The sequence below is a fragment of the Chryseobacterium sp. PTM-20240506 genome (assembly GCF_048296755.1).
GTDB classification, from domain to species: domain Bacteria; phylum Bacteroidota; class Bacteroidia; order Flavobacteriales; family Weeksellaceae; genus Chryseobacterium; species Chryseobacterium proteolyticum.
Map to the genome: position 1 here is coordinate 1,326,447 of NZ_CP182581.1, position 115,343 is coordinate 1,441,789.

The following is a 115,343-nucleotide window of genomic DNA, read 5'->3' on the forward strand; positions in this document are numbered from 1 at the left end:
CATGATAAAAAAACTACCCTCTATTTGCTTATTAATAGCAGCATTATTCCTATTTTCCTGTGAAAAAGGTAATAATAGTTACCACGGTAATGAAAGCCAAAATGCAATTGAAATAACCTCAATTATCACATTTAGCATTATGGCGATAGCGCTTCTGATAGCGTATACATCAACAAGAAGGAAACATTAGAAAATGTAAACAAAAACCCACTCAAAAGATGAGTGGGTTTTATATTTATTGTTTAGAACTTTTCTGTTACATATAAGCTTCAATAGGCTCACAAGTACAAACCAGGTTTCTATCTCCATAAGCTTCATCCACTCTTGAAACAGAAGCAAAGAACTTATGATCTCTTACCCAGTCAAGAGGATAAGCTGCTTTCTCTCTGCTATATGGTTTATCCCATGAATCAGAGATAACAAGCTGTTCTGTGTGCGGAGCGTTTTTCAATACGTTATTTGCCGGATCAGCTTCTCCGTTGGCAATCTCATCAATTTCTTTTTTGATAGCAATTAAAGCTTCTGCAAAACGGTCAATTTCAGATTTACTTTCAGATTCAGTAGGCTCAATCATCAATGTTCCTGCAACAGGGAAAGATACGGTAGGAGCATGGAAACCATAATCCATTAATCTTTTAGCTACGTCAGCCACCTCAATTCCCAAAGTTTTAAACTGACGGAAATCTACGATACATTCGTGAGCTACTTTTCCATTTTTGTTTGAATATAAAATTGGGAAATGCTCTGCTAAAATCTCTTTCAGATAGTTGGCATTCAGAATAGCATGCTCAGTAGCTTTTTTCAATCCTGAAGCTCCAAGCATCTTAATGTATGCATAAGAAATATTAAGGATCAATCCTGAACCGTAAGGAGCTGCAGAGATTCCTTCAATAGCTTCTTTAGTTCCCACTTTAATGTTGGCATTGGTAGGCAGGAACGGCACCAAATGTTTTGCAACACAGATTGGTCCTACTCCAGGTCCTCCACCTCCATGTGGAATAGCAAAAGTTTTGTGAAGATTCAAGTGGCATACATCCGCTCCGATGTTTCCAGGACTTGTATATCCTACCTGAGCGTTCATATTGGCACCATCCATATATACTTGTCCGCCATGCTGGTGGATAAGATTGGTAATTTCAATAATGTTGGCATCAAAGAATCCGTATGTAGACGGATATGTAATCATTACACATGACAGGTTTTCAGAATGCTGTTCTGTTTTAGCTTTTAAATCGTCGAAATCAATCTCCCCGCTTTCAAGGTTTTTAACTACTACGATCTTCATTCCCGCCATTGCCGCAGAGGCCGGATTTGTTCCGTGTGCAGACTGAGGGATCAATACTACATTTCTATGACCTTCTCCTCTTGAAATATGATATTCTCTGATGACCATCAATCCTGCATATTCTCCCTGCGCACCAGAATTTGGCTGAAGTGAAGTTCCTGCAAAACCGGTAATTTTAGCCAGATCTTTTTCTAATTCACGGATCATTTCCTGATACCCTCCTGCCTGATCTACCGGTACAAACGGGTGGATACTTCCCCAGTTATCCCACGAAAGCGGAAGCATTTCAGTTGCAGCATTCAGTTTCATTGTACAAGAACCCAGTGAAATCATTGAATGCGTTAATGATAAATCTTTTCTTTCCAGACGTTTGATGTAACGCATCAACTCTGTTTCTGTATGATATTTATTGAATACTTCTTCCGTAAGAATCTCATCTTTTCTCAAATTCTCTTCAGGAATACTGTATCCTTCTTTTATTTCAAGTTTGAACGTCTGCTTATCTTTGAATTGCGCGAAAGAAGCCATCAGAACATTTAGTTTTTCCAATGTTGTACTTTCATTGATAGCAATACTTACAACTCCTTCTGTGAAATAGTTCAGATTAAGCTTATGGTCAAGCATCATTCTTGACAATCTTCCTTTTTCATCTTCACTCATCTCAATTTTTACCGTATCAAAGATAGGTTCCTCAACAGTCTGATACCCTAAAGCTTTTAAACCTCCTTTCAGAGCATTGGCTTTAAAATGAATCTGGTCAGCGATATAATTCAATCCTTTAGGACCATGATATACGGCATACATTCCAGCCATTACTGCTAAAAGTACCTGAGCTGTACAGATATTGGAAGTTGCTCTTTCTCTCTTAATATGCTGTTCTCTGGTCTGTAAAGCCATTCTTAAGGCACGCTTTCCATACATGTCCTGAGAAACTCCGATGATTCTTCCCGGAATATCTCTTTTATAATCTTCTTTACAAGAGAAGAATGCTGCGTGAGGTCCTCCATAGCCTAATGGAATACCAAATCTCTGAGTAGTCCCTACGGCACAGTCAGCTCCCATTGAAGCCGGTGATTTCAACTTAACCAAAGCCATTGGATCACAAGCCACAGCAACCTGAAGGTCTAATTTCTTGTATTCTACAATGTCCTCTGTATAATCCAGAACAATCCCGTTCTTACCAGGATATTGCAATAGAACTCCATAATAGGATCCATCTAACTGGTGGGTTTTATGATCACCTTCTACGATTTCTATACCAAGTCCTTCTGCCTTTGTCTTTAAAACGGAAACCGTTTGAGGCAAAACAAGATCAGAAACAAAAAACTTATTTGCATCGACTTTTTTCTGGTCCTTTGTTCTGTTATTAAAGAACATATGCATTGCTTCTGCAGCAGCAGTAGATTCATCCAGCAATGAAGCATTTGCCAAAGCAAAACCTGTAAGATCACAGACAACAGTCTGGAAATTCAAAAGAGCTTCCAATCTCCCCTGAGCGATTTCCGCCTGGTAAGGTGTGTAAGCTGTATACCAGCTTGGGTTTTCAAAAATATTTCTTTGAATAGCCGATGGTAAAAGCGTATTGTGATATCCAAAACCGATATAACTTGTATAATCAGTATTTTTTGAGGCCAATTCTTTTGAATGAATAAGCATCTGATATTCTGAAAGCGGTTCGGAAATATCAAGGTCTTTTTCTAAACGGATAGAAGAAGGGATGGTTTGAGAAATTAACTCTTCGATACTTGAAACGCCGACTCTTTCTAACATCGCCTGCTTATCGGCTTCATTAATAGAAATGTGACGGCTCACAAACTGTTCTGTATTCATTTTTTTTATTAGATTTTGTTTGTAAAAAAGATGGGTAAAATTACAATTTTTTAAGGGATTCTACAATAGTCAAAAATTACTGACAGATATTGATAATTACTATTATTCCATAAACGTGTGTTTAAAAAAACAAGGGCACGAATACAAAAAATACAAGAAAAATTTCACGCCATTTTTTCTAATTTTTATTTCATAATTCTAATAAAATACGGAATACTTAATGGGTAAAACTCCTTTTCATAGAATATTTATACTTTTCATTTTTACAAGGACTAAAATTTTCAACAAATACCCACAGAAAATAATTTTGTAGTTTCATCCGAAAATTTAGAAATACAAGTCCGATAAGAAGGTAAGCCCTACACCAATCAATATCATTCAGCTCCTATGAATACATAAACTACACAATTAAAAAATCAAAAACACAACACAATGACGAAAAAAAAACACAAAAGGCTGATGGTCTCATTTATCTTTATATCCCTATTCAACGTAAAAGGCCAGGTAAAAATAATAACCCGGCAGTCAGGAGGGTCATCTCCTGAAAATTCGGGTGATACATGGTCTGCCTACGTAAAAGGCTTTATTCAAACCGATGCCATGCTCGATTTTCAGGAAATGGGATTTAAAGACGGATTCATAGCTCCTTCTATAGCAATACCCCAAAACAATTCGGTAAACAGTAACTTCAGCATTAAACAATCGCAAATAGGCTTTGGAATAAAACAGATGGATGAAAATGGAAATTCGGATCTGTCGGCTTACACAGAAATCGATTTCCTGGGTCCTAACGGAACTACTGCCCCAAGGTTTCGCCAGGGCTATATCAAATGGAAGAAATTATTGATCGGACAAACCTGGAGTAATTTCAGTGATTTTGATATTTTCCCCAATATTTTTGATTTTGTAGGGCCTAACGGAACCATGTTCATCAGAACGGTTCAGATCCGCTATTCAACACCTTTATCGAAAAAAGAAAGTCTTTCCCTTTCTCTGGAAGATCCTGATGCGGCGAGCATATTTCTTCCTAATAACGCTCCGAACTGGAAGAAGAAATCTATCCTTCCTATCTTCACAGCTGTATACAGATATGGCAATACAAGAGACTACTGTAAGCTGGGAACAATGGTTTCACCCATAAGCTATGAAATAAAAAATGATGAACAAAAGCACACGGATGCCAATACAATTCTCGGATACAGCGGAATGGTTTCTGCCCGGCTTTATAGTGGGACATTAAGTAATTTCAGATTCCAGTCTTCATACGGAAAAGGATATTCCAGCTATAATGTAGTTTTAAACGGTGAAAAATATGATGCGATCCCGGATATGGCCAACAACAGGCTGGTGGCTTTGAATTTATTCAATATTGTAGGCATCTATGAACATTGGTGGAATCCAAAACTGAGCTCGGTCATTTATTACAGCTTCTCTCAATTGGGAAGGAAGGATTTTGTTCCGGATACGATGATCCATAATTTCCAGAATTCAGGAATTAACCTGGCCTTTCAACCGCGTAAGAAACTAAGAATGGGTATCGAAGGAACTTACGGAATGCTGAAAAACTTTGGTCGGCAAAAAGCAAATATATTCCGGATCCAGCTTTCATCTTCTCTTTCTTTTTAAAAAACATTGTTAAAAAGGGGTAATCATAAAGATTTCAACAAACTGATTTTCAGTGATAAAATTTTTATGAAAATTTATTAATTATATTTATTCTAAATTAATATATTTGCAACATGAATATGATTACCCCTTTTAAAGTACCGCCCTTAAGCCCTGTATATTCTTTTAATAATGAAGATATGTATTGCGAAAAAAAATCCTGTTGCAAGAAATTCAAAAAAGGAAAAAGATGTAAAAAGTGTCCGGGAAGGAAAAAAATGGCTTAATCTAGCTAAAACTTTTTATCAGAAAATAACCGGCTAAAACCAAAAGTATAACCGCCGCAATAATCTGAATAACTTTCGGCTGTCCCTTAGGATTCACGGCTGTCCGTGGCTGACTCTTAAACAGATCTTCGGCGCCACTTCTAAATTTCTCCGTGTTACTTTCAAACACTTCCGTAATCGTAATTCCCTGCACCACCGTTTTGTGTAATAATGAATTGGTTGCGTGCAGCAAAAGCTGGAATTTACCATCTTTAAATTCCGTAATCTTAAACGTCCTTTCACCATAAGCCTTTTCCAGTCCAAACGGAAGAACCTTTACCACATCAGCATTACTTGTCTGCCAGTTGATAATGATCTCTTCTCCTTTTTTAGCATGAATTTTATTAGAGGTAAACGTTTTAATCGCCGGTGGAACATTATACCTGAAACTCTTCTGATGACTCTCCAAATTCTGATCATAAGCCCGTCTTCTTGAAGAATCGCTGAGCGTTTCGTAGGCTTCCTGAATTTCACGGAACCGGTCTGCAAAAAAATCATCATTTTCATTCTTATCCGGATGATATTTTAATGATAATTTTCTATAAGCCTTTTTGATGTCTTCTTCTGAAGCATCCTGAGAAATACCGAGAAAATAGTAGTAATCTTTCATGTAGAACCCTACAAAAGTAAGAATTTATTTTTCTAAATACCCTTAAACATATACGATTTTTGTCATTGTAAACTAAGGGATTATTTCTTTATCCTCACTTTCAAGATACTCTGGACATGTCTCAAAGCTCAGGTTGGTTTAAAAGATTACGGAAAATAAAAGACTTTTGTTATCTTCCAATCTGCAGAGACGAAATCTCCTGCTTTGTCAATCTCTATATTCAAAATTTGATTAAAAAATTACGGCGCGGGAAGCAAAGCTTCCCGCGCCGTAATTAAACAATTTCAATTGAGTAATGATGATTAAGCTTTCGCTGCTTCATGTCTTCTGTGGCATCTGGATTTAAATTCTTTTTTGAATTTTCCTTTTAATTCCTCATACTGCTCATTATTCATTTCTCTGATTTTATCTGCAAGCCCGAAAGGTGATCTTTCTTTGATTCCGTATTCATCAAAAATACCTCTGATAAATCTTTTTCTTTCTGCCATTTTTTTGACTGCTAATGCTACGCCTACTACAGCTAATGCTCCAAGAGCACCTTTTAATACTGAATTTTTCATTTTTTCAAAATTTTAAATTTTACTACTTCTTGTTTTTTATAGAGACGAATGAATTTTAATTTTACTTTACTACTTCTTTAAAAATTTCAAACTATTCGTTATTTCTGTTATGTCTGTTAAAGAATCCGTTTTCGCATTTGCTTCTCCAGACTTCTTTAAATTTTTCACGTTCTTCGGGAGACAAATGTTGCATTCTTTCTCTCATCTTTCTTTCTTTAAAGTCCCGCATTCCTTTTCCGAAATGGAAACCTCCGAAAAGAATTTTACTTAATATCAGTATCCCCATCGCCTGCCAGTAGCTAATTGATTTTACTCCTAAAATTTCAGGCAAAAGGCAGTTCCAAAGCGACATTACAATCCATGTAACGGCTAAGAGAATTAATGGTGGACATAGAATTAAAAAAATCCAGCCTTTTTTGTGTTTATGATTCATAATATCTTCTTTCTAACTATTTAAATCTTCGTATAATTTTCTTAATCTGTTTCTTAAATGCTTTACTGCATAGTTCTTTCTGCTGATGATGGTTTTTATATTTTCCCCTTGTTCATCCGCGATTTGCTGGAGGGTCTTGTCATTCAGCTCGTTTTCCGTATATACCAATCTTTGTTTCTCCGGAAGCTCTTCTAAAGCTTCGAATAATTTCTTCCAGATTTCATCCTGAAACATTTTCACTTCCGGACCGGCACTTTCATCCATCAATAGAATATCCTTGATGGAGAAGTCGCCATCTTCATCTTCGTATACAAAATCTTCAAGATTCTCGGTTTTCTTTTTACGGTAACGGTCGGTAATTTTATTGGCAGTCACCCTGTACAGCCATCCACCAACGTTTACAATCTCAGACAGATTGGTAATACTGCTGAACTGATACCAGACTTCCTGCAGAATATCTTCTGCATCTTCTGTATTTTTCACTTTCGGACGAATGAAAGACATCAGTTTTCCTCCGTAGCTCGAAACGGTTTGTGAGATGATACTTTCTTTCTCTTTCTGTGGCATTGTTATTTTTTCGACAACCTCCATACTCACATGACGATCATCTGTTTTGTTTTACTTTAATAAATTTAAAATATTTTTTATCAAATATTCACTTTTCTTTTGCTAATCATATTTTGACTCATAGATCTTAATAAGCATGGTTCATTTTACATTTCTATACTTTTTATCCTGAGTAAAAGAAAAGGACGGAGCTAAAATATACTCCGTCCTCTTATAAAAGTTTATCTATGTTGTAATTATTTATTAAAATTCTCAGCAAAAAAACCAAGCATATACTTGTATAGTTCCAATCTGTTGGGTTCTTTTCCAAAGCCATGTCCTTCATCATATTTTACCAGGTAAGGAATTTCATATCCTTTTGCACGAAGTGCTTTCACGATCTGATCGGATTCATTGATATTTACTCTTGGATCATTCGCTCCCTGAACTACAAAAAGAGGCTTTTTAATTTTATCAATCTGAAAAACGGGAGATACTTCTTTTGCAATTTTTGCTTCCTCCGGATTGTCCAGATCATACCATATCTGTTTTACCATTTCTTTATATGGCTTCCAATACTCCGGAAATGAGTCAAAGAATGTAAAAATGTTTGAAACTCCAACATAATCCACTCCGCAGGTATACAGGTCGGGTGTTTTTATCAATCCCATCAAAGTAGCGTATCCTCCGTGGCTTCCTCCATAGATGGCTATCTTATCTTTATCTGCCCATCCCTGCTCTATGACATATTTTACTCCATCTTCTACATCATCCATTGCTTTTCTGCCGATTTGCTTATAGCCGGCTTTCTGAAATCCTTTTCCATAACCACCCGAAATCCTGAAATTAACCTGTAAAGTAGCATACCCGCGGCTCGCGAAAAGCTGTGTTTCAGGATTGAAGCCCCATTCATCACGGATTCCCTGAGGACCTCCATGAGGATTCACAATTAAAGGAACCTTTTTTCCTTCTATGGCAGCTTTCGGCAGTGTTATATATCCGTGAATCGTCAGTCCATCTCTGCTTTTAAACTGTATAGGACGCATTTCAGCCATATCTTCCTGCTTCAGCTGAGGCATAAGATCATAAAGAAGGGTTGTCTTTTTCGTCTTTGGATCATATTCATAATAGGTCCCGTACAATTTATCACTGCTCACAATAACCAAAAGTTTGTTATCATTATCATCTGAGGAAACGACATAAAACTGTTTATCTCCAAATTCTGATGTCAATTGAGCATGAACATCTTTATAAAATGCACTCACGGGAATCGTTTCATTTTTATCTCCGGTATAGCTAATGTAATCCAGCTCATAATTCCTGTTCTTACCTGCAATGCTTATTGAGCTTACATCAAAAACAGGGTTAGAATAAACTTCTTTTATTACGGAATTTTTTTTCAGGTCATACAATACGATTTTTGCCTTATCACTATCCAGGTTAGAAACAACATAAGCATCATCTTTATTTTCTGAATGGTCATTAAATCCAATAATAGTAAAAGTATCGGACCAGTCGGTTTTCTTGATCAGATTAAACTTGCCGGTCTGTGTGTCTTTATAATAAGTATGAGTAGTCAAACCGTTAACCAGGATTGTATAGCCTCTTAAATTACCTTCTTTATCAAAGATATAATCATCTATAGGGTTCTTAGGATCTTTATTTTCATACAACTGAACCATATCTCCTGTCACGAAATTAATCTTATAAGGTTCAAAGATCTGTTTGTTGTTTTTATTCATGGTAACTACCACGAAATCCGTATCTTTTATTAATTTAACCATACCTAGTGTTACTCCTTCAAAAGGGGTAAGGTCTTTCAGATTACCTCCATCAAGATCTGCAGCATACAAATGAATATTTTCATTTCCTCCTTTATCCTGGGTAAAGAACAGTCGGTTTTTATTCAGCCATCCATAGCTCTTGATCAGATCTTCCTTCTCCTCAATAGCTTTCGTAACTTTTCCAGTTTTTAAGTTCTTTACATAAACATGATTCTTGCTATCCTTGTCTTTTTCTTTATAGGATAGGAAATTGCCATCGGGAGAAATTTTAAATTGTGACGCTTTTGGCCTTGCAAAATAATCCTCTACTTTGTACTTAAATGTTCCTTTATCATAGGAGATAAGCTTATCAAGGTTCGCTTTGGCAGTTGGCAGGGTGGCATCACCCGGTAATTTGGCAGTTGTGTTTTGTGCATTGATCATAATTGTAGACATCGCAACCTGAACGGTTATTATAATTTTGGTTTTCAGTTTCATGACTTGGATTGATTTGAATTAAAAACATTAGCAAAAAAAGATGCTCTATAAATTAGACGTTTATATAACGCAAATGTTACATTTTTTCTCTCTTTTATGTGAAAAAAAAATAACGAAGACTGACTTATCTCCGTTATTTTTTATAATTACACTATATTTTTAATTTAAATAAATTCCAAAATACCATGTCCAGGCAATCAGTATGATCTGCATGGGAAGCCTTTCTTTGTATAAATAAGACATTCCCGGCCCCGTATAATCACCTTTGAAAAGATTAACTTTTTTTCTTGAGGAATTAATATTGGCAATAAAAACCAATACATAAAATATAATCAGCAAAATTGCCGTAGTTTCACGTAACGATGGTATCATCAAACCGATGCCGGCAGCAATTTCAATAATTCCCGTAGCGTATATCCAGAACATTTTAGCAGGTATAAAATCAGGAATCATCATTGCCATTCCCTTTTGGAATTTAAAATGAGCAAAGCCGGTAAACAGGATAAAAACAGCCATTCCCAGATTTCCGGAAAAAAGAAAGTTCCATTGTCCCTGAAACAGCTTTGTCCCGACCAAAGCTATAATAAACGTAACGAAAAGAATAGATAATAGTTTCATTTTTTTAAGGTACTACAGATTCAAAATTTATTTCTGTATAGTTACATAAAAATAAAACAAAAATCCTCTATATTCATCCTAACCTGTTTGGGGAAACTATTTAATTCATAATTAATTTTTCTCTGCAAGATTTTTTACAACTTCCAGTCCTTTTGTAAAACCCATATTTAAATGGTCTTTCCAGCTTTTCTCAACCTGGACTTCAGCATGGAGTTTTGTTTTTCCATCAAAATCAATAAGGATGTATTTTTCAAAGGAGCCACTCCATTCTTTTACTTCCTTACTCTCTGTATCTTCCACTCCACCTTTCACCATGCCCAGATGTTTAAATATAACCTCATGCGGCTCATTGAGACTATCAATAGTAGATACCATTCCCTCATTATTAGGATCCAGGAAATACGTTTTTCCACCGACTTTCCAGTCAGATTTCATGTGAGATCCCGGACTGAAAAACTGAGTCCATTCAGTGTAGGTTTCTTTTCCCCATAAAATATCCCAGACCTTTTGTAAGGGAGCATTAATAACGATTTCGTATGATAAAGTTTCCATATTATATTTTTAGGTGATTTTAGTAGATCATAAAATTACAGCTGATTCTGGGAAAGATTTTTTATAATCTCCAGGGCTTTAGGAAATTTCTCTTCAAAAAACCCTTTAAATTCTTCAGGAGTCTGAATTTCACATTTTAAAGATGTTCCTTCATCGGTCTCTTTCAGGAAATAGGACTCTGTTGCCTCCCCCCATTCCTGAGGAGCTTCAACTCCGGCAACAATTTCTCCAAGGTGAAGAAACCGTATTTCTTTATTAGGTACATTTTTTTCCACCTTACTAAACATTCCATTATTATTGGGATCAAGGAACTTTACAATGCTTCCTTCTTCAAGATTTCCCTGATAAAATGATCCCTCAGCAAAAACTGCTGTCCATTGTCTGTAGGTTATTTCACCCCAAAGTACACTCCATATTTTTTCAGGAGTTGCATTGATTTGTATTTCGTACGATAATTTTTCCATGTTATATATAATATTTAAGTGATTGTTCTAAAATTGGCAGCATTCATTAACCTCCTACAAAATCCCCTCCGTTGATATGAATGATTTCTCCGGTAATAAAACTTGAATCTTCAGAAGCCAGAAAAACATAAGCCGGTGCAACTTCAGAAGGCTGTCCAGCCCTTTTCAGGGGATTATCTTTACCGAATGTAGAAAGGTCATCAAACGTTTCTTTTACCAGCGGTGTCCAGATGGGTCCCGGAGCAACTCCATTAACCAAAATTTTCCGGTCAGCAAGATTGGTTGCCAATGACCGTACAAATGTTGCAATAGCTCCTTTTGTTGCAGAATAATCAATCAGGTGATCACTTCCACGGTAAGCAGTGACGGACGTGGTACAAATAATTCTTGCTCCGCTTTCCATGACTGATAGAAAATCCCTCGTCAAAGCAATCATTGAAATAATATTTACATTAAAGGTCTCAAGGATCTGCTGGTCGGATATTTTCTCAATATCATCTTTAGGAAATTGTATTCCGGCATTATTGACGAGAATATCAAGGGTCTTCCACTCCTTTTTTACCATTTCAATACATTTAGTTCTGAAAGTTTTTTTGGAAACATCACCCTTGAGTAAAATACATGACCGTCCTTCTTTTTCTACCAGCTTTAAAGTTTCGCGGGCATCTTTATCACTTTCTTTGTAAATAATGATTACATCCGCTCCTTCTCTTGCAAAATGCACCGCTACCGCTTGTCCTATTCCGCTATCTCCACCCGAAATCACGGCTTTCTTATTCAGAAGTTTTTTACTTCCCAAATAGTTTTCACGAATGATCTCGGGAAACATGCCCTCTTTGGGTACTTTAGATTTGGATTGTGATTTGTTCTGTGTTTTCATATGCCGATCTTTTATAAACAGCATCAAACAATAAGCCGAAAACACTTTATGATTTATAAGCCACTTCTAAATCTTCTATAATAATTTTCTGCATTCGCATCATGGCCTGCACTACTTTTTGAGCTTTACCCTGATCGGAATCATTCATTAATTCGATCAGTCTTTTGGGTACTATTTGCCAGCTGACACCGTATTTATCTTTTAACCATCCACACATACTTTCTCTTCCACCTCCTGAAATCAAGGTGTTCCATAAATGATCTGTCTCCTGTTGGTCGTCGGTCATAATCATCATAGAAACCCCTTCATTGAAATCAAACTTATGATCATAAGAAGAGTCCATACAGTACAAGCTGTATCCGTCTATTTTAAAGCTGGCATGTTGTACGTTTTCGGGATTTTCATTGGATTCACCCCCATCTTTATATTTCATGACATTTACAATGTTTGAATTGGGAAAAGTATGGGTATAAAATTCCATTGCTTCCATTGCTTTACCATTATTATCATGCATGAACATTAATGTCGGCACCACCTTCTGATCACCATCCTTTTCGCCGAAAAGCAATTGCCAGTTCACCCCATAACGGTCACTCAACCATCCGAATTTTTTACTCCATGGATAAGAATCCAGTGCCATTAAAGCAGAACCACCATCAATAAGATGATCCCAATATCTTTGTACTTCATCTTCTGTTTCGCAGATTACCATGAAAGAGATGGAAGGATTTTTTTCAAATTGAGGGCCACCGTTAAGCAGCATCAACTTTTGCCCGAATAATTCTACATTCATTACAACTGGTGTATCTGCTGTAATTCGTCCATTAAATACTTTGCTGTAAAATTCTGCAGCCTCTTTAGCCTCTCCGTCGCACCAAAGGCACGGAAAAATATCGTTATTCATAATTAATTTTTTTAGGGTGATTGATATTGTTTTATTTTGTAGTAACGGATATGCTGTTCTCTTACCGAACTAAAACCAATTCCTTATTTCGATATCACTTTTAACAGCCAACTGCATATCGATGACGTTATAGTCTAATGAAAATATACCTTTATAAAAAAGTTCATTCCTTATTCAGATTGAAAATATGAACCGCATGCGAAAGAACTGACAAGCTATTATTCTTTAAACTCTTTAAAGTAAATCTGATGCTCGTGCATATAAATCTTAAGCTTTTTTAAAGTGTTCTTTCCAAACCCATGAAGCTGCAGGATTTCCTCCTCAGAATAATCTGATAATTTTTCCAGGGAATCAATTTTCTCTTTTTCTAAGGCACGTCTTGCAGGCATGGAAAGAACGCCTTGCAGAAAAGTTCCGGGAACAACATGATTAACAGCACAAATGGAACTTAAACATTTTGCCATTATGACTAAATTGATCATGATTGTTAAGAAATTTAATGATTTTCAACATATTTATGGAAATTATCGAGGATCGCATACCAGCCATCCCTTTGCATTTCCACAGAATTTTGTTTTTCAGGATCAAAAATTTCGGTAACCTTTGTTGTATTTGCATCAATACTGTCAAAGATCACTTCCACATTTCTGCCATCTTCCAAATGATACTTGATCCTCTGATTCGGAATAACCACATCATAAGTCCCTTCAAAATCGAATCCGAAACTTTTATCTTTGGCTTCCATTCTGTTTTTGAACTTGCCTCCTACTCTCAGATCATTTTCAGAACTTGGGCATTGCCAGCTTTCATGAGCAAAGTTCCATTTTGTAATATGGTTGGGAGTATTAAAATAATCCCAAACTTTTTCAACTGGAGCTAAAATGGTAATGTCTATTTTAATGGGTTCCATAGTTATATTTTTGTGATTGTTGTAAAAACAGGGCAACCAACTTACAGCTGCCCTTAGATAATGAAGTTAAATATAGGATTATTTTGCCGATTCATCATTATAGTTCACCATCCAATGAACACCATATTTATCCTGGAAGCTTCCAAAATAATCTCCCCAAAACTGGTCTTCTATAGGCATTTCTATATTTCCACCTTCAGATAAACCTTTAAAAAGACGGTCTGCCTCCTCCCTTGATTCAGGAAATATGGAAACATAATTGTTGTTTCCTACGGTAAGTGTTTGTCCGAATCCGGGAACAATATCTGATGCCATTAAAAGGTCGTCACCGATAGGTAACGCAATATGCATTACTCTGTTTTTTTCTTCCTCAGAAAGGTTTTCCGTTCCCGGAGCGTTGCCCATCTTATGAACTTCTCCTCTGAACTCTCCCCCGAAAACTGATTTATAAAAATTGAAAGCTTCTTCTGCTGTACCGTTAAAATTAAGGTACGGATTTAATTTTGCCATGATGTTTGGTTTTTAAAGTTATAATTATGTTTATATTGTAAAAGAGATCATTACTAACAGATAAACCAACCGTTTTGTCAGAATGATTCACTTCAATTAATTAAAGTTTAATGATTTAAAAATTTGACTACTTCGTTCACGGTCAAATCGATGAGCTTGCTATCGGTTTTACCCTCAAAATCAGTCATCATATAAGAACCGTGAGTAGCAGGAAGGATCATAAGCTGAGAATCAGGAACCAACCTCCACATTTCGACAACATGTTCAGGTCTTATTACATCGCGGTCTCCCGAGATAAAAAGAGTCGGTGATTCAATAGATTTCAAAACTTTCTCATCCCAGTCTTCAAAAGACTGCATTCTTTTGCTATCCTTCTGAAACATATTTTCCAACTTTGAGAAGTCAGGATTTAATTCCAGAAAATTGATCTTTAAAGGTTCCGGCATTGAGTCTAAAGTGACTTCGGACATGGAATCGAAAAAGCCCTCTATCATTCCGCTTCTTTTAAAAAACGCAGAAGCTACGATGAGTTTATCCACCAAACCGGGATGATGATGAGCGATTTGCATTACTGTACTTCCTCCGTTACTAAAACCCCAGAATGAAGCTTTTCCTATTTTCATTTCTTTTAGCAGTTGAGCTACATCATGAGCGTCCTGGTCAAATGTTTCAGGAATATCCCGGTGTTCACTCATTCCGTGATTTTGGAGATCAATTCCTATTAACTGAAACTGAGATTCAAGCCTGGAAATAATTTCCTTGTAATCAAATAAAATTGAAGAACCCCCGCCATGGATTAAAACCAAAGGTTTTCCTTCTCCATATACTTCATAATACATCTGAATTCCATTGACTTTTTTATAGCCTTTCTCTTTAAGATCCATGGGTTAGTATTTTAGATTTTCATCTGTGGTATAACTCATTCCCGGGTATCCTAAAATCTTCCTCATCAATCCCATTTGTCCGCACAGATAATCTTCCCGGCCTATACACATTCCCGTAAAATTGAGTTTTGTTTCTGAGTAAAAAGAAATATTCATCCCTATTTCAAAAATCTCATCCAACTGTTCATCTGTTGCCTCTAATAGTTTTTGATAAACCTTTGGTGAAATATGGTGAAAGCTTTCTTTTAATTGAGCAATGCTAGGATAGTTGAAATTTTCATCCAATGCTTTTCCCTGAAAGAAAAGGTCTGTGTATGGATCTTCTTCCTGAAGACCTAAAACTGAGCCCAATCCATAGCGCATATTAAGAAAATTACCTGCCATCCAGACAATGTGATTCGTTTTACCGTCAATTCTTTTCATTGCATCTTCCTCTGAAATACCCTCTAAAACATTTAAAAAGCTTTGTGAGTGCATCCTGTAGGCAGGAATTACAATTTCTAATTTTTTTGATTTTGGTGTATCCATAACGATATGGTTTTAATTTTTAATCTTTAAAGGTCTGCTGTTAAATATGTTTTTAAAGCATATTGTTACTTGATAGCTCCCGGTTTTCCGAGAATTCTCCGAAGATAACCGAACTGGCCACTGTGATAGATCTCATGAAGACATAATGTAGCTATATCGTTAACCTGATCGGGGTTGATTCTTTCTAGGTGGCTGATTTTTTGTATCAGCCGGTCCTGGGTTTCATCCAGATAGGATTTTAATGTTTCAAAATCCGCAAATTCATCTTTTCTTTGTAAAGGAATCTCTCCCCTGTTATAGCAAGAATATTTCTCTTCATCCCATACTGATTCTCCTCCCAGAACATTAATAAATGCATTTCGTATATAGATTAAATGTCCTAAAATCCAGTTCATACAGTTGGCATCACCATTGGGAAAAACCATCGCTTCTTCGTTGCTGATGCCATCGATATTCATCAGAATCACTTTATAGTTACTAAGAACCTGTAGATTGATGATTTCAATGTCGTTTGATTTCGATTCCATAATAGGTATTTTTGGGAATTAAACTATTCCGTTGGTAATTTGGACATATCTGCAAACATTACTTCCCACTGATGTCCGTTCAGATCGGCAAAAGCACATTGGTACATCCATCCATGGTCCTGAGGCTCACTGTATTTGGATCCTCCATTGGCAAGCGCTGTCTGAACCATTTGATCTACTTCTTCCCTGCTGTTAACACCTATGGCAAGAAGTACCTGAGTGGTATCGCCTTTTGCAACAGGTCTGTCTGTAAAGGTTTTTAGAAACTCTTCCATTAAGAACATGACATAAATATTGTCTTCTTTCATGATCACACAAACAGCTTTTTCATCTGAAAACTGCTCGTTGATTTCAAAACCAAGCTTCGTCCAGAATGCTCTTGTATCTTCAACGCTTTTTACCGGAAGATTTACGTAAATTTGATTGACTTTCATTTTTTGTAATTTTAGTGTTAAACTTTTAACCAAAATTACCAAGTCGATATCAGAATCATCTTGCCTTATGGCAAGATTTAATTTTTCTTTGGATGGGAAACTAATTCTTTACGGATTCTGCTTAAAGAAGTGTCTGTTACTCCAAGATAAGAAGCAATCTGCTTTAAAGGAGCATACTGAATCACCTGGCATTTCTCCTCCAGGAGATTAAGATATCTTCTGGTAGCAGATAAGGTAAACATTTCTACAGAACGCTGCTTATAAGCAAAGAGCTGCTGGGACATCCACGATCTCCCCCATTCCCTCAGGTTGGGAATTTTATGAAACAGGTTCTGAAAAGTATCATAATCCAGTTTCCAGCATTCACAATCGGTAATGCAGATGATATTCTCCTGAGAGGGAATTCGTTGGAAAAGAGATAATACTTCTATGATAATTTCATTCTCTGTAAAAAAATGAGTGGTTACTTCATTCCCGTTAAAGTCATTAACAAAGGATCTTGCAAGCCCTTTATCTAAAATATAATATTCATTAGCCATTTTTCCTTCTTCAAGAATAAAATCTCCTTTCTGAAAACTTATTTTTTCATGCGCCTGAAAGATCTCATCGAGCTCTTCGTGCATAAAAAAAGGGAAATCATATGAAATTTCTAAGGACTTACTGCTCATAAGATGAATATTTTTTAGATTCTAAAATTAAAATTTTTATCGGAACTGAATCAAAAAAGTTGTTGAAAATGTAAATAGCCCGAAATCAAATCACTTTCTGCCTACATTATAAATAATTTCACCTGATATGGTGATTGCCTTCTCAAAACAAAGAAAGCTGAATATCATTAGGTTTGATTGGCTTTTTAGCATCTCCGAAAACAGTTTTCCCTCCAAATCTCCAGGAATTCTGCCTTTCTTCTTCTATAACCTGCTTAATATCAAAATCTGGTGTAAAATCTTTTTCCGTTGTTGCTATTACCTGATGCAGCTTATTTAATGTCTTAAGTTTATCTGAATTTCCCAGCTTAGATTTTTCAATACCTTTTCGAAGGATATCGATACTCTGATCATACACTTTCGTAGGAACAGGAAACGGATGTCCGTCTTTTCCGCCATGTGCAAAAGAAAATCTGGCCGGATCCGAAAATCTTGACGGTGCCCCATGAATCACCTCACTTACCAAAGCCAAAGATTGCATCGTCCTTGGGCCCACTCCTTCCAGCATTAAAAGATCTTCAAAATTTTGAGGCTGCTGTTCACGGGTAACATATAAAAGAGCCCCCAGTCTTTTTAAATCTACGTCAGAAGCGCGGACATCGTGATAATCAGGGAGAATCAGACGGGAAAAATCGTTCATAATCTCTGCGGAATCCGTATGAGAAATCTCGAGAATTCCTTTTCTGTTTTCTGAAGCCTGCGCATCGGTAAGGTTAAGAATTTTTCCTCTATGAACACCATTTATTCCCGTATGCGGTTCTTCAATAAACGATTTTATATTTTCCGAATGCCAATGATAGCGCCTTGCCGTTCCATCGGATTCATGCATTCCCTGCTGAACAACACTCCAGCTTCCATTGTCTGCCAGGATAAAATTATGCAGGTATAACTGATACCCATCATGAATTGCTGTATTATCCACTTTCGCAGAGAGCTTGCTCGCCTTTACCAGCTCAGTACCGTTCAGGCCTGTTTTATCAGCAATCTGAAGAAGTTCCGAAGGAGTTTCTCTTGAAAATTTCCCTTTTCCCCCACAGATATAAAGCCCCAGTGATTGTGAATTCGGATTAATAGAGCGTTTTAAAGCTCCCATTACAGAGGTTGTAATGCCTGATGAATGCCAATCCATTCCCATAACGGCTCCAAAACTCTGAAACCAAAACGGATCGGCCAGTCTTCTCAAAACCTCATCCTTACCATAATCCATCAAAATTACTTCAATGATGGACAATCCAAGAGTAGACATACGCTCATACAGCCATGGCGGTACTTTGCCATAGTGTAAAGGGAGATCTGCTGTTCCTGAACGTTTCATTTAAGGTGTAAAGTTAGAGGTTATTTAATAAGGTTTTAATGATTTGAATCATTATTTTTTACATGACACTAATGTTTAGGACGAGTTTAATAAATAAGATTTGGCTAAAGCCATTGGACAGTTTTGTTGAAAACGGACTGAATCCCGCTTTTAATAATATTAAAAAATATTCCTCCCTTACGCTTAATCTTTTAATCTTTTAATCTTTTAATCCTTTCACACTTACCATTACTTTATCAAATAAACTCCACTTCCTTATGTTTCTTTGCATCAAATTTCTCATTAAAAATTATTTTATTTCCGAAAGGATCATTAACTGTGAAAGATACTGCATCATAAAATGTTTTTTCCAACCCCGGCCTGTTGTATTTGTATTTCTTATCAATCAGTTCTTTATGATAATCTGCCACGTCTTCACCCCAGATAAAAACACTGCTTCCAGGACTTGCATCTCCGTGATGTTCACTTAAATGAAAGATCATGTTTTCCTTCTTTACTTCCAGATAAACAGGGGTATTTTCTTCGAAACGATGTTCCCATACAATTTCAAAACCAAGCCAATCAATGTAAAATTCTATGGTTTTATTATAATCAAAAATTCTGAGGACCGGTATTACTTGTTCTGCTCTCATGTTTGTTAATTAAATTATTCGTGTGAAAGGATATTAATTAATTTTCCAAAGGGATCTCTGACAAAAAATCTACGAACACCCCATTCCTCATCTGTAAGGTCATAGGTTATCTCAAAGCCTGAATCTTTCATGTTTTTATAGATAGCCTCTACGTCATCAACTTCAATAGACAAATCAGGAACCGGCGTGTCATTTCCTCCCTGCATTGCAAAACTGATCTGAACCTTTGATTCTTCATTGCTTCCGAATGTTTTGATCCATCCGTGATTCATTATTATTTCCAGACCTAAAATACCATGATAGAAATGATCTGCCATGGACAAGTCTTCTGCCTTAATGTTAGCTACAATTCTTTTTACCATATTTTTGAAGTTCTTATCAATAAAAAAGCCTTGTGAAGATACACAGAATCATCACAAGGCGTATAGCTATTTTTACTAAATTGTCTTACAAGGCCGCTGCAGCTTCTAAGATCAATTGTGTTACTTCATTGGGATGAGACGCTAAGGAAGCATGCCCAGCATCTAAAGAAATAATTTTCTTAGGATTCATTCGCTCTGCCATTTCCTTTTCTGTTTCAGCAGGGATCATGCGATCTTTTGATGAAATCTGGTACCAGCTCGGCTTTGTTTTCCATGCCGGTTCACCTGCAGTATCACCAAAACATTGGCTATGAATCGGTTTTTGGGATAATGACATGACCAATGCCTTTTCATCATCAAGATCCTGGCAAAATGCTGATTGGAATTCATCGTATTTGATCCAAAGGAAGCCCTTGCTGTCCGGGTAAATGCTTGCTCCTCCAGGAGACTCTCTTCTTCCTAAAAGCGAGCCCAGACTATCACCGGCATCCGGTGCAAAGGCGGCAATATATACTAAACCTACAACCTTATCGTGATTTCCGGCTCCTGAAATGACAGCCCCTCCGTAAGAGTGACCAACCAGGAGAACTTTCCCATCCTGTGCATCTATCAAATCCTTAGTCTTGTCAATATCATCCTGAAGAGTTGTGAGAGGGTTTTGAACACTTCTTACCTTATATCCTGCTTTCGTAAGTGCAGGGATAACATACTGCCAGTGGGAACCGTCTCCCCACGCTCCGTGTACCAAAATAATGGTTAAATCTTTTTGATCCATAATTGCTATTTTTAAGTTTGACACTAGTAAAACTACGTTCTTAAAAACCAATACACGTTAACTTAAGTTAATTAATAATCCGGGATCTTATACGACTTAGTGACTGTTCCGTTATCCCCAGATAACTTGCGATATGCTTCTGGGCTATTTTCTGAACAAGCATAGGGTTTCTTTTTAAAAGATTCAGGTATCTGTTTTCAGGAGAATAGCATAGTAAATCATCAATTCTCTTTTTTGCATCAAGATAGATCTTTTCGCTCATCATCCTTCCGAACTTTTGCCAGTAAGCTTCCTTCTTATATAGATTTTGAAGATCATCTTTACTTAAAAGTAAGATCTCACAATGTTCTATAGCCTGAATATTCATATTGGAGACCGTATCACAAAGTATACTTTCATAGTCCGTAAAAAATTCATTTTCAAAATAGAAACCGAAGTTGATCTCACGGCCCTGATCATTGATGTAAAAGCTTCTTATCGTTCCGCTTTTAATAAAGCCTAAGTATTTGCATTTTTCTCCTTGTTTAAGAAAAAAATCAGACTTTAAAAGATGTGTATCTTTAAGGAGGGAAAAGAACTCCCCGAAATGTTCTTGGTCAACCTGGAATAGTGTACCATACTTAGTGTAGTTATCGGACATAATTTATTTTTCATTTGTTATTTGTGTATTTTGAATTTAAAAAAGCCTTGTAAAAATAAATCCCACAAGGCTCTTTAAAGAAATAAATTCTTAATTATTTTAATGCTTCAAGAGCAGCATTGTAATTAGGTTCGCTTCCAATTTCAGGAACCTGCTCCGTATATACTACCTTATTATTTTCGTCAGTAACGATCACTGCCCGGCTTAAAAGACCTTTCATAGGAGAATCTGTAATAGTTACCTCATAATCATCACCGAAGCTGCTTCTGAAATCAGATAGTGTTTCTACATTATTCAGACCTTCAGCTGCACAAAATCTGCCTAAGGCAAATGGAAGATCTTTGGAAACATTAATTACTACTGTATTATTTAAATTTGAAGCTTCTTCATTGAATTTTCTGGCAGAAGCCGCACATATTCCTGTATCAATACTAGGAAAAATATTAAATATTTTTTTCTTTCCTTCAAAGTCTGACAGGGTTTTAATATTCAATCCTGAATCCACTAATGCGAAATCCTTAATGGTATTTCCAACAGCTGGTAAATTACCTAATGTATGAACTGCGTTTCCTTTTAACGTTATATTGGACATAATTTATTTTTTACGGTTTTTCAAATTTAGTTAAAAATGCCATTTTTTTCGTTCAAATAAAGGTTAAATAATTCTTAAAGTATAAAAACTTATATAGGATTAATCCAAAAAAATTAAATTTTAACTAAATTTGTGGGAGTTAAAAAATCAAATAATAAATAACAGTATAATGTCAGAAAAATCAAAAATCTACTACACATTAACGGATGAAGCTCCAATGCTGGCTACACACTCGTTTTTACCTATCGTAAAGGCATTTACAAAATCAGCAAATATTGAAATCGCCGTTCCGGATATTTCTTTGGCAGGAAGGATCCTTGCCAACTTCCCGGAGTTCTTAAAAGAAGATCAAAGAATTGGTGATGCTTTGGCTGAATTGGGCCAGATTGCAACAACACCGGATGCTAATATTATCAAGTTACCGAATATTTCCGCTTCTGTACCTCAGCTTGATGGAGCTATTGCAGAACTACAATCCAAAGGCTTTGCGGTTCCAAACTATCCTTCTGAGCCTAAAAATGATGAGGAAAAGGCGATTAAAGCAAAATATGCAAAAGTTTTAGGAAGTGCCGTAAACCCTGTGTTAAGAGAAGGGAATTCTGACAGACGTGCACCAAAAGCTGTTAAAAACTACGCAAAAGCAAACCCTCACAGAATGGGAGACTGGGCTTCTGACAGTAAAACTGATGTTGCCCATATGAATAACGGAGACTTCTATGGTACTGAAACTTCAACAACTCTTGAAAATGCTACAAAATACAAAATCGTTTTCAAAGGAAATGATGGTTCTGAAAAAGTCCTGAAAGATTTTGCAAGCCTTGAAGCAGGAGAAGTTATTGATTCTTCAGTGATGAACCTGAACGCTTTGAAATCTTTTGTACAGGAAGCGATTGAGGAGGCTAAAAACAGAAATGTTCTTCTTTCTGCTCACCTGAAAGCAACTATGATGAAAATCTCTGATCCGATTATTTTTGGGGCTATTGTAGAAACTTTCTTCAAAGATGTATTTACAAAATATGCAGATACTTTCAAATCTTTAGATATCAACCCTAACAACGGTCTTGCTGATCTCTTTGAGAAAATCAAAGGAAATGCTCAGGAAGCTGAAATTAAAGCAGCTATCGAAACCGCTTTGGCAAATGGACCAAGAGTAGCAATGGTAAATTCGGATAAAGGAATTACCAACTTCCATGTTCCTTCAGATATCATCGTTGATGCATCTATGGCTGCATTAGTAAGAGGCGGAGGTAAAATGTGGAATAAAGAAGGTAAGGAAGAAGATACAGTAGCGATCATTCCGGACCGTTCTTATGCCGGTTTTTATCAGGCAGTAATCGATGATATGAAAGCTCATGGTAAACTGGACCCTACAACTATGGGCTCTGTTCCGAATGTAGGTTTAATGGCTCAGAAAGCAGAAGAATATGGTTCTCATGACAAAACATTCCAGGCTACTGCTAACGGAACAATTGAAGTTCAGGATGAAGCAGGAAACGTTCTTCTTTCTCAGAAAGTAGAAGAAAATGATATCTTCAGAATGTGTCAGACTAAGGATGCTCCGATCCAGGACTGGGTAAAACTGGCAGTAAACAGATCAAGACTATCCGATACACCGGCTATTTTCTGGTTGGATAAAGGAAGAGCTCACGACAGAGAAATCATCAAAAAAGTAGAAAAATATCTAAAAGATCATGATACTGCAGGATTAGATATCAGAATCCTTGACGTAAAAGATGCCATGACTGAAACTCTTAAAAGAGCAAGAGAAGGTAAAGACACCATTTCAGTTTCAGGAAATGTATTGAGAGATTATCTAACAGACCTTTTCCCAATCCTTGAATTAGGAACTTCAGCAAAAATGCTTTCCATCGTTCCATTAATGAATGGAGGTGGTCTATTTGAAACAGGTGCCGGAGGTTCTGCTCCTAAGCATGTTGAACAGTTTCTTGAAGAAGGTTATTTAAGATGGGATTCTTTAGGAGAATTCTTAGCACTTCAGGCTTCTTTGGAACATTTGGCACAAAATCAGGGAAATACAAAATCTCAGGTGCTGGCTGATGCACTGGATGAAGCTAATGCTAAATTCCTGGCAACCGATAAATCTCCTGCAAGAAAGGTAGGACAGATCGATAACAGAGGTTCTCACTTCTACCTTGCTATGTATTGGGCAGAAGCTTTAGCTAATCAGACTAACGATGCTGAAATTGCTCAGAAGTTCAAGTCTGTTGCTGCAAGCATGCAAGAGAATGAAGCAGTGATCAACCAGGAATTAATTGCAGCTCAGGGTAAACCTCAAAATATTGACGGATATTACAAAACTGATACCTACAAGACCTATGCAGCTATGAGACCAAGTACTGTTTTAAATGAAATTATTGATGGAATTTAATCTTCATTGACTATAAATAAAAGCTCCTTTTCTAAGGAGCTTTTTTTATTGAAATAAGTGCGATATCTTATCTTTGTATGATATAAAAATTTTGGTTTAGTTTTGACGAAAACCATAGGAAGAATGTCTTGTATTGAAAACGCTAAAGCCCATTTCTACTGCTAGGAATTATAAACAAAATGCACTATGTTTTACCTATTCTTTCATTTTGAATTCTTTAATCTTTAAATAAAACTGCTGAGATTCTTCACTTACGCTTTGTTCTGAATAACAAAGACATCCCTCAATCGCTCCCAATCTTTTAAATCTTTTAATCTCATACGCTAAACATCCCTGTCTACGATTACCTTCCGGTGCTCCCTCCCCCAGTTGATCATTTCCGTGATGATCTTCCCGAAAGTACGACAATACTCCGTGGGTATATATTCTATTAAAACCGGAGTATCGGGATATACATTTCTGGTCACCAGTTTATTCATCTCCATATCTTTTAACTCTTTTGAAAGCATTCTTGTTGTAATACCTGGAATACTGCGTTCAATCTCACGGAAACGCCTGTTACCATTGCAAATTGAATTGATAACCGGAATACGCCATTTACCACCTATAAAGTACAAGGTATCCTGCAACGCTCTGAGTTCTTCGGTCTGATCTCTTTCCATTTTAAAATATTTATTTTGATATACTCTGTGATACTGATTACAAAAGTATATCATTTTCACTATAACTTTGTCAAAAATTTTAAGAAATGAATAAATTTAACAACAAACTGGCAGTAGTGACCGGTGGAAATAGTGGGATCGGATATGCCACAGCAAAGGAATTAATAGCTGAAGGAGCAAAAGTAATTATTACCGGCAGAAGGAAAGACGCCATTGAAAAAGCAGCTGAAGAACTGGGGGCAATTCCATTCGTTGCAGATCAGGGCAAACTGGAAGATATTGATCTGTTGAAAAAAGAGATTGAAGAAAAACACGGGAAAGTTGACATTTTATTTATCAATGCAGGAATTACGGGCACATTGACCTCTATTGAGAATATGGATGCCGATAATTTTGATAATGTAATGAATATCAACTTCAGAGGAGCTTATTTCACGTTGAGTAAGTTTACTCCTATTTTACATGATGGTGCTTCTGTGGTATTCTTATCATCAAATGTCGCAACAACCTATAAACCTAACAGTTCCGTTTATCAGGCAAGTAAGGCAGCCCTCAATTCTATTGCGAAAACAGCTGCCGCTGAATTAGCACCAAGAAAGATCAGGGTCAATATGGTAAGTCCGGGTCCTACAAAAACTGAAATTATGACCAAAGCCGGTCTCGATGACGAAACACTAAAAGGTATAAATGAGTGGCTCATCGATGCTATCCCATTAAAGAAAATGGGAACTGCTGAAGATGTTGCAAAACTGGTTGTTTATTTATCCGATTCGCATGTAGCAAGCTTTATGACAGGTACTGAAATTATCATTGACGGAGGAATGATTTTATAGTTAAACACTCTCCATATCACATACCGGAAGAACTTCCGGTATTTTTTGTTTTATATTCCGGGGCATAAATTCTACTTCACCCCTTAAATTGTCCGGTTCACCTTTTTTTAGGTTTCATTTCCTTTGCCAGCAATCTATTTTTGAATCATAAAAATAAAACGATTATGGATTCAGTAAAGAAAAAGAGAACAACAAAACCCATTGCTATATTATTTATAGCTATTGTGGGAGTCTTTGCAGGATTACAGCTTTTCAATTCTCCTATTGAAGGTAAACCTGTAACCGGCACCATTGAAGCACCGCACGAGGTGATTGCCGTTCTGGAAAGATCATGCTTCAACTGCCATTCTAATGAACAAAAACTAAGCTGGTATGATCAGCTTGCTCCCATATCATGGGGTGTAAAAAAGGATGTTGAAAGAGCAAGGGAAGTCATGAATTTTTCTGAATGGTCAAAGGTTTCACCAGGTGAACACAAAGGCAGAATGTATTCCATATTGAATATGATGCAAGCCGGAAAAATGCCTCTTCACGAATATACCTTACTGCATGCATCTGCAAAAGTTTCTGCAAAGGATATTGAAGTTATCAGAAAATACACACTATCTCTTTCAGGAAAAAGTCCTTCACCGGCAAACACAAAAGAGGTAAAACCCCTTCAACAAGATATAAAAACAGCTTCTGTAAGCCATTCTGGTTTTCCGGTTTCACCAAATGGAGTAAAATATACACCGGAGTTTAAAAACTGGAAAGTAATCAGTATGAGTACATTATTTGATAATTCCATCCGCGTTATCTATGGAAACAGCATTGCCGTAAAAGCAGTTGAAACAGACAATTTCCATCCATGGCCGGACGGCAGCATCGTAGTAAAAGCAGTATGGAAACAGACAGAAGCTCCTGATGGAGAAATCAGACCTGGCGAATTTGTTAATGCCCAGTTTATGGTAAAAGATTCAAAAAAATACACCGATACCGAAGGATGGGGTTTCGCCAAATTCTCGGGTAAAGATCTTCACCCTACCGGAAATACGGCATCATTTGCCAGAGAATCATGTATTGCCTGTCATCGTCAGCTGGCAGAGCCTACAGGATATTTATTCGACGTACCGATGAAAGTAAACACCAAAAATCTAATCGAAAAACTACAGACAAAATGAATAAAATAATTATAGCCATGATAGGAAGTTTTCTTTTTTTAATTTCATGCAAAACTGAAAATTCCAAGGACCGGGAGCATGTCCGTCTTGTGTTTGATGCCGGTGGGCTACAGTTCATTGCCTCATCTTTAAATACGAAAAAAGAGACGATGTCCGCCCTATACGGAAACAGTCAGGCCCTTCAATCTTTATCCAATAAAAATGATAAGCCGCTGCCCGGAACAAAAATGAAACTTGTCACCTGGAAATATCATGAAAACCCGCAATATACCGGAGGTACTATCACTGGTGAGCTGGTGAGCGTAGAAACTGTTGAAACCGGTATAAAAGGATCAGTCTCTTACCGGAAAGAGCTGGATAACGAAAAGGAACCCGGCATCTTTCAGACTAAAGAACAAAGAATACAGTACATGATGGGCTATCAACCGGTCGTTATGCCGTAAAAATAATGCAATCTGAGATTCAATAGCAGTCTCAGATTGTATTTATTTAATAGTTATCATTAAAAAATATTAATTTCACATTTTTAAACCCAATTCTTCTTAATGCAACAAGAAAAAATAAAAATATCACAGGCTGTTATCTGGATAAGCTCTATTGTTTTGGGAGCACTTTCCTCAGTCCCTCAGCTTGCTTCCCATGATTTTAATCTCATGGAAGCTGTGGTTAATGCAGCCATTACTTCAGCATTTGCAGTTGTTATGTGGTACCTCAACATTTTTTTACTCAATCGTAATACAAAGAAACGTCAGGGAATCTCATACTCCCGGCTTTTGGTTGTCCTTGCCCTGGGAATGGTTGTGATGTTTGGCCTGGCCTGGATCCAGCAGCTTATTTTATCCCATATTAATTTCGGACCTGTTATGCTGATGGTGGAAGTAAGAGGAATCCTTATCAACCTTGTTTTCTATATGTTTTTAAATCTTGTACAGCATAATTACGCCGGCCAGCAGGTTCATCTGGAATTAGAAAAAGTAAAAAGCGATAATTTAGGTGCTCAATACGAATTATTAAAACAACAGGTAAATCCCCATTTTCTTTTCAACAGTTTAAATACGCTTAAATCCATGGTGGAAACGCATGATGAGGAAACCATTGATTTCATTATCAAGCTTTCTGACTTTTACCGTTTTACCCTGGAAAGCAGAAAACTCGACCTTATCACCGTTGAAGAAGAAATGAAAATACTTAATTCTTATCTTTTCCTGCAAAAAGCCAGGTTTGGTAACGGATTTACCTTTACCGATACTCTCGGTAAAGAAACGCTCAAAACCCTTATTCCTCCGTTTACCCTGCAATTACTGGTGGAAAACTGTATTAAACACAATATTGTTTCCCAGAGTAAACCTCTTCATATCAGAATCTATGATGCTGATCAAAAGATCATTATTGAAAATCCTATCCAGCGGAAATTGGTTCCGGAAGATTCATTAGGAGTTGGCCTGAATAACGTCAATATGCGTTACAAACATCTTCTGGACCAGGAAATCGACATTTTAGATAACAATCAAATTTTCCAAATAAAACTACCATTTATCCATGAATATCATCATCATTGAAGACGAGTTCAGAGCCGCAAAATCCTTACAGAATTTAATTAAAGAACTAAAACCGGAATCTGTTATATCCGGAGTTTATGACAGCATAGAGTCCAGTGTGGCAGCTTTGCAGAACAATACAAAGCCCGACCTGATCTTTATGGACATCCACCTTTCTGATGGGTTATCATTTGAAATTTTTAAGCAGGCAGATATTACCTGCCCCGTGGTCTTTTGTACTGCCTTTGACCAGTATATGCTGGACGCTTTCAAAAGTAAAGGAGTAGATTACGTTTTAAAACCTTTTTCACGTGAAGATATTGCAGAGGCATTACGAAAAGTGGACGAGCTCAAAAAGTTTTTCCAGAAAACGGAAATCCCGGAACTGGAAGCACTTTTACAAAAAATAGCTCAGCCACAAACTGCTACCAAAAGTAGTTTCCTGGTCTTTAAAAATCAAAAATACACCACTATTCTTACCGAAAATATAGCCTATTTCTACATTCACAACGAAATGACCCATCTGGTTACTTTTGATAAACAACAATTTTCACTTTCACAATCGTTGGGACAGGTCGCTGAGCAGGTTTCTCCAAAACAATTTTTCAGGGTGAACAGGCAGTATATTGTGAATTTCAGCGCTATTAAAGAAATGGAGCATTATTTCCAACGTAAAATCTATGTAAAGTTAGTTATCGACACACCGGAAAAGCTTCTTATCAATAAAGAAAAAACGCATAGTTTCTTTTCCTGGCTGGAAGATCGTTAACAGCTAATTTCTTAAATCTATATTTTTCAGGGTTCACCTTTCGATTTGTCTGGTTGAGCCCTTTTTTCATTTTTTAGCATCCCCTAGGTATCTACTTTTGAATAAAAATTAAAAGAAATGATATCTAAAAAACTTTTCATAGTAGGAGCATTTGTAGCTTTACTATTTACTGTTTCTGCCTTTATGCAGAAAGATAAACCACATGAAAGCTTTAAAAAAATTGCATCAGGTAAAAGCAATGGCTTTGCGGTCCTTGAATTCTTTACTTCTGAAGGATGTTCAAGCTGCCCTCCGGCAGATGCCCTGATGGGAGAAATTAAAGAGAACAACAAAGATCAGCCTGTCTATATTCTCGCGTATCATGTGGATTACTGGAACCGTCTAGGATGGAAAGACAGATTCAGCAGCATTGAAAATTCAGAGCGCCAACAGCAATACAGCAGAATACTGGATTCCCAGGTATACACCCCACAGCTCGTTGTCAACGGAAAACAACAATTTGTAGGATCAGACAGGGAAGCCGTGGAAAACTCCATTATCAATGCTGTAAGCCACACAGCAAGCAGTTCTATAGACCTTAAAGCTGAATCCGATTCTAAGCAGATCAATATTCACTATAAGGTATCAGGAAATGATTCTCATAGTAAACTCTTACTTACATTGGTACAGAAAAAAGCATCAACTAACGTTGCAAAAGGTGAAAATGAAGGACGACACCTGAATCACTGGCAAATTGTTCACAAGCAGATTCAGATTTCATTACAAAATAATTCTGAAGGTGTTTCTACTTTTTCAATACCTGAAAACTTCAATACTACAGACTGGGAAATTATAGGATTTGTTCAAAATACAAAAACCGGCCAGATCTCAGGTGCATCAAAAGCTACATTTCAATAACATACACATTAAACAATATATAACAATTTAAAACAATAAAAAAATGAAAACAAAAACAACAAAAATCATCTATTGGTCAGGCGCTATCTTTATGTCATTATGGTTTGGAGCAAGTGGCTTCTTTGAATTGACTAAAAATCCGGTAGTATGGGATATTACCCAGCAGCTAGGATACCCTCCTCACTTTATTTATATCCTTGGTGTTTTTAAACTTGCAGGAGTTACCGTACTTTTAATTCCAAACAAATTACTGAGATTAAAAGAATGGGTATTCGCCGGAATGTTTTTCGATATTATTTTCGCATTCTTTTCCAAAATTGCCGTCCTAGGATTTCCTTCTACGATCGATGCGATCATAGCATTTTCAGTCCTTTCCGTTACATATCTTATGTTCAGAAAAATGTACAGTCCGGAATTGATCTTTGATGAACCCGGCTTTTAATTCAAAGTTCTCCTTAATAAGAAAATCCTACTGTTCTCAGTAGGATTTTCTTATTCTTTTTAGCTCATAAAAACCTCAGGAACCCATTCAAATGTGTTCCCTTTCTTTTTAGTAAACCCTAAACCGGGCCATGGTAAATGGTACGCAAAAGCTCTGGATCTCGTTTCCGCCAGTTGTTCAAGTATTTTTTTCCTTGAAGCAATGGCTATATCGAGGTCCGTATCACCAAAGTATCCCCAGTCAGGATGCGGAAATAAAATGACATCCGAGTGCATTAAATCTGCAATATATAGAAGTTGTTCATTACCTGAGGTAATAGTAACCAAAGTAAGACCTGGTGTATGTCCTGGAGCTAACTGAAAACTGAATTGATTATACAGCATCTTTTCAAGATCATAAAATTTTAATTGAGGTTGTATCACCTTAAGAATATTCTGAATGCCAGGAATAATCTGATTAAGAAATTCGGGTTGATCCTTTAGTGCGCTGTTAGTGAAATCCTTGATTGTTGCCTTCATCCAGAAATCATATTCAACTTTTGAAATAAACAACCGGGCATTTGGAAAAACCAATTGATTCTGCTTATCTACTACTCCACCTATATGATCAGGATGAGCGTGAGAAAGAAATACATCTGTAATATCAGAAGGTAAAAAACCAGCCTTTTTAAGGCTTTTCAATAAAAATCCGGTTCTGCTATCGGCAAAAATTCCCATCCCGGTATCCAGTAGAATCAATCTGTCTTTTGTTTTAACCAACAGTACATTCATTGCCATGTCGATCGAATTTTCCGGACGGAAATTATCTTTGAGTATTGCTTTCAATTCAGATATATTTCCACGTGGAGCAAAGGAATTAAGATTTTCCTCATGGATTAATCCATCTGTAAGAATAAATAAGTCCAGATCGTCCAATTTTATTTTTTTCACTCCGGAAAGATCATCTTCTGCGCTTATACTGAAGGAATTTTTCTCCCGCGCCAACGAGCTGGAAAAAGGAATTATACTAAAAGCTCCTGCTAAAATTCCATTTTTTAAAAGTTCTCTTCTATTCATGATTAAATGTGTGCTTTTCTGATTTTGATCATACTTAAAATAAAAAGCCCCAAAATACCCAGCACAAAGTAACCTTCTGCTACCTGCAGCTGGAACTGAGGTTTTATAAGACTTGCAATACCATAGCTTATGGCTGAAGTAATGATAAATGCCACTCCTCCGGTTAATCCTCCGGCAATACCTGCCGAACTTGGAAATCGTCCGATACAATAAGAAAAATAGTTATTGAAAATAAATCCGGCTGTCACATGAATTGCAAAAGCAAAAGCAACAAGGCTGTACAGATTACTTACATAGTAAGAAAAAATGAACATTAAAATAATTAAAATCAACTGAATAAAATTAGCATATCGGATCTTAGGCAGAAAGGCCTTGTTGATTAACGCTTTTCCCAAAAACCCACCTGTCATCCAGGCCAATCCCAAAATCAGAGAAACATATCCCGCAGTAACTTCAGAATATCCCATTTTATGCTCGATAATAAAGGCTCCGCATAGATTAAAGAATATTACCATCGCATAACTAAGCCCACACATCAGCATCCCATAGAAAAAATCTTTGGTTTTAAACATGGAATTATACTCTTGGATCAGGAAACTGATGCGAAAAGGATTCCGTACCTTTAAAGTCTCCCCCGAAAATACCAGTTCTAAAATAAGAAGCAGTAAACTGTATCCCGCCAGAACGTAGAAATTGGATTGCCATCCGAAACTCTTTTGGAGATAACCTCCGATGAACGGAGCGATGATAGGCCCTACAGACCATACGATCGTCATGATACTTAAATAATGTTTTCGCTGTTCTCCTTCGTACACGTCTACAAAAAAGGCCCGCTTGGAAACGACGGCAAAACCGGATAACATACCGTGGAGGACACGCATCGCATAGATTACCATAATATTTTTAGTCGTTGCCGTAATTAAAAAAGTGATCACAAAAAAGGCCAGTGAAAAAATGGACACCGGATAACGCCCAAACGAATCTACAACACTACCGGCAAAGAACTGCGTTATTCCATAGCTGATTAAAAATATAGAAAGTGTAAGCTGGATACTGCTTTCAGGTAAATGAAGTTCTGTTGCCATGCTGGGCATAGAAGGTAAATAAATATCCGTTGCCAGACCAGACATCGGAATTACTGCAAAAGCCAGCACAGTAGCTATCAATTGATTCTTTTCTTTAAGAGTTCTCATTCCTCTTTTTATTTTTCTTTCAAAAAAAATCTGGATTTCCGAATAATCAGAAATCCAAACTTAAAATTTATTTAATTATTAACCAGTTTCATCGAACCTTCATTATATCTCTCTCCCACATTTGGATATTTCTTCAGAATCGTATCAATAGTATCAAGTTCAGATTGTGAAAGTTCTACATCAATCGCTCCGATATTTTCTTCGAGATATTTAATACGCTTGGTTCCTGGGATAGGAATAATATCATCCCCTTGATTAAGTACCCAGGCCAAAGCCAGCTGGGTTCCTTTGATTCCTTTGGAGCTTGCCAGTTCATTAAATTCCTGAACCAGCTTTCTGTTGTTCTCAAGACCTTCTTCCTGGTAACGTGGTAAAGACCTTCTGAAATCATCTTCTCCAAAATTCTGTACCTCATTAATGTTAGCAAAGAGCCCTCTTGCCAGTGGAGAATAAGGAACTAAGGCAATCCCCAGCTCTCTTATGGTTGGCAAAATTTCTTTTTCTACATCTTTTGTTAAAATGGAGTATTCCGATTGTAACGCAGTAATGGGATGAATTTTATTTGCCTTTTTGATAGATTCTGCTGAAGCCTCAGACAAACCTATATATTTTACTTTTCCGGCCTTTACAAGTTCAGCCATCGCTCCCACTGTTTCTTCAACGGGCACATTCGGATCTACCCTGTGTGCATAATAAAGATCTATCGTATCGATTTTTAATCGTTGTAGACTTAAATCTACAGCCTGTCTGATCCATTCCGGCGAACCATCAAAATAAGTCCCGGGAGCACCACTATGGCTAGCTTTACCGTCCTTAAACCTGAATCCGAATTTTGTGGCAATGAATATTTTATCCCTGTTCGGAACAAGCACTTTGGAAATTAGTTTTTCATTTTCTCCGTTAGCATACATGTCTGCAGTATCCCAGAAATTAACTCCAAGATCCAATGCTTTGTGTAATGTATCAATGCTTTCCTTTTCATCTGTAGGTCCGTAAGCAAAGCTCATTCCCATACATCCCAAACCTATTGCAGATAGCTGCTCTCCTGTGTTTCCTAATTTTCTAAATTTCATGATTTTTTTGTGGTTTTAAATTACTGAAACAAAATTACAACAACATCAATGATGATTGCATATAGAATTCAAACTAAGAATTATAAAATTCAAACTAAGTTACTTCGCAGTGCATTGGGAGTTCTTCCTGTTTGTTTTTTAAAATAATTAGTAAAATAAGCAGGTTCCTCAAATCCTAACCCGTAAGCAATTTCAGAAATATTCCAATCCGTATGCTTCAGCAAAGCATTGGCCTCCTGAATAATCCTGGAAGTGATCTGTTGTGTGGTTGTTTTACCTGTAATCTCCTTTACGGAGCGATTAAGGGAGTTCACATGTACGGAAAGACTCTCCGCATAATCATTAGGGGTTCTTAGTTTTAAATAGGATTCGGGACTATCGATAGGAAACTGCCTCTCTAATAATTCCATGAACAAGGATGCCACTCTTTGTGAAGCATTCTGATGATACTCAAAGTTTTCGGCAGGGTTCATCTTCATGGTTTCATGGATTAAAAGATGTAAATAGCTTCGAAGCATATCATATTTATGAATATAATCAGAATCAATTTCTGTCATCATTTTTACAAATAAGTCAGAAACTGTTTTTTGCTGTTCTTCATTAACAAAGAAAACAGGTGTTCCCCCTATTTTAAAAAGCGGTGAATCCTGGAGGTTTCCCAAACGGCTTCCATTTTGAAGAAACTCATCGGTAAACAGACAAAACCACCCTGTCTGGTTATCATCATCAGCTTCCCAGGAATATGGTATTACCGGATTAGAGAACAGCAGCGCAGGCCTATCCACACGGATCCATTTATTCGCATAGTGAAGTTTTCCTTTCCCGATAATCAGGGATACTTTATAAAAATCCCTTCTGCTGTAAGGAGTAACCAATGCACAATTATCCCGTGAAAAGACATTAAAATGTCCCAGTCCGGAATTAGAAAGGCAGGAAGGATAAACCCTTACCTGCGTACGGTTATAAAATTCCTGTAATGACTCTGATGATTCCATAAGACAAAGTTATAAAATTCAAACAAAAACAAAATAACTTCCTTCTTATTCTTGCGACACAAAAAATGACTGATCTTACGAACAGCCATCAAGAAAAATTTGAATATATAGTGAAATGTGATTAATACGGTGTTCATGTCATTTCAATTAAAATGCCAAAGCAAAAGAAATCATTTATTAATATTTGTTAAAGGATCATAAGCAACTGAGAATGTAACGAATAAATTTGCCGGTGGAATGCAGGTTATGAAATCCGTTATAGAAAGAATAAGTAGGATTACTGATCATTATGTTCAAATACCAACTATTGCCTGGCTTAATTGAAAAGAATATAAATAACGATTAACTTCTTATAAATTGGTGAATTATATGATTATAATTTGTAATTTTAAAGAAGAGATCTGATTTTCAGGCTCTCAAGATCATTTATTACTCAATCTAATTTCAATACTTATGGAAAATATAAAATTTGAAATATCTCCATATCAGGATGAATTGCAGATATTAATTGACGACAAGAAGGCTGGCTATATGTCCATAGCGATTGATGGCAGACAATTAATTGTATATTATACAAAGCTTAATGAAGAACTCGAAGGACACGGATATGCCAAGATGCTTTTAGATGAACTGGTACGGTACGCAGAGGAAAAGGACCTGCTGATAGATCCTGAATGTGATTTTGTAAGACAACAGTTTGAAAATCACCCGAAACGATATAACGACATCTGGCACGCCTGATATCAATCCTCCCACCAGGCTTTGAACTGATGATCCTGCTCATCCAGGCTAACTGTTTCACCGATCATAGGAGTAAGAATACGTAGATTTTTTTCCTTACCTAAACTTGTTATTTTTTGCAATGGCTCATTCCATGGATGTAGGGCTAAAGCAAATTTCGAAGAGTGAACAGGAATAATATTCCTTGCATTAACATCTATACTCGCCTGTATAACATCTTCAGGAAGTGCATGAATGTATTTCCATGCTTCATTGTACTGGCCGTTTTCCATGATTGCATAATCGAAAGGACCATATTGATCACCGATCATTTTAAAGTGGGTATCATAACCGCTATCCCCTCCTAAAAATATCTTTTTAGTAGGAGTTTCCAAAACGTAAGAAGTCCACAATGTTCCGTTCCTCTTTATTTTTCTTCCTGAAAAATGTCTTGCCGGAGTAAAAGTAATTTTAATATTATTCTTTAAATATGCCATTCCTCCCCATTCTTCTTCAATAAGCATATTTTCTTGATAACCCCATTTTTCAAAATGTGCTCCGACTCCCAATGGCAAAATAACACTTCCTACCCTATCTTTTATCTTTTTGACAGTAGGATAATCCAAATGATCAAAGTGATCATGGGTAATAACAAGATAATCAAGTTCCGTGATATCCTCGGGTTTGAAAATATCAGACCCTGGAAAAGCTTTGTTAAAAAATTTAAATGGAGAGCCATACGTACTCAAAACAGGATCTATCAGAAAGGATACTCCATCTGTCTGAATGAAATAAGATGAATGCCCTAACCAGACATATACATCCTGGTCTTTTGGGATCTCTTTTAAAATGGTATGAACTGATGGTATATTTTTCAGTGGCTTTAAAAGCGGATCTTTTTTAGCCACAAAAAAATCATACAGAACCTTTGGCATGCTATAGCCTTCAGCAATTGATGGTGTATAACTAAGGTTTTGAAACTGTTTATCTTTATAAAGCTTTGAATGCTTCATTCTCTCCAGTCTTTTTCCAGCAGGTTCGGCACCAAAAACTTCCCGGCTTGTTATTATGTAGTATGCTAATATAAGCAGGATGGCAATCGCAATAAATAAATACATCATTTGATAAATAAAGTTCAAATGTATTAACTTTTACTGTGAATTGGTAGGCCGGCCTAATAAATAACTCATTTATTTAACGCAATATTATAGTTCACACTTAAAAAATTATTAGTATTTTAATATCAGGATGATTTTAAACGCCTAAATTTGTAGGTTTTAAACACAAAAATTTTGAAAATTACATTTATTTTATTTGGACTTATTTTTCTGTGGTCCTGTTCTTCTCTCACCAATAGCGAGCGGCAGGAAGGGACACTTATTGAGCCTGAGCAGCTCAAAAAAGATGTGGATTATGCATATACTAAATTAAAAGAAATGCATCCTCAGCTCTACAGATATATTACAAGAAAAGATCTGGATTTTAAAATCGACAGCATTAAGCAAACTATCAACGAACCTCTTACTCCAACACAGTTTTATTTCAAATTGCAACCCGTTATTACAAGCATCAGAGAAGGGCATCTCTCACTGATGATTCCTTTTGAAAAATTAAAGCGTGAATATGGAGGAAGAAAATTATTTACGTACTTCAAATATTACATCAAGGATGACCATCTTTATATCGTCGCGAATAAAGATTCCATTCAGAATATAAAACCAGGCACCGAAATACTGAGTATCAATAATATTCCGATATCTTTCTATATCAGCAAATACAGAAAGCTGATCAGCAGTGATGGCAGAAATACGACATTTACACCCTATTACCTGAAAGATATGTTTTTTGTTTTTTTCAGCATGGAAAACGGCTTTTTGGAACAGGTGAAAATTGAAACCTTGTATAACAATAAAAAACAAACTTTCATTATCGAACGGGATAAGCAAAGCGAAGCAGAAAAGGCTAAATCTCAAACCCAGGCTAACGGAAGCTTTCATTGTCCTATGAACAGAAATTTCAAATTTCTTGATGAGAACAATTCAATTGCATACATCAATATAAAAAAATTCTCAAACAATAAATCTGACAGGTTTTATAAAAATACATTCGAAAGAATTAAAGAAGCTAAATCAGACTATCTGATATTAGACATCCGGAATAATTACGGAGGTTCTTTACAGGAAATTAATAATCTTTATTCCTATCTTGTTTCAGAACCATTCACTTTAATAAAACCTTCGAGGCTCAATTCAGGCTATACCCCATTAAAAACAAATTATTTCAAAAAGAGCAGCCCTTTGGAATATGCATTAAAAGGAATTACCTATCCAACATACTTTTTCCTTAAAACCCTTCATACTTATAAAGGCAACGACGGCAAATTCTATTATAAGATAAAAGCAGACAATGTAACAAAACCCAATAAAAATGCTTTTCATGGAAAAATTTTTGTACTGGTTAATGGCGGAAGTTATTCTGCATCTTCCATTATCAGCTCAAAACTCAAGTTTGATAAGGTAGCAACCCTCGTCGGAGAGGAAACAGGCGGGGCAAATGACGGAACCGTAGCCGGATTTTATTCTTATCAGGTCCTTCCTAACTCCAAACTTACACTGCCTATCGGCTTACTGCTGGTAAATCCGAATATAACACTCACCAACTCTCAGAGAGGGGTGATCCCGGATGTAACGATCACAGAAACTTTACAGGATATCATCAACAAAAATGATGTACAGCTTGCGTGGGTAAAAAAGGAGATTGAAAAAGAGAAAGCCAGAAAGATTAAATAGATCTTCAGATGAAAAATGCATTTTTTTCCGTTCAAAAAAGAGATTCGGAATATTATAAAAATATCACCAGCGATTCTTTTTATCATATCTTCCTGTTGGAAGGAGTGGGAAAAATCATTGTAGATTTCGTGGAATATGATTTTGAGGGAAACATTGTCCTTTTTTCTTCCCCTTTCCAGAATATCCGGATCGTCACTGAGACCGTTCTTAAGATTGATGATCTCAGCTTCCACAGTGATTTTTATTGCATAGAATTTCATAAGAAAGAAGTAGCCTGTAACGGATTGCTTTTTAACAATATTTACCTCTTTCCTTATTTCAAACTGACTGCAGAGGTCTTTGAAGAAATTTCAGGCTATTTTTCTAAGATCCGGAAAGTAGATCCTGAGGAGGATTTTTCACAGGCCGTTTTACAATCTTATCTGCAGTTAATTCTGGCGATTTGCAGTAAAGAAAAAAATAAAATATTCCCGGACAAGGATCTGATAAAGGATGATTTCAAAGAGTTAAAATCTTTCCAGGATTTGGTAGAAATTCATTTCCTTACGGAAAAAAATCTATCGTTTTACGCCGATCTTTTACATATCACTCCCAACACGTTAAGCAAAAAGATCAAATCCCGATTTAATAAAACACCTTCTCAGATTATTCAGGAAAGAGTTATCCTGGAGTCTAAAAAACAAATTCACCTGACCCGGAAATCCATGAAAGAAATTGCAGCAGAACTTAACTTCAGTGATGAATTTTATTTCAGTAAATATTTTAAAAAACATACCGGCGTTTCCCCTACTCATTTCAGGAAAGAAGCAGGAATTTCCATCGTTGCAGATTTGTACAAATAACGTCCACAATTCTCCATTTTATGGGTTATACATTCAATCTAATTTTGTCAAAAAAATAATATGATTGAATTCTTAGCACACTCACAGAAAAACTTCATCCATATTCTAAGGATTAGTGTTTTTATCGTTATGGCCTGGATCGGAGGACTAAAAGCATTTCATTATGAAGCGGAAGGTATTATTCCTTTCGTAGCCAATTCTCCTTTTATGAGTTTCTTCCTTAATACGAAATCTTCAGATGCAGATAACTACAAATTCCATAAAAATAAAGAAGGAGAGTGGATTCCAGCCAATGTAAAATGGCATGAAGCAAATGGTACCTACGTGTTTTCCTATGCATTGGGAAGTTTCATTGTTGGCATTGGAATTCTTGTTGTATTGGGTATATTCTATCCAAAGATTGGTTTATTATCCGGGATTTTAACCGCGGGAATGTCAATAGTAACGCTTTCATTTCTGATTACAACTCCCGAAACATGGGTTCCGGATCTCGGAGGGCCTGATCATGGTTTTCCTTTCCTCTCAGGAGCCGGCAGACTGGTGATCAAAGATATGATCATGTTGGGGGCCGGATTGGTAATAGCTTCTGACTCAGCAAAAAGTATTTTAAGCAGATAAATTTTCGGCGGGCATTCTGCCCGCCGAAAATTTATCCCTGAAATTCTATTACAAGATTTTCTATTGTTACAATATACTTACCATAAAACTTTTGAAACCAATATTTCCCAAGTAAATACAAAGAAAACAATCCAAACAATACAGAACTTATAAGGATTCCGGCAATCTTAAGATCACTTAACGGTTGTGGTCTTGGAATAAATTCAAGCACAATAATAATTTCACATACCAGAAAAGGGATAAAACTGAGATAAAATGAAAGGTAATATTGTTTATTGAGCTCAAATTGATGAAGCAGGTCCTTTAATCCATCGTAAGTTTTCATTTGCGGGTTACTCATGTCCTTGTAAAGCTTAAAAAATTTACTGAAAAAGAAAAATGTAACTATGGCCATAGAAGCCAAAAGTATCGTGAGATAAAACTTAAATTTAAAAGGAGCACCACATAACCAGACAATGGCAAATCCAAAAATAAAAATCCCAATTGTGGAGAAGAATTCCTTTCTCATATTTTTACGCATCCTTTCCAAAGGAAGGCTAATCTTGTTTTTATTTTCAATACTGATTTCCGGTGTTTCCTCAAAAACATCATCATTCCAGGTATTTTTCAATTCATCTATATTCATTGTTATTGATTTAAAATTAGTACTTATTTGTGTTTAAGATATCTTTTAACTTATTTTTGGCGCGGTTCATTTTCACCCTTACATTACCTTCTGAAATTCCCATTTGCTCAGCGATTTCACGTCCGGGAAAATCTTCCAGATAATAAAATATAAAAGCCTTATCAATAGGATTCAATTGATGGATAGCCTGATACATAGCCGCCAGCTTTTCCTCTTTTTCGTGGTCATATTCCTCCTGTTCGATTTGTAATGGGCAAAATCATCATTTCCTATAAAGCTTCTTTTCTTTTCGGATTTAAGAAAGATAATGGCCGTATTCAGGGCTATTCTGTACAACCAGGTTGAAAATTCACTTTGCCCTTTAAATCCTGGATATGCTCTCCAAACCTGATAGGTAATTTCCTGAAAGAGATCATCGCGGTCGTCTTTATCATCCATGTACATTTTAGAAATCTTAAAAATGATTCCTTTATGCCTTTCGATTCTTTCTAAAAATTCTTTTTCTAGTATGCTCATGGTTCCTGGCTCTATGGAGTTAGTGACATTTCATAGAAAATGTTACAATCTTTTGTAAAAAATAGTGAAATCTAATAGATCAATAAAAAGTTTGATATCACATTTTCTTTTTACCATTTGGTAAATCGAATAAAATACAGTTATGGGAAATTTGTATCATAAAATAAATAGAAATGATATCAACAACAAATCCCTTAGAAGGAAAACATGTCATTGTCATGGGAGGCAGTGCAGGAATAGGTTTTGCAACCGCTAAAGCTGCCGCTGAAAAAGGAGCTGTTATTACTATTGTTGCTTCGAATCAACAACGTATAGATTCCGCTCTGAAGCAACTTCCCGGGAATGCAAAAGGTCAGGTTGCAGACCTAAGCAAAGAAGAAAATATTAAAAATTTCTTTGCTGTTCAATCCTCTTTTGATCATCTGGTATACACCGCCGGTGAAAACATTCAACTGAACCATATTGATGAAACTTCCCTTTCAGAAGCGCAAAAATTCTTTACAATCCGGTATTGGGGTGCTCTTGCCGCTGTAAAATATGGTGCTCCGAAAATAAATCAAGGCGGATCCATTACTTTAACGAGTGGAATTGCAGGCAACCGGCCGGGAAAAGGTTGGGGTATTGCAGCCAGCATTACTTCAGCCATGGAAGGTTTTGCCAGAGCAATGGCAGTTGAACTTGCTCCAACGAGAGTTAATATCGTATCTCCTGGCATAGTAAAAACAGATCTATGGGGAGCTATCCCGGAAAATGAACGGGAGAAAATGTATCAACAATATGCGGAGGCATTATTGGTAAGAAAAGTAGCCACTCCTGAAGATATTGCTCTTGCTTATATTTACCTGATGGAGCAAAGTTTCGGGACGGGTAATACAATAGTTGCAGATGGCGGCGGGGTGCTAGTTTAAAAAAGAATGCAATTTTCAGCATTGGGTTTAAAGAATTCATATTGTAAGTTTTAAGCTGAACTAAATAAAAAACCGTACTTCATTTAAATTGAGTACGGTTTTTTTATTTTGGACTGACCTACTGGCTAGAATATGTAATCTGTGCTTAAGAAATTAGAATCATGTTCCCGGACAATTGTATTCAGGAGCTCTTTATTGGATTCTGTAAGTTTTGCAGCTACCAAAGATCTTATAGAGAAAGACCGTAGCGCATCAAATACAGAAAGCGTTCCCTCTGCACTATCTTTTCTTCCCGTAAACGGAAAAACATCCGGGCCTCTCTGTGCCTGGCAATTAATATTAACCCGGCTAACCAGATTAACGAATGAATCAATAAGTTTTGAAACTTCATGTGGGTCTTCACTGAAAATACTTACCTGCATTCCATGGGAAGCATTCACCTGGTATTCGATAGGCTCCTCAATATCATCAAAAGGGACAACAGGTATCACGGGACCAAACTGCTCCTCATGGTATAACTTCATCTCACTTGTTACCGGATATACTACGGCAGGAAATACAAAAGAAGCTTCAGTATAGCCACCGTTTTCATTCAATACTTTAGCACCATGAGCAATGGCATCATCAATACATTCTTTCAAATAAGGTGGTTTATTGACTTCAGGAAGCGGTGTTACTTTCACATCTTTTTCCCAAGGCAATCCGGGCTTCAAAGCAGAGACTGCCTTATTCAGCTTTTCTGTGAATTCGATAGCAACCTCTTTCTGTACAAAAAGAAGCTTTAACGCTGTGCATCGCTGACCATTAAAGGACAGCGCTCCCAAAATACACTCGTTTACCGCTACATCCAGATTGGCATTTTTAGTAATAATCGCTGCATTTTTTGCATCAAGGCTTAAAATAGCACGTAAACGATTTACTTTCGGATGCAGCTTTTTCAACCCATTAGCCACTTTACTGGATCCTATAAACGCCAGAACATTCACTTTTCCACTTTCCATAATAGGAGTGATAATTTCAGATCCTTTCCCATAAAGTGTGTTCACAGTTCCTTTTGGAAACGCTTCTTTAAAGGCATTCAATAAAGGATAGTGAGCTAAAACACCATGTTTGGGAAGTTTAAACAGAATGGTATTCCCCATGATAAGAGCCGGAATAAGGGTTGTGAATATTTCATTTAAAGGATAATTAAAAGGTCCCATACTCAGAACAACACCAAGAGGAGCTCTGCGAATCTGTGCAATCGTTCCTTCTGCCTGCTGAAAACGGGAAGATTCCCGGTCCAGATCTTTCAGTGCGTCTATGGTTTGGTTGATATAATCTACTGTACGATCAAATTCTTTTGTAGAATCGGCCAGGGTTTTCCCGATCTCCCACATCAAAAGCTTAATCACAAGATCACGTTGCTGAATCATGAGATACACAAATTTTTCCATACATTTGATGCGTCCTTCTACAGACATGGTCGGCCATTCCCCAAGACCATTATCATACGCTTTTACACAAGCCTCAAGAACCTCCATAGCATCTGCAGGACTGATATTAGGGATACTTCCCAGTAACTTTCTCTCAAGCCCATTTTCTGTAGGAATACAAACTGGGGAATAAATCTCCGTGACATCACCTTTCCACTCTATAAGTTCACCATTAAGCAAATAGGTTCTCTGATGAATTTCCGGAACTTTGAATTCTTCCGGTATTTCATTTTCGCTTTTAAAAATCTCATGGAATGATGTGTTCTGTGCTGAATTCATATTTTTTATCTTTTTAATAATTAAGTGTCCACTTTGTTAGAATAAAGGTAGACCTTACAAATGATTATAAAAATAGTCAGCTAATAGATTCGGTCTATTTAAAGACTGTTTGAATTAAAATTAATATTCAATCCAAAAAAAGAATAATTTTGTCTTAAAATAAAATCCAATGTTTTCAAAATTAATTTTCACCACGCTATTATCTGTTTCCGTATTCCTTTTTGCTCAAAACTCCCACAATGCCAATACCATTATGATGGGAGGGAAACCGGTACAAACGTATTCCAAACTACCGGCCGTAAATAAAGCAGCGCCAAAGTTCACCCTTACCGATGTTTCAATGAAAGATCAGACCCTGGATTCCTACAAAGGAAAATTTCTTATTCTTAACATCTTTCCGAGTGTAGATACCGGTGTTTGCTCAGCTTCAGTCCGACATTTCAATGAGGATGCAGCTAATCTTCCCAATACTGTAGTGCTTTGCATCTCTAAAGATCTGCCGTTTGCACAAAAAAGATTTTGCGGAGCCGAAGGGATAAAAAATGTGGTTATGCTTTCCGATTTCCGCTCTGATTTCGGAAAAACTTATGGTGTAGAGATCACTGATTCTATGATGAAAGGTCTCTTAAGCCGGGCCGTCGTAGTAATTGATCCTTCAGGAAAAATTGTATATGAAGAGCAGGTAGCTGACATTTCAAAAGAACCTGATTACGAAGCAGCTATTAAAGCTGTGAAACATTAAGTTTTCATCGTATAGGATAAAAACCTCCGTCAATTAGAATTGGTGGAGGTTTTTTATTGACATAATAAATCTAATTCATTAAGCTCGCTGAAGAATAATACAAAAATAATAAGGCCAATGCATCATCAACTGAATCATCTACCTCAATGCTGAAAACAGGATTTCCAAACCATTTCCTGTGGGTTTGAATATCAATGATTAATTTCTTTTGTTCGTACAACTGCATTCCTTTATCTGATGTGAAACGACAAATCTTTATATCCGATTCATCTACTTTTATAATCAGATCTTTTCCAAAATCTGTGTAATAAATCACTTTCCTGCCATCCGAAAGTTCAATATCATTCCATAAAAATCCTACATTTTTAATATGATATCGTTTAGAATCACATACAATGTATCTTTTCCATGAGATCAATTTGTTTGCTTCCACAATTTTTCCGATCTCTGAATTATTTTCTGAAAACAAGACCAACTGCCTCTTTTCAAATTTTGCGGTATATCTTTTCAAAGGCTTACTTTAAATTTAAACGGATTATACTTAATAAATAATTATCTACACCTATTCTTATTTTATTTTGCTTGAGATAACAATCTCCATGTTGTGGCAATCCCAAAGCTATTTTTTGTTAACCGATGAAAAATTTAAATTTCTGTTTAACTAATTTTCATTAAAATTTTCTACATGCATCCTTATCCTTATTCAAGTTCGTGATCAGATCTTCATTGGAAAAATTACTAAAGTCTTAAATCTCTTTACTGTGAACCCTTTAAAACAGGCTGTTTTGATTGGGTTGCATTTCATTCCAAACCTCATCACAAATATTAGCAGTTGAAATTTTCATTTCATCATGGTTTTATATAAAAATAAAAAAACTTTGCAATAAGCAAAGTTTTTTATTGAATATTTTTTCAAAAATTATAATAAATTATCATCGACTATATTAGGAAGGGTAACTTTTAAATTCGGCTCTACTTCCATTGCCCTTTTGATAGCAAAAAGAGCCCCTTCATTTCTCGCCCAGCTTCTTCTTGAAATTCCGTTATTTACGTCCCAGAAAAGCATAGACTTTAACCTTCTGTCAGCATCATCACTCCCATCCAGCAACATTCCGAAACCTCCGTTGATTACTTCTCCCCAACCGACACCACCGCCGTTATGAATAGAAACCCAGGTCGCCCCCCGGAAACTATCACCAATCACGTTGTGGATAGCCATATCCGCTGTAAATCTTGAACCGTCATAAATATTGGAAGTCTCTCTGTACGGAGAATCTGTACCCGATACGTCATGATGATCTCTTCCTAATACAACCGGACCTATTTCTCCGTTTTTTATGGCTTTATTGAATGCTTCAGCAATCTTCATTCTTCCTTCTGCATCGGCATATAGTATCCTTGCCTGTGAACCCACAACCAATTTGTTTTCCTGTGCACCTTTGATCCATTGGATATTATCTTTCATCTGCTGTTGGATCTCCTCCGGAGAATTTTGCTGAATTTCTTCCAATATCCTGCAGGCGATATCATCTGTTTTTTGAAGATCTTCCGGCTTTCCACTCGTACAAACCCAACGGAATGGCCCAAAACCGTAATCAAAGCACATTGGTCCCATAATATCCTGAACATAACTTGGAAACTTGAATTCCCTTCCTAATGTCGGATTCTCGGCCATTACATCTGCGCCGGCTCTTGAAGCTTCTAATAAAAAGGCGTTACCATAATCAAAGAAGTAAGTTCCTTTTTCTGTATGTTTATTAATGGCAGCTGCATGTCTCCTTAAAGTTTCCTGAACTTTTTCTTTAAATAATTCAGGATTTTCTGCCATCATCGTATTTGATTCTTCAAAACTTTGTCCCACAGGATAATATCCTCCCGCCCATGGATTATGCAGCGATGTCTGATCCGAACCGATATCAATCTTAAGACCTTCTTCATCAAACTTTTCCCAAACCTCAACTACATTTCCTAGATAAGCCAAAGAAACAGTCTCTTTATTTTCCTGAGCTTTTCTCACTCTTGCTACCAGCTCATCTACATTTTCATGGATTTCGTTCACCCATTTCTGTTCATGACGAATCTTTGTAATTTTAGGATTTACTTCAGCACACACGGTAATACATCCTGCAATATTTCCAGCTTTTGGCTGTGCTCCGCTCATTCCTCCCAATCCTGAAGTTACAAATAAGCCACCTTTTGTTTCTTTATTTATTTTTCTGAAAGCATTCAGTACTGTTATTGTTGTTCCATGAACAATTCCCTGCGGACCGATGTACATATAACTTCCTGCAGTCATTTGCCCATATTGGGAAACCCCTAACGCATTGAACTTCTCCCAATCATCGGGCTTAGAATAGTTTGGAATAACCATTCCGTTCGTTACCACAACCCGTGGCGCATCTTTGTGCGAAGGAAATAATCCCATCGGATGTCCGGAATACATGACAAGGGTTTGCTCATCATTCATTTCAGACAAATACTTCATCGTTAAAAGATACTGTGCCCAGTTTTGAAAAACAGCTCCGTTTCCACCATACGTTATCAGCTCATGGGGATGTTGTGCTACCGCATAATCCAGATTATTCTGAATCATTAGCATAATAGATTTTGCCTGTTCCGATTTCCCAGGATATTCAGTGATAGATCTTGCTTTCATTTCATAATCCGGACGGAATCGATACATATAAATTCTGCCATACTGCTCAAGCTCTTCTCTGAATTCAGGTAATAATTCTGCATGGAATTTAGGCTCAAAATAACGTAAAGCATTCTTTAATGCTAACTTTTTCTCCTCTTCACCCACAATTTCTTTACGTTTGGGAGCGTGATTTATATTGGTTTCGTATGGTTTGAATGGTGGCAATACGCTAGGTATACCTTGTTGTATAAGTTCCTGGAATGTCATAGCAATGAGTAAATTCTTCGTTTAAAATTCAAAGTTTTAAAGATATTCAAAATAGAAAATATAATGCAATGAAAACATAAAAAATTCCCTTTCTCCGAAAGCTATTACCAGAACCTCCATCAATTTTAAGATCAACCAAAAAAAATAAAGCCATTAACCTGTTTTATTATGTATCAGTGTTTTGGAGTATAACAACCAATCTAAAGGCAATAAAAAAACCTTACCCAGTTGAGTAAGGTGTATTTTACTATCTTAAATATATGAATGCAAATCTTTATCTTATTATGTAAGGACATCATCATTTTCCTCTTCATGATCATCATCGTTATCACTGGTACTCCAGTAATTATTTTCTTCATCTTCGGATCCAATCTCTTCCATATCGTCATCTTCTTCAGATCCCGGAACGTCCAGATCCATTTCCATATCATAACTGTCTTCATTTTCATCGAGAATAGGATTTCCGTCCCCGTCTAAAGGAACATGCTTTTCCTTATTGAAGAAATCTTCATTAGGATTGTAATCCATCTCTCTCAGTTTTCTGTTTTGCTCGTTGATGTTATCTTCTGGTATCATAGTATTTGTATTTAGTGTTACTGATAGAGAACAAAAATAATTCCAAGTTCTGTTTATTGCTCAGAATAAACATCAGGATTAGCACAATATGGCATTTTTTCCCCTTTTGAAAAAGCAATAATATTTTCCGCTGCTGATTTTGCCATTCCATTCCTTGCTTCAACTGTTGCGGATCCTATATGTGGCAATACACATACACTGGAAAGTTCGAGGATCGGATCGTCTTTTACAATAGGTTCAGGATTAGTAACATCCAGTCCTGCTCCCCATATTTCCCTTGAAACCAAAGCTTCATAGAGATCACCCTGATGATGAAAACCTCCTCTTGCCGTATTGATAAAGATAGCATCGGGTTTCATCTTCTCAAAGACCGATCGGTTAAAAAGTTCTTTATGTTCAGGAATAAAACTGGCATGAATACTCAGAACATCAGACTGCCTGATCAATTCATCAAAAGAAACATATTGTGCGTTCAACTCCCTTTCAGCTTCTTCGTTATGGTGCCTGTTGTGATAAATGATATTCATATCAAAAGCTTTCAGGGATTTCTTTGCCATTTCAAAACCAATCCTTCCCAAACCGAAAATCCCCAGGGTTTTGCCGTATAGCTCTTGTCCTAATGCATGAAGGGGATCAAAATCTCCCCAATTCCCCTCCTTTACCTTCCCATAATTATAACTTGCTCTTCTCGCCACTGATTGCATTAACAAAAACGCAACATCAGAGGTAGCTTTACTTAGGACGTCCGGTGTATTTCCAACCGGTATATTTCTACGGGTCGCTTCCTGAATATCCACATGATCGAAACCAACAGAATATAAAGCAATTGCTTGCACATTAGGGCATTCGTTAAAAAAATCCTTGTCAAATGAATGGGTTCCTACATTTAGAATGGTATCGGTATCCTTGCAATAGTTTATCCACTCTTCATGTGAAAGTTGATCATTTTCAGGGATAATAACATCCATTCCAGCTTCTTTCAGCATTTTTATTCCTGCTTCAGGAATTCTTTTATTGATGAATACTTTCATTATCTTAACTTTTTTTCAATAAAAAACCCCACCCATTGTCTAAGTGAGGCTTTAACTTTAATATAAAAATTACTTCTTCTCTTCTGATTCTCTTCTATTTTTATCGCCGACCCCGGAAGCCATTTTCTGAATTTCATCCCGGACCTCTTTCGCCGATTTCTGTGCTTGACTTATAAAACCCTGTTTTGTTGCTTCCTGATTTCGGCTCTTCATTTCATTGAAATAATCCTTTGCTTTTTGAGAATGACTTTCTACATTATATCCCGGATTATTGTAAATGTTTTTCTGAATATTACTAAAGTCGTGTGACGATTTAAATCTGTTTGTGTCCATAATCATAAGATTTAAGTGATTTCGTCATAGAAAAGCTTCAATTTCTGTTCCGAAAATCAGTGCCGATTTGTCATTTTTCTTTCAATTCTCCGTCACGAAAAGCCTAGAAACGATTATAGAAATTTTGAATCATAATTACGAATTTATTTTAATCTTATCAATTCCCCTTTCCTTTTAACAATATTTTTATAGTCCCACTGGATTTGCTGAGATTTCATAAGCCATCTTTTCAGATCATCTGTATTGATTTGTTCACGAGACGTATATCTTTTTTCTGCTGCCTTGAATGAACCTTCGGTCTTTAAATCGTCTTCATCAAATGATTGCCCGCTCCAGAACATCAGCCGTACAGAATCTTTAAGCTTACTGTAACCTACAATCGGATTCCCTTCCAGAAACCACACAGGATGCCTGTGCCATATCTTATTTTCAGCATGTTCCAGCTCCTGATCAATAACAAGTGAAAGCATTGTGCAGATCTCCTGATCTGATGGGGACTGTGCGTTATTATAATCTGATATGTCAGGATTTATCATTAACTAAGAATTGGTATTATTGAGCATAGGTACAAATTTATAGGCTCCGAATTCCTCTTTCTCAATTTCCGTAGGCGAAACTTTTGTAAACCTGTACAGTACCTGCTCATCTGTCGGTCCAAGTGGAATCACCATTTTCCCTCCTACTTTCAATTGTTTTAGTAATTCCACGGGCAGCACGGAAGCTCCACATGTAACGATGATCTTGTCAAATGGAGCGAAAGTTGGCAATCCTGCAAAACCGTCACCAAAACTCTGAAATTTTGGAAAAAGATTAAGCTCCCTTAATTTTTTCTTAGAAAAATCGAACAGGTCTTTTTGTCTTTCTACAGTATACACCAGGGCTTTCATCGCCAATAACACAGCAGTCTGATACCCACATCCTGTTCCAATTTCCAGAACTTTCTCTCCCGGGATTACCTGTAAAAGCTCTGATTGCTCTGCAACCGTTGAAGGATGCGAAATGGTTTGATGGGCCAGAATGGGAAAAGCACGGTCTTCGTAAGCGAAGTCTTCAAAAATACTTTCAATAAAAAGATGTCTCGGAACTTCATTCATTGCCGAAAGTACATTTTGATCCGTAATCCCAATTCTCTGTTGAAGATATTCAACTAAAATCTTTCTTTTTCCTTTATGTACAAACGAGTCTTGCGTCATTTAGATAGTAGTTATTAGGTTGCTGGTGCTAGTTTCACACAAAAGTAAGAATTAGATTTCAGATTTCAGGAAGCTACCTTAATTTTTGATGATTAAAGTCAAAAGTCTTTATATCTGAAATATCATACCTAATTTATATCTTTACACAAATTAAAAAAGCTATGTTGAAAGCAGGTTTGGTAGGTGCCGGACATTTGGGAAAAATACACTTAAAGCTTCTCAATCAATCAGATAAGTATGATTTTGTAGGTTTTCATGATAAAGATGTAGAAAACGGAAAAAAATTGGAAGCCGAGTTTGGCTATACCTATTTTGAAAATTTTGATGATCTGTTGAATCAGATTGATATGCTGGATATTGTAACGCCTACAGTTTATCATTATGATTATGCATTAAAGGCCATTGAAAAAAAATTGCATTTCTTCATTGAAAAACCGGTAACACAAACGCTTGAACAAGCCGAAGAAATCCTTTATAAGTGCCGTGAAAATGGAATAAAAGCACAGGTCGGACACGTTGAAAGGTACAATCCTGCTTTTATGGCAACCAAGGATTATATTAAAAATCCCATGTTCATTGAAATCCACAGATTAGCTGAATTCAATCCAAGAGGAACCGATGTTTCTGTGGTCCTGGACCTGATGATCCACGATCTGGACATTTTATTGAGTATCGTTAAATCTAAGGTAAAAAGCATCCATGCAAGCGGTGTATGTGTTGTAAGTAAAACTCCAGATATTGCAAATGCCAGAATAGAATTTGAAAACGGATGTGTTGCCAACCTTACCACTTCAAGAATCTCTATGAAAGCCATGAGAAAAAGTCGCTTCTTTCAAAAAGACGCCTACATTTCTGTTGACTTCCTTGAGAAAAAAGCAGAAGTAATCCGTATGAAAGATGCTCCGGAAACACCTACTCCATTCGACATGATCATCGAAAATGCCGAAGGAGAAAAGAATCAGATTTTATTCGAGTATCCCAACATCCAGCCCAACAATGCCATATTAGATGAGCTCAACTCATTTGCCGATTCTATTACTGAAGATAAAAATGTAGAAGTATCACTGGAAGACGGAACTGAAGCGCTAAAAGTAGCATTGGAAATTATGAAACTGATCACAAGCAGATAACTACTCTTTTCACTTTGGACTTTCAAATTTAATCACTGATATTATTTTAAAACCTGTTTAATAAGGTTAAATCCCAGAAAGCCTTTCAGTTTAAACGGCTGTGCTAAAAATACAATCATACTTCCTCTTTAAATTGTTTATATATTTAAATAGGAATTTTAATTTTAATTCAATAATTTTTAAATATATTTGTGATTAGTAAACTTATAATTCTAAAATCAATCCCATAATCTTATAAAATCCAACTATGAAACGAACCATCCTAATATCCGCACTTTTATTGTCTCAATTTGGGACATCACAATTATTGAAAACAAACGGTCAAAAAATAGTTAATGACAAAGGTGAGAATATCCAGCTAAAAGGCCTAGGCTTGGGAGGATGGATGCTGCAGGAAGGATACATGCTGAAAACAGCAGATTTCGCAGGTCCCCAGTATAAAATCAAGCAGAAGATTTCTGAATTGATCGGTGAAGATGGGATGAAAGAATTTTATAAAGCATACTGGAAAAACGGAATAACCAAACAGGATATTGATCTGCTTGCAAAAGCAGGCTTTAATTCTATAAGGCTTCCGATGCATTATAACCTGTACACATTGCCAATTGAACAAGAGCCCGTAAAAGGACAGAATACATGGCTTGAAGAAGGCTTTAAAATGACGGATGATCTTCTGAAATGGTGCGCTGATAACAAAATGTATCTGATTCTTGACCTTCATGCTCTTCCTGGAGGCCAGGGAAATGATGTAAACATATCAGACAACGATAAATCTAAACCGTCACTTTGGGAAAGTGAAGAAAATCAGAAAAAAACCATTGCATTCTGGAAAAAGCTGGCAGAACGTTATAAAGATGAACCATGGATAGGTGGTTATGACCTCATCAATGAGCCTAACATCAATTTCACAGGAAAAAATCCCAACGGAACAGATGAAATGTCAAATGCCCCACTATGGAAATTCCAGAAAGAAATTACAGAAGCCATCCGTGAGGTGGACAAAAAACACATCATTATTCTGGAAGGAAACGGATGGGGAAACAACTATAACGGCCTGACTCCTCTTTGGGATAATAATCTGGTCTTCAGCTTCCATAAATATTGGAACAACAATGATGACGCGACCATAAAAGGAATTCTGGATTTAAGAGAAAAGCATAATATTCCGATATGGTTGGGAGAAACAGGGGAAAACTCTAATGTATGGTTTACGGAACTGATCCAGCTAATGAATAAACACAATATTGGCTATGCTTTCTGGCCAATGAAAAAGATCGATAATACGGCAGGAATTGCCAATGTAAAAATTACACCCGAGTATCAGAAACTGTTAGACTATTGGAAAAACGGAGGTGAAAAACCTTCAAAAGAATTTGCAACAAAAGCTTTAATGAAAATTGCAGATAATTATAAATTCAGTAATGTTGAAATAAAAAAAGACGTTATCGATGCTATGTTCAGACAGGTAACCGATGACTCTACAAAACCATTTAAAAATCATCAGGCACCGGGAAGAATCTTTGCTACCGAATATGATTTGGGCAGAATGGGTTCAGCATATCTGGATAAAGACTTCATCAATCTGTGGGTTAGTGATCCTGCCAAAAGATCTGAATGGAATGCAGGTCACCAGATGAGAAATGACGGAGTGGATATTTATTTGTGTAATGACAAAGTAAACAATGCTTATTATGTAGGAAAAACCGAAAAAGGAGAATGGTTGCAATACACGATTAACAGTAAAGCAGACAAAGCATATACCTTTGATATAAGATATGCCGCTGGTAATGATTCGAAATTGAAAATTGAAGACGCCGCAGGAAAACAGCTTGCAGTTGTTTCACTGACATCAACAGGAGGAAAAAATCAATGGAAAACTAGTTCAGTGAAGAACGTTAATCTTAAAAAAGGGGAAAACAAGATCAGAATCATTTTTGAAAATAACGGCGTTGATGTTAATTATTTTGAAGTAAAATAACCACAATAAAATAAAATAGAAGTATTTCAAAACAGCCTAAATAAATTTATTCATAATAACGTGATTTAAAATAAAAAAATAGAATTAACATTTTTTTTAAATTTTATTCCTTAAATAATTTATTTCAGTTTTATTTATTAATTTTTTAATTGAATTGTAGATTACGTAAAAAATATACATAAAAAAACAGACTTAAGCTCTCAAAACACAACACTTATTTTCACGTAAAATACAGTGTATCAGTCGTTGGCATCATTTTAGATATGCGTTATAATTGTAAATTAATAAATGATGAAAAAAAAAAATTTTCGGTATTCTTTAATCGGAATACTGATAGGATCTTTTGGTGCTCATGCGCAGGCACCAGGAGGAGTATCAGGAGATTTGAGAATCTGGCTTAAGGCAGATAACGGGTTTACTTCTTCCCAATGGACTGACCAGTCCCCTGCCGGTAACAATTACACGCAAACCAACGCTTCACGACAACCTTTTTTGCAACCTGCCAATGCCAGGTATAATTTTAATCCGGTTGTCAGCTTTGGAACGACAGGTGCAGATGCACGATTTATGGTAGTACCATCGGGTAAGCCATTTACCGCCAACAGGCTCAATGGTAATATTTTTATTATTGTCAATAGAAACTCCGACACTACTTACCGGGACTACCTGGGATTCGGGAATACAGGAACCGGAGCAGGCCTTATGCAAGCCAATTCTCCTGTATTGACAGCAAGTTTTAACGGAAATAAAGCTATGCAGCTTTATCCGTACAATCCACCTAACAGTCCTAATCAGAAACTGGATATCGGAAAAACTTATTTATCTGATGTTTCCTGGGAAATCGGAGTTGCCGGTGGAATGAAACACGGACTCAATTCTTTTGTTACTTCTGCATCAGGGACTTTTGCCGCAGGATATGCATTAACAGCTAACGGTTCCATATTAGGTTCACAACCTGAAGTTACGGATGGGAATATGTCTGAGGTAATTGCATACGAACGGGTACTGACTGATGCTGAACTTCAAAGAGTACGGTCTTATCTTGCTATTAAATATGCTACTTCCATGGATCAGACCACACCATACAGCTATGTGAATTCGCAAGGTACGACCATATGGGATGCGGCATCCAATTCCGGTTATTCTAACAATATTGCAGGAATTGGTCGTGATGATGCAAGTGCCCTGAAACAAGTTCAATCTAAAAGCATCAACAGTACCAACGAAATACTGATCAGTTTAGGTAATTCCGCTTCCCAAGACAATGCAACACATGCTGCGGCTAACTCATTTGATAACGATAGGGAATTTCTCACCTGGGGAACCAATGGTACAGTTGGATTTACCCCTTATACCAACTCAGGATTCCCATCGGTTACGCATCGGTTTTCCAAAGTGTGGAAAGCCCAAACCAGCAATTACAATATAAATGGAAATGATGACGTATATTTCAATGTTCTTAGAGGTTTGATCAACAGTTTTACATTGAGTGAAAAACCACTATATCTGATCATGAGTACAACGAGTGATTTTTCAAGTAACACTCACTTTATACCTATCGGAACCAATACCCATACTGTGGACGGAGAGGAGTATGTGAGCGAACCCTATAGAGTAGCTTCTAAAGCTTTCAACGGATTTACTTCCAATGGCACTTTTTACTTTACCATTGCAGGAACTCCGATAGGTCCCGGAGGAGTATTGGGGAATTTCTGGAACAGAGCAGATAAAGATGTAACTGCTGCCTCCGGAACAGTAAACCAATGGGTGGACCAGATGTTCGGGATTAAAACCTCACAAGTTGCGGATGTAACTACAAAACCCAATTATGTTCAGGTAAATGATGCTGCTACTGCTGCTACTTTTAACTTTAACCCCTATATTGATTTTACCAATACTAATCAGGCGATAGGAAATGAAGGCGTAGCACCTTTTGAAGGTTCTAATTCCGAATTAGAAATGTTTTACGTAATAAAAGATAATGTATGGACTGCCAATAACCGTTTTTTTGGAGTTAATTTTGACTTAAAAAACTCAGCGGCCGGGGCTGCAATCTATGATTGGAATACTCTTACACAGGCTAATTATCTATCGAGAGGAAATACCCCAACCAGTAATAATGCGACCAACACAGTACTTAATCCGGCTTTGAGTACAACGCTTTCCAATATTTCCAATGTGAGTCTTAGTGCGACCAATAGTACCGTACAACATAGGTTAAACGGTAGTGGTATTGGAACTAATCTTACAGGGCAGACTGTATACATAGGACAAGGAGGGTTTGTATATGGCGCCAATAACCAGTCGAGTATGCCAGGTAACGAGGTAGGGATTACTGCACAGATTGCAGAACATCTTGCGTTCGGATTTGCTTTAACCGAAACAGAGCGCCGCCAGGTAGAAAGTTATCTTGCCATAAAATACGGAACAACATTGGCCGATCTTACCACGGATACCAACTATCGCAACAGTACCGGAAATCCTGTTTTCACTGCTGACGCAACATACCAATATGACATTTTTGGGGTAGCAAAAGATTTACGTGGTGGATTAGACCAACGGATCTCAAAATCCATCAACAATGATGGCGGACAAGCTACCAACATTATTACTGCATCTACAGATAATAATTTCATCAATCAAAATGATACCCATGCTAATCAGCTGACTGATGGTCAATACCTTATTTTTGCATCTAATAATGGAGCACAGACTTTTACCGGGAAAACCATTACTGCGGCTGACGGTACTCAGTTCAACAATTCGCTTGCTCTTCAATGGAAAGCAACCGATACGAATAAAGTAGGATGTATCAATCTCCGTTTCGATGCAACCAACATTCCTGCACTTGCATCAGGAGAAAACTATTATATGCTTATTTCTCAGGATCCGTCATTTACCAACTCTATTTATCAGAAAGTTGTAAGAACAAATAATACCATTGATGTTATCCCCAATTTTGCAGACAACAGTAATTCATATTTTACCCTTGCAAAAGCTAATCTTAATATAACAGGAAGTACTGTAAAAGGAGGTCAGGTAGGTATATCATCAATTCCGCGGTTATTACCATCTGCTTCTGACACTTGGCTGGAACTTAATGCCAAATCTAAAGGAATGGTAATTACAAGAGTTTCGGATGCTAATAACATTCCCGCAGGAAACAGACTTAAGGGTATGATCGTATATGATACCACGAAAAAAGAATTTAAAGTATATAACGGAACAGAATGGAGAACTTTAGGAACCTCTACATCCACTTCTATTTTCTGTAATTAAAAAAAACATACAAGATGAAAAATATATTCTTAATCTCAGTATTGCTAATAAGCTCAGGCATTAATGCCCAGGTTGCAATCGGTAAGAAAAGCATCACAAATAATAATACCATATTAGAATTCGGTAATTCCTCTAACAGGGGAATCGTCCTACCTAAAGTAGAAAATGCCACCACAATGAATGCAAGCGAGGGTACTATGGTTTGGGATACCGCTACAGGAAGCTTCAGATATTATGGAGGTACCACTCCGGCCTGGAATCCACCTGCTGCAGGAGGCACTACGGGAGGTGCGCCTTCGGGTTCGGACGCTAATGGTAAAAAGATGATTATCGGGTCAGATACTTCTGATGCAGATGGAATACTTATTCTAGAAGCAAAACAGGGAGATAAAGCCCTTGTATTGCCATCGATAAGCCAGCCGTCGGAAAGATTCTCTTCTCCGCCAACTGGACTTATGGTCTATGATACGGCAACTAATCAGGTTGCCGTGTTCAATGGCACCAAGTGGACATACTTTTAATGTATTGCGCCTTATAAAAGATTAGCAATTAATCGATATTATTTAATCCGGAAGAGTACCTTTTCCGGATTATTCATTTCTATTGTCAAGACCTGAGTATATCCTAATAAATTAAGCTATGGTTATACATGTAAAGAGATTTATTTTTTAAATTTACGGCGATATAAATTGACCATTATGAAAAAAGCTGGATTTCTCTTTCTCTTGATTTCTACATTTACTTTTGCCCAGCATACAGCCCTGGAACAAAAAATAAATTCTATCATCAATGACAAAAAAGCTACTGTAGGAGTTTCTGTACTGGAAATGGAAAATCAATCACTTTACAGCAAAAGCGGAGATAAAAAGCTTCCTATGCAAAGTGTCTTCAAATTTCATATTGCTGCCACTGTTCTCAATTTTGTAGATAAAGGAAAACTGTTGTTACATCAGAAGATTTTAGTTAAAAAATCAGATCTTCTTGAGGATACATGGTCGCCACTTAGAGAAAAATATCCCAATGGTAATATTGAACTTCCTTTAAGTGAAATTATAGACTTCACCGTTGCGCAGAGTGATAATAATGGGTGTGATATCCTTTTAAGGTTAATTGGCGGAACGGATACAGTTCAAAAATTTATGGATACCAAAGGAATAAAAAATTTCCAGATTCGCTTTAACGAAGATGAAATGCATAAAGACTGGAATGCACAATATCAAAATTACAGTTCAACGAACTCCATCGTACAGGTTTTAAAAAAGTTTTATAAGGGACAGTTACTTTCCAGAAAATCCACAGATTACCTGATGAAGGTAATGCTAGGCACCAAAACAGGAACAAACAAACTGATTGAGCAGCTTCCTAAAAATACACCTGTGGCTCATAAAACAGGCTCTTCAGGTAAAAATAAAGATGGGCTTACCGGTGCTGAAAACGACATGGGAATTGTAACCCTTCCGAATGGAAAACATTATGCCATAGCTGTATTTGTAAGCAACTCTATGGAAACAGAAGCTGCAAACTGTAAAATCATTTCAGATATTTCAAAAGCAGTTTGGGATGATTTTAGTAAGTAAATATTAAAGCTTAATTTTAAGCGAAATAAAAAGCGCTCAATTAGGGCGTGATTAAACCTAATCTTATTTATTACAATGAAAAAAATAGCAATACTTTTCAGCATTTTTTGTTTCAGCTTCTTTTTTTCTCAAAAGAGCCAGAACTATTTACAGGTAGGCTACGCAAGTATTTGTTGCGGAACACCTTCCGAAGATCCTGTGATTAATTACATATCAAAGTTTCAAAAAAAGAATAAGACAAAACCTTTTGAAATTTACAAACAAAGCGGACTGGGCAGAGAGGGGGAATTTAATCTTTATATCGGGATCGATTCCTTAGCAAAAACTAAAAAAAAGAAGTTCATATCCGGACTTAAGGCTGCTATATCTTCTCAAAATGCAGTAAGAAAAAGCAACAGCGGAAATGTGAACTTTGATGAAACGCAAATCGTCACAAAAGCAGATTTAGCCAATTCAAGAAATTTAACTATCTATAAAAAATAATTTAATTAAAGGAAAAATGATCAAAAACGTTGTAGTTATCGGAGCTGGAACCATGGGAAATGGTATTGCACATACTTTTGCGCAAAGCGGATTTAAAGTAAATCTTGTAGATGTTTCTCAGGATGCTTTAGACAGAGGAGTAAAAACCATTACCACCAACCTCGACAGAATAATTGCAAAGGGCAACCTTACAGAGGAGCAAAAAGCAGAAACTTTAGGAAATATCACCACTTTTACAGAGTTAAAAGAAGCTGTGGGAACCGCTGATTTAATCGTAGAAGCAGCTACTGAAAATCAGGATCTGAAACTGAAAATCTTCGGACAGATGGATGAATTTGCTCCGGAAAACTGTATTCTTGCAACCAACACTTCTTCTATCTCCATTACAAAGATAGCCGCTGCAACTAAGAGAGCTGATAAGGTGATCGGTATGCACTTTATGAATCCTGTTCCAATTATGAAACTGGTTGAAATCATTAAAGGATACTCTACTTCCAAAGAGACTTTTGATATCATCTATGATATGAGTAAAATGTTAGGAAAAGTGCCTGTGGAAGTGAATGATTACCCTGGTTTCGTTGCTAACAGAATTTTAATGCCTATGATCAATGAGTCTATTGAAACATTATATAACGGTGTTGCAGGCGTTGAAGAAATTGATACGGTAATGAAACTTGGAATGGCTCATCCAATGGGACCTCTTCAGCTGGCTGATTTCATTGGTCTTGATGTTTGTCTTGCTATTCTTAATGTGATGTATGACGGATTTAAAAATCCAAAATATGCCCCGAATCCTCTATTGGTAAATATGGTAATGGCAGGAAAACTGGGAGTAAAATCAGGAGAAGGTTTTTATGACTACTCCGAAAGCAAAAAAGCTGAAAAAATTTCAAAAATGTTCTCGAAATAATTCTCAGGATTATCAGTTGTGAGTTATAAGTTATACATTTGAACAACGGTCTGTTCTGGCTGTTATCATTGATCACAACCCTAATGAAAATTAAAGAAAAAAATATTCAGATATCATTGGTCATCATTATTGTAATGATGACCATTTTACGTTTTTTACTCAATGAGAAAGGCAGGGTAAGCCCGGATTCAATCCGGTATATGAGATTTGCTCATGTATTCCCGACTATTGATAATACGACAACACCTGTAGGATATCCGTTAAGTATTAAGCTTTTTACATATCTGGGGATGGACGAATTCTGGAGCAGTAAAGTAATCGGGATTCTGGCTTTTCTTTTTATTGCGGCCTTTGCCTGGAAAAAAAACTTTTTCTTTAAAGAATCTGTTATCGTCAGTGCTTTATTTAGTTTCGTGTCAATTTACTCTTTTACGATGAGTGAAGCGCTCATCCTTCCATTTGTATTTTTATTCCTGTATACGGCACATTTAATTATTACTGGAAAACTGGAAAAAGGAAAAGCTGTATTTTATCTTTCGTTATCATTAATTGCCTTATATAATATCCGCTATAGTTCATTGTTTATTATGGGGGGAACAGGGCTTTTCGGATTATTGGTATGGAAAAAAAAGTATGCCCGTACTTTCATTATTTCAGGTTTCATTGGTTGTGGTTTTGTAGCTTTATACAAGTTTACTTTTTTGGATTATTTTAATGAAAACTACATTAAGCAATCCTTAGAAATGGGTCTCCACCCTACTTCACAGCTGTTGGTTGAATTGTTTCAGGGTCTTGCTACTACTTTTAATCCTTTTATTCATATTGCAGATCCGGGAGGTGGTTTGATTAATAATGTGATTTATGGTATCGGATTTCTGAATATCTGTCTGATGGTATTTCTTTTTATTAAGATCTGGTTATCTGACAGTGATCTGTTCTTTCTTGTTATTGGAATTTCAGGAATCATATGTTCCTTTTTTGTTCAGTATTTTTATCCTGTAAATCCTATAGATTATAGGTTATTAGCTCCATTCAGCCTACCTCTGTGGCTAATGTACTTCAAAAGACTCTTTGATATCTTCAATATAAAAGTGTATGCAATCGGAGCATTAAGTTTGCTGTCAGGAATACTCTTTACCTGGCTTTCAAAAGGCAATTATCTGGAAAACAGAAAAAATATCAGTCAATTTTTAGAAACTGAAAACCTTAAGGATAAACCTATCACATTTTATCTGGAAACTACCGAGGACCTGGAAAAAATACAGGTTGCAGAATTAATAAGCACAGTCAATTCCAATATAAGCCTGACATTCAAGCCTCAAGATACCCTACAGAAAACTACACTTACCCAGTACAAAGTTTTACAAAAAATTAGGATCGACAAGAACAAATATCAATAATTTTATTATCTTTGAGAAAGTTAAAATATTAAAAAAATGAAATTACCAAAGTTTTTATTAGCAGACAATTCGGAATTTCCTGAGGATTTATTCGTGGTTCATACAGAATACCCAAGATTTATCTTGAACGTTGAGGAAGAAGAAGTTGAGTGGCTGGATGATTTGGAAGGAGACGATGAAGAGACCATGGCAGATGAAGCTACTAAAGTGGTAGAAGCAGCGTTCAAATGGTGTGATGAAGAATTAGCTAAATACGACGAAGAAGAGGAAGAATAAGAAAACCCTAAAACATAAAAAAGGAACTCAATTGAGTTCCTTTTATTTTTTATTCTGATTTATTAAATTTCAATAATAAAAGATTGTCCTTATACAATTCCAAAGTTGTTCCTGAAATTACGTACTTGTTTGCTTTTCCCATCATATCCATGAAGTTCTGCTCCACATTCATATTATCACAGGCCATTTTTGTAGAACCCATTTGCCCTGCTGAAAAATTACCTGTAGAAGCATCAAGCTTTACCGTACCAAAATAGTTATTACATCCGGAATTTCCATTGATCTTTTCTCCCTCGATATTCAATGTAGGAACTTTCCCTTTTACATTATCCGCTAAAGTCCATTTTGTATTGACCAATGAAGGCTGAGATTTTCCTACTTTTGAAGCAGATGCGCTTGACATAGTTCCGCACGACGCCAAAATCACGGCTGCACTAATACTTAAAAAAAGATTTTTCATTTTTTTCTTTTTTGATTTAACCAAATTTACGGAAATTATATTATTTAAACGGCTTTGAAAGAATTTTATTATTCTTGGAAGGCTAAAGCCTGTCCGTTATCAATGTATATAACAAAAAAACGGGCTTTAGCCCGTTTCTTTATATTTATGATCTTAATTCTGCGTTGAATTCTTTCTGGAAAGATTTAATCAAAGAATCCATTACTTCGGAAATTTCTTTTTCCTCAAGAGTTTTTGCCTCATTTAATAACTCAAAACTCATCGCATAGGATTTCTTTCCTTCCGGAAGATTTTTTCCTTCGTATACATCAAACAGATTGATGTTTTTAATGAAAGGAGATTTATTCTTTTTGGCTGTCTGATACAGCTCCTGATATGTTATATTCTTATCGATCAGCAATGCAAGATCTCTTCTGATTTTATTGAATTTAGGAATATCCCTGAATTTCAATTCATTCCCAGATCGTAATTGTTGAGCCAATTCAAGTTCAATTTCGGCATAGAAACAGTCCTGGTCAATATCGAAATCTTTCAATAATTCCGGAGCCACTTTTCCAATTCTTACCAATACTTTTCCATCAGCTTCATAAGCAATTGCATCCGAGAATCTGTTATCGGACAAAGCAACTTCTTTATAATCGATTGCCAATCTTTCCAGCAATACTTTCACATAAGCTTTCAGGTTGTAGAAATCCGTTGCTGATTTCGGCTGTAACCAGTTTTCAGCAACCTCTCTTCCTGAAACAAGAATAGCCAGCTGTTTCCTTTCTTCATATTGAGCTCTTTTGTGATAAATCTTTCCAAACTCAAAGAATTTAATATCCTGGTTCTTTCTGTTAATATTATAGATGGAATTTTGAAGAAGCCCTTCCAACAAGGATTTTCTCATGAAAGCCAGATCACCACTCAAAGGATTCAGCAGTTTCACAGCATCCGTTTCATCTTTTACAGAAGTAAGTGAGTTGTTCATTACTTCATTAAAACCTAAACTTTGTAAAGTTCTTGCCCAATTGTTTTCCAATTCATCCTGATCATTAGCGCTTAGCTTTACAGGTGTAAATGATATCTTTTGTGGAGCATCAATCTTATTATATCCGTAGATCCTTAAAATCTCTTCGATAACATCAATTTCCCTCGTCACATCAGCTCTGTAAGCCGGAACAGAAATTTCCAAACCATTTTGAATTTCGTTCAAAACTTTAATTTCAAGAGCTTTTAAAATCTCTTTTACTTTTTCTCTGTGAATTTTAGTTCCAAGAATCTGTTCTATTTTAGAGAACCTTATGATAACATAGCTGTCTTCAATTTTCTTTGGATATTCTTCCAGCAACTCTCCAACCAGTTTTCCTTCTGCAATTTCCTGGATCATTTTGATAGCGTGGGTAATAGCTGTTCTTGTAAGGTTAGGATCCACTCCTCTTTCAAACCTGAATGATGCATCCGTGTTCAATCCATGAAGTTTGGCTCCTTTTCTTACCGCTACCGGATTAAAATAAGCACTTTCCAAAAAGATTGTTTTTGTCTCATTAGAAACTCCGGAATTGGCACCACCAAAAACACCGGCAATACACATCGGTTTATCTTTTCCATCTTTGATCATGACTTCAGAACCGTTTAAAGTTCTTTCCACACCATCCAAAGTCGTAAATTTTGTTCCTTTTTTTACGGTCCCTACTTTTACTTTTTTATCAGCAATTTTGTCTGCATCAAAAGCATGGAGCGGTTGTCCGAATCCGTGAAGAATATAATTGGTAATATCCACGATATTGTTGATCGGGCTTAAACCGATTGCTTTCAATCTGTTTTTCAACCATGCCGGAGATTCTGCTACTTTTACATCTTCAATAACAGCTCCGATATATCTAGGGCATAATTCAGCATCTTCTACTTCTAAAGTAAAGTTATGTGCCCCTTCATTATTTAATGGTTCCGAAGCTACCTTTTCGAACTGGGCTTTTTGCTGATTGGTTGAAAGAAAAGCATAAAGATCCCTTGCTACACCGTAGTGCGACATAGCATCGGTCCTGTTAGGCGTTAAACCAATTTCAATTACCTCATCAGTTGCCAATTCAAAATAATCTGCAAAATTCTTTCCTACTTCATATTGTGCTTCGTCAAGAACCATGATTCCTCCATGATCCTCACTAAGGCCTAGCTCATCTTCTGCGCAGATCATTCCTTGTGAAACTTCACCTCTGATCTTTGCTTCTTTAATTTCAAAAAAGTTTCCGGTCTTATCGTAGATTTTTGTTCCCACCACTGCAACTGGAACAGTTTGTCCGGCTTCCACATTAGGAGCACCACAAACGATGTTAAGCACCTTTCCGTTTCCTACATCTACAGTTGTTTTCTTGAGTTTGTCAGCATTCGGATGTTTTTCGCAGGTTAAGACCTTACCTACTACAATTCCTTCCAGGCTTCCTTTTACACTTTCAAATTTATCTATACCTTCAACTTCAAGACCAATATCTGTAAGGAACTCACCGATTCTTTCAGTTTTCAATTCCGTTTTTATGTAATCTCTCAGCCAGTTATTTGATATTTTCATCTGCTTAAATCTATTTTTTATCGGTTAAATGCCAACCTATAAGGTTTCATTCACTTTATTTTGAAAATTTTTACTTCGAATTTTGCGTTTACAAAGGTCGTGTTTTTTTAAGAAATAACGAAATTTTTAACTTCCCAACTGAACGCAAAAAAAAAAAGAGGTCCTGAAAATTCAAAACCTCTGTTATTTAATTGAGCTTAATCTTATAGTCCGATTACCGGCATTGATAACATTAAGATATTTTCGTTTTCTTCAAGACCGTCAAGAGGTTCAATGATTCCCGGTCTGTTTGGCTGAGACATTTTCATTGTGATATCGTCAGAACCAAGAATAGTCAACATTTCTGTTAAAAACTTAGAGCTAAACCCGATGTTGATATCTTCTCCGTTATAATCACAAGGGATCTGCATATCTGCTTTGTTTGCATATTCCGTATCTTCTGCGTGAAGGTGAAGAATGTTGGCAGATAATTTAAATCTTACCTGATTGGTTGATTTATTAGACATGATCGATGCTCTTTTGATCGCACCTAATAGCAGGTTTCTGTTGATTGTTAATACATTCGGATTTTCTTTTGGAATAACCGCAGTATAGTTAGGATATTTTCCGTCAATCAGTCTACAGATCCAGATATGTTTACCAAAAGTAAATTTAGCCATGTTCTCATTGAAATCGATAGTAACGTCTTCGTTGGAACTTGCCAATATATTTTTGAAAATATTTAAAGGTTTTTTAGGCATGATGAACTCCATAGGTTCTACGTTCATCAGGTCCATTCTTTTGTAAACAACCAGTCTGTGAGAATCTGTAGAAACAAAATTCGTCTCATTTTCCCCGAACTGGAATAAAACTCCTGTCATTACCGGACGAAGAGAATCATTACTTGTTGCAAAAAGAGTATTGGTAAGTGCTTCAGATAAAATACCTGCGGACATGGTCACACTTTGTGAAGCATCAAATTCAGGAAGCTCCGGATAATCATCCGCATTATCCAATGCTACTGCGAAATTATCCTTTTCATCCAAAATTTCCAGCTGGCTACCCGTTCCCTCAGCATTATCCTTTACAGAAAATGTAAGCGGTTGTTCACCATATGTTTTGATAAAATCTTGAAAAATTTTAGCAGGAACAGCAAATTTACCCGAATCATCAGACTTTACTTCCAAAGAAGTTACAAGAGTTGTTTCGCCATCAGATGCTGTAATGGTAACCTGGGTTTCGTTTAATTCGAAAAGATAGTTTTCTAAGATCGGTCTCGATTGAGAGCTTGATATTACGCCACTTACAGTTTGCAAAGCCTTCTGCAATTCACCACTTGAAATAATAAATTTCATAGATTTAAAAATAAATTTTTACAAATATAATAAATAGAAAATAGATTAAAAAATATAATTCTGAGAGTTATTAACAACGAGTAAAAGATTTTTAAAACTACTTCCGGGATACTTTTTTAATGGATAAACCATCATTAAGGACTAAAGATAGGCATTTTCTTTGATCAATTAATTATATTTGTACATAATCTTTTTTATCATGCGTAAACCTCCTATTCATACAAGTTTCCGGAATGCTTTTCGAGGTCTTTTTTTAATGATAAAAACAGAAAGAAATTTTCAGATCGAGTGTATTGCTCTGCTGATCAACATTTTCATTATTTTTTATTTACAGTTATCAAAATTCGATACTGCCCTCGTCCTCATCGTTTCTTTTGGGGTTTTAAGTACGGAAATTCTTAACACTGCCATTGAAAGGATCTGCGATATCATTCAGCCTGAATTTGATAAAAGAATAGGCTTTATTAAAGATATTTCAGCAGGTGCTGTAATTCTTATGGCTATTGTATCATTAATTGTAGGGATTTTGGTTTATCCGAAGTATCTATTCAGCTAGAGAAAGCCGAAATCGTGCTCTGCTTAGAATAATTACTGTTGCTTAAAATTATCTTGCGACATAAATAAAGCCCTTCCTTCCGGATTTAAAAATTGTTTCGATTCTTTTATAATCGTCCACTTCGTACGCATCAGCCAACAGAATTTCATCGTCTGTAATCTCAAAAAGCATCCCTTCTACCTGGTCTTCGACATGACCTGAAAACGTTAAAATAGGATGGTATTTCTGGTTACTTTTTCTCAGAACTTCCGGATCTGTAATCTCAAGCATTTTTAATGTATAACCTATGAGAACATCTTTATCACCTTTGAGCAACCTTCCAAAGGTTTGGGTCTGTACCTGCTCTTTCTGTAAAGTTCCGTATGAAAATAAATAAGGCATTTATAAATATTTTTCAATGGTTGGAATTGCAATTTCGGCCATCATTCCATACCCTTTTTCATTGGGATGTACGCCGTCCTGGGAAAGAAGAACTTCTTTATCGTCTACCAATGCGGAATAAAAATCGATATAGGTTAAAGAATGCTTTTCTGTCATGCCTTTCAGAATACTATTGTAAGTAAGGACCTCATCATTGGTTCTCAGCTTTCCGGAAGCAACTTCAATTCCATCTACATTTTTAGAAAAAGGAAGAATGCTCACCAGATATATATCTGTCGTAAATTGTTTTGCAATTCTGATGGCCTCCTCAATATTAGCCGTAAAATCCTCAGGCGCTACCATTTTATTTCCATTTTTAATAGCTAGGTCATTTGCCCCATAGGCAATAAAAACAACATTCCCATCTGCGGAATTCCTTGCAGCCAGCTCATGAGGTATCCTCTTTATCAGACCTTCCGTTGTTTCTCCTCCGATTCCTAAATTATAAACAATCAATTCATTGTGACCTTCATGGAATTTCTGTAATGCATATCTTTTTAAAATATCAACCCATCCACCAAATACTCCGTCATATTCACCATATGTAATACTGTCCCCAAAGAACAGCGCATAAATCATTCTTTTCATTTCTAAGTCTTATAATTTAATCACTAAGATTTTAAAGCGGTAAGAAGTTACCTGACCATAATCTTTATCCCCTTTAATGGATTGTTAATTTCAATCCAAAATTAGCTTAATATTTTGATGTGATTCAATAATTTCTACGAGAATATCAAATAAAGTTTGTCCCTTTTGTGCTATCAGCTCGTTCAGTTTTTCTCTGATCATTTCTATATTAAAAGGTTTTCCCTGCCTTATTTTTCTCTCATAAAACTCGCGGGTAGCCTCGAAACCCAAATCATGTCCGGATTTTAAAGATTTCTTCCAGATCAATTCAATTTCTTCATGCGGTTCAAAAACTCCAAATCCTCCATACAGGATATCATCAAAACCATCCAAAGTTCCGACTTTCCAGTCAGCATTTTTCATCAGTACTTCTGAAACTTCTTCATAGAAGCCCGCCAGATCAAAAAAATGACCGCCATTAATGACGATCATTTTTTTATTATTTTTATTTGAAGTACTCAACTCCATTTTTAAAGATATTGTGATAGTTCGCGGTTGGTATATTCTTCATGAGACCTTCAGCAAATCGTTCCGGATGCCCCATTCTACCAAAGATCTTACCACATGGACTGGTAATCCCTTCAATTCCGAATAATGAATTATTAGGGTTGAAAGGCATCCCGTGGGCAATGTTTCCATCAAGATCAATGTACTGGGTAGCAATCTGTCCGTTCTCATATAATTTCCTGATTTCATCTTCTGAAGCCATGAAACGTCCTTCACCGTGGGAAATCGGAATGGTGAAAGTCTGTCCTTTCATTCCTTTTAACCAAGGGCTTTCGTCATTTACTACCTGCACTGTTACCATCTGGGAGATGTGTCTTCTGATGGCGTTGTGAGCTAATGTTGGAGAGTTCTCATCCAGATCTTTGATTCTTCCGTAAGGTAAAAGTCCCGATTTCACTAGCGCCTGGAATCCATTACAAATTCCGATGATCATTCCGTCCCTGTCTAATAATTCGTGAACTGCATTTTTCATTTTCTCGTTTTTCAGAACGTTTACAATGAATTTTGCAGAACCATCCGGCTCATCACCAGCAGAGAAACCTCCTGAGAATGCAAGGATCTGAGATGTTCTGATTTCTTCCACCCATGCATCAATGCTTTCATCGAGTAACTGGTGATTGATATTGATTAAAGGTAAGCTGCTTACTACAGCGCCTTCTTTCTGGAATGCATTCAGTGTGTCATATTCACAGTTGGTTCCCGGGAATACCGGAGCAAATACTTTCGGCTGTGCGATTCCGTGTTTTTTAATGATGATATTTCTTGGGTTGACCGAGTTATGTTTTGCATCAATTTCAACCGTGATCTTTTCTTTTTCTACAGTCGGGAAAAGATTTTCAAATGTATTAGTATTGGCCGCTACAAGATCTATAATGTCTGATTCAATACCGTTAATTTTTAAGGTTCCTGAGTCTTTTACTTCTCCGATCAACTGAAGGGAAGCTGCGTTTAATTCCTCTTTCGCCTCGATAACTAAGCTTCCGATATTTTTCGCTAATAATACATTTTCATCAGCATTGATCTCTGCTCCTAATCTGTTTCCGAAACTCATTTTTGCCAAAGCTACGGCAAGACCACCTTCTTTTACTATTTTTACAGAAACAATTTTCCCGGATTTGATATTTTCGAAAATGAATTCAAAAACTTCTTTTAAAGCATCATAGTTTGGAAGTCCGCTTTCCTGAGCAACGTGATTGAAGAAATACAGTTTGTTCCCTGCACTTTTCAATTCAGGAGAGATGATGTTTTCTTTATCTCCGTTGGCACATGCAAAAGAAATCAGGGTTGGTGGAACGTTAAGGTCCTGGTATGTTCCACTCATAGAATCTTTACCTCCGATTGCTGCCAGACCCAATTTGATCTGAGCATCATAAGCCCCTAAAAGAGAGGCTAAAGGTTTGCCCCATTTTTCAGGGTTTTGTCCTAATTTTTCAAAGTATTCCTGAAAGCTTAACCTGATATTTTTATAATCACCTCCCATGGCAACAATCTTTGCCACACTCTCCACGACAGCGTAAGATGCTCCTAACAGTGAGTTTTGTTTTGAGATCTCAGCATCGAATCCCCAGCTTGCGAGAGAAACGGTTTTGATATCTTTTGCTCCTAAAATAGGTAGTGTCTGCACACTTCCTTCCATCAGGGTTTGCTGGTATTTACCTCCCAAAGGCATAGCTACCGTAGTGGCTCCGATAGAAGAGTCGAACATTTCAAGTAGTCCTTTCTGGGAAGCTACGTTTTTATCTTTTAAGATGTTCAGGAAGTTTTCTGTTGTGAAAGCTTTTGTTTCTTGTTTTACTTCTTCCAGGTGGGTGATTTTCACTTCCTGAGATTTTGAACATCCGTTGGTATCTAAGAATGCTCTTGAAAGATCTACAATTTTGTCCCCTTTCCAGAACATCTGCATTCTTCCGGAATCTGTCACTTTTGCCACTTCTACAGCCACAATGTTTTCAGCTTCACAGAATTTAATGAATTTTTCTTTATCCTGAGGATCTACCACCACAGCCATTCTTTCCTGAGATTCAGAAATAGCCAGTTCGGTTCCGTTTAATCCTTCATATTTTAATGGTAATACATCAAGGTTTACTTCTAAAGAGTCTGCGATCTCACCGATTGCCACAGAAACACCTCCTGCTCCGAAGTCGTTTGATTTTTTGATCAGCTTCGTTACTTCAGGGTTTCTGAATAATCTCTGAATTTTACGTTCCTCTACGGCATTTCCTTTCTGAACCTCTGAACTCATGGTGTGAATAGAGGTTTCGTCCTGTTCTTTTGAACTTCCGCTTGCTCCCCCTACTCCGTCACGACCTGTTGCTCCTCCTAATATAATGATTGAATCACCATTAGCAGGCTTCTCACGTCTTACCCAATCTACAGGAACAGCTCCTGTAACGAAACCTACCTCCATTCTTTTGGCCTTATACCCTTCATCATAGATTTCAGAAACCATTGTCGTAGCAAGCCCGATCTGGTTACCATAAGATGAATATCCGTTGGCAGCCTGTTTCGTAATGGTTTTTTGAGGTAGTTTTCCCGGTAATGTTTTATCAACCGGTTCTAAAACATCGGCAGCACCAGTTAATCTCATGGCCTGAAATACGAAAGATCTTCCGGATAACGGGTCTCTGATCGCTCCTCCTAAACAAGTAGACGCTCCTCCGAAAGGTTCAATTTCCGTCGGGTGGTTATGCGTTTCATTTTTGAATAATAAATACCAAGGTTCTTTTTTACCATCATATTCTGCTTCGATCTGAATGGTACATGCATTAATCTCATCAGAAATTACAAGGTTATCAAGGTTCCCTGTTTTATGGAAATACTTTCCGCATACCGTTGCCAGATCCATTAATGAAATCGGCTTCAGCTCACGCCCTAAGAATTTTCTTTTTTCGATATAATCATTGAAAATATTTTCCAATGTATGTTTGAACTGACCTTCAAACTGTATGTCTGACAATTCTGTTTCAAAAGTTGTATGACGACAGTGGTCACTCCAATAGGTATCTAATACTTTTAATTCTGTTTCCGTAGGATTTCTTTGTTCAGTTTTGAAATATTCCTGAATGAATTTCAGGTCGTCCAATCCAAGTGCAAAACCATGATTATTGTAAAAGTTTTCAAGTTCCGCATCATTGAAATTGATGAAGTTTTCGTGGATGATTACTTTTGATGGTGTTTCATCAGCAGGAATATCCAGAATAGATAAATCTTTTTCCTGAGATTCCACTTTATTGATTAGAAGATCTTTGATCTTAACCAAATCGGCTTCAGAAACTCCTTCAAATTCAATCAGTTTTCCACTTCTTACTTTTGATTTTTCATTTTCTGTCAGTAAGGCGATACACTGCTGTGCAGAATCTGCTCTCTGATCATACTGTCCCGGTAAAAATTCCATTCCGAAATGAATAGCTTTTGCAGGGTTCTCTGTATGCAAAATATCAGTAACAGGGTCTACAAAAGTGTTATTGACCACTTTTTCAAATTCTCCGTCATTCAGGTTGAAAATATCATACACATTGTATACTTTCACGCTTTGAACAGCCGGAACAACCGCTTTTACCTCATCAAAAATTTTTGGACTTTCAACATCGAAAATACCTCTTTTTTCTACGAAAATTCTTTTGTTATTAGACATTAGATGTCAGATATTATATTATTAGACTTATTTACTTATTTTATTAGGATTATCAGGATGTTCTTCCTGATATTTCTGAGCTTTTCCGATTTCTCTCTTAAGCCACTTTTCAAAAGGAACCTTTTCATTATCATAGTCCAGTGCAAAAATTTCCTGGCCCTCTGCTGAGACTAAAAATTTGAAATCAAATGTTAATCCCACATCTATTTTCCTGTAATCATATGTATTTACCTGATAAAAAGGAAAGTTTTCTTTTGGTCTTTCAACGATTTCAAAAAAAAGTTTTTTTTCCTCTTTGGATAATTTATTATACCAGTTGACATAATAGATTTCCGAAAGTTTTGTATTTTGTTTTTCGAAAAATTGAAGAATACCTTTCTCCTTTTCATTATATTTGAATGGATTTGCATAAAATTTCCCATTAACTTCTACGGAGTTCGTTTGTGCCGCAACAGGTTGGATCACTTCTCCTTTAAAATTCATCACTCCCCATGTTCCTCCTACCATTGCTTTGTGCTCATCATTGGTTTTTTCCCAATCACATCCATCACAATAGGCAGCATATCCGTAATTAAATGGTGAAACAAAATCATGTTTGGCTTCAATTACCGTTGTACCGTTTCTGTCTACAAAACCTACCTTCCCATTTTTAACAAACCGTCTTACTCCTTCAGAAAAATAGTCAGCACCATTATCGTACAGGAAAGGTCTGTAAAGGAAATTCCCTTTTTTATCATAGACATATCCCCAGGCGTTTTTTTCTTTTATCTCATCCTTTTTAGACCCGTCGAAATAAATGGTTTCTTCTTTTACAGGATCGCCGTCTTTTAGAAATGAAAAGACTTTGAACTGCGCAGGAACAATAATTTTCCCGGTATGATCTTTTACCCCTACCAAAGAATCTTTTGATTTAAAGTAGGTTAAAACATCTTTTCCCTGTGAAAAGGAAAGAGTGGGTATCAAAAGGAAAAATAGTATTCTGTTCATACCTGCAATGAAATAAAAAATGCAGCCGAAAAGACTGCATATGGTATTATACTTTAAGATCAGCCTCCAGTCCAATCATGTCTTTGTTTTGCTCCAGTATCGGCTGAACTTCATTTTTAATGAATTCCTCCGTTTGAATAGGTGCAAAGCCAATGAAATTTTTAGGATCCAGAACTTCTTTTAATTTTGATTTATCGAGCTTTAAAGAATCATCATTCAGAATCCTTTCAATCAGATCGTTTTCTTTTCCTTCTTCTTTCACTTTTTTAGAAGCTTCCATAGAGTGAACCCTGATGACCTCGTGGATTTCCTGACGGTCCCCTCCCGCTTTTACTTCTTCCATGATAATATATTCTGTTGCCATGAAAGGAAGTTCTTCCATTATGTGCTTATTGATCCTGTTTGGATAAACTACAATTCCGTTCATAATGTTATTCCAGATCAACAAGATTGCATCCACAGCTAAAAACGCCTGAGGAATTGTTAATCTCTTGTTGGCCGAATCATCCAATGTTCTTTCAAACCATTGTGTTGAAGCTACCATGGCAGAACTTGTTGTCAGAGACATTACATATTTTGCCAATGCCCCGATTCTTTCGCTTCTCATCGGATTACGTTTGTAAGCCATAGCTGATGAACCGATCTGGTTTTTCTCGAATGGCTCTTCAATTTCCTTAAGGTTCTGAAGTAAACGTAAATCGTTTGTGAATTTATGTGCAGATTGTGCAATATTTCCTAATAAAGCTACCACTTTCGCATCAATTTTTCTATCGTAAGTCTGTCCGGAAACTCCGAAAACCTTATCGAAACCAAATCTTTTTGAAAGTTCTTTATCTAAATGTTTTACTTTAGAATAATCTCCGTTGAAAAGTTCAAGGAAACTTGCAGCAGTTCCTGTAGTTCCTTTTACTCCTCTGAAACGAAGTGTTTCAAGGAAGAAATCTAATTCTTCAATATCAAGAACCAAACTCTGCAACCACAGAGTAGCTCTTTTTCCAACTGTTGTCAACTGAGCCGGCTGGAAGTGAGTGAACCCTAAAGTCGGAAGGTCTTTGTACTGAATTGCAAAATCTGCCAGGTTTTTCATTACATTAACCAACTTTTTCTTTAAGATTAAAAGTCCGTCACGAATCTGAATTAAGTCTGTATTGTCTCCTACAAAAGCTGAAGTTGCTCCCAGGTGGATAATTCCTTTTGCTGAAGGTGCTACATCACCATATGCGTGAACGTGAGCCATTACATCATGACGGAATTTTTTTTCGTACTCTGCTGCTTTGTCATAATCGATGTTTTCAGCATTAGCTTTTAAGTCAGCGATCTGCTCGTCTGTAATTTCAAGTCCAAGGTCTTTTTCGATTTCAGCAAGAGCTATCCAAAGCTTTCTCCAATTCTGGAATTTGTTATTATGCGAGAAGTTAAATAACATTTCTTCACTGGAGTAGCGTTCTTCCAATGGATTTTTGTAGGAATTCATTCTTTCTTATTACTTTTAGATGCACAAAAATACGGATTTTCAGTGAGAGAGAAAAATTGTTGCGGAGGTTTTAGATTTTGATTAAATACTATGGGTAATTTTAAAGAACACTAATTATTTCTATTGATTATTTTCAAAAATAAATCAGAGTGATCATTGAAAATTTCAAGGCAATGCTAGCCCCGATTGCAGAGGAAATCCTTTTTTGAAAAAAAAGATTGAAACGAAAAGCGGGAAAAAGCTCCAAATAAAAACCAATACGTAACTTTTTTCTCATAATGGTAAGCATTTCTGGCATCAAAATAAAAGGCCACTCTTTCGAATGGCCTTCCTGATTTATTGGTAAATAACAACATCATCTTTCTTGATCTGATAACCTTTTTTCTTATAAGGAACCAGGACATAGCTTTCTTTTATATGTTTTCCACTTTTCCAGATGTTTCCTTTCCCTTCTCTCTCCAGAATAATACTTTTGGCATTCCCATCCGGAATAAAAATTTCCGCCTGTTTCATATTTTTGCTAAAAATAACGGCGGTCATTGTGGTATAGCTTTTATCCGAGCCGACTTCTTTTAATTTGATTTTTTGTTCGAAAACCCGTACACAATCATTTTTAATCTGTGAGTAAGTGTAACCCGCAGAGCCTTTACAGCCATGGACATCTCTGTCCCCTCCTAAAACCGGAGCTTTTTGTTGTGCAAAAGTGAAAGAACCCAGGAACATTGCGCTAAGTAAAATTGTTTTTTTCATATTTAATTTTTTAATGTTTTCAGATTGGTAAAAAGTATGCCAAAAATAGGGTATTAGTTAATTTAATTCTAAGATACAAAAAAAGCCATTCAAAATGAATGGCTTAAAATTATTTGCTCCAATTAATTTTAGAGTGTTTTACATCCTCTGAATTGGTTCCGATCATAATATCAAACTCTCCCGGTTCCCAGTCAAATTTTAAATCTCCATTGTAGAATTTTAAGCTTTCCGGTGTTATATCAAAAGTAATTTTTTTAGATTCTCCTTTTTTAAGGAAAACCTTCTTGAATCCTTTTAATTCTTTTACTGGTCTTGTAATGCTTCCTACCATATCGCGGATGTACAATTGTACGACTTCTGCTCCGTCATAATTCCCTGAGTTGGTTATCGTAACAGAGGCCTGAACCGTTTGGTTTCCTTTCGGATTAGGATCAGATACTGTAATATCAGAGTAGTTGAATTGGGTATAGCTCAAACCAAAACCGAACGGATAAAGAGGCGTATTACACTCATCCATATAATTGGAACGGAATCTCTGATACTCACATTTATCAACAAGATCCTGACTTAACGGACGTCCTGTATTTTTAGCATTATAATAAATAGGCACCTGTCCAAGACTTCTTGGGAATGTCATAGGTAATTTACCGGAAGGATTCACTTTTCCAAATAATACATCAGAAATAGCATTTCCTGCTTCAGAACCAGAAAACCAGACGTTCAGAATGGCATCAGGAACATCTTTTACATTCGTAAGAGCTAATGGCCTACCCGTGAAAAGCACCATTGCAATAGGTTTTCCTGTTTTCTTCAACTCGTTTAATAGATCAACCTGAGACTGTGGAATGGTGATTTCCGTTCTCGAAGAAGATTCACCACTCATTTCTGCCGATTCCCCGATGGCTAAAACAATGACATCCGCTTTATTGGCAACATCCACAGCTTCTTTTAAAAGCACCTCTTTTGAGCGGTTATCTCTATCTGTTTTCTTTCCATGAGCTGCATAGATCTCTTCTAATTTAGCGCTGTAATCAATGTTAGCTCCTTTTGCTGAAATAAATTTTACTTCTTTTCCAAAATTGTCCTGAAGACCTTTCATCAAAGCAACAGATTGATCATGCTTTGCTGCGACACTCCAGGTTCCTGCCATATTCAAAGAATTGTTTACCAAGGGACCAATGACTGCTACGGTCCCCGTTTTTTTCAATGGAAGAACCTGATTATCATTTTTCATTAAAACCATTGATTGAGCAGCGGCATTTCGGGCAATCGTACGATTTTCGAGGTTATAAACCTCTTTTGCTGCTAATTTAGCATTGCCATAACGATAGGGATCATCAAACAATCCTAAATCATATTTGGCTTCAAGAATCCTTTTAGCTGCCATATCAATTTCAGCCTGCGTAACTTTTCCTTCTGACAAGGATTTTTTAAGGGTTGTCAAAAAACCTTCTCCCACCATATCCATATCAACCCCGGCCTTTAAAGCTAAAGCCGAAACCTGCTGAAGGTCTCCCATTCCATGATCTACCATTTCATTAATTCCGGTATAATCCGTTACCACAAAGCCTTTGAAATTCCATTTATTTCTCAAAACCTCTGTCTGAAGCCATCTGTTTCCGGTTGCAGGAACTCCGTCCACTTCATTAAATGATGCCATTACTGATGCAACTCCGGCATCCATAGCAGCTTTGTAAGGAGGGAAATATTCATTGAACATTCTCACATGACTCATATCTACGGTATTATAGTCTCTCCCTGATTCACCGGCTCCATATAATGCGAAATGTTTTACACACGCTAAAATGGTATTGCCCACAGAAAGGTCTTTCCCCTGATAGCCATATACCATATTTTTGGCTATTTCACTGCCTAAAAAAGGATCTTCTCCCGAACCTTCAGAGACTCTCCCCCATCTTGGTTCACGAGAAATATCCACCATTGGGGAAAATGTCCAGTTAATTCCATCAGAAGATGCTTCTCTTGCGGCAACTCTCGCAGATTGCTGAATAATGTTCATATCCCATGAAGCTGCCAAGCCCAAAGGAATAGGAAAAGTTGTTTCATAACCATGAATAACATCCATCCCAAAGATCAACGGAATCTTCAATCGACTCTTTTCTACCGCAACTTTCTGAACTGCTTTTATTTTGTCCGCTCCTTTTATATTGAATAGTCCACCGACCAAACCTTGTTCTACTTTTTTACCTATGTCGGAACTTTGAGCCAATCCTGTGGTAAAATCTCCCGAACTTGGTAAATTCAACTGTCCTATTTTTTCATCTAAGGTCATTTTTGACAAAAGCTGATCTACAAAGGCCTTTTTCTTTGCTTGATACTGGGCCGTCTGATAGGATTGAACAGGTCTTGTAACCATTTCCTGAGCCGAAAACAATGGCGAAAGTGCTAACGCAGCTATTAAAACTAACTTTTTACTCATTTTATCTTCATTTTTTAATAGTAATTGTGAACATCAGATTCTTAATCCGGATTCTTACTTTTCGTTATTATTTATCTTACTTCTTCTTGGACAACATCCATTCGTATAATCCGGGGTCTGAATAAGCTGAGTCCCAGGAGTTATGATTATCATTCGGGAATATGATTAATTCCGCACCAGGGTTTACCGGATGTAACTTCTGGTATAATCTGAACGCATTTTCAGGCAAAACAATGTCATCCATTCCACCGTGAAAAATTTTCATATTCAGATCTTTATATCGATTGACATTTGCTGTCATAATCTGATCTGTAGGAGCACATACCGGGACTACAGCAGCAAACATTTCAGGATGCTCCATTGCCAGTTTTAAGGTTCCCCAACCTCCCAGTGAAAGCCCCGTAAGGTAAATCCTGGAAGCATCGATTTTATATTTTTTCTGGATTTCTTTAATCAGGTTATAAACGGTAATCGTATCCCACCAGCTATCTGCAGGACACTGAGGAGCTAAAATAGCGACAGGTTCCTTGATCAGATTTTTATAGGTAAAGGGACTATGGGCTTTTACCATTTCAAGGTCAGTTCCCCTTTCTCCCGATCCATGGAGAAAAACAATTAACGGGAGATTTCCTTTTACTTTTTGGGGATAGTCCAAAATATAAGATATCTTTTCTGTTCTTTTGATTTCCTTGTTGAGTTCTGCCTTGATCTCCTGACCATTGATCTGTAAAGAAAAAAGCGGAAGCAGAAACAAAGCATGTCTAAGTTTTAATTTCATATTGTTAGTGAGATTTTGACTTATTATAAATGGGAACAAAGTCCATTTTTTATCTTTTATTTGATTCCATATTTTTCAGATTTGAAACTTAATTTTTTCAAACCCTGTTGAATTTCAGGAGCATTCATAAACAGCTTCCATAAAAATCCTGTCCTGTAGTTTTCAATCATCGGAGCAATTGTTCCCTGGTCGATGGCAAGATACCGTGGGGTAAACCAATTGTTATAATGGATAGATGTCGCGTCATAAGGTCCTGCTGAACCCACAAATTCAGGTTTTTTAATATAAATAAATTTTAAAAAGTCCATTGATTCTTTCGGTGAATAAGGAAAACTGCTTAAAGCTGCAGTTGGAGAAATAACCCCATGGTCATTCTGAGGAAAATGAGCGTTATATCCGGTAGTTCCATCGTCATTTCTGGAATAGCTTGCTGTAAGCCCCCAATAATCCGGACCATATCCTTTCCATTGTTTTGGGTTTTCCAGACAATATTTATAATCAATAAGGACCTGGTTTTTATTTAAATCAAAATAATTTTTAATCAGTTTATCTGAAAGGCCGGTGGGATCTAACCCGATATATGAATAATGTGCCCAGAATAAAGGTCCGCCATAACCCTCAGCAGAGTTATGCTTCACATACATCGGAAGACCGTATTTCGTTTTATCTGAAAGAAAAGTTCCGTTTCTGGTCCATCCTTTATAATAAGTTTCTGCATCAATTGAATAGGTTGGAGAAGATGCCGCCAGAATATAAGTAATCATACATTCATTATATCCTTCCAATGGAAAATTCATTTCCCACTGATATTCCGGAGACCAATGCCAATACAAAACCTTCTCTCCGCCTTTGGTATACCAGTTCCATTGAATTCCTTTCCATAGTTCGTCACATTTCTTTGCCAGAGCTTTTTCTTCATCATTTCCATTTTTAAAATATTCACGGACCATTAAAATTCCAGAAGTTAAAAATGCGGTTTCCACCAAATCTCCTCCATTATCTTTTTTTCCAAAAGGAACTGTTTTGCCCGTTTCTCCATTGATCCAGTGAGACCATGCTCCTTTATGGCGATCTGCTTTAGCAAGAAAATCCATCATATGCGTCAATCTTTTCACCGCTTCTTTCCTGGGAACAAAACCTCTTTCCACTCCGACCAATATTGTAGCTAAGCCAAATCCTGATCCACCTGTAGTTATTACATGTTTATCATTATGTGGATAAATATCATCTTCATGGTAACGCTCTCTTCCCAACATAGAATTCGGTTCTGCATAATCCCAGAAATATTTCAAGGCATCCCGTTGAACCTTGTCCATCAGCTGTTCATCACTCATAGTACTTTTTACAGCTTCTTTTTTTACTATTTCCTGTTTTCCCATCTGGACATTTTTACAGGAAAATAATGAAGCCACTGCCAGAATAGAAATGATTCCTAACTTCATAAAATATACGTTTGCATAGAGTTAATTAAAAAAATAGCCAAAGCTAAACTTTGGCTATTTTTATGTGATTATAGATTAATAACCTGGATTTTGAATGAAAGCACCATGGCTTTGGTCCATCGCATCCAAAGGAATAGGAAACACCTCGTTTTTCCCTGCCTTAAATCCATATGGCGCCAGAACTGTTGCTGCCTGTCCCGTTCTTACTAGATCAACAAAACGGTCACCTTCTAATGCCAGTTCCACTCTTCTCTCATGCCAGATTGCCGTTCTTAAAGCTGCTTGATTTGACGCTGTAGTTCCAGCTAAACCAGCTCTTGTTCTTACTTTATTCAGATTTATAGTAGCAGCTGATATATTTCCTAATTCGTTGGCTGCTTCTGCATTGATTAATAAAATTTCCGCAAATCTTAATATTCTGATATTCTGAATAGAACCGTAGTCACAAGCATTATTATTCAATGCTTTCGGAACATATACTTTTTGATTAAATGTTGTTACAGATAAGGGATCTCCCATAGCAATCAAATCACCTTCAGGAGTAGTTTCCCCATTCCTAAGTATGGTAAGTTCTTTTCTAATGTCACCAGCTTCAAACGCATTTTCAAGCGCATTAGAAGGAGTAAAAAAACCCCATCCAAACTGATTTCGAACACCTTGAACCTGGGCATATTGACTTCCTCCATATTGAGATGAACACTGACAGTTCACTTCAAATACAGATTCACTACCAAATTCACCCGCAGGCCTGAACAAATGATTAAAGTCTGGATCTAGATTATATCCCATAGCAATTACCTGATTAGAGGTTTCATATGCCTTCTGCCAGTCTTTTTTATAAAGGTAAACTTTTGAAAGTAATCCTAAAGCTGCTCCTTTTGTTACTCTTCCAAGATCTGAGGAAGGATACGTTTGCGGAAGTACCTCAGCAGCCGCAGTGAGATCAGAAATGATAAAATTATAAACCTCCTCTACAGAATTTCTTGGCTTTTCATATACAGTTTCTACTTTGTCATAAATAGGAACTCCACCATAAATTCTTACTAAATTAAAATAGAAATAGGCTCTTAGCATCTTTGCTTCTGCAATCAGGCGATTCTTTAAGGTTGTATCCATTTGAATTGCCGGGACATGAGTAATTACCTGATTTGTTCTATTCACTGCCTGCCATTGTCCTATCCAGTAACCTCTTACTCCTTCATCACTTACAGTATAGGTAAAATTATCATATACATTAATAAAAGCAGAATCTCCTGGATTGGAACCTTTCACTACGTCATCAGCCGGCACTCCAAAAACGAATTGATAGGGAAAAGCAGAGTTCTCCCAACTTCTTAGGAAACTATAAATAGCACTGGTTGCCTGCATTGCATCATCTTGTGTCTTAAAAAAAGAAGATGCTTCTGTCTGCCCTTCTTGTTTTATATCTAAATAATCGTCTTTACAACTTACTACAAGTGAAAATAAAGCGACCGTTAAAAATATCTTTTTCATAATGGTTTCTTATTAAAATGTTAGGTTCATACCGATAGTATAAATTGCTGAAATCGGATAGATATTATTATCTATACCCATTTGTACTTTATCGGTGTTCAAAATCTCAGGAGAAAATCCATGGTATTTGAAACTTGTCCAAGGGTTTTGTGCACTTACATATAGTCTTAATTTAGTTATAGACATTGAATTCGTAAATGCTTTTGGTAAATTATACCCAACCTGGATATTTCTAATTCTAATGTAGCTTCCATCTTCTACATAAAAACTGTTAGGTAAAATAATAGACTGATCATTTGTAGCCATAGGATATTCAGTAGATGTCCCAGCACCATGCCATCTGTTATTATAAAAATCTAGGTCCCAGCTTTCATTTCCAAAGCGTTGTTCCCTATTAAAATTGTATATTTTATTACCAAACACTCCCTGGAAATCAATGGCAAAATCAAAATCATAAACATTTAAGTTTATACCGAAACCATAGGTTCCTTTCGGGATAGGGCTTCCCAGAAAAGTTTTATCTCTTGCATCAATTACGCCATTTCCATCGATATCTTTAAATTTAAATCCACCGGCTTTAGCACCATTTTGAGTAGCCCATGCATCCGCTTCCGCTTGAGTCTGGAAAATTCCTTCTACCTGATAACCATAATACGAACCAACAGGTTGTCCTTCTTGTAATCGTATGATTGCATTACCATACAAATTAGCCCCTGTCTGTAAATATGATCCATTAGCAACAGAAGTAATTTTATTTTTCAATGTGGTAATATTACCATATACTCCCAACTTTATATTGTCATTAATCTTTGTATCATAGTTTACAGATGCTTCAAATCCCTTGTTATTAAAAGAATAAGCATTGGTAATATAATTATTCCAATTTCCAGCACCTGATACAGTTCCCTGAACAATACCATAAACGACATCTTTGGTATCTTTATCAAAATAGGTAGCATCAATTTTCAATTTATTATTGAACAATGCCATTTCTAATCCCAGGTCCCTACCAGTTGTCGTTTCCCAACCAATATTCGGGTCTATAATCTGATCTATGGTCTGTGCCGGAGAGCCTGTATTACCATAGTAAGCCCCTCCATTAATAATAGTCGTGTTTAGGGTATAAGCTCTTTGTACATCTGGGTTTCCCAGTTTCCCCCAACTTGCTCTTAATTTTAAAAGATTAAAAACATTTTGTTCACTCATAAAATTTTCCTTGGAAATTACCCATCCAGCACTTACAGCTGGAAATACACGGTATCTGTCATTACTGGAATATTTGGAAGTTCCATCCCTACGGATCGAGGCATTTACCAAATATTTTCCTCCATAATCATAATTAAGTCGTCCAAAAAACGATTCTATTCTGTCCTGATATGGAACAACAGTACGTTTTTCATCAAAAGTAGTTCTAACGATATCAGTTCCGTTGGCAATATCTAGTGAAGCGTTTGTTCCGTTATAATTTATATTCAGAGCATCAGCATATTCCTGAGCATAAGAGTTTCTTGTTCTTGAAAAACCAGCAAGTACTTCTACATTATGTTTTCCAAGGCTTTTTTTCCAGCTTAATGTGTTATCCCACACATAGTTTCTAGTTCTGGAATCTCTTGTTATGAGTTTCGTTGGTTTAGGATCAGGAGCATATGTAAATGATGGTGTAAATTCATATTTATTCGAATTAATATTATCAGAGGTATAACTGATTCTTAAAGTAAAATCTTTTAAAAATTTATATTCCCCCCAGATATTATTCAATAACCTTTCTTCTCTAGTTTGAGATCTGAACAAGTCAAGTTTAGCTCGGGGATTTGAAATATTGACAAGTGAAAAATACTGATATCCTCCTGTACCAGGATTAATCGGGGCATACACAGGTGGCGCTGAATAAGCATCCTGCAAAGGATTCTGTGCCTGATCGGTACGCATTTTAGAAAATGTAAAATTATTTCCGATCGTTATATTATCCGTAATCTTGTATATAAGGTTAACTTTTGAATTAAATCTATTAAAGCCACTTCCAGAATTAATACCTTGTCCGGCAGCCAGATTTCCTTCGTCCTGTAAATATCCTGCACTTAAATAATAATTTAATTTTCCAGCATTTCCTGAAGCGGATATATCATTAGAATTGATAATGCTTGGTCTGAAAATTTCCTTAAACCAATCCGTGTCCGCGGGATAGCTAGACCTGTTTAGAAACTTTGTAGGATCAGTTACCCCTTCATTACGTAACTTTTCGTTAAATAATTCGATGTATTGGTCAGAATTTACCATTTTAGGAATGTTCGTGACAGTTTTGATTCCCAAATAAGAATTAAAGTTAAAGACAGGCTTTTTGCCTCTTCCACTTTTTGTTTTAATTATAACTGCTCCATTTGATGCTCTTGCTCCGTAGATTGCTAAACTAGAGGGATCTTTCAATACACTCATGGATTCAATATCCTGTGGGCTCAAAAATGAAATATCATCAGTAATCATTCCATCAACAATAAAAACTGTTTTACCGGTGAGAGAGCTAATTCCCCGGATGTCTACCCTGGGAGATCCTCCTGGTGTTCCAGAATTTAAAATCTGAACCCCAGCTAATTTTCCCTGAATAGAGCTTATAGGATTAGCGTTCGGTTTATCTGCAAGATCTTTTGCTGTCACTAGACCTATACTTCCAGTAATATTTTCTTTCTTCTGGGAGCCATATCCAATCATCACCACCTCTTCGATCTTATGCTCTTTCGGAACAGTATCTTTCGGTGTCACCTGCGCATTGACATTCATACCAAAGTATAAAACAGCAATGAGCGATGAATACTTTAAATCACTTTGCTTCATATAGTTCAATTTTATTTCGTACAATCAAATTTCTTAGCAGATTTTTAAACTGCAAAGCTGTCTTTAATTAAATAAATATTGTATTTCTCAAAAAAAGACATTAATCCAAAATTATAAAAATATATGAAACATTGTTAATATATCGTAATAATTCTAAAATTAACATGATACATCACACATCATGTGTGAAAAGTCAATTTTTTAACGTATTATCACTAAAAATAAATTTAATTTAACATTTAATTTACAATGAATATTAAAGGGTTTTTCTAGAATAACTCCCCAAATCACTAACATTAAATTAATATTTTGTTAAACAGATTTTCCTGTTTACCTTTGGCCCGGTATTTGAAAAATTCAACCATTAATAAAAATCAATGAAAAAATATATTCTGGCAATAGCATTAGTTGCAGGAACTGCTACTGTAATCACAACTTCTGTACAATCCTGCACAAGTCTTGCGACGACTGATCTGGGATTATCCATCATTAAAAAGTTTTTATTGAACGGAATCGATAAAGGAATGAATATTTATGGCAATAAAGATGCATTTCTACAAAATAATCTGGTGGATAAAGCGTTACCAAAAGAATTAAGAGATATCAATTCGATGCTGGAAAAAATTTCCCCTTCACTAGTTGCTAAGGAAAGGGAATATGTTGCAGAAGCAGCTTCGTACACTGTAAATATTTCGAAACCAATCCTTCAGAATGCAGTTAACAGTTTGAATGCGCAGGATGTAACGAGAATCATTCAGGGAGAAAAAGGTACAGCTACTTTAATTCTGAAGGAAAAAACTTCGGATCAGCTTGTAGCTGCTATTACTCCAAAGGTTGATGAACAGCTTAACCGGTATGGTATCGTAAAAACGATTAATACAGCGTTGGCAGGAAGTAATTTCCTGGGTAACCTACTGGGTGGAAACAGCAATACTGTAAATTCGGGAGGATTAAGTAAGCTGGCCTCTGAACAATTGGTTAACGGACTGTTTAATATCATTGAAGATTACGAAATAAAGAACTCCAAAGCCCTGTTAGGCCCACTTGGAAAATAGAAAAAATTTCGTTAAATTTATATATAAATTAAATTGTTAGATGGATATCATTCAAGGAAATCAACACGCGAATCCTGAAGAATTTTATAATTCTTTAAAGGAAAAACTGGAAGGTCACCACGACTTTCCGGAAGATTATTTATTTAAATTTATAATTCCTACAGATCAGGCAAAACTTACAGAAATATATAAGGTTTTTGACGGCATTAAATTTACGCTTGGAAACAGAGAAAGTAAAAATGGAAAATATACAGCCTGCAATATCAATGCTTTTGTCTTAGACGCTGATCAGGTCGTAAATATTTATAAAGAAGTTGGAAAAATAGAAGGAGTGATCCTTTTATAAAAAATAAAAAAGTCAGCCGAAAGCTGACTTTTCTTATTATTTCATTCTGGTTTATTTCTCAATAAAATATTTTACATTTTCTATAGGCCTTCCCAGCATAGCGACTGAGCCTTTTATTAAGATTGGCCTTTGAATTAAAGAAGGATTTTTAGACAATATTTCCAACCATTCCTCTTCTGAGTAATTCTTCCCTGCAAATTTTTCAAGATATAATTTTTCCGTCTTTCTGATCAGATGAAAAACACTCTGGTTGAGTTTTTTTAAAACTGTTTTTAACTCTAAAATACTTAATGGGTCCTCCACAATATTGATGATCTCAAACGGCACTCCATTCTCATCAAGATACTCTAAAACAGCATTTGATTTTGAACAACTTCCATTATGTAAAACCTTAACTAACATATTTAATAATATAAAGAATTAAACTTGTATGTAACAAATTTAGATAAAAACCAAGTTACATCAATCCTAAAAGATCCTAAAGTATTGTTAATTAAAACAATCCATTAAGTTCAGCTTCAATTTTTTCCAGAATAAACCCAAAATCTTCAGGTTTTTCAACGAAATCAAGATCATCTACCTCAATGACCAACAATCTACCTTCGGTATAATTGGAAATCCATTTTTCGTATTTCTGATTTAATTTTGAAAGATATTCAATACTGATCGAGGCTTCATATTCTCTTCCTCTTTTATAGATCTTTTTAACCAGATTGGGTACATCAGATTTTAAATAGATCAACAAATCGGGGGCTGAAACAAAAGATTTCATTAAATTAAAAACATCCTGATAATTTTTAAAATCCCTGTCCGAAAGCAAGTGCATATCATTTAAATTTTCTGCAAAAATATGGGCGTCCTCATAAATGGTACGATCCTGAATGATATTCTTTCCACTTTCTCTTATTTCTTTTACCTGGCGGAACCTGCTTCCTAAAAAGTAAATCTGCAAAGCAAAGCTCCATTTGCTCATATCTGCATAAAAGTCTTCCAGATAAGGATTATGGTCTACGTCTTCAAATTGTGCATCCCATCCATAATGCTTGGAGAGCATCGTCGTTAATGTCGTTTTTCCAGCTCCGATATTTCCTGTAACTGCAATGTGCATATTCTATTTTCCCTTATTTATTGATGTCTATGAAAAAATTATTAAATACCAACATTCTGAACTTCTGCAGTCTCTTCAAGAAGCTTTTTCAACGTAGTATCTGCAGGTTTTTCCACAGACTGGTCTTTAATAAACTTGTCCTGAACCTTTTCTAATGATTTGTCCGCTGATTCTCCAGTTTGCTCTGGTGTCTTCTGAACAGGTTTTTCTGTATTTCCAGGTTCAGGCTCAGACTCCTGTTTTGCCTGTTTAATTTTTTCAAGGTTGTAAAGATAAAGGTTGTTCGCTTTGATTTCAAAATAAGCAAGCGTGTTTTTATCCACAATTTGTGCATCAGGATCTTCAAAAATTTTCACCAACCCTTTTTCCGGAATATATTTAAGAATTGAATTATTAATTATGATCAGAATAGACTCATTCTCCCTTCTGAATCGTTTCCCGTTTTCTATGGGGATCTCTATAAGTTTTTCAAATTTCAGACTATAGATCCTGAAATGCTTTCTTGTCAGGATATATACTTTATTTTCATAAACCAGAAGATCCATCAGATCATCAAAGCTTGCATCAAAAGGATAGGAATTTATTGTGGTATCATTTCTGAAATTGTACTGAATGAGACGTTTTGAGCTCTCATCCAAAAGCCATATCTGCTGAAGATCTTCTGCATATGCTATTTTTATAAATGCAAACTTCTGTTTGAAATCTATTCTCTGGATCTCATTGAGATTCTGATCTACAAACTTTAATTCCTGGGCATTTTCTGAAAACAAGGGAACTGAAAGTGGATTTTGAACCCCCTGGATTTTAAATGGTACCGTAAGCATCATTTTCCCAATCTGCTTTCCTAAAGAATCATATTTGGTTAAACTGAAATCTTTATTCTTATAGATATACAAATTTCCGTAATCGTCTGCAAAAAGGTCTTTTGCTTCTTTTAATTTCAAGGTATCCAGTGGCAAAGCCTTCTGCGCAGAAATTGAGCAGAAAACAAAAGCAAATATCAGGGGTAATAATTTCAATGTTCTTTTACTAATATGATTTCCCGAAGGAATATGACCAATTTACACACTTTATTTTAATCGTGATTCAATTGTTATTATTTTAAATTATTTAATAGCAACCTCATAAATTTTGGGCCAGTTTTTTCCTGTTACCAACATATTATCACCTTTAAAGGCAATTCCATTTAAAACATGCTCAGTGTTATCTCCGGAATTTTCTGCTGTCAGTTGCGTAAAGTCAAATGTACCCACAACCTCTCCGTTCACAGGATTAATTTTTAAAATGATCGGTTTATGCCAGATGTTTGAATAAATAAATCCATTGTGGTATTCCAGTTCATTAAGCTGATCATACACTTCAGCGCTTCCTGCCACAGGCATTGTTTTTAATATTATAGAAGGATCATTTACATTCAAAAAATACAGGTTTTTTGAGCCATCTGTCGCTATCAGATTCTTACCATCATAGGTTAGTCCCCATCCTTCTTTCATCGCTGATGCCAAAGGAAATTCGGAAATCAGTTTCAGAGAACTTTTATCATATACAAAACCTTTTCTATTTCGGTAGGTTAACTGAAATATCTTATCTCCTGCAGTGGCACAGCCTTCGGAAAAAATATCCGCTGGTTGTTTTGTTACACTAACGGGTACGGTTCCTCCCAAGTTATATTTTAAAAGCTTTGAAGATTTCTCCAACCCGACACTCTCGTACACCGTATTTCCTTCTAAGGTAAATCCTTCAATAAAGTTATCCGGATCATGCGGATATTCTGCTACAATCTGGTAGGACATCTGTTTTTCAGGATTTTTTGCAAAGACATTGATCGTAGCATCCTGATAGAGTGTTTTTCCTCCTTTTGTTTTAACAACAAATGTTACATCATTATCCCCAAGACCAAAAAACTTTGGATTAATGGTTAAATCTGAGGTTTCTTTATCCCCGAAACTGATGGTAATCGTTTCTGCATTTTCTAAGACATCCCCTGGAATTTTCAGTTTATCATTATAATGATAGCCTTTTTGTTCCATGGAAAGATTATAGTCGTTTAAAGAATTTAAAATCTCTTTATCTTTATTACAAGACACTAATAATACAACCGCTACAAGACCGGCTATCGGATTTACTTTCATTGAGTTTCCAAATAATTTTCTCAAAAGTAGCAAAATTTATTGCTTTGTACTAATTTCATTTTGGGCATCATCATGCTGTAACGCCTATTTGTTATATGGAAATTTAATTATTAAAACCTCCTTTTCTGTTTTCCATTAAAATAGCGCCCGATGGGAGCGCTATTCAAATATAATTTTAAATGAGTTGTTTGTATTACTTAATGGCAACTTCATATATTTTTGGCCAGTTCTTTCCTGTTACCAGCATATTTTCTCCTTTGAAAGCGATCCCGTTCAATACATCATCACTTCCCTTGGTATTCTGCTTGGCAATATCTGTAAAATCAAATGTTCCCACCACTTCTCCGTTTGCCGGGTTTATTTTAAGAATAATAGGTTTCTGCCACACGTTAGCATAAATAAACCCATTGTGGTATTCTAATTCATTTAACTGATCATAAGCCTGTGAGCTTCCTGCTACAGCTATATATTTAACCAATTTTGAAGGATCTTTCGGATCAAGGAAATACAACAATTTACTTCCATCGGAAGCAATCAGGTTTTGTCCGTCATATGTCAGTCCCCACCCTTCTCCTAATACGTTCGGATAAGCAAATTCAGATAAAAGCTTCAATGAACTTTTATCGTAGATATATCCTTTTTTGCTTTGCCATGTCAACTGATATACTTTATCTCCTACAATCGTACTTCCTTCGGAGAAGTCTTCCTGAGCCTGCTTTGTTGAAGCTAAAGGAGTTGTTGTGCCCAGAGTATACTTCAGGATTTGTGAAGACCCGTTTTGCCCGTCACTTTCATAGATCGTGTTTCCTTCGATCTGAAATCCCTGCACAAAGTTGGCTGGATTATGCGGATACTCTGCAACGATTTCATAAGAGATCTTTTTTTCAGGATTTTTTGCAAAAACATTGATCGTAGCATCCTGATTTAATGTTTCTCCTCCTTTTGTTTTAATATTAAAAGTAACGGCATTATCTCCCAATGTGAAAAATTTAGGATCAATCACAAGGTTTGAGGTCTCCTTATCTCCAAAACTGATGGTTACGCTTTCCGCATTATCTGCAACATCTTTCGGAAGTTCAAGTTTATCCCCGAAGTGATATCCTTTGCTTTCCATTGAATTGTTATAATCACTTAAACTATTCAATATTTTTTTATCATTGTTACAAGACGCCAACATCAAAATCGCCGCAAAACCAACTATTATATTTTTTTTCATTGAATTTCTAAATATTTCCCCAAAAATAGCAAATTTTATTCCGTTCTGCCAATTTGATTGGCGGGTTGACCAAATTGTAATATGTACCCATTGTTATCATAAATAGCAAATTCCCGCATGTCCCATTCAAAGGTTTCTATTTCGTAGCAAACTTCAGCCTTGTCTTTTAATTCTTCCCATAAATCATCTACACTGTCGACGTTAAAGTAAAATGAGCCGGTAAATCCTATTCCATTGAATTTTTCATGATCGTTAGGCTTCGAGAGCATTACCTCAACGTCATCTTTACGGATCGTTGCCCATTCCCATTCATCATTCCTTTCTACCAGGTTAAACCCAAGGATATGAAGATAAAAGCCAAGGGTTTCATCAAGATTTTGTGTCCAGAGTATGGGACGAAGAGAAGTATATTTTATCATATTTTTAATTTATAAAGCAAAACGCAAAGACACTCAATCTGCGTCTTTGCGTTTTTGTTATTTATTTTCCAGATAGGATTTCAGACTTTCTCCAACGATCGCATTCCATCCCTTCGTAAAGTTTTCTTTTGAAAATCCCTCTCCCAGGTTTTTAAAGAGATCCGTGTTTTCATGAGTCAGCGTTATCATTGTTCCTCTATCTTCCGGCTGAAGTTCCCAGATCACTGTAGTTTCAGCATCGGAAAATTCGGGATATGACCATGTATGTTTGAGTCGTTCATTGATGGTAAAATCCAAAATACTTCCCTGATGGTGGTATTTTTTTTCATTTCCGGGTTCATAGAAATTAAACTGTTTTCCTATTTCCAATTCAAAATCAGAGATATCAAAATACCAGGATTTCATCTGATCTCTATCCGTTAATGCCATCCAGACCTTATCAGGTGAAGCATCCACTTTCTGTTGAACAATAATAGGTGTACTCATGTTATTTTTTTATTTCTCAAATCTATCCGTGGGTAAACCCGGTAATTTTAGCTTCATCAAAATCCAGCTGCATTTCAATCGTCCGCATCACATGATCATCAAATATCTTTTCACGTTTCATACGGTGCAATTCATTTCGCTGCGCCTGTATTACCTGTCTTAAAACATCCTTATTCTCGTTCATTGCAGAAACGTAATCTCCTGTAGAAGCCATACATTGGGCTTTATCTGCCATCATCATCATTTCATTTTCCAGTTTATGTTTCTGATGACGTACAAGACTGTTTCTTTCTGCAAGATCTGAGAAATCAGTATCCAGTTTTTGCAAAGCGGTTTCTTTTAATTTTCTCATTAAAATAACCTCCTGTTTTTCTTCAGGTATTTCACTTCCTGCATCACTTATTTTCAACAACTTTAAAATAGGAGACAACAAAAGCCCCTGCCCCACTAAAGTAATTAAAATAATAACGAAAGTTACAAATAAAATAATATTACGATGTGGGAACGCATCTCCGTTAGGTAAAAATGCAGGAATTGACAATGCTGCAGCTAAGGAAACAACTCCCCTCATTGCTGCAAAGCTGATGATAAAGGGCTCTCTCCAATCCGGTTTGGGGACCTTCAGCCTCAGTTCTCTTGAACAAAGTCTTGGAAAATACATTAATGCGTAACTGTAGATAATTCTTGTCAGAATAATGGCACCACCGATCACCACACTATAGAAGATTCCTTCAGAGATGGTATAATCTTGCATTGCAGCAACTACTATGGGTAATTCAAGACCGATGAGGATGAAAATGATGGTATTCATCAAAAAGATAAGAACACTCCATACATTACCCGACTGAATTCTCGAAGTATGGCTCAGATAACAATGAGAGTTATAAGACATCAGTAAACCTCCGGCTACCACAGATAATACTCCTGAAAAATGAAAATGTTCAGCACCAACATACATGATGTATGGGACAATAAGCGTGATAATAGTGTCTATATTGGAATTGGAAGGAATGATACGAAGTAGAGCTCCGAAGAGGAAACCTACCGCAATTCCTATCGCAATCCCTCCAATAGCCATAATGAAGAAATCCTGGACAGCATCTCTAAAGATAAACTGCCCCGAAATAACGGCCGCTAAAGCAAACTTAAATACGATCAAACTCGATGCGTCATTAATCAGGCTTTCTCCCTCAAGAATACTCGTAATCTTCTTCGGGATCTTCATATTTCTGAGTACCGATGTAGCTGCCACAGCATCTGGTGGAGAATTTACTCCTCCCAACAGGAATCCCATCGCAACAGTAAGTCCCGGAATGATTGATGATGATAGATACGCCACTACTATTGAAGTAAGGAATACCAGCCCGAAAGCCATCGAAAAAATCTGCTTTCTCCATTTATGGAAGTCCTGCCATGAGGTAAACCAGGCGGCTTCAAATAAAATAGGAGGAAGAAAAATAAGAAAAACCAGATCCGGTTCTATTTCAATGTGAGGCATACCCGGAATAAAGCTTATCAATAACCCTGCTATAACAAGGAAAATAGGATAAGCTACTTTCAGTTTTTGCCCGATCATTACTAATATCATCACAGACAGCAATACTGCGATTGATATTATTACGTAATTGTGAATCATTTATTTATGATTTTATTTAATTAATATTAGGTTAGAAATCTAAATAAATTCTTTTGTCATTGTGTTTTTTATTTCCTACAGAACAATATTATTCTTCGGACTTATTGGTAAAGGAAGGTCATGTTCATTCAGCATATCTCTCATATCGATCTCAATTGTCCGGCTGATCTGTGTGATAGGAACATCATTAGGACTTCCTTCAAAAGGATTTACAGAAGCCTCTCCCACACTATCCAGTGTATGAAAGCACCAGGTTACCAAAAGTGAAAACGGAATATTAAACCATATGGTAAACCCTTCCAATAAAGTTTCCTCTCCCAGTTTATCAAATTCTTTCAACAATCCGAAAGGAACAAAAACAATAAACAGCAACAACAGGTAAGTAGTAATCGATGAAAAATTCCTGGGATATGGGAAGTTTTTTATTCTTTCAGCTTTTCCCTGATCATCGGTGAACTTTACCAGTTGCTGATTGATTTGTGTCCATTGGAAATCATTAATTTCTCCTTTTGCATAAGCTTCCGACAGTTCTTTGCTTTGGGCAGCCATCAATTGTGTAGCCCTGTTCTTTTTACTGAGAATATAGTGAAGTTCACTTTCAGAAAGATAAAGTTTCAGTTCTTCATCCAGCTTGGAAAGCCTTTCCGGAATGTCATATTTTTTTGAGTATTCGTCAAACTGTACCGTATTCATATTCTCCCATGCCCTTGGCTCCCTTAGTTGAAAACGTAATGCCGTTAACCATGCATAATGCCGTGAGAACATTTCTTTTACTTTAGCAGGATCTTTAGCAGAGAGCGAATCCCTGAGAATATATCCAAAACTCCGGCTGTTGTTAATAATAGAACCATAAATCTGCCTTGCTTCCCACAGCCTGCTGTAACTTGCATTATTTTTAAAACCTACAATGAAAGCTACCGCTGTTCCCATGATTGCAATGGGCTGCCAGGGAAATGAAACGAATGTTAAACCGAAATGATAAAGTACCGTAGGAATTGCTGCTAAAACGGCAAGGACATAGATACTTCTCCTTGTCCACATAGCAAATTCACGGGCTCCAAATCTTTTTCCTGAGTGCATAAATGTGTTTTTACTTTTTGTTAAATGGTATGTTGTTATAAAATCCGATCTGAATCTGTCCCCTGTTTCTATTCTCCTGGAGCTGATTCATATACCCTGCTTCGATTCTTAAATTCTTACTGATCACATATCCCAACGCTCCGTACACCCTGTTCCTGTCAAATACCGGGCTATCAAAGTGAAGAAAAACTTCATTATAGAGAGAAGCATAAAAAGTTTTCGGAAGCATTTCTTTATTATTGATCGGAATATTTAGCCCCAGGAAATAACGAAACCTCATTCTGAAATCCTCTTCAAGAAAGCGTTCTTCCAAACGGTAACGATGCTGAAGATAAAATCTTCCAAATTGTTGTTTGGTGATAAACTGCTGAAAAATCCTGTGTTCAATATTTTCTTTTTTCTCGCCGTTTACATAGGGCTGACTTAGAATAAATCCGTATCCTAATAAAACATTATTGTTATTTTCCGACAGATCGTATCCGATCCCTGTACGGATTAAAAGCTGCTCAAGATCTCCAACCGCATCAAAGTTACGATACTGAATTTCATTGTGCCAGTTCCATTTTTTATTGATTTTATTATTCCCGAAATACATATACCAGGCCCCCAAATCATTTTTCTGAGCAAATGAAAGTGTTGTTGCTAAAATAAAAATGACGAGGGATACCGACCTTATAATCTCCATACTAATCTTCTATGTTTATATTTTATTAATTAATTAGCCTGACCTATTTCCAACTTGTCAAACTTTCCGTCACTGTTGATATTAAATTTAAAAAAAGTTCTGAAATCACCCCAGCTTTCTGTGTGAAACCGTCCATAGATGGTTTTACCTTCATTTTCAATAGTATCAATCGAAGTAAATTTCTCGTGTCCACAAGCATCTTTTACGAATTTCTTAAAATCCCTTGGATTACCATCGTCATACAATTTAGCATCTGCAGTAAAGAAAGAAGTAAAAGTTTCCGCATCACCTTTTTGCCATGCATCAAAAGCCTTCTTTACCGTTTCATTTAATTTTGTTGTATCCATATCATTTTTTGTCTGTTGTTGAGTAGGGGTTGTTTTAACATCATTTTTCTGGGCACATGCGCAATACATGGAAAATACCGTCAGTAAATAAATAATTTTTCTCATGAGAATTTAAAGGGATAATTTAAGAAAATAATAAGAAGATTCAAACCCATGAACGGAAGCTCTATCAAAGCACCTTTTATATCCCCGTTAAAAAGCTCTAGTCCCATAATAAGCAAGATTGTTCCCGCCATTAAAAAATTTCCCCAGAAAAAAGTCTGTGGAATTACGATCAACACTGCACTGATTATGGTAATTATCCCCAAAACCATGACAGCGGTATTGTTCATTCCTATTCTGCCAAGCATCTGTAGCATTTCAGGTTTCCCGGAAACCATTGCTATACCTTGTTTAAAGCCCATATACACTGCAAAAACAATCAATACAATGGTGAGTATTTTTAAAATCATATGTTGTGTTTTTAATTGTTAAAGTTTGTTGAGAAGGAACCTGATTTATCCGGATGGCACTTATTTTACAGCCAATATATCATAATTGTTAAATTCATCATCTTTTGTTTAATGGGTTTAAAGTTATGAATTCCTTATTTAATCTTCCGAAAAAGTGTTCATTGTAAAATTAAAAAAACAGGAATGCAAATGTATAATAAAATGAAAACCGACAGGAATTCCTGCCGGTTCTTTTTAACTATATTTCGTATACAAAAAATGAATGTTACGGATGTACCTGAGCTTTAGCCGGATCATCATAATTTACCATCCAGTTGATTCCGAATTTATCTGTAAACATACCAAAATAAGCACCCCAGAAAGTATCTGCAAGTGCCATTGTCACCTGTCCTCCTTCTGAAAGTCCGTTGAATAATTTTGTAGCTTCTTCTTTTGACTCTGCATTAATGGAAACAGAAATATTATTTCCTGCCACAAAATGAGATGCCCACTCTCCGCCGGTGTCACTTCCCATTAAGACTGTTTCTTTAGAAATGGGTAAAGAAACATGCATGATCTTATTTTTATCTTCTTCCGGAGTTTCTTTTCCTTCCATTGGAGGCATTTCTCCAAAAGTTCCGATATAAGGATATTCGCCGCCAAAAACAGATTTATAGAAATCAAATGCTTCCCTGCAGTTCCCATTGAATGTAAGATAAACGTTTACTGTTGCCATAAAGTATTTTTTAAAATTGAGTTTGTCTGATGTTTTAAGGCTTTTCAGAAATTCTTTTCAACATGGAAAGCCCTTGCTCATAGTCTTTTCCAATGGCACCATCCATATTCATAAACAGCTTCATTATGGTAAAAGGGTATGGAATTTGGGAGGTGAACCCCCAGGTCACCTTGCTTGCGTTTCCTTCATGAGCCACTATAACATAAGTATCTGCTTCACTTTCGTAAGGAGTCATGAATTTAATTGAAGTATCTATTCTTTTTAGGAAAGGATCTACTTTTTTTATTTCCTGGCACCCTTTTCCTGCTTTATCATTTTTACTGCTCCAGCACATTTTTTCACCCGGTTGTCCTTCGGTTCCGCTCCATTCCTTTTTCATTCCCGCATCCAGCCTGTTCCATGGACTCCAGAGATCCATTGCTTTTAAAGTGTTGGTATTCTGCCATACTTTTTCTACAGGAGCATTAATTGTTATGGTTTTTTCATATTTGAAATCCCCGGAAATTAAGGCGGCTATTACCAACCAAACTATCAGTATTGCGGCCAAAACGATCATGGCCCATTTTAAAATCTTCATAGGTATTTCTATCTGTGCTGGTCTATTAAAATCATATTCCCATCGGGATCTTTTAGGAAGATATGCTCCGGTCCTGAGGTGGTTTCATCAGCCTCTTTTTCCAGATGAATATTATTTTCTTTTAAATGTTTCTGAATCTCACGCACGTCATCGAAAGATTCCAGATTCTCTGCATTTTCATCCCACCCCGGATTGAAGGTAAGCATATTCCCGTCAAACATAGCCTGAAATAAACCGATCAATGTACTTCCGTTTTTCATGATCAGATAGTTTTGGTCCATGTTTCCTCCCATAGCACTAAATCCCAGCTTTTCATAAAAGTCTTTAGACTTTTGAAGATCTTTTACACTTAAACTGAGCGAGAATACTCCTAGCTTCATATTTCTTATTTATTTTATTAACAAGTTTTATCTTCAGTTTTACTGATTGGTTATATGGGTTTTGAAGTCCATTGTTCCATCATAGCTTTTCCAGTCACCAATGAATTCGATATAAGGGGACTCAATTTTCTCAGTCACTTTATTCCACTTAAAAGTATAAACAAATTTACCTTTGAAAATACCGGAATGTTTGCCTTTATTCTCCTCTGCCAGTTCATATTCACCATACACAGTTCCTTTTCTTTTCGTGTCCTTATACTTTGTAATCGTCAGATTTCCTTCAAATTTAGAATAGGTTTTATCCACTAAAGAATATCCGGAAACAAAATATTCCTGATCATTTTTTCTGTTTTGTTCTGAAATATTAATCTTGAGCTTTATAGCCTGTTTATCATTTCCGATGGTTCCGGAGTATGCTTTACTGTTATTGAGCCATACATTTGAAATATTAGGCATCTGAGCAAAAGCAAAACCGGAAATAAGAATGAGGAGTAGTACAAGTTTTTTCATATTGTTTTTTGTTTTTAATTGAGTATTACGTAAGCAATATCAATAAAAGGAAATTCTGTGACAGCGTAGGGAAGGCCAATATTTCCTTGAGTAATTTTAACCCGTTATTACAGGTTCTAACTCATCCGAAGTTATACTCCGAACTGAGCCAGGTGGTGATTTAAATGTTTCGCAAACATATTGCTCCACTCATGGGATTTCAGTTTACCAAATGAGAATGATTCTTTTCCATCGAAGGCTTCAGCTCCCAGTTGTTGCGTTTTTTGGATAAATCCTATCAGCCTCTTTTTTTCTTCTTCAAAATCCCTTCTTCCCACAATCATAAACTGGGGTGCAGTAGGAGAATCTCTGGGATAGGCTTTTTCACTAACGACTTTAGGTTTCACAAAATTTTTCAGGATAAATTTTGCTATAGCTCCGGGCTTCTTATGCTTCTCCGGTTCATACACCATCTCATAGGAAACGCAACAGTGAGCCAGCATCTGATCCACCATCATTTTTCCCCAAATACCGTGAGTATCTTCAATAAGATTATTGATCCTATTGATGTAATTCTGAGCAACTTTTGCATCAAATACGTTTTCCATTGTTTGTTAATTGTTCGGAAAACAAATATATCAGTTTTTTCTGATGATTTTATATCCTTTTTTAAAAACCGTAAAAACCCGGGCGATGATATATGGATACCGGGTCTGAGGTATAAGTTACGGGGTTACAAAGTACGTGGTATGGATTAAGTTTGGGATGCAACTGATGCGATGCACTTATCTGGTCAATTTTTATTTTGCTTAAAAATTTATCCGATTTCTTCGAAGGAATCTTCTTCTTTTGGATTCTCAGGTTTTACGTACCTGAATACCAGCCATAATTTGATCTTCAGGGCAATCCACCCTAAAAAAGTATAGACAAGTAGAAGAACCCCCAAATGCCTTAAATAGGGAAATGTAAGTTCTACCGATCCTTTTTGAATCAATAATATTTTGAAAGCCTGTAAGAATGGGGTTAAAGGAATAATATTCGCAATAAACTGTACAAAAGCAGGCATTGCATTCAATGGCCAGGTGAATCCGCTGATAATAAACGCAGGTGAAGCAATAACCATCAGAATTTGAGTTGCCTTCAAGGCATCCGGAATCAGGATACTGATAAAAACACCTAAGAAAGATGCTGAACTCACAAAAACAGAGGTCAGAACTATAAAATTAAAAATCCCCTGAGGCATAGGTACTTTAAAAATCATGTGCATGAAATAATACATTCCCACGATCAGTATAGAAAACATCCAGATCGGTATCACTTTGATCAGCATTGTCGGAAATGCCCATTTCCTCATTCCATAATATTCTTTCACGAAGGTTCCTCCCTGAAATTCTGCAGCAAAACTTACGGCCATAGCCAGCAATATCACCTGTTGTAAAACTACAGCCAACATGGCCGGCCACATAAAAATAAGGTAATTGCTGGTTGTATTGAAAAGGGTAATATAATTGGTTTTAAAGGGTTCAAACTGGGTAGCTGCCCTTGTTGCCGGCATTCCGGCTTTCTGAAGAGCCTTTATCGATGCTCCCGCAGAAAAAGTTTCAATCGTCAGCTGAAGTGCTTTTGTGGCAAAATTTGCTGTAAGAACGTTTCCCGTATTAATGTAAACATTGACTTCCGGATATTTTTTTTGCAGCATTCCAGCTTCAAATTTGGATGGAATGATTACTACGGCTGCCGCATCATTTTTAATGACCTCATCTTTTATGCTTAATGGTTCCTGAACATACTTCAAAACCCGGATCCCTTTATTGTCCTGCAACATTTCCACCAGCTGGTTGGACAACGGAGTATTGTCTCTGTCGATAACAATAACCGGTGTATGCTCTACTTTTCCGCTTTTGTATACAAACCCCAGCAATGTGGCATAGAATAGCGGTGCCACAAAGAATACGGTTCTTAAGGTGGAGTTTTTAATGAACATCTTAAACTCGCGCTTTAAAAGACGGAAAAATTCTTTCATTGTTTATATCTGTTTAAACAGCCTTATGGAATTTCAAAAATGCCATCGGACTGTATTTCATTATTATTTCAGGATCACATTGGCGTTGACGAGGATATTTTTAGCTTTATTCATATCCTTAGGTTTTACTTTGATCTCATAAATTGCATCCTGCAGCTGATAATCGGGATAGGCAGTAGTAATATCCGCATATCTTGTCAGCTGCTTAATATACAGAATAGTCCCCTCAATGTTTTCTTTATTATAAACGACCTGCATCGCAACGGTTTGCCCTTTTTTATATTTTGCTATTTCGCTCTCAGGAACGGTAAACCTGAAATACGTACTTTCGGGAATGTAACCGTTAAACAGAGCAAAACCTGCGGTCGCAAGCTCTCCGGCATTAAGGCTGATGGTTTCTATTTCCATGTCGTTTGTCGCAATAATGTAACGTTCAGAATAAGCAACATTCGCCTCCTGTAAAGCTCCTTTGGCTTGCGAAGCCTGTCCGGCAGCCATCTCCACTTTTTCGAAACGGGTTCCTCTTTTTACATCATCCAGTTCCGCGACTACAGCGTCATATTGCGCTTTGGCACCCTGTAATTTAGCATATACTTCATCATAAGCCTGCGGAGACATCAAACTATCCCTAAACATATTAGAGGCTCTTTTGAAAGATTTCTGTGCGAAATCATACTGCTCTTTTAATCCTTTATATTTAGCCTGAAGCTGTCTAAGCTGATCTGCGGTAGCTCCGTTCTTAGCCATTTGTTCCTGTGCCGTTGCTGCACTTACGGCTCCCTGAGCCTGTGCAATTTTTGCTGAAACTTCAGGAACATCAAGCAATGCCAGGGTATCGCCTTTTTTTACGGTCTGACCTTCTGTAACATAGATTTTGAGGATCCTCCCGGTTACTTTAGGAGCAAATGAAACAACATCCTTTTTGGCTTTTCCTTCCGAATCATTGAGGTTTTCTTTTTTCTGTGCACAACTTCCCAATAAAATCAGAAAGCCAAATAGTATAGAGATATTTTTTTGCATCATTTTAATTTTAGTGGGGTTAATACAATTTCGTGATATCCAGCTCCTGCGTGGACCTCATCAGCTCAATTCCCGCTCTGCGCTGGTTGAAAACCGCATTCTGATATTCAAGTTCCGCAACTTCAAGGTCACTTTCCGCTTCTATAAGTTGTGAAGATTTGCTCATCCCATACCTGAATTCTTTTTCAGCCTGTACAAGGGCATTTTTTGCCAATTCTTTTTCTTTACTTTTCAGGTTTATTTGCGCCGTGGCAATATCATAATTGGTTTGATTATTCGCGAGGTTTAAGGTCAGTTTTTTCAAGGCATCTTCTTTTTTGTTTTGTAAAACTTCTTTACCTATCCGCGCCGTTTCTTCGGCATGCTTGCCCTCTCTTCCATCAAATATTTCCCATTTAAAACCTATACCGGCTGTAAACAAGGGCAGAATGTTAATATTCGTGGGCCTCCAGTCCAATCGCGCACCTTCATATCCAAGGGCAGGAATGGCGGGGATTACATTTTCAGATGTTTTGACTCTGCTTCCATATAGCCCGATATAGTATGCAGAAGCCATAAGCTGAACTTTTGGGATCATCCATGTTCTTTCTGCTTTAATTTTGTAATCTGCGGCTACAATTCCGTGATCCAATGCTCTGATTTCGGCTCTCTGCTCGATTCCTTTTTCCCGGGAAAGCATTTCTACAGGAGTTAAAACGGGTTCTATCAGGCGGAGGCGTTCTTTATTGATACCGGTTAAAATATAAAGCTGGGTAAGAAGCAGCTCTTTTTTTCCTTCATACTCTACAATCTTAGCATCCAGGGTTGCTTGGGCAAGCTCTATCTTTTTATGATCGTAAGGTGTAATCAATCCGTATCCTAGAGCTTTATCGGCTGTTTTCCTGTTGATGTCCAGCCTCTTTTTACTTTCATCCAACACATTTTTAGACTGATGGATCAGGGCGAGCTGGTCGTATGCTTTAGAAACAGCAGCTACCACGTCATCCCTGGTCTTTTCAAGAAGGATATCCTCTGATGCTTTTTTCTCTTCAATCGCCTTTTTAAGATATTTCACTTTACCTCCCGAGTACACCAACATTTTGGCATCTGCCTTTGCAATACCCGAGAAACCGGAAATATTAAGGTTGTTATTATACCTTCCTTCAGGAATTGTTAAAAAAGGTTGTAGATTAATTTCAGGAGAAGTTAATCTTGCCGTTGCATTCAGATAGCCGGCTTGCCCGCTTAATTCCAACGTCGGAAGGAAGATATCTTTCAGTTTATGACCGTCAAGATCGGTAAGTTTATTTTGGGTGATCTGCATTTTAAGATCCGAATCCCGAACCATTGCACTATCTAAAAGTTCCTTAAAGTCAGGCGCCGATTGTGCCCAACCAAAAGCTGGAAGTACAAAAAAACCAAGGGCAAAAATCAATAAATTGTTTTTCATGGTTCATGTTTACAACAAATATAATGCAAAAAAATGTTAAAACCCGTAGAATAATTCTCCTGTACAGTGAATTTAAAAGATGTTCAATGGTAATCGGCTTCCAACAGCATTTATTAAACAATCGTTTAAATATAGTTTAAGGGTAAAATAATTTCCTATAACCTATCTCAAGATCCTTCCTATAATCCATTCTTTTTAGTACTTCACAAAAAAACTCCTCAGAAAACTGAGGAGTTTTATATTTAGAAGTTGGAAATTACTTTTGAACTGCTTTCTTCATTCCAGCGTCCGGACGTAAAACCCTGTAACGTACTTCCAGGTCTTTAGGTACATAAAATACCAAAGGTAATCTACTGTTATAGCCTACAATTTCCGGTTTGATATAAATAAACTTTTTTGTTTCCTTTTTATTTAAACATCCCTTTAAAGTTCCGGCCGTCTCTCCATTGGATTCCACTTCATAATAGTTGTAGCCCCATCCCTGAAGATCCTGAGATTTTACGCTCCCCATCATGAAATAGTTATTACAATCAACCATTTTCTCCTTACCCACAAAATATTCAACTTTCAGATCTTTTTCATTTTTAGCGACAGGCAGCTGAATGTATACCTGCTTGTATCCGTCTTTAGCCTTTGGGAACATTTCAATTTCCAATTTTTCAAACTTTTCAGCTTTCTTTTGAGCAAAAGTATTTACTCCAACCATCATGACTAATCCCGCAACTAGCGTCTTTGAAAATTTCATATTTTTTGTATTTATTTTTTACTGATTCTCTAAAGCCAAAAATCATTCCAAAATTTGAACATTGTCTCCTTTTGTATGAGCATTCATCTGCGGAGCATAGTAATTTTGCATCGTTGTAATACCATTTGAGAACTTTCCGGATGCATTAGCAACATAATCATACTCAAATACATATTTCCCTTTCGGCATATATTGAATATAAAAATTTGTGGACGCATCTTTAGTAGATTGATAATATCCTAAATTATTTTTCCACTGATATCCGGATAATACATTAAGGGGCTCAAATCCGGCTGCTCTCATATCTTTTATATGAATATACTCCATCGCACGGTCGGTATTTAAAATCATTCTTACTGTTACTTTATCCCCTACTTTCAGTGGTGTTCCCACAGCTATTTTCTGTAGCTCTTCACCATTTACTGTTTTCACTTTTTTATAAAGCTCTTTGGTAACGGAGATATAATTTTCTGATGATTTTATTTTATCCAGATCTTCATAATATTGCCAGAACAATCCTCCCTGCACAATTCCGGGACCCGGTTTGGTAACGGTAACCGTACTCAGGCTTTTATCTACTGCATCCGTTTTCACGGTTGACTTTACATACCCCGTTGCCTGTGTTTGCGGTGCCAGTTCTTTTCCGCCCCAAACAATAGTTGCTTTATCACTTTCAGCACCGGTCCATGATTTTCCTGAATTTAATATCGTGAAAATCACTTCTGAAGTACCCCTTGAGCTTCCCCATGAATTAACTTCCTTCTGTGTTACCAGCCAGATCTTCATATCTTCAATGAACTTCTGATCGTTCGGTTTTAAGGTATTAAAAGCTTCTAATGCACCGGCATGGTTCACAACTTTTGAACTGAACCAACCCCAGTCATTAAGATTCTGCTTCCAGTACACTCCCTGGGTTTTGGTATCTGTGGAAGTTTCTTTAAGATAGGTCATAAGCTTATCAGAAGTTTCCTTCATTCCATAATCGTTCATCAATAAAGCTGCCCGGTGAAGTCCGAAGAATGTAAAATCAGTGATTTTTGCAGTTTTTGCTTTTTGTTTGACCAATGATTTTAAAGTTGCCCCTTTTCCTTTCAGAGGATATTGTTTCTCCCAATAGTTACGTGTGTCCAGATAATCCAGAATCCAGTTGTTCCAAACATTTTCTTTCGTATCCACATATTTATTGATCTCGTTATCTACATACTTTATCAATTGGGTTACCATTTCATTTTGCGTTGAACTTTGATAATCCTTGGCATTACCTTTTAACCATAAATTGATTTTACCCAGATTTTTAAGAATATACAATGATACTCCGTAAGAGCTAGGATACCCTGAATACCATGAAAAGCCTCCATCCGGATTTTGCAGTTTTTTGAAATCATCCCAATCCTGATTGATTGAATTTTTCATTGTGTTGGCATCAAACAATAATGCAAGCTTGTGCATCTGCTCCTGCTCATTTTTACTTTCCAGTACCCATGGAGTTTCCTCTAATAGTAACTGCTTTAATTCCTGATTTTTTTCAAGGTTAGAATTCAATAATCCTTTGTTCTGATATTCTTCAAAAATGGTTTTCATCTTTGGGTTTGCTTTGAAAATTTCAGAAGCCAAAACATCAGCAAACCATTTATTAAAGATTACATCAGCTGAACTGTTCTGATCATTTTTCAGGCTTGGAAGGGCAAACATAATTTCCCAGATCGGATTGGTTGTGAGCTCCAGTGTATTTGAAACATTCGTTATTGTTGCTGAATTCGCATCTTTAAGATGATCCAGAACAAAAGTTTTAGTCTCTCCTTCTTTTACAAAAACAGGGACTGCATCTGTTACCAGCATTCTGTTCGGTAAAACAGCAATTGCCTGCTGCTCCCCGTCTGAGAAAGAACCTGCTTTAGCCACTACTTTAAGGATAATAGATGAAACATTATCCGGAACCTTTACTTTCCATGTTGCAACCGAATTTCCGTTTTCACTTACATCAAAGTTCTGGGTTCCTGCATTCAATCCGAATTTTGAAGAAATGTCTTCATTAGTAAATGCATCCAGGATTTGTAAAACAGCAGAACCATTTAATCGCTTATCCGTTAAATTAGAAAGTTTTGTCTGAAGATTTAATTCATCACCTTCTCTTAAAAATCTTGGATAATTTGGAGTTACGGAAAATTCTTTCTGTGTAACTACTTCTTTCTCCAATGTCGCCGACCTGGCATCTTTTGTGTGAGCCAGGAACATAAGCTTCCATTTCGTAAGCGCTTCCGGAGAAGTAAATTCAAAATTCACATTGCCTTCTGCATCCGTTTTCAGATCCGGATAGAAAAATGCTGTTTCATTCAAATTTTGTCGAACCGGAACTTTTTCCAGAGATTCTTTTGACTGTCCACCTTCTTGATTACTTGTTCCTTTACGAACAACAACGACTTCATTTATTTCAGCCATCGCATCTGCTGCGACTTCCTTAGCAGCAACAGCCGGGGCAGGTAACGCTTTACTGTAAGCAGCATTACCCCTAATTCTTATTCCACTTGCTCTTCCTTCAAGACTCTGAAGAACAGCACCATCATAATAAAGCGAATTGTCAAACCAGTTAAATACCGGTACTTCCACATATTTACCATTCATATATTTCAGTCTCTTCTGATAATATTTTTGCAGAAGATTCTCCCTGATATCGTAAGAGGTTATGATGGTATACGGAATATATAATTTTTCCCAATCGAAGCTGTTGGCTGCAAACTGATCAAGAGACATATCATACATATTGGCCAGAACCTCAGCATTGATCTTCTCCTTATCATTTCCTGAAACTTTTACAGACCATTTCTCCTTTACATTAGGCTCCAGTTTATCTCTGAAAGTCACCGTCTCTATTTTAAGAGGCTTTTCAGAGTCCTTAATTTTTAAATTGACAGATTCAGTCTGCACATCATTAAATGCAACAATCTGAAATTGAACATTTAAAACAGATACACTTTTATCTTTAGGAATATCTGCTGAATACTCCAGCATTCCGTTTTTCAGCTTATAGCTTTCAGAAAGAGTGCTTCCTGACCCATTCTGAACAAATACATTGACTATGGCATCAGGAACAGCCGAGTACACATAGATCTTTGCTTTTTCACCTCTTCCCCCTTCATTTTTAGGTCCGATAACCTTTAGGAATGTTTTCTGACCGGGCTTTAACTCTCCTTTATCCCAAACACTGAAATTCTGTACGGATTTTATGGTATCTTTTCCTTCTATATTATACAATTCCAGCTGGTAATCCCCTGTTTCCAGTTTACCCAGTTCCAGATTGGTTGCCAATTGTTTCTGATCTCCAGATGGTTCCTGTGTTTTGGTAAGAACCACTTTTCCGACTTTCCAATTCTTTAATTCATCATTTTTGTCAAATAAATCATGTGGAAATTTCTTAATGAATTCCTCTTTGCTCAATTTGGGCTGATTCTGAACTTCTCTCAGGAAATTATCCCTGAAGATCCTGTCCGGAGACTCCAGTTTAGAAAGCTTTACCTGATACGATTTTTTAAGATCCTGCTCGTTATAGTTTCTTGTCTCTACTTTCACTTTTACATTCTCATCCGTAAAAGCATTATTAATCTCATCTGCCTTGATATAATGGGATACGGAAGCTACCTTCAATTGTGTATTCGCCGTCTGCGTTTCTCCGTTAATATCCGTTACAGAAGCATTGATCTCATAATTATCGATCTGGATACCTTCCAGTTTTTCATCTTTTTTAAGGTCCAGGCGGATAACAAACTCTCCTTTTTCATTTGTTTTTGCTTCACCCAGGATTGAATTTTCATTATCATCCCCTTCCGGATACCACCAGAAATATCTCCAACGGATGTTGCGTTTTTTGATTTCATAACTCACCGTAGTATTGCTTAAAGCAACACCGGAAAACATCGCTGCCTTTCCTTTGAGTTCTATAGTCTGGCCGTATTTATACTCATCCTTTACAGGATCGAAGGTTACCTCAAATTTTGGTCTCTTATATTCTTCTACCCTTATATCTTTATATCCCTGCGTATTGCCGTCGGTATTCAAATAGAACACCCCATTGAGTTGTCCTTTCGGTAAAATAAAGCTTCCATGATATGATCCGAATTCATTGGTTGTAAAATTTTGTGCAGAGACTTCCTGACCATTGGTATCCACAAGCGTTATTTTTTGTTTCAGGCCTGATACCACCCCTTCCGTTTCTTTATCAACCTTTGTATTGATCACTTTAAAATAGACTGTCTGACCGGGTCTATAAATTGCACGGTCTGTAAAGATCTGAGCTTTCGAACGGACCTGCTTATTAGGATCATAATTGGAATAATCATCATTCCCATACACCTGCATGATTTGATAATCTTTGGTTTTTGGCTGCTGTATCAAAAATGTCCTGTAGTAATCCTTACTTGATGTTGAAGGAAATTTGAAAACACCTTTATCATTGGTTTTTCCATCAACTTTATTTAAAGTTTTATTGGCTACAAATTCGTAGAATGTAAGATTTTCATTAGCTACAGGTTTTCCGTTTTCGCTGTTTACCAGTTTCAATTCGTTTGAAAGTTGATTTCTGTCTGTTTTCGACTGGTAGATCACCTTGTTGTTTGAAACCAGAAAGTAAAAATTCTGTTTGGCATCATTATCACTGGCGCCAGCCCCTGCAACAAGATACTCAGCAACGTATATACCGGAAGGTAAAGGCTGAATTTCCACTGAGGTTTTATGCATCTGGTAATCTTTAGGATCCGGAAGCTGATAGCTTTCTTTTCTTACCAGGCTTTTTTTCACCTGTCCAAATGTATTTCCATATGAGTTCCTGATATATTGCATGAAAGAAGTAAAATCATCTTTTACTTCGTAAATATTCAATGAAAATTCTGAAACGTTTTTATATTCAGCAACCAGGTGGATAGGAAGATTGGCCTGGGTTTGCTCTTCATATTTGAGAGTAAGATTCGGATTAAGAATCTGATCTTCTTTATTTTTTATATTCTCAAGAAATGGAGATTTTGGATACTGGCTTTTTGCCTGGGCAGCAACTGCTAAAGCTTCTTTTGCTTGCTTTTTTATCAGGTATTCATTCATGATCCCTTCCATGATCAATACCTTATAATCTCCTTCGGTATCAGTCTTCAAAAGATTCTGAAGCTGCACCAGTTTATCTTTGCACTGATTGGCGTCACAGTTTTCAGAAAGCGTCTGGTGCATAAAATACAACTTTGCATTTCCTTTATTCTGTGCAATTAATTCATCAAAAATTGTATTGATCTGAACCCTGTTTTCGGCAAGCTCATTTTTTGTGAAAATTTCGTTATCCCCCAGAAAGTTGATTTTCCTCAGAGAATACCAATCCCACAATGTTGGAAAATAGATAATATCCTTAGTATTTGAAAATGCACTTTTATATTTATCCAAAGAGATTTTTTTCATTTGCTCTTTCTGTTGGTCAAGATCTTTGAAGTTTTTCGTCAGATAATTTTTAAAATCCAGCTTGCTCCAGGTTTCAATCTGAGAAACGTCCTGAGAGTTCAGGTTCGTCCGTCCATTAATTTCCCAGGAATGCCGTTTATAATAATCCTGAAAAAAACTACTTAAGAGTACATCATACACCACCCTTTCATCACCTTTCAGCTGCTTTTGTGTATCCTGAAGCTTACCGAAGAATTTAGAAGCGGAATTATTCTGATCATCGTCAGTCGTTTGATTTACAATACTAAATTCTGCTTTGAGGGATCTGATCAGCTGCAGTGTATTATTTTCTTTCATAGCTTGTTTTTGTATGTCTAAAACAATGGGAAGATTCGATTTGTACGCTCCTTTCTGGCTGTTGTCAGCAATTTTTTTCCACTGATCGTCGTAGTATTTCTGTGCAAAAACTGCTGAGAAATTCAGCATTAAAAGCAAAAGCATAAAAACCTTGGAAAATCTTTTCATAAATGTTATTTTTGATAAATGAATTTCTTAAAAATACTGAAAAAATATGTCATAGACAGTCAAATTTATGTCTCCGTAATGGGAACTCTTTTTGCAGTATTTTTCATGAAAGAGCAAAACACATTCCGTTTCCCTTCCGTTTTCTTAATTTTTATCACGTATTTCAGTGGTTATCTTTATACTAAGTATCAATACACTAAGCATTTCTTTAAAATATTAATTTTAAATGCTATAGCCGGCGTAATTTGTGCATTTCTCATCATCCATAATCACAATGAAATAAGATTAATCAAATGGTTTATCATAGTCGTCCTCGGATTGTTATATAATAGCTTTTTTCTGGACGTTTACATAAGAAAAATCCCCTTACTGAAGGTCTTTTATGTGGGACTGGTGTGGGCACTGGTAAATTGCTGGCTTACATTACCGGAATTCAGCCTTTCCATATTTCTGATCAGCTTCTTTTTTATTACGGCACTTGTCCTTCCTTTTGACATCCGGGATATGAAAAGTGACAGGGTGCAAACCTTTCCCAAACTGATCGGTACCCAGAATACAAAATACATAGCTTATCTTTTGGTTTTTATAAGTAGCCTGCTGGCTTCTTTTTATCTGGATCCGCCCTACGCAGTTTCTTTTTTTCTGGCCAGTGTAATCACCTATATCCTGATCTACTATTCTGAAAACAAAAGAGATGAGGCTTATTTTTCTTTTGGGGTAGAAACCTGTTCTGCACTTCCCTTTTTATTTTTGGGAATAATGAAGTATTTTTGACAAATGATTATTAAGAAACTTTCTCTGTACAATTTCAAGAACCATGCTGAGAAAAAATTTGAATTCTCCCCTCAAATCAACTGTTTTGTAGGTAACAATGGTGTGGGAAAAACCAACATCCTGGATGCCCTCCACTATTTATCCGTGGGAAAAAGTTTCTTAGGGAACACCGATCTTAATAACATAAAAAAGGAGGAAGACTTTTTCACCATTGATGCCGAAGTTCAGAATGATGATAGTGAGGATACTTTAAAAATATCGCAGCCCAAAGAGGCTAAAAAGATCATTAAAAAAAATGATAAAAGCTATGACCGGATGTCTGACCATATCGGTTACCTGCCAAGTGTAATGATCTCTCCCTATGATTCTAATCTGATTTCGGATTCAGGGGAAAGCCGCCGGAAGTTTTTAGATTCTATGATCTGCCAGACTGATTCGGGATATCTTTTTGACCTCATCCAGTATCAGAAAATCATCCAGCAAAGAAATGCCTTATTAAAGTATTTTGCCAAGAACAGAGTATTCGATAAAGATTCCCTCGAGATTTATGATGCTCCTATCCATAATCACGGAACTAAAATTTTTGAGAAAAGAAAAGAATTCGTTTCCCAACTCAATCCTATTGTTCAAAACTTTTATCAGATTATTTCCGGAGGTAAGGAAATGGTATCCGTAATCTACGAATCTCATCTATTGGAATCTTCATTCGAAAATTTACTTAAGGAAAGCCTGGAAAGAGACAGAATGCTGACGTATACTTCCAGAGGAATTCATAAAGATGACCTGCTTTTCGAAATGGATGCCGCACTGATTAAAAAAATAGGATCCCAGGGCCAGCAAAAATCCTTTCTTATTTCGCTCAAACTTGCCCAAATGAGTCTCGTAAAAGAGCTTACCGGTAAAACGCCTATTCTTTTACTGGATGATATTTTTGATAAGCTGGACGACCATCGCGTGGCACAACTTATTGAGTTGGTCAATAAAGAAAATTTCGGGCAGATTTTTATTACAGACACCCATAGAGAAAGAACGGAAAGTGTAGTTAAGAAAATAAATGAGGAAAGTATAATTTTTGAAATCTGATGTGGGAAACAAAGTAGGAAGTTCAGAATGCGGGTTAGAATAAAATTGCTTTTGATCTCCTTTTAAAAACACATAAAAACTCACTTTTCTTTATCAAGCATGAACGTATTAGAGAAAACAGAAACGAAAATATACCATACATTACCTGCAAAAAATAAAAATTTAATCCACAATTTCTAATACATAATCCGAACCTCGGATCTAAAACAATGAAACGAAAAAAAAGAGAATTTCAATCATCTGACCTTGTTAAATCCTTTGCCAGAATACACGGTTTTGAGGATAAATTGATCGCATTTGAAATCAAGGATTTTCTGGAAGATTATCTTGATGAAAGTCTTTTTCAGGAAATCAGAAGTGTAGGGATTCATGACCAATGTATTGTGATCAAAATAGATTCCCCTCTTTTAAAAAATGATTTTAAGATGCGGAGAAGTTTTTACCTGAAGAAATTCCAGGATAAATTTGGTCAAGAGAAGTTTAATGATCTTCAGATTTTGTAGATATGGTATTGTTCATCAGGTCATCCGCATGTTTATCCAGCCTTGAACTTAAAGGGAAAAAGAACTTAAACGGATGACTTAAAAAATACCTGAATATTTCTTTATAAATCTCACTTACCTGTCCGAAATTCAGCTTTCTGGAACGGAACGCTAAAAACATAGACAGCCCGAAGCTTACCAGGAAGTTAAAGAATCCGATTAAGAATACCGTAAAGAAGGAAATCCAGAATGTGTAGGCATCCACAGAGAAATCTTTTCCATATAATCCAAGTGCCAGATTTCCTGCAGCAAAGGTAATGTGCCGGATATCCAGATCCAAACCAAAAAATAAACCTACCGGAGCAGTAGCACCGAGGAAAACCCCGAACCAAAAATTAGATATAATTCCCGGCCAGTTCTTAGCATAGTATTTAGAAAGGTTTTTGGCAAATTTAACCCCGAATAATTTTCTGATGGATATATTTTTTGCGATCCTTTCAGGGATCTGGTAAAATACGGAGTTGTTTCCTATATTTCCCGAAATAATTCCTGAGATGAAAAGATAGAAACCTGCAATACTTGCATGCAAAATAGCTTTTGACTGAAAAGGATCCAGGTCTTTAAGCAGCTTGTCGGATCTGTCGACAGCCAGGTTTTGGGAGAAAAAAACATCCAGCCCATAAATAATAGCCAGAGCTATCGGAAATGATAACGCTACATTTCCCACAAAAGCAATAAACTGACTTCTGAATAGTTTAGAGACAAGATGTGCAAATTCCGTGTTATTTCTTTTGCTGTTTCCTTCTTCGGCAAGTACTTTAGTCATAGTTGCAGCAGTCATTGCCGGCTGCTTGGTTGCTAAAGTAAATCCCATCAGGTAGATCATAACGAATCCCATGGCATAATTCATAGAATATAAAAATGCGTGGGAAAAGTCACTTCCCGGAATATATCCATACAACATTTTCAACACACAGAGTGCTCCTACGATAATTCCACCACCACTGGCTTTATAGAACATTTTCATATATTCTTTCCTGGTGGAGGTAATATAATGTGATCCGGCTTCTGCCGTATGATTTGTAATAAGATGGGAAATCAGTCTTGTACTGTCATTAATAAGCTCTGCGATATTATTCTTATGGGATTTATACCGGAGAATATTAAACATCAGCTGTTTGGATTTGATAATCACATCTTCATCACCATTGATGACCAGAAGCTTGATGATTTCATTAATTCTTTCAATCTGCTGACGGATTTTCAGAAGTGACTGATTGATCTTCCCTGAAATTCCATATTTGGAAGAGTTTTTAAAAGCTATATTAACAAACTCATGACATTGCTGGATGTAGATCTTGATCTGCTTGTAGCTGCTGTCTTTTGAGTGAAGCTGCAATCCGGGCTCGGCTTCCAGTTCTGCAGCAAGGCTTTCCAGCTCGTTTTGTAAAGCTAGAAAAGGATTGTCAAAATTCCTGTATTCGGGAGCCATTCTCACCACTTCCACCTCCATAGCCATTCCTGTAACACGCCAGGAAAGGATATTCATAGAGAAAATAAGCTCTCTTTTAACATTATTTTTTATAATAAAATCAGAAATCCCTAAAATAGTGAGGAACTCATTGACTTCATTTTCAGGAAGATTGTGAAGATATTCAAGATCTTTCTTTGGTCTCAGGCTGATATTATCGATAAGATACCATACCGTTTTCTCCTTTTCTACAGGAGGAAGGACTTTATTAAGGATTCTTTTTTTCAGTTCCGGTAAAAAGGCATTTTCAGAAAGGATATTTGCCTCTGTAAGCGAAAGGTTAAAAGGCCTCCCCTCAAAAATATTGTAGATATAATGTTTAAAATTGGCTGTAAAATCCGGATTACTTTTAAAAAAATTGAGGACATCTGTAAAATCAGCTCTCTTAATGCTTTCCAAAAACTCGGCAAACGGTTCTAAGGAAAGAGTTTCGTTCTTAAAAGAAAAATATTTTTTAAGAACGGTTTCAAAATTTGTGCTGGAATTGAAAAATTTCATTAGTACAAAGATACTATTTCAAACTTACATTTCTCATTTGTCTTAAAATCCAGTTGTGTTTCCTTGTCAGGTAGGCTGAAGGATTTTTAGGGTCATACTCTTTAGGGTTTGGCAAAACAGCCGCTATCCAGGCCGCTTCCGAACTTGTTAGGTCTTTAGACGACTTCCCGAAATAATATTCGGATGCAGCTTCTACTCCAAATACCCCACGTCCCATTTCAATGGAATTAAGGTATCTTTCCAGAATAATGTCCTTACCCCATACTTTTTCAATGATAAAGGTGTAGACAGCCTCTAATCCTTTCCTGATCCAGCTTCTTCCCTGCCAGAGGAAAATATTTTTAGCCGTCTGCTGGGAAATGGTGCTTCCGCCTCTTACTTTTTTTCCTTTTTCATTATGTTTCATCGCTTTTTCAATAGCCACATAATCGAAGCCGTTGTGTGTAAAAAATTTCTGATCCTCAGAAGCAATGACCGCTTTCTTCACATTATTACCCATTTCATCATAGGAAATGTAATCCCTTTGTAATTTTCCATACTGGAACAGGCCTCCGATCTGAGTAATTGTAATGGGTGGATTAAAGAATCTGCCCCATATAATGAACACCACATTCAAAATCAGAATGATAAACAACAGTTGTTTTATTTTTTTCCACATACCTTTAAAAAAAGCACTACAAAAATAAACAAATCCTCCGAGTTATTGCAATTCTTTCATATAGACAAGCTGATATCCCGGCAAAAGTTCGGGATGGAAAATCTTAATATAGTCTTTCAGAACCCAATCCGATCTTACCACACCACTTTCAAAAAAGTCATTCGCTTTTTTAATTTCCCTTCCCGAAATACTGTATATTTTCCCTTTCGAAAATACCCCCAGCTTACTGTAAAAAGGATTTATATTCAGCATTTCTTTTTTTGAAGTATGGTTTCCTGCATTGATCCAGTACTGAACTTTATCAGACTTTGAGAAAACTTCCTCAAAACTCATGGTCACAGCTTTCTCCTCATTGTTATTTTTCAGGATATATTCTGCATTGGCATCTGAAATAAAGTTCGCTACAGACGTTTTTCCTCCGGGTAAATACCAAACATCCCCGTACATCTCATTGGCAAGGACTACCGGCTTATCCTTAGCGGTTAAGGCAAGCTTTTTTAATTCGTTATAGTTCTTTTCAATTTCAGCGTATTTGGCTTCTGCTTCTTTTTCTTTTCCAAAAAGTTTTCCGAACACTTTGAGATATGCTGTTTTTTCAAGTGCTTTCTGCTCAAGGTACTCATCAAAAAAGACAACCTGAATTCCGTTATTTTTTAATAACTGATAGGTATTTTCGAAGCTTGCAATATAGTTGGTGAAAACGGCATCCGGTTGTAAGGAAATAATCTTCTCCACATCGTATTTCTGATCACTTCCTACATTCTGGATCTTCCCTTCTTTAAGCAATCCCTGAATTTTTTCCGAATAAATATATTCGGGACTTGAAATCCCTACGACCAGATTTTCCGCATCCAAAGCTGAAACATATCCCATCAAACTGGCGTTGAGAAGGACCACTTTTTTAAATGGAACCTGATTATTTTTGAAATCATAGGTATAATTCCCCGACTTGATGTGTAAAATATTAGCTTCATCCTTGTATTGAAGCTTTTTTGAGATAACCGTCCAATCATCGGATGAAATTTTTTGCTCTCTTTTACAGGAAATTAGAGTACAAAACGCAAATAGTAGTAAAATTCTTAGTTTCATGTTTCAAAGAAAAGAAAAAAGTGCTATATTTGCAAACCTTTAAACGATAAGGATACAATGGCCTCGTGGCGCAACTGAATAGCGCATCTGATTACGGCTCAGAAGGTTACAGGTTTGAATCCTGTCGAGGTCACAACTGCAATATGTCTTTAATAAAGAAAATTGCAAAAATACAGGAATAATAAGCATTTACGGTTATAGAGGAGTGATCCATTAATATAATTTATGTCTATTATTCCTTTTTTTGTCACTAAGCTTGACACTAATTGTTTTTTCAGTGACAAAAATGGCCGGTTAAAATTAATTTTTTAACTATGATCGCAAATATTTCTTATTCATCAGCTTTTTATGGGAGTGCCCAAATAATAAAAGCTATGAAACACTCTTTTTTCTTAAAAACAGACTACAAAAATAAAGATGGAAAATATCCTCTTTATTTGAATCTCTATATCCATGGCCAAAGAAAGAGGATTCCAGTTGACCTCTTTTTAAAAAAAACAGAATGGGATCAAAAAAGGCAGGTTGTAAAACCTCCGGAAATGAACGACCTTAACCTTTTGCTAAATGAAATAAGATCTCAAATTAATAAGATTGAAATCCAATTCAGACTTAATAATCAAGTTTTAACAGTTGAAAAGTGTGTGGAGCTCATTAAAAGACCTGATTTAAGCATTGATTTTATCCCTTTCATGGAATACGAAATGGATTTAAAATCTATGACAGAAGGAGCACGCAAAAATCAAAAAGTTATTCTAGCTAAGCTCAAAGAATTTAGATCAAGTATATTGTTTGGAGAAATTAATGACAAATTCATTTTAAAGTATCGCCGATTCTTAATATACAATAAAGGTAATGCCGAAGTAACAGTAGACAGCAATGTTAAAATTGTAAAGCATTATATTAAAATGGCAAAAAAAAGAGGATACCAGATAAATATCGATGTGGAAGATATAAAGATCAAACAACACCGATCTCATCGAACTAATTTAAGTATTGAGGAAGTAGAAAGAATGAAAGAGTATCTTTTTTCTCCATTTATAAGTGAGGCCCATAAAAAAAGTTTAGGGTATTTTTTATTCAATTGTATGACTGGCTTAAGAATAGAGGATTTACGTAAATTAAAAAGACTAGATCTTAACGATGAATATTTTAATTTTTGGAATCACAAATCAAAAAAACAGCAAATTCTCAAAACAAATGTGACCTGTAAAAAGATACTTGAAAATGATGAAAGCCTATTTATTAATCCTATTACAGCAAAAACAATAAACGAAACAATTCAAGATGTCGCGAAGTTCTTAGGAATACGAAAGCACTTGTCAAACCATGTGGCCAGACATACCTTTGCAACTAATTATCTTAGAAAAGGTGGCAAAATTGAAGATTTACA

General features: G+C 36.4%; 111 protein-coding genes, 1 tRNA gene and 1 pseudogene (1 of these 113 only partly in view). 32 read left to right on the forward strand and 81 right to left on the reverse strand.

Annotation, left to right across the window (positions count from 1 at the left end):
- Positions 1-256: 256 nt before the first annotated feature.
- Positions 257-3,115 carry an aminomethyl-transferring glycine dehydrogenase gene (gene gcvP / locus ACNFU2_RS05815; RefSeq protein ID WP_345987899.1) on the reverse strand — a complete coding sequence of 953 codons (2,859 nt, stop codon included), beginning with the start codon at positions 3,113-3,115 and terminating at the stop codon, positions 257-259.
- A 432-nt stretch (positions 3,116-3,547) separates the two neighbouring features.
- Here gcvP and ACNFU2_RS05820 point away from each other — a divergent pair, with 432 nt between their 5' ends.
- Positions 3,548-4,741, forward strand: coding sequence for a DcaP family trimeric outer membrane transporter (locus tag ACNFU2_RS05820; RefSeq protein ID WP_418124096.1), 1,194 nt, complete (start codon positions 3,548-3,550; stop codon positions 4,739-4,741).
- Between the two features lie 267 nt (positions 4,742-5,008).
- Here ACNFU2_RS05820 and ACNFU2_RS05825 read toward each other — a convergent pair whose 3' ends face one another.
- The 24 genes from ACNFU2_RS05825 to tpx (ACNFU2_RS05940) form a co-directional block, all read right to left on the reverse strand.
- The gene (locus tag ACNFU2_RS05825; RefSeq protein ID WP_273648306.1) at positions 5,009-5,656 is read right to left on the reverse strand and encodes a J domain-containing protein; all 648 of its coding nucleotides are present in this window, start codon (positions 5,654-5,656) and stop codon (positions 5,009-5,011) included.
- Positions 5,657-5,958: 302 nt separating this feature from the next.
- The gene (locus tag ACNFU2_RS05830) at positions 5,959-6,216 is read right to left on the reverse strand and encodes a hypothetical protein (RefSeq protein ID WP_172278806.1); all 258 of its coding nucleotides are present in this window, start codon (positions 6,214-6,216) and stop codon (positions 5,959-5,961) included.
- A 91-nt stretch (positions 6,217-6,307) separates the two neighbouring features.
- A complete protein-coding gene (locus ACNFU2_RS05835; protein ID WP_172278808.1) occupies positions 6,308-6,649 on the reverse strand; it encodes a hypothetical protein in 342 nt (113 codons plus the stop codon).
- Positions 6,650-6,661: 12 nt separating this feature from the next.
- Positions 6,662-7,216 carry an RNA polymerase sigma factor gene (locus tag ACNFU2_RS05840; protein ID WP_228456954.1) on the reverse strand — a complete coding sequence of 185 codons (555 nt, stop codon included), beginning with the start codon at positions 7,214-7,216 and terminating at the stop codon, positions 6,662-6,664.
- A gap of 236 nt (positions 7,217-7,452) precedes the next feature.
- Positions 7,453-9,456, reverse strand: coding sequence for a prolyl oligopeptidase family serine peptidase (locus ACNFU2_RS05845; RefSeq protein WP_418124098.1), 2,004 nt, complete (start codon positions 9,454-9,456; stop codon positions 7,453-7,455).
- A 159-nt stretch (positions 9,457-9,615) separates the two neighbouring features.
- Positions 9,616-10,074 carry a DoxX family protein gene (locus ACNFU2_RS05850; RefSeq protein ID WP_418124100.1) on the reverse strand — a complete coding sequence of 153 codons (459 nt, stop codon included), beginning with the start codon at positions 10,072-10,074 and terminating at the stop codon, positions 9,616-9,618.
- Positions 10,075-10,185: 111 nt separating this feature from the next.
- Complete coding sequence (locus ACNFU2_RS05855; protein ID WP_273648309.1) at positions 10,186-10,626, reverse strand: SRPBCC family protein; 441 nt, start codon at positions 10,624-10,626, stop codon at positions 10,186-10,188.
- Positions 10,627-10,661: 35 nt separating this feature from the next.
- Positions 10,662-11,090 (reverse strand): SRPBCC domain-containing protein, encoded by a 429-nt coding sequence (locus tag ACNFU2_RS05860; RefSeq protein ID WP_172278817.1) that lies wholly within the window; start codon positions 11,088-11,090, stop codon positions 10,662-10,664.
- A 46-nt stretch (positions 11,091-11,136) separates the two neighbouring features.
- The gene (locus ACNFU2_RS05865; RefSeq protein ID WP_418124102.1) at positions 11,137-11,970 is read right to left on the reverse strand and encodes an SDR family oxidoreductase; all 834 of its coding nucleotides are present in this window, start codon (positions 11,968-11,970) and stop codon (positions 11,137-11,139) included.
- A gap of 46 nt (positions 11,971-12,016) precedes the next feature.
- Positions 12,017-12,874 carry a VOC family protein gene (locus tag ACNFU2_RS05870; protein ID WP_418124104.1) on the reverse strand — a complete coding sequence of 286 codons (858 nt, stop codon included), beginning with the start codon at positions 12,872-12,874 and terminating at the stop codon, positions 12,017-12,019.
- A 218-nt stretch (positions 12,875-13,092) separates the two neighbouring features.
- Positions 13,093-13,338 (reverse strand): DNA-directed RNA polymerase subunit alpha C-terminal domain-containing protein, encoded by a 246-nt coding sequence (locus ACNFU2_RS05875; RefSeq protein ID WP_273648312.1) that lies wholly within the window; start codon positions 13,336-13,338, stop codon positions 13,093-13,095.
- Between the two features lie 32 nt (positions 13,339-13,370).
- Positions 13,371-13,784 (reverse strand): SRPBCC family protein, encoded by a 414-nt coding sequence (locus tag ACNFU2_RS05880; RefSeq protein WP_172278824.1) that lies wholly within the window; start codon positions 13,782-13,784, stop codon positions 13,371-13,373.
- 78 nt (positions 13,785-13,862) lie between these two features.
- Entirely contained in the window at positions 13,863-14,294 is a 432-nt protein-coding gene (locus ACNFU2_RS05885; protein ID WP_273648313.1) for a VOC family protein, read from the reverse strand.
- Between the two features lie 107 nt (positions 14,295-14,401).
- On the reverse strand, positions 14,402-15,178 hold the full coding sequence (locus tag ACNFU2_RS05890; RefSeq protein WP_411247819.1) for an alpha/beta fold hydrolase: 777 nt from the start codon (positions 15,176-15,178) through the stop codon (positions 14,402-14,404).
- Positions 15,179-15,181: 3 nt separating this feature from the next.
- Positions 15,182-15,706 carry a DinB family protein gene (locus ACNFU2_RS05895; protein ID WP_418124107.1) on the reverse strand — a complete coding sequence of 175 codons (525 nt, stop codon included), beginning with the start codon at positions 15,704-15,706 and terminating at the stop codon, positions 15,182-15,184.
- Positions 15,707-15,771: 65 nt separating this feature from the next.
- Positions 15,772-16,233, reverse strand: coding sequence for a hypothetical protein (locus ACNFU2_RS05900; protein WP_273648316.1), 462 nt, complete (start codon positions 16,231-16,233; stop codon positions 15,772-15,774).
- 23 nt (positions 16,234-16,256) lie between these two features.
- A complete protein-coding gene (locus ACNFU2_RS05905; protein ID WP_172278836.1) occupies positions 16,257-16,667 on the reverse strand; it encodes a VOC family protein in 411 nt (136 codons plus the stop codon).
- A gap of 77 nt (positions 16,668-16,744) precedes the next feature.
- The gene (locus ACNFU2_RS05910; RefSeq protein WP_273648317.1) at positions 16,745-17,335 is read right to left on the reverse strand and encodes a Crp/Fnr family transcriptional regulator; all 591 of its coding nucleotides are present in this window, start codon (positions 17,333-17,335) and stop codon (positions 16,745-16,747) included.
- Between the two features lie 142 nt (positions 17,336-17,477).
- Entirely contained in the window at positions 17,478-18,689 is a 1,212-nt protein-coding gene (locus ACNFU2_RS05915; RefSeq protein WP_418124109.1) for a DUF763 domain-containing protein, read from the reverse strand.
- A gap of 236 nt (positions 18,690-18,925) precedes the next feature.
- Positions 18,926-19,321 carry a glyoxalase superfamily protein gene (locus tag ACNFU2_RS05920; RefSeq protein ID WP_273648319.1) on the reverse strand — a complete coding sequence of 132 codons (396 nt, stop codon included), beginning with the start codon at positions 19,319-19,321 and terminating at the stop codon, positions 18,926-18,928.
- Between the two features lie 14 nt (positions 19,322-19,335).
- A complete protein-coding gene (locus tag ACNFU2_RS05925; RefSeq protein WP_273648320.1) occupies positions 19,336-19,683 on the reverse strand; it encodes a VOC family protein in 348 nt (115 codons plus the stop codon).
- Positions 19,684-19,768: 85 nt separating this feature from the next.
- Entirely contained in the window at positions 19,769-20,458 is a 690-nt protein-coding gene (locus ACNFU2_RS05930) for an alpha/beta hydrolase (protein ID WP_273648321.1), read from the reverse strand.
- Between the two features lie 67 nt (positions 20,459-20,525).
- Entirely contained in the window at positions 20,526-21,098 is a 573-nt protein-coding gene (locus tag ACNFU2_RS05935; RefSeq protein WP_273648322.1) for a Crp/Fnr family transcriptional regulator, read from the reverse strand.
- A gap of 94 nt (positions 21,099-21,192) precedes the next feature.
- Positions 21,193-21,690 carry a thiol peroxidase gene (tpx, locus tag ACNFU2_RS05940; RefSeq protein ID WP_172278849.1) on the reverse strand — a complete coding sequence of 166 codons (498 nt, stop codon included), beginning with the start codon at positions 21,688-21,690 and terminating at the stop codon, positions 21,193-21,195.
- 169 nt (positions 21,691-21,859) lie between these two features.
- On the opposite strand from tpx (ACNFU2_RS05940), the gene ACNFU2_RS05945 reads away from it, so the two are divergent.
- Positions 21,860-24,079, forward strand: coding sequence for an NADP-dependent isocitrate dehydrogenase (locus tag ACNFU2_RS05945; protein WP_418124113.1), 2,220 nt, complete (start codon positions 21,860-21,862; stop codon positions 24,077-24,079).
- Between the two features lie 323 nt (positions 24,080-24,402).
- Here the strand turns inward: ACNFU2_RS05945 and ACNFU2_RS05950 are convergent, their stop codons facing one another.
- The gene (locus ACNFU2_RS05950; RefSeq protein WP_418124115.1) at positions 24,403-24,741 is read right to left on the reverse strand and encodes a winged helix-turn-helix transcriptional regulator; all 339 of its coding nucleotides are present in this window, start codon (positions 24,739-24,741) and stop codon (positions 24,403-24,405) included.
- Positions 24,742-24,827: 86 nt separating this feature from the next.
- Between ACNFU2_RS05950 and ACNFU2_RS05955 the strand changes: the two genes are divergently transcribed.
- The 7 genes from ACNFU2_RS05955 (at position 24,828) to ACNFU2_RS05985 (ending at position 30,380) form a co-directional block, all read left to right on the forward strand.
- The gene (locus ACNFU2_RS05955) at positions 24,828-25,574 is read left to right on the forward strand and encodes an SDR family oxidoreductase (protein ID WP_418124117.1); all 747 of its coding nucleotides are present in this window, start codon (positions 24,828-24,830) and stop codon (positions 25,572-25,574) included.
- A gap of 164 nt (positions 25,575-25,738) precedes the next feature.
- Positions 25,739-26,734 (forward strand): heme-binding domain-containing protein, encoded by a 996-nt coding sequence (locus ACNFU2_RS05960; protein WP_273648326.1) that lies wholly within the window; start codon positions 25,739-25,741, stop codon positions 26,732-26,734.
- Positions 26,731-27,177 carry a hypothetical protein gene (locus ACNFU2_RS05965; protein WP_345987871.1) on the forward strand — a complete coding sequence of 149 codons (447 nt, stop codon included), beginning with the start codon at positions 26,731-26,733 and terminating at the stop codon, positions 27,175-27,177. Before ACNFU2_RS05960 ends, ACNFU2_RS05965 begins: the two co-directional genes overlap by 4 nt.
- Positions 27,178-27,279: 102 nt before the next feature.
- Positions 27,280-28,293 carry a sensor histidine kinase gene (locus ACNFU2_RS05970; protein WP_418124120.1) on the forward strand — a complete coding sequence of 338 codons (1,014 nt, stop codon included), beginning with the start codon at positions 27,280-27,282 and terminating at the stop codon, positions 28,291-28,293.
- A complete protein-coding gene (locus ACNFU2_RS05975; RefSeq protein ID WP_172278866.1) occupies positions 28,274-29,041 on the forward strand; it encodes a LytR/AlgR family response regulator transcription factor in 768 nt (255 codons plus the stop codon). Before ACNFU2_RS05970 ends, ACNFU2_RS05975 begins: the two co-directional genes overlap by 20 nt.
- Before the next feature lie 117 nt (positions 29,042-29,158).
- Positions 29,159-29,938, forward strand: coding sequence for a DUF1223 domain-containing protein (locus tag ACNFU2_RS05980; RefSeq protein ID WP_418124122.1), 780 nt, complete (start codon positions 29,159-29,161; stop codon positions 29,936-29,938).
- 43 nt (positions 29,939-29,981) lie between these two features.
- Positions 29,982-30,380: a DoxX family protein gene (locus tag ACNFU2_RS05985; protein ID WP_172278870.1), complete on the forward strand. Its 399-nt coding sequence runs from the start codon at positions 29,982-29,984 to the stop codon at positions 30,378-30,380.
- A 59-nt stretch (positions 30,381-30,439) separates the two neighbouring features.
- On the opposite strand, the gene ACNFU2_RS05990 is transcribed toward ACNFU2_RS05985, so the two are convergent.
- The 4 genes from ACNFU2_RS05990 to ACNFU2_RS06005 form a co-directional block, all read right to left on the reverse strand.
- On the reverse strand, positions 30,440-31,435 hold the full coding sequence (locus ACNFU2_RS05990; RefSeq protein ID WP_418124124.1) for an MBL fold metallo-hydrolase: 996 nt from the start codon (positions 31,433-31,435) through the stop codon (positions 30,440-30,442).
- Positions 31,436-31,437: 2 nt separating this feature from the next.
- The gene (locus tag ACNFU2_RS05995) at positions 31,438-32,628 is read right to left on the reverse strand and encodes an MFS transporter (protein ID WP_273648331.1); all 1,191 of its coding nucleotides are present in this window, start codon (positions 32,626-32,628) and stop codon (positions 31,438-31,440) included.
- Positions 32,629-32,699: 71 nt separating this feature from the next.
- A complete protein-coding gene (locus tag ACNFU2_RS06000) occupies positions 32,700-33,701 on the reverse strand; it encodes an aldo/keto reductase (protein WP_418124126.1) in 1,002 nt (333 codons plus the stop codon).
- 89 nt (positions 33,702-33,790) lie between these two features.
- Complete coding sequence (locus tag ACNFU2_RS06005; RefSeq protein WP_172278878.1) at positions 33,791-34,696, reverse strand: helix-turn-helix domain-containing protein; 906 nt, start codon at positions 34,694-34,696, stop codon at positions 33,791-33,793.
- Positions 34,697-35,149: 453 nt separating this feature from the next.
- On the opposite strand from ACNFU2_RS06005, the gene ACNFU2_RS06010 reads away from it, so the two are divergent.
- Positions 35,150-35,437: a GNAT family N-acetyltransferase gene (locus ACNFU2_RS06010; RefSeq protein ID WP_172278880.1), complete on the forward strand. Its 288-nt coding sequence runs from the start codon at positions 35,150-35,152 to the stop codon at positions 35,435-35,437.
- A 2-nt stretch (positions 35,438-35,439) separates the two neighbouring features.
- Here ACNFU2_RS06010 and ACNFU2_RS06015 read toward each other — a convergent pair whose 3' ends face one another.
- Positions 35,440-36,537 carry an MBL fold metallo-hydrolase gene (locus ACNFU2_RS06015; RefSeq protein ID WP_418124129.1) on the reverse strand — a complete coding sequence of 366 codons (1,098 nt, stop codon included), beginning with the start codon at positions 36,535-36,537 and terminating at the stop codon, positions 35,440-35,442.
- Positions 36,538-36,708: 171 nt separating this feature from the next.
- On the opposite strand from ACNFU2_RS06015, the gene ACNFU2_RS06020 reads away from it, so the two are divergent.
- From ACNFU2_RS06020 to ACNFU2_RS06030, 3 genes are read left to right on the forward strand one after another with little or no spacing between them, the layout of a single operon-like run.
- Positions 36,709-38,205 carry a S41 family peptidase gene (locus ACNFU2_RS06020; RefSeq protein ID WP_418124131.1) on the forward strand — a complete coding sequence of 499 codons (1,497 nt, stop codon included), beginning with the start codon at positions 36,709-36,711 and terminating at the stop codon, positions 38,203-38,205.
- Between the two features lie 8 nt (positions 38,206-38,213).
- Positions 38,214-39,047: a helix-turn-helix domain-containing protein gene (locus ACNFU2_RS06025; RefSeq protein WP_273648335.1), complete on the forward strand. Its 834-nt coding sequence runs from the start codon at positions 38,214-38,216 to the stop codon at positions 39,045-39,047.
- A gap of 60 nt (positions 39,048-39,107) precedes the next feature.
- On the forward strand, positions 39,108-39,665 hold the full coding sequence (locus ACNFU2_RS06030; RefSeq protein WP_345987856.1) for a DUF417 family protein: 558 nt from the start codon (positions 39,108-39,110) through the stop codon (positions 39,663-39,665).
- Between the two features lie 31 nt (positions 39,666-39,696).
- Here the strand turns inward: ACNFU2_RS06030 and ACNFU2_RS06035 are convergent, their stop codons facing one another.
- Complete coding sequence (locus ACNFU2_RS06035; protein ID WP_418124133.1) at positions 39,697-40,290, reverse strand: hypothetical protein; 594 nt, start codon at positions 40,288-40,290, stop codon at positions 39,697-39,699.
- 16 nt (positions 40,291-40,306) lie between these two features.
- Positions 40,307-40,806, reverse strand: a pseudogene (locus ACNFU2_RS06040) (RNA polymerase sigma factor).
- Positions 40,807-40,979: 173 nt separating this feature from the next.
- Between ACNFU2_RS06040 and ACNFU2_RS06045 the strand changes: the two are divergent.
- A complete protein-coding gene (locus ACNFU2_RS06045) occupies positions 40,980-41,714 on the forward strand; it encodes an SDR family oxidoreductase (protein WP_418124135.1) in 735 nt (244 codons plus the stop codon).
- A gap of 125 nt (positions 41,715-41,839) precedes the next feature.
- On the opposite strand, the gene ACNFU2_RS06050 is transcribed toward ACNFU2_RS06045, so the two are convergent.
- The gene (locus tag ACNFU2_RS06050) at positions 41,840-43,468 is read right to left on the reverse strand and encodes an NADP-dependent glyceraldehyde-3-phosphate dehydrogenase (protein ID WP_418124137.1); all 1,629 of its coding nucleotides are present in this window, start codon (positions 43,466-43,468) and stop codon (positions 41,840-41,842) included.
- A gap of 169 nt (positions 43,469-43,637) precedes the next feature.
- On the opposite strand from ACNFU2_RS06050, the gene tpx (ACNFU2_RS06055) reads away from it, so the two are divergent.
- On the forward strand, positions 43,638-44,210 hold the full coding sequence (tpx, locus tag ACNFU2_RS06055; protein WP_273648339.1) for a thiol peroxidase: 573 nt from the start codon (positions 43,638-43,640) through the stop codon (positions 44,208-44,210).
- Positions 44,211-44,280: 70 nt separating this feature from the next.
- On the opposite strand, the gene ACNFU2_RS06060 is transcribed toward tpx (ACNFU2_RS06055), so the two are convergent.
- The 7 genes from ACNFU2_RS06060 to ACNFU2_RS06090 all read right to left on the reverse strand — a co-directional run bounded on the left by ACNFU2_RS06060 (position 44,281) and on the right by ACNFU2_RS06090 (position 50,248).
- Positions 44,281-44,721: a hypothetical protein gene (locus tag ACNFU2_RS06060; protein WP_418124139.1), complete on the reverse strand. Its 441-nt coding sequence runs from the start codon at positions 44,719-44,721 to the stop codon at positions 44,281-44,283.
- A gap of 408 nt (positions 44,722-45,129) precedes the next feature.
- A complete protein-coding gene (locus ACNFU2_RS06065; protein ID WP_418124141.1) occupies positions 45,130-47,115 on the reverse strand; it encodes a urocanate hydratase in 1,986 nt (661 codons plus the stop codon).
- Between the two features lie 282 nt (positions 47,116-47,397).
- Positions 47,398-47,691 (reverse strand): hypothetical protein, encoded by a 294-nt coding sequence (locus tag ACNFU2_RS06070; protein ID WP_172278902.1) that lies wholly within the window; start codon positions 47,689-47,691, stop codon positions 47,398-47,400.
- Between the two features lie 53 nt (positions 47,692-47,744).
- Positions 47,745-48,722 (reverse strand): 2-hydroxyacid dehydrogenase, encoded by a 978-nt coding sequence (locus ACNFU2_RS06075; RefSeq protein WP_418124143.1) that lies wholly within the window; start codon positions 48,720-48,722, stop codon positions 47,745-47,747.
- 69 nt (positions 48,723-48,791) lie between these two features.
- On the reverse strand, positions 48,792-49,055 hold the full coding sequence (locus ACNFU2_RS06080) for a prevent-host-death protein (protein WP_172278906.1): 264 nt from the start codon (positions 49,053-49,055) through the stop codon (positions 48,792-48,794).
- A gap of 143 nt (positions 49,056-49,198) precedes the next feature.
- On the reverse strand, positions 49,199-49,591 hold the full coding sequence (locus ACNFU2_RS06085; RefSeq protein ID WP_418124145.1) for a DUF1801 domain-containing protein: 393 nt from the start codon (positions 49,589-49,591) through the stop codon (positions 49,199-49,201).
- A gap of 3 nt (positions 49,592-49,594) precedes the next feature.
- Positions 49,595-50,248 carry a protein-L-isoaspartate(D-aspartate) O-methyltransferase gene (locus ACNFU2_RS06090; protein ID WP_172278908.1) on the reverse strand — a complete coding sequence of 218 codons (654 nt, stop codon included), beginning with the start codon at positions 50,246-50,248 and terminating at the stop codon, positions 49,595-49,597.
- Positions 50,249-50,409: 161 nt separating this feature from the next.
- On the opposite strand from ACNFU2_RS06090, the gene ACNFU2_RS06095 reads away from it, so the two are divergent.
- From ACNFU2_RS06095 to ACNFU2_RS06135, 9 genes are all read left to right on the forward strand, one after another.
- Positions 50,410-51,378: a Gfo/Idh/MocA family protein gene (locus tag ACNFU2_RS06095; RefSeq protein WP_172278910.1), complete on the forward strand. Its 969-nt coding sequence runs from the start codon at positions 50,410-50,412 to the stop codon at positions 51,376-51,378.
- A 247-nt stretch (positions 51,379-51,625) separates the two neighbouring features.
- Positions 51,626-53,356: a cellulase family glycosylhydrolase gene (locus tag ACNFU2_RS06100; RefSeq protein ID WP_418124148.1), complete on the forward strand. Its 1,731-nt coding sequence runs from the start codon at positions 51,626-51,628 to the stop codon at positions 53,354-53,356.
- Between the two features lie 291 nt (positions 53,357-53,647).
- A complete protein-coding gene (locus ACNFU2_RS06105) occupies positions 53,648-56,635 on the forward strand; it encodes a hypothetical protein (protein WP_418124150.1) in 2,988 nt (995 codons plus the stop codon).
- Between the two features lie 14 nt (positions 56,636-56,649).
- Complete coding sequence (locus tag ACNFU2_RS06110; protein ID WP_172278916.1) at positions 56,650-57,156, forward strand: hypothetical protein; 507 nt, start codon at positions 56,650-56,652, stop codon at positions 57,154-57,156.
- A gap of 177 nt (positions 57,157-57,333) precedes the next feature.
- Positions 57,334-58,212, forward strand: coding sequence for a CGA/CIA family class A beta-lactamase (gene bla-A / locus ACNFU2_RS06115; RefSeq protein ID WP_418124152.1), 879 nt, complete (start codon positions 57,334-57,336; stop codon positions 58,210-58,212).
- A 75-nt stretch (positions 58,213-58,287) separates the two neighbouring features.
- A complete protein-coding gene (locus ACNFU2_RS06120; protein ID WP_273648351.1) occupies positions 58,288-58,695 on the forward strand; it encodes a hypothetical protein in 408 nt (135 codons plus the stop codon).
- A gap of 19 nt (positions 58,696-58,714) precedes the next feature.
- Positions 58,715-59,605, forward strand: coding sequence for a 3-hydroxybutyryl-CoA dehydrogenase (locus tag ACNFU2_RS06125; protein WP_418124891.1), 891 nt, complete (start codon positions 58,715-58,717; stop codon positions 59,603-59,605).
- 83 nt (positions 59,606-59,688) lie between these two features.
- The gene (locus ACNFU2_RS06130; protein WP_418124155.1) at positions 59,689-61,005 is read left to right on the forward strand and encodes a hypothetical protein; all 1,317 of its coding nucleotides are present in this window, start codon (positions 59,689-59,691) and stop codon (positions 61,003-61,005) included.
- A gap of 36 nt (positions 61,006-61,041) precedes the next feature.
- Entirely contained in the window at positions 61,042-61,281 is a 240-nt protein-coding gene (locus ACNFU2_RS06135; RefSeq protein WP_007845674.1) for a hypothetical protein, read from the forward strand.
- Positions 61,282-61,330: 49 nt separating this feature from the next.
- On the opposite strand, the gene ACNFU2_RS06140 is transcribed toward ACNFU2_RS06135, so the two are convergent.
- From ACNFU2_RS06140 to dnaN, 3 genes are all read right to left on the reverse strand, one after another.
- Positions 61,331-61,741, reverse strand: coding sequence for an META domain-containing protein (locus tag ACNFU2_RS06140; RefSeq protein WP_418124158.1), 411 nt, complete (start codon positions 61,739-61,741; stop codon positions 61,331-61,333).
- A gap of 145 nt (positions 61,742-61,886) precedes the next feature.
- A complete protein-coding gene (gene pheT, locus ACNFU2_RS06145; RefSeq protein WP_172278926.1) occupies positions 61,887-64,289 on the reverse strand; it encodes a phenylalanine--tRNA ligase subunit beta in 2,403 nt (800 codons plus the stop codon).
- A gap of 203 nt (positions 64,290-64,492) precedes the next feature.
- The gene (gene dnaN / locus ACNFU2_RS06150) at positions 64,493-65,623 is read right to left on the reverse strand and encodes a DNA polymerase III subunit beta (protein ID WP_172278928.1); all 1,131 of its coding nucleotides are present in this window, start codon (positions 65,621-65,623) and stop codon (positions 64,493-64,495) included.
- Positions 65,624-65,822: 199 nt separating this feature from the next.
- Between dnaN and ACNFU2_RS06155 the strand changes: the two genes are divergently transcribed.
- Positions 65,823-66,179, forward strand: coding sequence for a diacylglycerol kinase family protein (locus ACNFU2_RS06155; protein WP_418124161.1), 357 nt, complete (start codon positions 65,823-65,825; stop codon positions 66,177-66,179).
- Positions 66,180-66,227: 48 nt separating this feature from the next.
- Here the strand turns inward: ACNFU2_RS06155 and ACNFU2_RS06160 are convergent, their stop codons facing one another.
- The 12 genes from ACNFU2_RS06160 to ACNFU2_RS06215 all read right to left on the reverse strand — a co-directional run bounded on the left by ACNFU2_RS06160 (position 66,228) and on the right by ACNFU2_RS06215 (position 83,561).
- Entirely contained in the window at positions 66,228-66,560 is a 333-nt protein-coding gene (locus ACNFU2_RS06160) for a gamma-glutamylcyclotransferase family protein (RefSeq protein ID WP_172278932.1), read from the reverse strand.
- The gene (locus tag ACNFU2_RS06165; protein ID WP_418124163.1) at positions 66,561-67,187 is read right to left on the reverse strand and encodes an SGNH/GDSL hydrolase family protein; all 627 of its coding nucleotides are present in this window, start codon (positions 67,185-67,187) and stop codon (positions 66,561-66,563) included. It abuts the gene before it with no gap.
- A 90-nt stretch (positions 67,188-67,277) separates the two neighbouring features.
- Positions 67,278-67,694, reverse strand: coding sequence for a ribonuclease inhibitor (locus tag ACNFU2_RS06170; RefSeq protein ID WP_418124165.1), 417 nt, complete (start codon positions 67,692-67,694; stop codon positions 67,278-67,280).
- Entirely contained in the window at positions 67,672-71,367 is a 3,696-nt protein-coding gene (locus ACNFU2_RS06175; protein ID WP_418124166.1) for a phosphoribosylformylglycinamidine synthase, read from the reverse strand. The genes ACNFU2_RS06170 and ACNFU2_RS06175 overlap by 23 nt, the downstream gene beginning before the upstream one ends.
- Positions 71,368-71,394: 27 nt before the next feature.
- Positions 71,395-72,354 (reverse strand): WG repeat-containing protein, encoded by a 960-nt coding sequence (locus ACNFU2_RS06180; RefSeq protein WP_418124168.1) that lies wholly within the window; start codon positions 72,352-72,354, stop codon positions 71,395-71,397.
- A 46-nt stretch (positions 72,355-72,400) separates the two neighbouring features.
- A complete protein-coding gene (purB, locus tag ACNFU2_RS06185) occupies positions 72,401-73,828 on the reverse strand; it encodes an adenylosuccinate lyase (protein ID WP_418124170.1) in 1,428 nt (475 codons plus the stop codon).
- Between the two features lie 336 nt (positions 73,829-74,164).
- Positions 74,165-74,578: a hypothetical protein gene (locus ACNFU2_RS06190; protein WP_172278943.1), complete on the reverse strand. Its 414-nt coding sequence runs from the start codon at positions 74,576-74,578 to the stop codon at positions 74,165-74,167.
- A gap of 109 nt (positions 74,579-74,687) precedes the next feature.
- Positions 74,688-77,018: a beta-glucosidase BglX gene (gene bglX, locus ACNFU2_RS06195; RefSeq protein ID WP_418124171.1), complete on the reverse strand. Its 2,331-nt coding sequence runs from the start codon at positions 77,016-77,018 to the stop codon at positions 74,688-74,690.
- Between the two features lie 76 nt (positions 77,019-77,094).
- Entirely contained in the window at positions 77,095-77,796 is a 702-nt protein-coding gene (locus tag ACNFU2_RS06200) for a prolyl oligopeptidase family serine peptidase (RefSeq protein ID WP_273648359.1), read from the reverse strand.
- A 56-nt stretch (positions 77,797-77,852) separates the two neighbouring features.
- Positions 77,853-79,238: a glucoamylase family protein gene (locus ACNFU2_RS06205; protein ID WP_418124174.1), complete on the reverse strand. Its 1,386-nt coding sequence runs from the start codon at positions 79,236-79,238 to the stop codon at positions 77,853-77,855.
- Positions 79,239-79,313: 75 nt separating this feature from the next.
- Positions 79,314-80,732, reverse strand: coding sequence for a RagB/SusD family nutrient uptake outer membrane protein (locus ACNFU2_RS06210; protein WP_273648361.1), 1,419 nt, complete (start codon positions 80,730-80,732; stop codon positions 79,314-79,316).
- Positions 80,733-80,744: 12 nt separating this feature from the next.
- The gene (locus ACNFU2_RS06215; RefSeq protein ID WP_273648362.1) at positions 80,745-83,561 is read right to left on the reverse strand and encodes a SusC/RagA family TonB-linked outer membrane protein; all 2,817 of its coding nucleotides are present in this window, start codon (positions 83,559-83,561) and stop codon (positions 80,745-80,747) included.
- Positions 83,562-83,938: 377 nt separating this feature from the next.
- Here ACNFU2_RS06215 and ACNFU2_RS06220 point away from each other — a divergent pair, with 377 nt between their 5' ends.
- Together ACNFU2_RS06220 and ACNFU2_RS06225 are read left to right on the forward strand one after the other, a co-directional pair.
- Entirely contained in the window at positions 83,939-84,616 is a 678-nt protein-coding gene (locus tag ACNFU2_RS06220; protein WP_273648363.1) for a DUF4197 family protein, read from the forward strand.
- Positions 84,617-84,656: 40 nt separating this feature from the next.
- Positions 84,657-84,962 carry a DUF493 family protein gene (locus ACNFU2_RS06225; protein WP_172278957.1) on the forward strand — a complete coding sequence of 102 codons (306 nt, stop codon included), beginning with the start codon at positions 84,657-84,659 and terminating at the stop codon, positions 84,960-84,962.
- A gap of 51 nt (positions 84,963-85,013) precedes the next feature.
- On the opposite strand, the gene ACNFU2_RS06230 is transcribed toward ACNFU2_RS06225, so the two are convergent.
- The 22 genes from ACNFU2_RS06230 to ACNFU2_RS06335 form a co-directional block, all read right to left on the reverse strand.
- Positions 85,014-85,364 carry an ArsC/Spx/MgsR family protein gene (locus ACNFU2_RS06230; RefSeq protein WP_273648364.1) on the reverse strand — a complete coding sequence of 117 codons (351 nt, stop codon included), beginning with the start codon at positions 85,362-85,364 and terminating at the stop codon, positions 85,014-85,016.
- A 91-nt stretch (positions 85,365-85,455) separates the two neighbouring features.
- Complete coding sequence (locus ACNFU2_RS06235) at positions 85,456-86,070, reverse strand: deoxynucleoside kinase (RefSeq protein ID WP_172278961.1); 615 nt, start codon at positions 86,068-86,070, stop codon at positions 85,456-85,458.
- A 41-nt stretch (positions 86,071-86,111) separates the two neighbouring features.
- Positions 86,112-87,089, reverse strand: a complete 978-nt coding sequence (locus ACNFU2_RS06240; protein ID WP_418124178.1) for a hypothetical protein — start codon at positions 87,087-87,089, stop codon at positions 86,112-86,114.
- 87 nt (positions 87,090-87,176) lie between these two features.
- Positions 87,177-88,202 carry a glutaminyl-peptide cyclotransferase gene (locus ACNFU2_RS06245; RefSeq protein WP_418124893.1) on the reverse strand — a complete coding sequence of 342 codons (1,026 nt, stop codon included), beginning with the start codon at positions 88,200-88,202 and terminating at the stop codon, positions 87,177-87,179.
- A gap of 193 nt (positions 88,203-88,395) precedes the next feature.
- Positions 88,396-89,418 carry a glutaminyl-peptide cyclotransferase gene (locus ACNFU2_RS06250; RefSeq protein ID WP_172278965.1) on the reverse strand — a complete coding sequence of 341 codons (1,023 nt, stop codon included), beginning with the start codon at positions 89,416-89,418 and terminating at the stop codon, positions 88,396-88,398.
- 35 nt (positions 89,419-89,453) lie between these two features.
- A complete protein-coding gene (locus ACNFU2_RS06255; RefSeq protein WP_172278967.1) occupies positions 89,454-89,837 on the reverse strand; it encodes a VOC family protein in 384 nt (127 codons plus the stop codon).
- A gap of 57 nt (positions 89,838-89,894) precedes the next feature.
- Positions 89,895-90,323 (reverse strand): SRPBCC family protein, encoded by a 429-nt coding sequence (locus ACNFU2_RS06260; RefSeq protein WP_418124181.1) that lies wholly within the window; start codon positions 90,321-90,323, stop codon positions 89,895-89,897.
- Between the two features lie 22 nt (positions 90,324-90,345).
- Positions 90,346-91,959: a Na+/H+ antiporter gene (locus tag ACNFU2_RS06265; RefSeq protein WP_418124183.1), complete on the reverse strand. Its 1,614-nt coding sequence runs from the start codon at positions 91,957-91,959 to the stop codon at positions 90,346-90,348.
- A 75-nt stretch (positions 91,960-92,034) separates the two neighbouring features.
- Entirely contained in the window at positions 92,035-93,039 is a 1,005-nt protein-coding gene (locus tag ACNFU2_RS06270; protein WP_418124185.1) for a bestrophin family protein, read from the reverse strand.
- A 10-nt stretch (positions 93,040-93,049) separates the two neighbouring features.
- Positions 93,050-93,724 (reverse strand): DUF2490 domain-containing protein, encoded by a 675-nt coding sequence (locus tag ACNFU2_RS06275; RefSeq protein WP_172278975.1) that lies wholly within the window; start codon positions 93,722-93,724, stop codon positions 93,050-93,052.
- Between the two features lie 29 nt (positions 93,725-93,753).
- Entirely contained in the window at positions 93,754-94,176 is a 423-nt protein-coding gene (locus ACNFU2_RS06280) for a hypothetical protein (protein ID WP_418124187.1), read from the reverse strand.
- Positions 94,173-94,523, reverse strand: coding sequence for a DoxX family protein (locus ACNFU2_RS06285; RefSeq protein ID WP_418124189.1), 351 nt, complete (start codon positions 94,521-94,523; stop codon positions 94,173-94,175). The genes ACNFU2_RS06280 and ACNFU2_RS06285 overlap by 4 nt, the downstream gene beginning before the upstream one ends.
- A 265-nt stretch (positions 94,524-94,788) precedes the next feature.
- Complete coding sequence (locus ACNFU2_RS06290) at positions 94,789-95,238, reverse strand: VOC family protein (protein WP_345987800.1); 450 nt, start codon at positions 95,236-95,238, stop codon at positions 94,789-94,791.
- A gap of 34 nt (positions 95,239-95,272) precedes the next feature.
- Positions 95,273-95,815: an SRPBCC family protein gene (locus ACNFU2_RS06295; protein ID WP_418124190.1), complete on the reverse strand. Its 543-nt coding sequence runs from the start codon at positions 95,813-95,815 to the stop codon at positions 95,273-95,275.
- 8 nt (positions 95,816-95,823) lie between these two features.
- Positions 95,824-96,195, reverse strand: coding sequence for a VOC family protein (locus tag ACNFU2_RS06300; protein WP_273648373.1), 372 nt, complete (start codon positions 96,193-96,195; stop codon positions 95,824-95,826).
- A 39-nt stretch (positions 96,196-96,234) separates the two neighbouring features.
- On the reverse strand, positions 96,235-96,705 hold the full coding sequence (locus ACNFU2_RS06305) for a hypothetical protein (RefSeq protein ID WP_273648374.1): 471 nt from the start codon (positions 96,703-96,705) through the stop codon (positions 96,235-96,237).
- A gap of 131 nt (positions 96,706-96,836) precedes the next feature.
- Positions 96,837-97,292: a DUF1569 domain-containing protein gene (locus tag ACNFU2_RS06310; RefSeq protein WP_172278987.1), complete on the reverse strand. Its 456-nt coding sequence runs from the start codon at positions 97,290-97,292 to the stop codon at positions 96,837-96,839.
- Positions 97,293-97,501: 209 nt separating this feature from the next.
- Entirely contained in the window at positions 97,502-98,707 is a 1,206-nt protein-coding gene (locus ACNFU2_RS06315) for an ABC transporter permease (protein ID WP_418124193.1), read from the reverse strand.
- A gap of 63 nt (positions 98,708-98,770) precedes the next feature.
- Positions 98,771-99,727 carry an HlyD family secretion protein gene (locus ACNFU2_RS06320; protein ID WP_418124195.1) on the reverse strand — a complete coding sequence of 319 codons (957 nt, stop codon included), beginning with the start codon at positions 99,725-99,727 and terminating at the stop codon, positions 98,771-98,773.
- A gap of 19 nt (positions 99,728-99,746) precedes the next feature.
- Positions 99,747-101,156: a TolC family protein gene (locus ACNFU2_RS06325; RefSeq protein ID WP_418124197.1), complete on the reverse strand. Its 1,410-nt coding sequence runs from the start codon at positions 101,154-101,156 to the stop codon at positions 99,747-99,749.
- Between the two features lie 256 nt (positions 101,157-101,412).
- Positions 101,413-101,901, reverse strand: a complete 489-nt coding sequence (locus tag ACNFU2_RS06330; RefSeq protein ID WP_418124199.1) for an ecotin family protein — start codon at positions 101,899-101,901, stop codon at positions 101,413-101,415.
- 42 nt (positions 101,902-101,943) lie between these two features.
- Positions 101,944-107,838, reverse strand: coding sequence for an alpha-2-macroglobulin family protein (locus ACNFU2_RS06335; RefSeq protein WP_418124201.1), 5,895 nt, complete (start codon positions 107,836-107,838; stop codon positions 101,944-101,946).
- A gap of 18 nt (positions 107,839-107,856) precedes the next feature.
- Between ACNFU2_RS06335 and ACNFU2_RS06340 the strand changes: the two genes are divergently transcribed.
- The 3 genes from ACNFU2_RS06340 (at position 107,857) to ACNFU2_RS06350 (ending at position 110,198) form a co-directional block, all read left to right on the forward strand.
- Complete coding sequence (locus ACNFU2_RS06340; RefSeq protein ID WP_172278998.1) at positions 107,857-108,612, forward strand: hypothetical protein; 756 nt, start codon at positions 107,857-107,859, stop codon at positions 108,610-108,612.
- 3 nt (positions 108,613-108,615) lie between these two features.
- Positions 108,616-109,695, forward strand: coding sequence for a DNA replication/repair protein RecF (gene recF, locus ACNFU2_RS06345; RefSeq protein WP_172279000.1), 1,080 nt, complete (start codon positions 108,616-108,618; stop codon positions 109,693-109,695).
- 209 nt (positions 109,696-109,904) lie between these two features.
- Entirely contained in the window at positions 109,905-110,198 is a 294-nt protein-coding gene (locus ACNFU2_RS06350) for a hypothetical protein (protein WP_172279002.1), read from the forward strand.
- On the opposite strand, the gene ACNFU2_RS06355 is transcribed toward ACNFU2_RS06350, so the two are convergent.
- Genes ACNFU2_RS06355 through ACNFU2_RS06365 form a run of 3 tightly spaced genes read right to left on the reverse strand, consistent with a single transcriptional unit; the run spans position 110,176 to position 113,953 of the window.
- A complete protein-coding gene (locus ACNFU2_RS06355; RefSeq protein ID WP_273648379.1) occupies positions 110,176-112,206 on the reverse strand; it encodes a recombinase in 2,031 nt (676 codons plus the stop codon). The genes ACNFU2_RS06350 and ACNFU2_RS06355 overlap by 23 nt on opposite strands.
- Positions 112,207-112,219: 13 nt before the next feature.
- Positions 112,220-112,864, reverse strand: coding sequence for a monofunctional biosynthetic peptidoglycan transglycosylase (mtgA, locus tag ACNFU2_RS06360; RefSeq protein WP_172279005.1), 645 nt, complete (start codon positions 112,862-112,864; stop codon positions 112,220-112,222).
- 42 nt (positions 112,865-112,906) lie between these two features.
- A complete protein-coding gene (locus tag ACNFU2_RS06365; protein ID WP_418124204.1) occupies positions 112,907-113,953 on the reverse strand; it encodes an ABC transporter substrate-binding protein in 1,047 nt (348 codons plus the stop codon).
- A gap of 59 nt (positions 113,954-114,012) precedes the next feature.
- Here ACNFU2_RS06365 and ACNFU2_RS06370 point away from each other — a divergent pair.
- Both ACNFU2_RS06370 and ACNFU2_RS06375 read left to right on the forward strand, forming a co-directional pair.
- A tRNA-Arg gene (locus ACNFU2_RS06370) sits at positions 114,013-114,086 on the forward strand.
- Between the two features lie 181 nt (positions 114,087-114,267).
- Positions 114,268-115,343: the 5' portion of a tyrosine-type recombinase/integrase gene (locus tag ACNFU2_RS06375; protein WP_418124206.1), read on the forward strand. It continues 94 nt past the right edge of the window; 1,076 of the gene's 1,170 nt are visible here — the first part of the coding sequence; the start codon lies at positions 114,268-114,270; its stop codon lies off the right edge, out of view.

Coding starts and splice junctions, on each gene's coding strand:
- gcvP (WP_345987899.1), bottom strand. CDS start 3,115: ATGAATACAGAACAGTTTGTGAGCCGTCACATTTCTATTAATGAAGCC.
- ACNFU2_RS05820 (WP_418124096.1), top strand. CDS start 3,548: ATGACGAAAAAAAAACACAAAAGGCTGATGGTCTCATTTATCTTTATA.
- ACNFU2_RS05825 (WP_273648306.1), bottom strand. CDS start 5,656: ATGAAAGATTACTACTATTTTCTCGGTATTTCTCAGGATGCTTCAGAA.
- ACNFU2_RS05830 (WP_172278806.1), bottom strand. CDS start 6,216: ATGAAAAATTCAGTATTAAAAGGTGCTCTTGGAGCATTAGCTGTAGTA.
- ACNFU2_RS05835 (WP_172278808.1), bottom strand. CDS start 6,649: ATGAATCATAAACACAAAAAAGGCTGGATTTTTTTAATTCTATGTCCA.
- ACNFU2_RS05840 (WP_228456954.1), bottom strand. CDS start 7,216: ATGCCACAGAAAGAGAAAGAAAGTATCATCTCACAAACCGTTTCGAGC.
- ACNFU2_RS05845 (WP_418124098.1), bottom strand. CDS start 9,456: ATGAAACTGAAAACCAAAATTATAATAACCGTTCAGGTTGCGATGTCT.
- ACNFU2_RS05850 (WP_418124100.1), bottom strand. CDS start 10,074: ATGAAACTATTATCTATTCTTTTCGTTACGTTTATTATAGCTTTGGTC.
- ACNFU2_RS05855 (WP_273648309.1), bottom strand. CDS start 10,626: ATGGAAACTTTATCATACGAAATCGTTATTAATGCTCCCTTACAAAAG.
- ACNFU2_RS05860 (WP_172278817.1), bottom strand. CDS start 11,090: ATGGAAAAATTATCGTACGAAATACAAATCAATGCAACTCCTGAAAAA.
- ACNFU2_RS05865 (WP_418124102.1), bottom strand. CDS start 11,970: ATGAAAACACAGAACAAATCACAATCCAAATCTAAAGTACCCAAAGAG.
- ACNFU2_RS05870 (WP_418124104.1), bottom strand. CDS start 12,874: ATGAATAACGATATTTTTCCGTGCCTTTGGTGCGACGGAGAGGCTAAA.
- ACNFU2_RS05875 (WP_273648312.1), bottom strand. CDS start 13,338: ATGGCAAAATGTTTAAGTTCCATTTGTGCTGTTAATCATGTTGTTCCC.
- ACNFU2_RS05880 (WP_172278824.1), bottom strand. CDS start 13,784: ATGGAACCCATTAAAATAGACATTACCATTTTAGCTCCAGTTGAAAAA.
- ACNFU2_RS05885 (WP_273648313.1), bottom strand. CDS start 14,294: ATGGCAAAATTAAATCCGTACCTTAATTTTAACGGTACAGCAGAAGAA.
- ACNFU2_RS05890 (WP_411247819.1), bottom strand. CDS start 15,178: ATGGATCTTAAAGAGAAAGGCTATAAAAAAGTCAATGGAATTCAGATG.
- ACNFU2_RS05895 (WP_418124107.1), bottom strand. CDS start 15,706: ATGGATACACCAAAATCAAAAAAATTAGAAATTGTAATTCCTGCCTAC.
- ACNFU2_RS05900 (WP_273648316.1), bottom strand. CDS start 16,233: ATGGAATCGAAATCAAACGACATTGAAATCATCAATCTACAGGTTCTT.
- ACNFU2_RS05905 (WP_172278836.1), bottom strand. CDS start 16,667: ATGAAAGTCAATCAAATTTACGTAAATCTTCCGGTAAAAAGCGTTGAA.
- ACNFU2_RS05910 (WP_273648317.1), bottom strand. CDS start 17,335: ATGAGCAGTAAGTCCTTAGAAATTTCATATGATTTCCCTTTTTTTATG.
- ACNFU2_RS05915 (WP_418124109.1), bottom strand. CDS start 18,689: ATGAAACGTTCAGGAACAGCAGATCTCCCTTTACACTATGGCAAAGTA.
- ACNFU2_RS05920 (WP_273648319.1), bottom strand. CDS start 19,321: ATGAGAGCAGAACAAGTAATACCGGTCCTCAGAATTTTTGATTATAAT.
- ACNFU2_RS05925 (WP_273648320.1), bottom strand. CDS start 19,683: ATGGTAAAAAGAATTGTAGCTAACATTAAGGCAGAAGACTTGTCCATG.
- ACNFU2_RS05930 (WP_273648321.1), bottom strand. CDS start 20,458: ATGGATCAAAAAGATTTAACCATTATTTTGGTACACGGAGCGTGGGGA.
- ACNFU2_RS05935 (WP_273648322.1), bottom strand. CDS start 21,098: ATGTCCGATAACTACACTAAGTATGGTACACTATTCCAGGTTGACCAA.
- tpx (WP_172278849.1), bottom strand. CDS start 21,690: ATGTCCAATATAACGTTAAAAGGAAACGCAGTTCATACATTAGGTAAT.
- ACNFU2_RS05945 (WP_418124113.1), top strand. CDS start 21,860: ATGTCAGAAAAATCAAAAATCTACTACACATTAACGGATGAAGCTCCA.
- ACNFU2_RS05950 (WP_418124115.1), bottom strand. CDS start 24,741: ATGGAAAGAGATCAGACCGAAGAACTCAGAGCGTTGCAGGATACCTTG.
- ACNFU2_RS05955 (WP_418124117.1), top strand. CDS start 24,828: ATGAATAAATTTAACAACAAACTGGCAGTAGTGACCGGTGGAAATAGT.
- ACNFU2_RS05960 (WP_273648326.1), top strand. CDS start 25,739: ATGGATTCAGTAAAGAAAAAGAGAACAACAAAACCCATTGCTATATTA.
- ACNFU2_RS05965 (WP_345987871.1), top strand. CDS start 26,731: ATGAATAAAATAATTATAGCCATGATAGGAAGTTTTCTTTTTTTAATT.
- ACNFU2_RS05970 (WP_418124120.1), top strand. CDS start 27,280: ATGCAACAAGAAAAAATAAAAATATCACAGGCTGTTATCTGGATAAGC.
- ACNFU2_RS05975 (WP_172278866.1), top strand. CDS start 28,274: ATGAATATCATCATCATTGAAGACGAGTTCAGAGCCGCAAAATCCTTA.
- ACNFU2_RS05980 (WP_418124122.1), top strand. CDS start 29,159: ATGATATCTAAAAAACTTTTCATAGTAGGAGCATTTGTAGCTTTACTA.
- ACNFU2_RS05985 (WP_172278870.1), top strand. CDS start 29,982: ATGAAAACAAAAACAACAAAAATCATCTATTGGTCAGGCGCTATCTTT.
- ACNFU2_RS05990 (WP_418124124.1), bottom strand. CDS start 31,435: ATGAATAGAAGAGAACTTTTAAAAAATGGAATTTTAGCAGGAGCTTTT.
- ACNFU2_RS05995 (WP_273648331.1), bottom strand. CDS start 32,628: ATGAGAACTCTTAAAGAAAAGAATCAATTGATAGCTACTGTGCTGGCT.
- ACNFU2_RS06000 (WP_418124126.1), bottom strand. CDS start 33,701: ATGAAATTTAGAAAATTAGGAAACACAGGAGAGCAGCTATCTGCAATA.
- ACNFU2_RS06005 (WP_172278878.1), bottom strand. CDS start 34,696: ATGGAATCATCAGAGTCATTACAGGAATTTTATAACCGTACGCAGGTA.
- ACNFU2_RS06010 (WP_172278880.1), top strand. CDS start 35,150: ATGGAAAATATAAAATTTGAAATATCTCCATATCAGGATGAATTGCAG.
- ACNFU2_RS06015 (WP_418124129.1), bottom strand. CDS start 36,537: ATGATGTATTTATTTATTGCGATTGCCATCCTGCTTATATTAGCATAC.
- ACNFU2_RS06025 (WP_273648335.1), top strand. CDS start 38,214: ATGAAAAATGCATTTTTTTCCGTTCAAAAAAGAGATTCGGAATATTAT.
- ACNFU2_RS06030 (WP_345987856.1), top strand. CDS start 39,108: ATGATTGAATTCTTAGCACACTCACAGAAAAACTTCATCCATATTCTA.
- ACNFU2_RS06035 (WP_418124133.1), bottom strand. CDS start 40,290: ATGAATATAGATGAATTGAAAAATACCTGGAATGATGATGTTTTTGAG.
- ACNFU2_RS06045 (WP_418124135.1), top strand. CDS start 40,980: ATGATATCAACAACAAATCCCTTAGAAGGAAAACATGTCATTGTCATG.
- ACNFU2_RS06050 (WP_418124137.1), bottom strand. CDS start 43,468: ATGAATTCAGCACAGAACACATCATTCCATGAGATTTTTAAAAGCGAA.
- tpx (WP_273648339.1), top strand. CDS start 43,638: ATGTTTTCAAAATTAATTTTCACCACGCTATTATCTGTTTCCGTATTC.
- ACNFU2_RS06065 (WP_418124141.1), bottom strand. CDS start 47,115: ATGACATTCCAGGAACTTATACAACAAGGTATACCTAGCGTATTGCCA.
- ACNFU2_RS06070 (WP_172278902.1), bottom strand. CDS start 47,691: ATGATACCAGAAGATAACATCAACGAGCAAAACAGAAAACTGAGAGAG.
- ACNFU2_RS06075 (WP_418124143.1), bottom strand. CDS start 48,722: ATGAAAGTATTCATCAATAAAAGAATTCCTGAAGCAGGAATAAAAATG.
- ACNFU2_RS06080 (WP_172278906.1), bottom strand. CDS start 49,055: ATGGACACAAACAGATTTAAATCGTCACACGACTTTAGTAATATTCAG.
- ACNFU2_RS06085 (WP_418124145.1), bottom strand. CDS start 49,591: ATGATAAATCCTGACATATCAGATTATAATAACGCACAGTCCCCATCA.
- ACNFU2_RS06090 (WP_172278908.1), bottom strand. CDS start 50,248: ATGACGCAAGACTCGTTTGTACATAAAGGAAAAAGAAAGATTTTAGTT.
- ACNFU2_RS06095 (WP_172278910.1), top strand. CDS start 50,410: ATGTTGAAAGCAGGTTTGGTAGGTGCCGGACATTTGGGAAAAATACAC.
- ACNFU2_RS06100 (WP_418124148.1), top strand. CDS start 51,626: ATGAAACGAACCATCCTAATATCCGCACTTTTATTGTCTCAATTTGGG.
- ACNFU2_RS06105 (WP_418124150.1), top strand. CDS start 53,648: ATGAAAAAAAAAAATTTTCGGTATTCTTTAATCGGAATACTGATAGGA.
- ACNFU2_RS06110 (WP_172278916.1), top strand. CDS start 56,650: ATGAAAAATATATTCTTAATCTCAGTATTGCTAATAAGCTCAGGCATT.
- bla-A (WP_418124152.1), top strand. CDS start 57,334: ATGAAAAAAGCTGGATTTCTCTTTCTCTTGATTTCTACATTTACTTTT.
- ACNFU2_RS06120 (WP_273648351.1), top strand. CDS start 58,288: ATGAAAAAAATAGCAATACTTTTCAGCATTTTTTGTTTCAGCTTCTTT.
- ACNFU2_RS06130 (WP_418124155.1), top strand. CDS start 59,689: ATGAAAATTAAAGAAAAAAATATTCAGATATCATTGGTCATCATTATT.
- ACNFU2_RS06135 (WP_007845674.1), top strand. CDS start 61,042: ATGAAATTACCAAAGTTTTTATTAGCAGACAATTCGGAATTTCCTGAG.
- ACNFU2_RS06140 (WP_418124158.1), bottom strand. CDS start 61,741: ATGAAAAATCTTTTTTTAAGTATTAGTGCAGCCGTGATTTTGGCGTCG.
- pheT (WP_172278926.1), bottom strand. CDS start 64,289: ATGAAAATATCAAATAACTGGCTGAGAGATTACATAAAAACGGAATTG.
- dnaN (WP_172278928.1), bottom strand. CDS start 65,623: ATGAAATTTATTATTTCAAGTGGTGAATTGCAGAAGGCTTTGCAAACT.
- ACNFU2_RS06155 (WP_418124161.1), top strand. CDS start 65,823: ATGCGTAAACCTCCTATTCATACAAGTTTCCGGAATGCTTTTCGAGGT.
- ACNFU2_RS06160 (WP_172278932.1), bottom strand. CDS start 66,560: ATGCCTTATTTATTTTCATACGGAACTTTACAGAAAGAGCAGGTACAG.
- ACNFU2_RS06165 (WP_418124163.1), bottom strand. CDS start 67,187: ATGAAAAGAATGATTTATGCGCTGTTCTTTGGGGACAGTATTACATAT.
- ACNFU2_RS06170 (WP_418124165.1), bottom strand. CDS start 67,694: ATGGAGTTGAGTACTTCAAATAAAAATAATAAAAAAATGATCGTCATT.
- ACNFU2_RS06175 (WP_418124166.1), bottom strand. CDS start 71,367: ATGTCTAATAACAAAAGAATTTTCGTAGAAAAAAGAGGTATTTTCGAT.
- ACNFU2_RS06180 (WP_418124168.1), bottom strand. CDS start 72,354: ATGAACAGAATACTATTTTTCCTTTTGATACCCACTCTTTCCTTTTCA.
- purB (WP_418124170.1), bottom strand. CDS start 73,828: ATGAATTCCTACAAAAATCCATTGGAAGAACGCTACTCCAGTGAAGAA.
- ACNFU2_RS06190 (WP_172278943.1), bottom strand. CDS start 74,578: ATGAAAAAAACAATTTTACTTAGCGCAATGTTCCTGGGTTCTTTCACT.
- bglX (WP_418124171.1), bottom strand. CDS start 77,018: ATGAGTAAAAAGTTAGTTTTAATAGCTGCGTTAGCACTTTCGCCATTG.
- ACNFU2_RS06200 (WP_273648359.1), bottom strand. CDS start 77,796: ATGAAATTAAAACTTAGACATGCTTTGTTTCTGCTTCCGCTTTTTTCT.
- ACNFU2_RS06205 (WP_418124174.1), bottom strand. CDS start 79,238: ATGAAGTTAGGAATCATTTCTATTCTGGCAGTGGCTTCATTATTTTCC.
- ACNFU2_RS06210 (WP_273648361.1), bottom strand. CDS start 80,732: ATGAAAAAGATATTTTTAACGGTCGCTTTATTTTCACTTGTAGTAAGT.
- ACNFU2_RS06215 (WP_273648362.1), bottom strand. CDS start 83,561: ATGAAGCAAAGTGATTTAAAGTATTCATCGCTCATTGCTGTTTTATAC.
- ACNFU2_RS06220 (WP_273648363.1), top strand. CDS start 83,939: ATGAAAAAATATATTCTGGCAATAGCATTAGTTGCAGGAACTGCTACT.
- ACNFU2_RS06225 (WP_172278957.1), top strand. CDS start 84,657: ATGGATATCATTCAAGGAAATCAACACGCGAATCCTGAAGAATTTTAT.
- ACNFU2_RS06230 (WP_273648364.1), bottom strand. CDS start 85,364: ATGTTAGTTAAGGTTTTACATAATGGAAGTTGTTCAAAATCAAATGCT.
- ACNFU2_RS06235 (WP_172278961.1), bottom strand. CDS start 86,070: ATGCACATTGCAGTTACAGGAAATATCGGAGCTGGAAAAACGACATTA.
- ACNFU2_RS06245 (WP_418124893.1), bottom strand. CDS start 88,202: ATGAAAGTAAATCCGATAGCCGGTCTTGTAGCGGTTGTATTATTAGTG.
- ACNFU2_RS06250 (WP_172278965.1), bottom strand. CDS start 89,418: ATGAAAAAAAATATAATAGTTGGTTTTGCGGCGATTTTGATGTTGGCG.
- ACNFU2_RS06255 (WP_172278967.1), bottom strand. CDS start 89,837: ATGATAAAATATACTTCTCTTCGTCCCATACTCTGGACACAAAATCTT.
- ACNFU2_RS06260 (WP_418124181.1), bottom strand. CDS start 90,323: ATGAGTACACCTATTATTGTTCAACAGAAAGTGGATGCTTCACCTGAT.
- ACNFU2_RS06265 (WP_418124183.1), bottom strand. CDS start 91,959: ATGATTCACAATTACGTAATAATATCAATCGCAGTATTGCTGTCTGTG.
- ACNFU2_RS06270 (WP_418124185.1), bottom strand. CDS start 93,039: ATGCACTCAGGAAAAAGATTTGGAGCCCGTGAATTTGCTATGTGGACA.
- ACNFU2_RS06275 (WP_172278975.1), bottom strand. CDS start 93,724: ATGGAGATTATAAGGTCGGTATCCCTCGTCATTTTTATTTTAGCAACA.
- ACNFU2_RS06280 (WP_418124187.1), bottom strand. CDS start 94,176: ATGAGAAAAATTATTTATTTACTGACGGTATTTTCCATGTATTGCGCA.
- ACNFU2_RS06285 (WP_418124189.1), bottom strand. CDS start 94,523: ATGATTTTAAAAATACTCACCATTGTATTGATTGTTTTTGCAGTGTAT.
- ACNFU2_RS06290 (WP_345987800.1), bottom strand. CDS start 95,238: ATGGCAACAGTAAACGTTTATCTTACATTCAATGGGAACTGCAGGGAA.
- ACNFU2_RS06295 (WP_418124190.1), bottom strand. CDS start 95,815: ATGAAGATTTTAAAATGGGCCATGATCGTTTTGGCCGCAATACTGATA.
- ACNFU2_RS06300 (WP_273648373.1), bottom strand. CDS start 96,195: ATGAAGCTAGGAGTATTCTCGCTCAGTTTAAGTGTAAAAGATCTTCAA.
- ACNFU2_RS06305 (WP_273648374.1), bottom strand. CDS start 96,705: ATGAAAAAACTTGTACTACTCCTCATTCTTATTTCCGGTTTTGCTTTT.
- ACNFU2_RS06310 (WP_172278987.1), bottom strand. CDS start 97,292: ATGGAAAACGTATTTGATGCAAAAGTTGCTCAGAATTACATCAATAGG.
- ACNFU2_RS06315 (WP_418124193.1), bottom strand. CDS start 98,707: ATGAAAGAATTTTTCCGTCTTTTAAAGCGCGAGTTTAAGATGTTCATT.
- ACNFU2_RS06320 (WP_418124195.1), bottom strand. CDS start 99,727: ATGCAAAAAAATATCTCTATACTATTTGGCTTTCTGATTTTATTGGGA.
- ACNFU2_RS06325 (WP_418124197.1), bottom strand. CDS start 101,156: ATGAAAAACAATTTATTGATTTTTGCCCTTGGTTTTTTTGTACTTCCA.
- ACNFU2_RS06330 (WP_418124199.1), bottom strand. CDS start 101,901: ATGAAATTTTCAAAGACGCTAGTTGCGGGATTAGTCATGATGGTTGGA.
- ACNFU2_RS06335 (WP_418124201.1), bottom strand. CDS start 107,838: ATGAAAAGATTTTCCAAGGTTTTTATGCTTTTGCTTTTAATGCTGAAT.
- ACNFU2_RS06340 (WP_172278998.1), top strand. CDS start 107,857: ATGAATTTCTTAAAAATACTGAAAAAATATGTCATAGACAGTCAAATT.
- recF (WP_172279000.1), top strand. CDS start 108,616: ATGATTATTAAGAAACTTTCTCTGTACAATTTCAAGAACCATGCTGAG.
- ACNFU2_RS06350 (WP_172279002.1), top strand. CDS start 109,905: ATGAAACGAAAAAAAAGAGAATTTCAATCATCTGACCTTGTTAAATCC.
- ACNFU2_RS06355 (WP_273648379.1), bottom strand. CDS start 112,206: ATGAAATTTTTCAATTCCAGCACAAATTTTGAAACCGTTCTTAAAAAA.
- mtgA (WP_172279005.1), bottom strand. CDS start 112,864: ATGTGGAAAAAAATAAAACAACTGTTGTTTATCATTCTGATTTTGAAT.
- ACNFU2_RS06365 (WP_418124204.1), bottom strand. CDS start 113,953: ATGAAACTAAGAATTTTACTACTATTTGCGTTTTGTACTCTAATTTCC.